Origin of the sequence: Sphingomonas sp. DC4900, from assembly GCF_049896485.1 — a bacterium.
Taxonomy (GTDB): domain Bacteria; phylum Pseudomonadota; class Alphaproteobacteria; order Sphingomonadales; family Sphingomonadaceae; genus Sphingomonas; species Sphingomonas aquatilis.
Genome location: NZ_JAFCUK010000012.1, coordinates 1 through 109204 on the forward strand (window position 1 = coordinate 1; position 109204 = coordinate 109204).

Here is a 109204-nt window from a genome sequence, read left to right on the forward strand (position 1 = left end):
GAACGTCCAGACCAACGTATTTCACTGCCTCCGTCATGACTCGTCTCCGCTGCTGACAAATCCATCATCAGCATCTCAGATTCGAGCCTCCAAGGCTCCGGCAGTCATGGGGTCTAAGCCCGGCGACTGCTCCGATCGGGATGGTGAAAGGGGAATGCTAGCGGGAGGTCCGCTGGCTTGGGATTAGCGCCCGATCCCGGACCGGCCGTTCGCGACACCATTTCAAAAGAGGATCGTTTTCTCAGGGAAGGATGCTGTTAGATGTCATTGGAGCTAAATAAGGCGAACGTGATCGCCTTTTACGAGATGATGTTCAACGACTGCCGACCTGCTGAGGCAATCAAGCAATATGTCGGCGGAGAATATATCCAGCACAACCCTCAAGTCGCTACCGGAAAGCAGGCATTTATCGACTATTTTGAGCGGATGGCACGAGAGTGGCCTGGCAAGAGAGTCGAATTCAAGCGGACTATTGCAGAAGGAAATACCGTGGTCCTGCACTGCCATCAGCACTGGCCCGGAGACCACGACTACGCTGGCATCGACATCTTCCGATTAGATGATGAGGGTCGTATCGTCGAGCATTGGGATGTGCTTCAAATTATCCCCGACCACTTTGAAAACCCGAACGGCATGTTCTGATGAGGGGTCCGTACTCCCACATTCTGCCATTGAGCCTGCTCCGTACGGTCCCGAAGGCTGCCAGCCATTTATCGATCGAGTACCGCCTTTGAGCGCCCGCCGGTTCTTCGTAACAGGGAGCCTGCAGTGAGACAGCCGGGAAGTATGCGCTGATCGCACGGGCAGGCGATGGGCTTGCCTACCCTGACCGATTCTGCTGAGCCTACGTCCTTGATGCGGGCACCGACGGCTGACGGCCTCAGGCGGGTAGCGCGGCCCCCGGCAGCTCGTCCGGAACGTGCGACCTGTACCGCCGAGCGAAGAGCATCATCGCCGCGACCGAGATCAGCCCCGGCACCGCGAAAGCGACGAAGTTCAACGCCATCGGCAGCTTGGCAGCGAGCAGCAGTCCGCCCAGCAGCGGCCCGACGATCGCTCCGACCCGACCGACTCCCGAGGCCCAGCCGAGCCCCGTCGTCTTGATAGAAGCGCCGTAGAAGTCCGCCACGGTCGCGTAGAGGAGGATCTGCGTGCCCGTCGTGCCTGCTCCCGCGACGAATATCAGCAGGTAGAGGACGGCCGTCGGGCTCTTCGCGCCGAGCAGCGCGATACACGTCGCGCCGATCGCGAAGGAACTGACCACAACGCGCACCAGTCCGTAACGGTCGGCAAGCCGCCCGCCGCCGATGGCGCCGAACATACCGCCGAAGTTGAGGGCAAGAAGAAACGACAGGCTCGAGCCGAGCCCGTAGCCGGCGGTGCGCATCAGCTGCGGCAGCCAGGAGCCGAGCGCGTACACCATCAGCAGGCAGCAGAAGAAGCATGTCCACAGCGCCAGCGTTCCACCCGCCCGGCCATCGTGAAACAGCGCGGCGATGGAGGATGAGCCCGCTTTAGCGTCCCGCAGGACCAGTTGGCCGCCCGGGACCGTGCGGCCGGGTGCGATCTTCGTCAGAATGGCACTCGCACGTCCCTCGTCCCCCCGACGTATCAGAACGGCGAGCGACTCAGGTAGCTTCCAGAGCACGATCGGGAGCAGACAAAGAGGCACCGCGGCAGCGAAGAACATGGCACGCCAACCAAACGTCGGCAGCAGCCAGATGCCGAGCCCGGCGGCTACCATGCCGCCGACTGCGTAGCCACTGAACATCAGCGCCACGAGCGTCGTTCGCAGGCGTTTCGGTGCATATTCATTCGTCAGCGCCACGGCGTTGGGCATGAGCCCACCGCATCCTAGTCCCGCCAGGAAGCGCATGACCCCGAACTCCGTTGTGTTCCCGACGAAGCCGTTGACGATCGTCGACACGCTGAAGATGGAGAAGCAGATGGCGATGCAGCGCTTGCGCCCGATCCGGTCGCCCAGCGATCCGAAGGTTAGCGCGCCGATCATCATGCCGAACAGCGCCCAGCTTGCGAGCGAGCCCGCCTGGGGTGGGGTGAGGTCCCACTGTTCCATCAGCTGGGGCAGGATCGCGCCATAGATGAAGACGTCGTAGCCATCGACGATGAGGAGCAGGCCGCAGAGGACGACGATTGTCCAGTGGAAGCGGCCGAACGTGGCCTCGTCGACAATGTCGTTGACCACGGTGCCTGCCATAGACCTACTCCCCTGCAAAATCGGTGACGTCTCAGACACGCTCCAGCATGAGCGCGATCCCCTGGCCGACGCCGATGCACATGAATGCCATGGCGTAGCGACCACCGGTGCGATGCAGCTCCTCAACGGCCGTCATCGTAATCCGCGCACCCGACATGCCGAGCGGATGGCCGTACGCAATAGCCCCTCCGTTCCGATTTACGCGCGGATCATCCTGCGCGATGCCAAGATCACGCAACGTAGCGATGGCCTGACTGGCGAATGCCTCATTCAGCTCGATCACGTCGAGCCGATCAAGGCTAATCCCGGTATTCCTGCTCAGCTTGCGCGCCGCCTCGATCGGACCGACGCCCATGATCCTTGGCGCGATGCCAGCTGCTGCCATGCCAAGCACACGTGCGCGAGGACGAAGCCCGTTACGTGATGCGGCGTCTTCGGAGGCGACGAGCATAGCTGCTGCGCCGTCATTTAGCCCGGAGGCGTTCCCCGCCGTCACCGTACCGTCGTGGCGTACCACCGGCTTCAGCTTGGCAAGAGCGCCCAGGCTTGACGCGCGCGGATGCTCATCCTGTGAGAAATCGATCGGATCGCCCTTTCGCTGAGGAACGCTGACCGACACGATTTCAGCCGCCACACGACCACTAGCGATAGCTGCTGCGGCCTTCTCCTGGCTGGCGAGGGCGAAGCGGTCCTGATCTTCGCGTGATACGCGCCACACGTCAGCGACGTTCTCGCCGGTTTCGGGCATGGAGTCGACGCCATAGGCGTGACGCATCGCGGGATTGACGAAGCGCCATCCCAGCGTCGTGTCCTCAATCTTCTGAGAGCGGTCAAAGGCTGAATTAGCCTTGCCGAGCACGTACGGTGCCCTGCTCATGCTCTCGACACCGCCGGCGATTATGAACTGTGCATCCCCGCAGCGTATCGCCTGCGCCGCGATGCCGACAGCGTTTAGGCCTGAGCCGCAGAGGCGATTGACGGTTGTACCTGGCACGGCTTCAGGCAACCCGGCCAAAAGCACGGCCATGCGCGCGACGTTGCGATTGTCCTCTCCCGCTTGGTTGGCACAACCAAGGATCGTGTCGTCAACGGTTTCCCAGTCTACGCCTGCGTTGCGTGCGGCGAGCTCGCGGATGGGGATGGCCGCGAGGTCGTCGGCGCGGATCGATGACAGGCCGCCATTGAGCTTGCCGATGGGGGTACGGATGGCGTCGCAGATGAAGGCGTCAGGCATGGGACCTCAGACGAAGGCGTCGATAATGGCGTCGGCAAGGGCGTTTGGTGCGTCAAGCGGAGCAAGGTGAGCAGCATCGAGCATGACATGTTGAGCACCCGAGATGCGTTCGATCAGGTGCTCGCCATGACCGACGAACGGTGTCGAGGTATCGCGGTCCCCCGAGACGACGAGCGTTGGAACGGAGATTGTTTGCAAGCGATCAGCGATGTCCATGTCACGGATAGCAGCCGCGCACCCGGCATAGCCTGCCGGCTCCATACAGAGCAGGCCACGTCGTACGCTGGCGGCGATCTCGGGCCTGGCTTGCACAAAGCTTGGCGATAGAAACCGCGACATGGCAAGGTCAGCGATCCCAGCTACGCCTTCCTCCCGCACCTTCTCGACCCGAGCCGTCCAGGCGGATCGATCCATCGTTGCCGAGGTGCATATGAGCGCCAAGCCGGTAACTCTTTCCGGCGCGTCCATTGCAAGCTGCATGGCGATCATGCCGCCCAGGGACACGCCCGCCACCAATGCGGCTTCAACGTCAGCTGCATCCATAGCCGCTGCCACGTCGCCTGCGAGCATCGACAGCTCATAGTCTCCTGCCGGGGCATCGGATGCGCCGTGACCACGGGTGTCGATGCGCAAAAGCGAGAACCGATGCCTAAGCGCGGGAATTGCCGCGTCCCACAGGTCCATGTCGGTCCCAATGGAATTCAGCAGCACCAGCGACGGAGCAGCGGTGTCGCCTTCGACCTTCCAGTAGATGTCAGCGCCTTGCGATCGGATGAAAGGCATCAGGCAGCGCGCTCTAACGCGGTTTCGTCTGTGAATGATGCATCAGTCTTCGCCCGCACCTCGTCCACGGTGATGCCTGGGGCCAGCTCGATCAGGCGTAATCCAGGCTTGTCGCATGCGAGAACGGCCAGGTCCGTGATGATCAGATCAACGCACGCCTTGCCGGTGAGCGGCAAGGTGCAGGCCGGCAGTATCTTAGATACGCCTGCCTTGTTGGCGTGATCCATGACGACCACAACACGCTTGACGCCGGCGACGAGATCCATCGCGCCGCCCATGCCTTTCACCATCTTGCCCGGGATGGTCCAGTTCGCGATGTCACCAGTCTCGCTGACCTCCATCGCGCCGAGAACGGCCATGTCGATGTGCCCGCCGCGGATCATCGCAAAGCTGTCCGCCGACGAGAAGAAGCTGGACGTGGGCAGCGCTGTAATCGTCTGCTTGCCGGCGTTGATGAGATCAGGATCGACCGCATCACGCGTAGGAAATGGGCCAATTCCGAGCATTCCGTTTTCTGACTGAAGCGTCACGTCAAGACCTTCAGGAACGTAGTTGGCTACCAGCGTCGGTATGCCGATGCCGAGATTGACATAGAACCCGTCTTGCAGCTCGCGAGCGGCCCTCGCCGCCATCTGTTCGCGGGTCCAGCCCTTCGTATCGCCGGCCATCACGCGTCCTCCTTCTCGCGAACCGTCAGCTTCTCGATCCGCTTCTCGTTGATGGTCGACAGGACGACCCGGTCGACAAAGATGCCGGGCGTGTGGATGCAATCGGGGTCGAAGCTGCCCGCTTCCACGATCTCCTCGACCTCCGCCACAGTGACCCGACCCGCTGTCGCCATGTTCGGGTTGAAGTTGCGCGCGGTCTTGCGGAACATGAGGTTGCCCGCCGGGTCCGCCCGCCAGGCCTTTACGATCGACAGGTCGGATCGCAGCCAGGTCTCGCGGACGTACTCCTCTCCGTCGAAGTTCTCGACGGGCTTGCCCTCCGCCACGACGGTGCCGACGCCCGTTTTGGTGTAGAATGCCGGGATGCCCGCACCGCCCGCACGAATGCGCTCAGCCAAGGTTCCTTGCGGCGTAAGTTCAAGGTCAAGCTCGCCCGAGAGGTACTGCTGCTCGAAAAGCTTGTTTTCGCCCACGTACGACGAGATCATCTTCGCGATCTGTCGGGTCTCCAGCAGCATCCAGAGGCCGAAGCCGTCGGCGCCGGCGTTGTTGGAGATGACGGTCAGCCCCTTCACCCCGCTTGCGCGAATTTCCGGGATCAGGCTTTCGGGATTGCCGGACAGGCCGAAGCCGCCCGACATGATCGTCATGCCGTCGAAAAGCAGCCCGTCGAGGGCCGCCGCCGGATTGTCGTAGACCTTGTTCTTCATGTCGCTCCGATCAGCCCAGGTCACCGCCCGCGACGGGCAGGATGGAGCCGGTGATGTACGATGCCTCGTCCGAGGCGAGGAAGAGGATCGGCGCGATCTGCTCATCGAGCGTCGCGTACCGTCCGAGGAACGTGGACGTCGTGACCTGCTCGACCGCCTCAGCCATCCAGGCCTGCTCACGTGCGTCGTCCCCGTCGGGATTGCGCGGCACCATGCGGGGCGGGGCCTGCGTTCCGCCCGGCGCCGTAGCAACGACCCGGATGCCGCGGTCACCGTATTCCATCGCCAAGCTTTGGGTCATTGCGTTGATGCCGCCCTTGGCCGCCGAATAGGGTACCCGTCGGATGCCACGCGTCGCGTTGGACGAGACGTTGACGATCGTACCCACTCCCTGGTGGAGCATGATTGGCAGGACGGCGTGGCAGCTCCAGAGCGTTGGCATGAGCGATCGCCGGATTTCGGCCTCTATCTGCTGCGGCTCAAACTCGGCGAACGGTCGCATACGGATCGCGCCGCCTACATTGTTGACGAGGATGTCGACGCGGCCGAACTCGGTTTCGGCCGCGCGCATCGCCGATACGGCACCCTCGCTCGTCTCGAGATCGCAAACAAAGGCGCGCGCGGCCCTGCCTGCTTCATGTGCGACATCGGCGACAAAGTCGGCGCGATCGACAAGCATGACGGCCGCACCTTCAGCGGCCGCACGTAGCGCAACGCCGCGGCCGATGCCCTGCGCCGCGCCCGTCACGACCATCGTCTTGCCACGGAACCGGTCGGCAAAGATCATGCCGCAGCCTTTACCGAACTCTCGCTGGGCGCGAATTTTTCGTAGTGGAAGTGCTTTGGCTCAACGCCCTTGTCCCGCAGAAAGGTGCGTACAGCCTCGACCATGGGCGGCGGTCCACACAGGTAGATGTCACAGTCACCGGCGTTGAGGTGGTCGTCCGAAAGATGCTCGGTGACATAACCCTTGAGGGGATGTCCGCTCTCCGGATCGGCGACGCATACCGCAGAGGTCAGCGTCGGCAGGCGGGCGGCCAAAGCGTCGATGCGCTCCATCTCGACCATGTCGCCATCTTTGGTCACGCCATAGATCAGGTGAAGCGGCTGCTCGGTGCCCTGATCAGCAAGGACCTCCAACATCGACAGGATCGGCGCTAGGCCGGTGCCACCGGCGAGGAGTATTGTCGGGCGATCGACGTTTCGCAGAAAGAAGCTGCCCTGCGGTCCGACAAAGCTCATCCGAGCGCCGGGCTGCGCCTTCTCGCTAAGCCAGCTGCTCATCAGGCCGCCCGGAATGTTGCGGATAAGGAAGCTGGCTTCCGCCGCGCCAGGTTTGGAGCTGAACGAATAGGAGCGGTGTTGCCCAGTGTCCGGAACCATCAGGTTCACGTACTGGCCCGGGAGGAAGCCTAGAGCGGCGGGATCGTCCACCCGCAGCGTGAGGATGATCGTGCTGTCGGAGACCATCTCCACGCTGGCAACTTCGCCGCCATGTATGGCGGGCTTCACCTTGCACGCCGACGACGGCACCGGCACTGCGATCACGCAATCGGACGAGACCTGCATCTGGCAGGTCAGGACCATGCCTTCTTCCGCCTCGTCCTCGGTCAGCGCTTCTTCGATGTACTCGTCGCCAAGCTCGTAGCTGCCCTGCTCGCAGCGGCACTTGCATGTGCCGCATACGCCGTCCGAACAGTCCATCGGCAGGTTGATCTTCTGGCGGAACGCGGCGTCGAGCACCTTCTCGCCTGCGTTGCAGTCGATGAAGCGCGTAGCGCCGTCCTCGAAGTTGAGTGCGATACGGTAGCCCATGTGATCCTCTCGAGCCCGGCGTCAGATGTGATAAATGTCGATCACCTGGCGGATGTAGTCGTTCTTGAGCACGACCTTCTTGTTGGTAATGACCGGCTGATCACCAGTCGCGTCGATGGTGTAATAGGATGTCCCGAAGAAGCTCAGCGTCTCCTTGTAGCGGTGACTGAGCGTATGCCAGTTGAACCGTACCTCAAGCACACCGTCTGTCTCGCTCGTCACCTCAATGTTTGTGACGGCATGGTTCGTACGTGGCTCGGGCATACTTGCTCCCGATCGCTCGGTCTTGATGCGGAAGACGCGATCTTCCAGCCCATCCCGATTGGGATAGTAGATCAGCGAAATCTCACGCTGAGGGTCTTCGACCAGTTTGTCGTCGTCGTCCCAAGCCGGCATCCAGAACACTGCGTTGGGCGCGTAGCAGGTCAGCCATTCATCCCACTGCCGATCGTCGAGCAGCCGCGCCTCCCGAAAGAGGAACGCGGCAACCCGGTCATAAGCGAGTGTCATGCTGCCACCCGCAAACGGTCGACCTGCCGGACAGTGCTGCCGCCGTCGCCACCATCGTCCTTGTCGAGGGCCGCGATCAACGTCTGCGCCCAATATTCGTGCTGCCGCACGAACAGACCCTCATCCTCGCTGCGATTGCCGCTGAGCGTAGGCTCTAGACCCATCGCCGTGGCGTTCTCATCAGGACCCGCGATCCAGTGCGTAGCGCCGCGGCTCAGATCATTCCACAAATCGCCTGCGCCTTCGTAGGCGGTCTGGCAGGAGCGGAACTCCTCCAGATCGTCAGGCGTGCCCATCCCACTGACGTTGAAGAAGTCCTCGTACTGACGGATGCGAAGCGCCCTTTCGGCGTCCGCCTCGCCTTTCGGCGCGAAGCAGTAGATCGTGACCTCGGTCTTATCCACGCTCACCGGACGGATGACCCGGATCTGCGTCGAGAACTGGTCCATCAGATACACATTGGGGTAGAGGCACAGGTTGCGCGTCTGATCGACGATCGGCTTGGCACGCTCCTCGCCCAGTCGCTCCGCCAGCTCCTCGCGGTGTGCGTATACGGGGCGAACCTCAGGGTTGAGGAGCCGTGTCCACAACAGAATGTGGCCGTTGTCGAAGCCGTAGACGCCGCCAACGCTCTTCGACCAACCATCGGGGTCGACTGCCTTGGTGGCCTCCTCCTTGCGCCGGCCGGTCGTTGCCGAGTAATTCCAGTGGACTGCGCTGACGTGATAGCCGTCCGCGCCATTCTCCATCTGAAGCTTCCAGTTGCCGTCGTAGACGTAGGATGAGTTCCCGCGAAGCACCTCCAGCCCTTCTGGCGCCTGGTCGACCATCTGGTCGATGATCACGCGGGTCGAGCCAAGCCAATCCTCCAACGACTGCACGTCGGGGTTGATGCTGCCAAACAGGAAACCGCGGTAGTTCTCGAAACGCGCTACCTTGGTCAGATCGTGCGAACCCTCAGTGTTGAACGCCTCGGGGTAGTCTCCCGTCTTGCCGTCCTTAACCTTGAGAAGCTTGCCCGCGTTGCTGAACGTCCAACCATGGAACTGGCAGGTGAAGCTGCCCTTGTTGCCATGCTTCTTGCGGCAGAGCATCGCGCCCCGGTGCGCGCAGGCATTGATGACCGCGTTGAGCTGGCCAGTTTTGTCGCGCGTGATGATGATCGGCTGACGGCCGATGAAGGTCGTGAAATAGTCGTTGTTCTCCGGTATCTGGCTCTCGTGGGCGAGATAGACCCAGTTCCCCTCGAAGATGTGCTTCATCTCGAGGTCGAACAGGGCCGGATCGGTGAATACGTCGCGTCGGCAGCGGAATGCGCCCGTGGCGGGATCGTCAACGACCGCGGTTTCGAGGCGTTCGCGGATATTTGCGCGAAGGTCGGTCATGGTGCTTCTCCTTTGCGACGAATGTCAGGCGACGGCGAGCCGGGCGCGGTTTGAGAAGGCCTCGTCGTCTGCCACCTCAGCGCGCTGCAGCTGGAAATCGAAAGCGATGTGAGCGCTGTCGCCCTGCCGGTTCGGCACGGGCAGCAGGCCTTCGCGGGTGCCGAAGGCGAAGTCGTCCGCGGCGAAAGGATCGTCACCGAAGTTGATTTGTGTCGTCAGCTGCCTGTAGCCGGGAGCCTCGATGAAGAAGTGAACGTGGGCAGGGCGATTGCCGTGTCGACCCAAGACCTTCATCAGCTGATCTGACGCACCACCCGGCGGGACGCTATAGCCGTTCGGCATCTTGGAATGGAACGAGTAGCGCCCATCGTCGCCGAGCTTGATCCGCCGGCGGTTATTGAAGGGCGTCTGTTCGTGGGTCGGATCGAAGTGCGAGTAGAACCCACGCGAGTCCGCGTGCCAGACGTGAAGTATGGCATTCTTCACCGCCTCCCCGTCAGGTCCCGTGATCTGACCTGTCATGTAGAGGGTGGTCGTCTCATCCGGGTCATCCGTCAGATTGGCGTCGTTCTCGACTAGCGGAGCGCCTTCGACGTAAAGGGGGCCTTCGATCGTACGCGGTGTGCCGCCGGTCTTGCCCGCCTCCGCATCCTTGGCGTCCATGTACAGGTCGAGGAAATGCTCGATGCCCGTACCGGGCATGAGGAGGCCAAATTCTCCGGCAGCCGATTGCAGATAGTTGACCGCACTCCAGACCTCGTTCTCACTGATATCGTGACGGACGATGATCGTCATGGTTGCTTCGACGAGATCGCGCATGATGGCCTTCACCCGAGGATTGCCGTCGGTTGACGCTGTACCGGCAACGCGGTCGAGCAGGTCCTGGATTGCGGGGGTCTGTACGAAGGAAACGTCCATGGGGGTCTCTCCTGGAATTCTATCTGGTCGCCGCCTTGGGCGGTCTATCAGTTGCGGCTGCTTCAGCGGTCGTCGTCGTGGAGCGATGACGGGTGGCGGCACAGGGCAGTGACCCGCATCGTCATGAAAGGGTAGAGCGGCAGGCTCATTAGAATGTCATGCAGTTCGGCATTCGAAGCGACATCGAAGATGCTGACATTCGCGTATTGGCCTACGACCCGCCAGATGTGCCGCCATGTGCCCGCACGCTGGAGATCCTGGAACCGCGCCTTTTCGGCAGCTTTGAGGCGGGCGCCTTCTTCGGCGTCGAAGCCGATCGGTATGTTCACGTCCATCTCTACCTGGAACAACATGGTCGTCAGGCCCTCTCTGCAACGACGTGGAGTGTGGGTGCGGTGCGGTCTCGACGATGGAAAGCCACGCGGTCCTCATCGAGCGCCACACCGAGGCCGGGACCGGTCGGGACCGCGAGCTCGAAGTCGGCGTAGCGAAGCGGTTCTGCCAGTATGTCCTGGGTAAGCAGCAACGGACCGAACAGCTCTGTGCCCCATGCGAGCGTCGGAAGGGTTGCACACAGATGGGCCGACGCCGCTGTCCCGACACCGCCTTCAAGCATCGTCCCGCCGTAGAGGCCAACACCGCCGGCATGGGCAATCGTCGCGACAGCATGTGCGGGTAGCAGACCACCCGATTGCGCGATCTTCACCGCGAAGATGCGGGCGCCCGAGCAGGCGGCAATAGCGAAGGCGTCACAGGGACCATGTAGCGCCTCGTCCGCCATCAGCGGCACGATGTGCTTAGCCGACAGCCGCGCCATCGATGCGTGCGCATGCCTTGCGACTGGTTGCTCGACGAGGTCGACACCGGCATCTTGCAATAGACGCATACCGAGATCGGCCTGTGCTTCATCCCAGTTCTGGTTGACGTCGACACGGACGCTGCCGCGGTCACCAACCGCCTTTTTGATGGCAGCGACATGCGAGACGTCGTCGCGGACCGATCGCTTGCCGATCTTGAGCTTGAAGATGTTATGCCGGCGAAGATCGAGAACGCGCTCCGCTTCCTCGATGTCGCGCGCGGTGTCACCGCTCGCCAGCGTCCACGCAACCGGAAGACTGTCGCGGACGCGTCCCCCACCGATCAGCTCGGACACCGGTACTCCCAGGCGCTTGCCTGCCAAATCTAAAAGCGCCGTCTCCACCGCACACTTAGCGATATGGTTGCCGAAAACGCTTTGCGTCACCTTGGCCATGGCGGCGCCGACTCTAGTCGGGTCGCAGGTCCTGAGCACAGGAGCGATGTAGCTGTCGATGGCGAGTTTTATACCTTCAGGGCTCTCCTCACCGTAGCTGAGGCCGCCGATCGTCGTGCCTTCACCGATACCTTCTAAACCGTCGGAGTCGCGCATTCGCACCAGTACGATCGACTGGTGATGCATCGTCGCCATCGCTAGGACATGCGGACGTATCGTCGGAATATCGACGATGAAGGTATCGATCTCTGCGATCGTGACCATGACCTCTCCACATCCTCAGCTCTACGTTATCCCAGCATAGGTACGTCGGAGGGGCTGGACGCGCAAAGATCAATGTGGTTTGCTCACGATACTCACAGGGTATTCAAGCGATGGATCTTCGTCAGTTTCGCTATTTTGTGACCGTCGCGGCCGAACGGAATTTCAATAAGGCGGCAGAGCGGCTGCACATGGCGCAGCCGCCCCTCAGCCGGTCAATCCAGCAATTGGAAGCCGAGATCGGTGCAGAATTGATCGATCGTACGAGCAGGCCGCTTTCCCTGACGCCCATGGGGCACTTCTTCCACGATCAGGCCGTGCAAATTCTGCGGCGTGTCGAAGACATGCGTGCGATGATGGAGGCCGCGATCGCGACCGATAAGCGGCGCTTTACGATTGGGTTCGTGTCATCCACGATCTACGCCCGGCTGCCGGCACTAATACGTGAGTTTCGCTCCGAGCTACCCGATGTAGAGTTGACGCTGGTGGAGAGTACGACCCTTGATCAAATCGCTGCTCTAAAGGAAGGCCGTATTGATATTGGCTTTGGGCGCATCCGATTTGAGGATCCTGCCGTGCGACGCACCGTCCTGCGACGAGAACCCCTAATCGCAGCGGTACCGCTTGCCAGCACACTGGGCATAGACGGCGGTCCCATTTCATTGGCGGCACTCGCTCGCGAAAAAGTAATCCTTTACCCGAGCGCTCCGCGGCCGAGCTACGCCGATCAAGTTCTGTCGCTGTTTCATGACAATGGTCTCACGCCCAGCGTCATCCACGAAGCTAGAGAATTGCAGATTGCGATTGGCTTAGTGGCGGCGGAGGAGGGAGTCGCCATCATTCCAGAATCCGTAAAGCGAGCACGCCCGGACGACGTTCGTTACCTAGAGCTACTAGAACCCGCCCATTCACCTATCATTATGAGCCACCGTGTCGGCGATTTTTCACCAGAAATCTCTGCTTTCATGCGTATCATCGCGCGCAAGTACAACGACTGGAAATATCCTGTGCCCGAAGCGCTGTTGATCACGGTATAACTAAACTAGCAGCATCGACGCCCTCTTTTTAAGTAAGCTTAGGGGCCATCGCGAAACCTTCCCTGCGCGATGGCCTCGCCCAAGTCTAGGTCGATGCCTGCGGTCAGCTGAAAGTTGCTCTCCTACTTCTTGTCGGAACCGATCAGCAGGAGCCGCGAGCCCCGCAACCTGCATGGCGCCAGCTGCGAGGCGGGCTGTCGGTGGAAGCGCGTCGACGATCGGACATCGCGCTCTGTTTGTCTGACATCCGCCATGCTAATCAAAGCTCGGGGAGGCGGGCCGGTGCTCACACAGATACGAAGGATCAAGAACCTCGGGGTCTTCGGTGACTATTCGCGCAGCCCTGAGGTCCCCGACCTGAACCGATACAACCTGATCTATGGCGAGAACGGCTCGGGCAAGACGACGCTCTCGCGTCTGCTCGCCTGCCTCGAGGAGGGCGAGCACGCGGATCACCCTGACCTAGAGTTCACAATCGAGACCCAGTCGGGCGCGTTGGCGCGCGGAACCCGGTATGGGCGCAAGGTGCGGGCGTTCAACAGCGACTTCATCGAGGCGAACATCGGCGGTTTGGACGGGCCGCTGCGTCACATCCTCATTTTGGGTGAGGAGAACAAGCTGGTCGCGGCGGAGATCAAGTCAGAGATCGACACACGAGACGCCCGCCTCCGGCGCATCGCGGAGTTGGACGCATCGGTCGCCAAGCTGGAGACGGAGCGTGGGCGCTTGTTCTCGGGCATCGCGAAGACGATCGGCGAGGCGACGAGCGGGGCGACCCTGCGCAGCTACCGCAAGCCTGACGCGGAGGGCGCGTTCCGGAATCTTACCGGGGGCGAGCAGCTGTCCGACGAAGAACTCGCCCTCCACCACACCACCGTCCACCAGGACATGATGCCGTCGATCGTCCAAATCCAAGAGCCGAGCGTCCGGATCGGCGTTGACGAACCAGAGAGCGCCATCGCCGTAGCGCGAGGCACTGCGCTGCGCGCGTGCGACCTGGCGGCCGAGTCCGCGCAGTCGAATGTCCTGGAACGCCTGTTGGGGAAGCCCGACATCGCAAGCTGGGTCGAGCAAGGCATATCCCTGCACGGCCGGCATTCCTCGGAGACCTGCGAATTCTGCGCGCGACCGATGCCTGCTGAACGGCTCGCAGCTTTGGCGGACCACTTCAGCGCGGAGGACCAACGACTGAAGGCGCGCATCGAGCGCGAGCGCGACCGGTTGTCAGCGGCAATCGAGGGCCTGAACCGGATCATCGCGCCGGACCGCCTCGCCCTTTATTCCGAACTCCGTGACAGCTACGACGCAGCAACCAAAGAACTCGACGCCGCGCTCATAGAGCTCAAGGCCCGGCTGGGCGAGGTTGACGCCACGCTCACGAGCAAGTTGGCCAACCGCACCCGATCATACGAGGCCACGGCGTCCAGTGATACGGCCAGGCTGGCGCAGTCCTTCACGAACCTAAACGCGATCATCGAGCGCCATAATGAGAAAACCGCCGGCTTCGACAGCGCACGCAGTACGTCGCGTGACGCGATCGAGGCACATTACCTGCGTTCAATCAAGGGGCAGGCTGATGAGCTGGCCGAGCGGATAGTCGCCGCCACGGTCGAGATCGCCCTGCTGCGGAACGGTGGCGAGGGCCTGCCGGACGTGCGCGGCATCGCGGCGCTGAACGCCTCCATCGCGGCGAAGCAGGCTCAGGTCTCGAACGAGCACAAGGGCGGAGAGAACCTGACGAGGGATCTTTGTCAATTCCTGGGCAGGACCGATCTACGGTTCGACTCAGGCGTGGACGGCTACCATGTCATGCGACGAGGCAGGCCGGCGAGGCGCCTCAGCGAGGGTGAGAAGACCGCGATCGCGTTCCTATACTTCCTAGTGCAGCTGACGGACCGCGACTTCGACATGTCGGAGGGAGTGGTGGTCATCGACGACCCGATCTCAAGCCTCGACGCCTCGGCGATCTACCAAGCCTTCTCGTTCCTGAAGAACAGGACGCAGGGTGCCAAGCAACTCTTCATCCTCACCCATAACTTCGAGTTTCTCAGACTAGTCATCAACTGGCTTCAGAACATTCCAGGACCCAGAGCGGAGAAGACCTTCACGATGGTCCTCTGCTCCGAAACGGAGGAAGGCCGTTCCGCACGCCTCGCGCCGCTCGACCGGTTACTCATCGATCACGCGACCGAATACCACTACCTGTTCAAGGTGCTGCACACCTTCAAGTCGGACGGGACGATCCTCGGCTGCTACCACGTCCCGAACATAGCCCGTAAGGTGCTTGAGACGTTCCTCGACTTCCACGTGCCCTCCAACCGGAGCCTGCACCGGAAGCTCGAGGAGACCGACTTCGACCCGCACAAGAAGACGGCGATCTACAAGTTCGCCAATGACCTCTCGCACCACACCGGCAAGTCGTTCGACCCAGCCCTCGTGGCGGAAACCCAGAAGAACACGATCTACCTGCTCGAGATGATCGAGGCGGTCGCACCACTCCACTACGGCGGCCTGAAGGCACTCGCGGAGGCTTAGACCCCGCGCGCCACCTTCGCCCGCTTGACGGCACCGGCGTTCATCCGACACACCAACCCGCCCGGATTTTGCAGGCAAAGACGCGGTTGGGAGCGCCGTGGACCATTTCGGCGATCGGCGACGTGTTGATCGGCAAGGGCACCACCGCAGCGAGCCGGGGTGGTAATCGGCGAGCCGTAGCTGAACGAACGTCCGCTTACGCCGATTGCCATCCGAACTCGGTCGGGCCGTAATCCTACCAGAACGTGTAAGTTTCGCTACCGATCTCCCGTCAGGCTAATCCGATTGCCAAGATGGCGGAAGGCGCGATCACGACAGGTGAGAAGGATGATCTGCATCCGCGTTGCCGCCTCCGTCAGGATTTCAGTCATGAGATCGAGGCGGGTATCGTCCGAATAGACCAGCGGGTCGTCCAGGATCAGCGATACTGGCATTCCCTGCTCGAGGAGCATGTCGGCAAAGGCGAGCCGCGTAAGGACTGCCAGCTGCTCCTGGGTGCCCCTGGAGAGATCGCCGCAACTCTCGCCCAAACCGCCCCGCGCAATCGACGCCAAGCCAAGGTCGTCGCCAAAGCCGGGATTCGCACCCGGCAGCAGCCGTTCGATGTGCCGGCGCGCACGCCGCGCCACCGGCCCGACGAATGTCCGTGACGTCTCGGCGCGCGCACTCTCCAACATGTCGCGAAGCAACTTCAGCGTTTCGGCTTCCTGCGTCACACGTGCCAGGTTGGTAGCTGCGGCATCAGCCTCCTCGCGCGCGACTGCGGCGCGGTCGGCCAGCCCCTTGCCGCCTTCCGCCTCGATCCGCGCCTCGAGCCCGGCAATCACCTTTTCCAGGTCGGTACGCTGGGCCCGGGCCACCTCGACCCGCTTGTCCAGCAGGCCGATCTGCCGTTCGATGGTAGCAACGTCATGCGCAGTCGCTGCGCGTTCGGCATCCTGCAGGTTGACGAGCGCTGCCGCCTCCTGCTGGCGCGCATCGCGCAAAGCGTCGTCAAGCGAGGCCACCTCGGGCCTGGCTTCCAAGGTGGCAAGCTGTGCCGCGGCGTTCAGCGCATCCCGCTCGGCGCCAGCTTCCTGCACCATCAATGGAGTATTGCGCGCCTCCACCTCGCGCAACTGCTCGGATGCCACTGCATCGACACCTTCCGCCCTTGCGAGCGCCGTATCCGCCTCACCTAACGCGATGGTCAGCGCCTCGACGTCTGGTTCCTCGCCACTCCCCTCCCCTTCCGCGCCTTCCTGCAATTCGACGATGAAAAGCTTCAGGGCCGACGCGCCCACCTCGATTCCGAGCAGCGTCACGGCAGGCGTGATCCCGATGATCCGCGCCTCGAGCGTGCGAAGGTTGGCGACCGCGTCTCGCGCGGCCTCGTTGCGAGCGCGAGCCGCAGTGACGCTCTCCACCCCGTGCTCGGCCAAGGCCGCGTTCAGATCATCGGTCGCATTGGCGAGCGCCGTCTCGGCGCCTTGCAGCCCGACCGGCGGACGGATGATCAGTTCGGCATCGCCCAGTTGGATGCGCGTCTCGCGAGACAACATCCGGTCTCCACGCTCCGCCGCAGATCCGTCGATCGTCAGGCCGCTGACATCACCGGCGAACTCGATCCGCGTCGCACCGGCATCCACGGCCGCCCGCGCCTTGTCCACGGCACGTTCACGTTCTTCGAGGGCCTTGATGACGGTGGTGGGGATCACCGCAGTCGCGAGCTGTCGCGTCACTTCGTATTCGGCCTCCAGCGCAACCAGCTCGGCATATCGCCGTCGTGCCTCGCCGACTGCTACCCGGCGCTCGCGCTCGGCAGCCCGTATCCGAGCAGCGTCAAGTGCCGCGTGGGCGGTCCGCCCAGTGTCACGAGCACGGGTTAGCAGCTCACGGGCTGTCGTCGCTCGTTCCTGCGCGGCCGCCAACTCCCCGATCAGGCTGGATCGACTATCCCGTGCCTTGCTGAGCGCTGTAGCCGTGTCGCTGACAGCTTTGCGGGCGATTGCGAGGCGCGATGCGAGATCCTCAAGTGCCCTGACACGGTCGACAAGGCGGCCCTGCTCAGCGCGGCGTGTGTCGAGCAGCTGAGCGGCAGAGCGCGCCACGTCAAGCTGGCCTACCAGCGCCCGACGCTGCTCAGCATCGGTTGTATCGGCAAGATCGCGGTCGAGCAGCTTCAGCCGCGCCCGTGCGGCCTCGAGGTCGGAAAAGCCCTGCTCTAGGGCGGCAAGCCGAGTGGCCGCCTCGCTCGCGGCGCGCTGCGCGGCGTCATGCTCGTCGCGGGCCGCAGTCTGGCGACCAGTCAGCCGACCGCTGTTGGTCCAGTATTCCGCGTACTGACTGTCGATGCGGGGGCGAACACGCTGGTAGGCAACACCGCCCATGATCGTGCCGACCTCAGCTTCCAGGGTAGCGCGAACGCTGTCGCGCACGATCTCGCCTGGCGCAGTCACTTCAAGCGCCTGCGCCTGCCCGACCCACAACAGACCGAGTGCGCCGTGGGCGGCCGCGTCGCCGCCCTGGCTGGTGTCGCGACGCGCGCCGAGCAGTGCTTGCAGCTGCGCCTCGGCATCCTCGCCCTGCGCACGCCCGTTCGGTCCCCGAACCTCGACCGAAGCACTCTTCAGGAAGCGCTTGCTGACTTCCCACGCCTCGCCTTTCGCCTCGAAGCCGATCTCGATCTGCGGGGCGACGGCCTCGCCGTAAGGCGCATAGCTGCGCGCAAGCCGGTTGGCGGTGTTGTGCCGGATGAAGAAAGCGGCGCGCATCGCTTCCAGCAGCGTCGACTTGCCGGTCTCGTTGGGCTCTATGATGACGTTGAGCCCATCCGTCAGCCCGTCGAGCACGAAGGGGTCGCGGTATTTGCGGAAGTTTGAGAGCGCGATGCGCCGGATCCGAAGGCTCATGCCGCGTCCTGCCCACGCTGATGTTCCACGAACAGGCGCTCGAGCGCCCGCCTGGCAATGGCGCCGTCGCTGCCACCGGCCTCTATCATGCTCATCAGCTTGGCCGCGGCCGTGCCGATCATACCCTCGACCCGCAGGTCTGCCAGATCCTGTTCGCTCGGCCGACCGACGAGATCGTCGGCGGTGACCGTCAGATGGCGGAGGCGATGGCGCAGGTCATTGTCGAGGCGCGCAAGGATCGCGATACGATCGGATAAACTGACGATACCCGAGAGCGAGAGCTGCAGGAGGGTTGCCGATGGTTCGACCTGCGCAAGCAGCCGGTCGCACTCGGCGGCAAAGCCCTCCGCGTCGGCAACCGTCCACGAACGCATCAGCCACTGGAACCTGCCAGTACGGATTGGCGATACCGACGGCTCCGCCCCAGCCTCAAGCGTCACGAGCAGAGCGTAGCCCGGCTCATCCCGCTGGAAGCGATCGGTTTCGGGCGTGCCTGAGTACCAGGTGCGCGCATCGACCCGGAGGCTCCCGTGCCAGTCGCCAAGCGCAAGATAGTCGAGGTTGGAGCGCTGCGCGCGATCAGGCGCAATCTGGTTCTGCGCCTCGCCGCGCGACGAGAAGTCGCGGATCGAGCCGTGTGCCAGACCGATGCGCAAGCTCGCGCCTGGCGTCTCCATCGTGTCGAACAGCGCGGTCGGATCGTCGAGATTATGCCGGTGGGTCAGTGGTGCCGGTAGCAGCCACTGCCCGGGCTCCAGCTCGCATGGCACCGGCTCGGCGAGGATACGGACATTGGCGGCGCCTTTGGCGCGGACACGATCCCACAAGCCGCTGTTGCGGGCGAAGTCATGGTTGCCGGGCAGCAGCCACCAGGTACAGGCATAGCGCTGCATCCGTGACACCGCCTGCACGATCACGCGGTCTTCCGGTCCCTCAGTATCGAACACATCGCCAGCGACCAGCACATGCGCGACATCATGCTCCGCAGCTGCTTTGCCGATCGCGTCAATCGCATCGAACCGCGCCTCGCTAAGCGCAGCGCGCACGTCGCTGTCGAAGCGGCCATACGGCTTGCCGAGTTGCCAGTCGGCAGTGTGGATCAGGCGTAGCATGGAAACCTTCTGGCGGTGTGGGTTATGGCTGTCGAGCCGGACGTCCTGCCCCCTTCCCTACCCCGCCACCATGTAAAGTCAGCGGATCGCGACAACCTTGACCTCGACGGCATCGGCGATCTTCTTCCAGTTCTGGTCGCTGGTCCATGCGGGCAGACCGTCCCGTCGGGCAAGAGCCAGACAGAAACGGTCACCAAGGCTGAGTCCCGCCTCCGCTGTTGCCGCCCGCAACCGCCCGGCAATCTGCGCGAGTGCCTTGTCGGCCGGCACGACCGTCAGCGGCAATGGATCGAGCATCGCATCGACTTCGCGCTCGGGCATGCCGGCATGGACGAAGTGACTGACTACCTCGGCATAGTTAACGCTGCTCACCCGCGCCCCACCGATCTCAGCCGCGACCTTTGTCGCGCCGCGTTCGCCCTTGAGCATCGCGATGATCGCAGACGCGTCCAGCACCACGCTCATTCGCCGCTCTCTTCCCGACGTCGGGCAAGGAATGCGTCGACGGATGCGTCGGGATTACCGCCAGTGTACTGCTTGGCCAGAGCCTGGGCACGTGCCACAGCCTGACTTGCCGTCCGCAACACCACGCCGTCCTCCGTCTCATCAAGGTAGACCGCACCACCGCCACTCAGGCCAAGGCGCTTCCTCACGTCTGCCGGCAGGCTCATGCGCCCGTTAGGCGTAATGTTGATTTGCAAGGTCATGTTTGCACGCCAGCCCTGATGTACCACGTTGACGCAACATAGCTGACGCCCCCGCCGACGACAACAATGTCGATATTGCGTCTGTCCCTTATACTAATGTCACAGCTGGTACGTTGTGCCACGCCGCCACGATTCTGCCAAATACGCATTTTAGGAGGTACGGTTTGGGTATACCTCTGAAAGACCGGAGCGCGCCCGGTCTTTTTTCCGTCAAACGCGCTCTCAAAAAAGACTGGACATAACAAGACCGTTCATAAAGGACTGAAGCATGTTCGTCCGGGCTTATCTCCGCGCATCGACCGCTGAACAGGATGCGACCCGCGCTCGCGCAGCGCTGGATGCGTTCGCCGCCTCACATGGATTCCGTATCGCATCGCGCTATGTTGAACACGAGAGCGGCACTCGCCTCGCCCGGCCGGAGCTTTTTCGACTACTGGACGATTGCGGCCCCGGTGACGTGTTGCTGGTCGAGCAGGTCGACCGTCTATCGCGCCTCAGCTCGGCCGATTGGAGCAAGTTGCGATCGGAGATCGAGGCACGCCAGGTTCGGATCGTGTCTCTCGATCTGCCAACCTCCTGGAACCTGATCGCTACCCCCGACGACTTCACAGCTCGGATGTTCGCCGCGGTAAATGCAATGATGCTCGACGTCCTCGCCGCGGTCGCTCGCAAGGATTATGATGATCGTCGGCGCCGGCAAGCCGAAGGCGTCAGCCGAGCTCGAACCGCAGGCCTCTACAAAGGCCGCGTTGAGAACACTGCCCGCAACGCCGCGATCGCCCGGTCACTGAAGGATGGGCAGAGCTGGCGCGAGATCATGATCGGCACGGGCTGCAGTCGGACGTTGCTCGCTAAGATTGCTCGCCGCCTGAAGAACGAACGGTCGGGCGACGCCAGCGGCACTGATCCGTGCGCTGTCGAGGACATCGCCTGAGCGCCAGCAATTCGGGCTTCCCCTGCCCTTCCAACTCGCCAAGCCGCTGTGCCGTAGCGTCGACGCCGTCGTCAGGCGCGTTTTCCCAAGGCTTTAACAAAATTCCTTCTGGCTAACGATCCAACAGTCGTTACGGGCGTTATCAATATCGCTGAGCTGATTTCCCAGATACGGTAGACGGCGCAGCAGATGCTGCCTTTTGGCAGTATTTGGGAGGCGTCGGTTAACCATGATGGACAAGGAACTGCTTCGCGGTCTTGAGGAGCATCACCGAGTCATCCGGGTTGGCCTCACGTTAATTCAGAGTCACTGCGCAACCGACTGCGCGAACATTGCCGGTCTGGAAAAGGCTCGCTTAGATCTAACCCGCGCAAGCCGCGAAAGGTCGGCGTTTGTTAGCGACTGCATTATTCCGCGTTTACTGGAAACGGCAGACAGCGACGATCGTGCTGCGCTGTCGGATTTCCTTGTCGCCTTCACCTCTAAGAGGCTCATCTCAGACAAACACATCGAAAGGTGGACCGACGACAAGATCGCAGCCGACGTACCTGGCTACTGCGCGGCCGCTCGTACCATCTGGTCAATGATGGAGGAGCAAATGGAACGCGAAACTCGCGTGCTCGGAGCGCGCTTGCTGCGCAACTCCGAGCTATGCAGCGCGCGACGCTGAGCCTTTACCGTCGCCGCGACTGACGGCGGGGTTGTCTCAAGCGGAGGCGATAGGCGAGCGCCCATACTTTTCGAACAGCAGGTTCAGGGCTTCCGCCATGAGTTTGACTTGGTCGGTGTCGTGCTCGACAGCCAGCATCGCAAGCTGCTTACGAACCGCGGGATCGAAGTAACCGGCAATGTTCACCTTGCCGTTCCGGCGAGGGCCCGGCGCCGCCCGAACAGGCCCGTCCCCCTCCCCCGCCTCGACCGCCTCGGCCGGTCGAGCGATAGGCGACGGCGCTGGCGCAACCTTGCCGCCAATCTCTCCCAGCTTACCCAGACCTGCTGCGAAGCCAACCTTTCTAGTCATGCCGCCTCACCCTTCTTCTTACGCTGCGCAGGTGCACGTGTGCGAGTGTGCAGCTGTGCGACCACCCAGTCAAACAAGGCGGTCACCTCTGCGGCAGCTTTTCCGTTCGGCTCGACCTCCTGCGCTGCTTGGCCCGAAATCATACAGCGGCTGAAGGCGACGCGATCCCCAAACGACGGGTCCGCGACCTGAAGCCCGAACGACGAAGCGATCGTCTCGGCCGCCTCCTGGCCACCAGTGCCTTGGTGAGGCACGCTGTTGAGGACCGCGAACGCCGTTTTGCCAACCAGCTTCAACAGCTCGACTGTCTTCGCCATAGCCCTGAGATCCATGATCGTGGGCTGACACGGTACGAGGATCAGATCTGCCGCCTTTGCCGCCTCGAGAGCTGTGCTCTCGCTGTGCGGAGCCGTGTCGAGGATTACCACGTCGGCCCCCATCGACTTCGCTTCCTCGAGAACCTTTGTCAGCCTGGATGGCTGGATCGATAGCACTGCGGGCGTCTCATCCGCGCGATGATCCTTCCATTCGGCTGCGCTGGCCTGTGGATCGAGGTCGAGGAGCAAGGTGTTCTTGCCGGTAGCGGCGAAAGCTGTCGCAAGGTGGATCGCGAGCGTCGTTTTTCCGACCCCGCCCTTCTGCGCAATGAGAGCCACTGTCTTCATCTTGATATCCTCGCTTTGCCCTATGCACAGTCGTGACTGTGCACACGTGCGCGATTGCGTTGGTACGTATGCCCACACTCGCGCTAGCGCACAAGCGCGAAAACGCACGTGCGCGCGTGTGCACAGGTGCACGGTCGCACCAGTGTCTGAACCGTTGTTGCGTTGAATGACCTTGTTCAATGGTGCCAACACAGCTGCTCAAGCCAGCTCGGCTCAAAGCAATGACGCTGCGCCGGTGAGCCGACTGGTTTCTGGGGCGGGTCTCGCACGTGCGGGCTCTACCCTGCGTCGCTTAGCTGGCGGCGTCAGGCCGCCCCTAAGCACCTCCTCTTACCATCCTCGGTGAGCCCTTCCCGTTCAACATCCATCAGCTACCCACACGACAAGCAGCCCGACTACAGATCCTTCGCACTATCGCGTAATCACGACCGTGCGACGACGCACCCTCGCACCTGTGCACACCTGCGACAGTGCATTATCGCAATAGTGCGCCGAGCCAATGCAGCCCTTAGCGCCGTGTCGCAGAGATCGCGTCGGCGACCTGTCGTCCCTCGGCCGAGCCAGAGCCATGCGCCACGCAATCACGGCGGTCGCATCGCACCTGTGCACCAGTGCACCGGTGATTCATTCCATCGCAGGGTGTGGAGCATAACGCTTTCGCACGATCCCCAACGCTAAGGGGGCGGGTGAAAAGGGAGCTTCTGAACTAGCTGGCGCCTTCGGGGGGAGGGCACCCCACGACCTTGGCAGGCTAGAGCCAAGCGCACTCGCTCACGCATACGCTCCCAGACATACGTGCATCGACGCGCGGGTGCGCTGGTGCACAGAAGCGTAATTGCGACGTCGCAGACGTGCAAGTGAGCACCTGTGCACAGGTGCGCGGTCGCACACTCGCGATACCTATATCAGTATGCCGACGATGACCAACATCAGGGCGGCGTTGGACGCGAGGATCTTCCCGACGCCCAGCGCGCGAGCCGATCGGCCTTTCCTCCTGGTAGACCAGGTGCGGTCGATCCCGGTACGTACTGCCAATATCCCGTCGACGGCTAGGACGGACCCTATAACGAACAGCATCAGGGTGAAGGCCTTCACAAATTCTCGACCTGATGACGGCGATATGGCGAACGCAGCCACGAGACAGACCGTCGCGATCCCGTAGAGCGATGCGCCAGCATCGAGGAGACCGGACATCAGGAGACGGCGAGGTTGGCTCCACGGGATCGGCACAAACATCGTCGGCCTTCTGCAGACGCGGCACGGCTCAACCGGACTGGCGGGCGGCCACGCTCCGAGGCGATTGCCGCAATATCCGCATGTCGGCGCAGTGGGGGAGGGGGCCGTTTGCATCGACTACGCTGACGGATCCGTGATGGTTTCGTCTGCCGGCACGTCGGCGCGCATGGAGGCATTGTAGCAGGCGGGGTCGCAGAACAGCATAGGACGGCCTCTACACGTCATCTGGTGCCCCTCCAGCATGACGGGCCTGCTTGCCAGTCGCTGGCATCGCTCGTTGGTCTTCGTCATGAAGCCGCAAGGGATGGCGATCGGTTCACCACGCGGCGCCTCCATCTCGGCCGCGTCTAGCGGCTCTATGTTGAGGTCCGGGGCAGGATCGAAGAAGTCCCGCTGCTGGATACGCGCGTGTTTCATATGGACACCTGACGACGATGGGGGAGGGGGCTCTCGAGCGATGCTCTCGCTCGCCTGCTAACTCCCTCTCCCCTCTAAAGCTTATTGCCTCGGCGCTGGTGGTGCCATCGGAGGCGCCGGGGAGGGCGCCGGTCCGATCGAAGCTCCAGTTGGTTGGGGCAACCGCGTCTGTGCCTGATTGGTCAGCTTGACGAAGGCGTCGAGCATCGCGACCGAAGTGATCTTGCCCATGTCGGTGCTGGTATACGCACCTCCGAGAGCGCCGACGCCGGCGTTGGTGAGCAGACCGCCTCCCAGGATCGACAGATCCTTTTTGCGGGCCGAGCCCGTCGCGATCGCCTGTTGGATGCCGGTTTTCACCTCGATCAAGGTAAGCATGGTCTGGCTCGACTTGACCTTCTGTTTGAACCCGAGGCCGCCGGGGAACATCGTGCCGAGCCCGCCTCCGCTGCCACCCGCATCAGAATCCGAATAGAGCACCTTGGCCTGGAGAAGGTAATCCGCGGCCTTCAGAGTGGCTTGGTTGTTCGCGCCAGCGACGCTTCCACCCGCTGCGAGCTGACGCTCTCGCTGCAGGGCGTCGAAGCCTTCTCCACGATCGACGACCTGGAAGCAGCCCGATTGAGCAACGAGAAGCTTCAGCAGGGGGATCGGATCAACACGCTGACTCCCGCCGTTCTGGGCTTCTGCCATCCGCATCAGCGCCGCAAGGCCCGGGGGAATGCCCTCGGCGGTTCCTCCAGCGGCGCGCTCCTCCACCAACGCGATGGTCCCGTAGGGTCGATCGCAGCGTGGAACCTGCGTATTCTCGTCGATCCCGATCCCCCCCTTACCCGCCTTCTGGGCGAGCGCCGGCGAAGCCGACGCTGCGAGCAATGCCATGATTGCGATAGTACGGCGCATTGTATCCCTCCCTCGTTCGATGATCGTGTACCATAGGTTTGTTGCTATCTCAGTGCGTTGCGACTGAAATGACCTATTCCAGAAAGCCCTTTGCGCTGTCGGCTTTGACCTCGAGAGCGCGAGCAAGACCGGTCTGCAGCCGGATCGCCTTTGATCCGCTCCAGCTTCTGCTCGATCGCTTCGACAGGCGGCCGATCCCAATCCGGCGCGGCCCGGTTGCGACGGAAGTGTGTCGTCGCTTTGGATCCGAAGAGATCCTGCTGATACCCAACAACACGCCGCTGGCGTTGCTCTTCGGCATAGGTGGCTCGCCATACGTCGTCGTCCGTTTGCGGCCTCGGGGCTTCATCGGCACGACGAACGAGCGCCATCAACTCGGCGAACTCCTCCGGGGAGGTCGTGGCTATGCGCGGATCGTACCTCATCGCAGGACCCTCGACAGGTGTCCTGCGTACACTGAGACCACCTTCCAATAGGCAGCCATGGGGGCCTTGTGACGCCGCCAGCATTCCTCGGCTCGCGTCTGCGCGTCGTGTCGCAGCTCGAGGAGGACGAGCCGTAGCTCAGCTCGGGTCGCCTCGGGTCGAGGCGATGGTGTAACTCCCCTCAGCGAGCGCGAGCGCTGACGCGAGATCCTGCATCGCGGCCGTAGCGTCCTCGTGAAATCGTTCCTTGGCGGCCTGGTCGTATTCGACGCCGCGGATCGAAAGGGCCAGCAGCGCCGGGTAGCGCTTCAGCGACTGCAGTCGCTTGTCGCACGCATGACGGAGGACCGATCGCGGCGCGCGATTGGTCGACACGGTCGCCATGTGACGTGCGAGCAGCACCATCGCGGGATCCGTATTGGGGTCTACGCCCGCGTTGCGGCAATCATCCAGCGCCTTGGTCATCGCCTGGAGCGTTATCGCGATCGTGCTGAGCGCAGCGGGGTCCACCGCCTGTTGGTGGCGATAAGGCACATCGTAGAACATCGACGCCGTCTCCAATGAGTGTCGAGCGCGACATTTCACGCCCAAACGCTCACTCCCCCCTCTTCTCCCGCGCCTTCGGCTGCATCCGGGCCGTCAGCCCCTCAGGGCTGGGCGCATTGATAATCCTCGGAGAGTGCCCCGCTCGAAACCGCGAGCATGGGTTGGGCCACTGGAAAGATGTTGCCGCCTTTCGGAAACATCTTTCCAGCGCCAGCGAGCGCTATGCGATCACCTCGACACCGACGGACTTGAAGGTGCTCACCGTATCGCGAGCCTCGTAGCGGTTCGCGTCGACCAGCCCCTTCAGCTTCGGTCCGTCGTATTTGGCAAAGCCGAGATGATCGCATCCCGTGATGCGTTGCCCGACAACCCCGACCTTGCCGGTGGGGACCCAGTCGGCCCAGTCACCCCACGCGGCTTGAACACCGATCTCGCCGATTGCGGCCTCTAAAAGGGCAATCTTGCGGAGGACGTGACTGTCGCTCGGTTCGAGTACCTGAAGAGCAGGAAGCGTTCCATGGCGAGCGGACCTCGTACCTGGCCGCCTGTACCGGCGAACCATTACCGCAAGGGAATGTCGGGCCACCCGAGCAGCCCATCCTTTCTCCCCCCCTCCGCTCTTCCTCTACCCCTGTTAAATCAGGGCTGATTTCGTATCCGTCCCGTTTAGCGCAGCAGCAGCGACACTCGATCGCGATGACGGGCAGCGGATCATCTTCGACGCATCGCTGACGTCGGCTGACGACCTCCCACCCATGGGCAAGTCGGAGAACGACTACCCGTCGCCTCGAACCCGACGATGATAGGGCGCCCGATAGCAGCGAGTTTTTCGGCAAAGCCGTCATAGTCCTGCCTGGTCGCCATGACGGTCATCCGCCGGCGCCGGCCGCCTTCCGGTCGCTCGATGAGAACCTCCTGTCGGCTCTTGGACATGTCGATGGCTACCAGCACGGCGCCGGCAGGCGTAGAGGTGAGCTTGGTCATGGTCGGTCGGCCTCCAAAGTGTTGTCTCGACAACCTCACTTTAGATACCTGCTGACCGGCCATGGCTTGCCCTGATGAAGTCTGCGGCCGCTACGCGGCCTTGTCTTCATCAGGGCCATAGCGGCTCCCGAACCAGCGCTTCCCAATGTGCTATGGCAGCGAGTTCATCGCCGCCGCCGTCCAGACCTGGCTCAGGCAGATCGGCGTGAAGACGCTCTACATCGCCCCGGGCTCGCCATGGGAGAACGGCTACAACGAGAGCTTCAACGGCTCGCTGCGGGATGAGCTGCTGAACGGCGAGATCTTCTACACCCTCGCTGAAGCCAGGGTGCTGATCGAGGCGTGGCGGCGTCACTACAACACTGTCCGACCGCACAGCAGCCTCGGCTATCGACCACCCGCCCCGGAAGCGGCGACACCGCCATTGCCGGCCTCCGGTTCCGCTTCGCTCCACCTCCGACCGGCAATGGCGGCGGAGACGACAATGCACTAACTATCAACCCGGACCACCCGGTGGGGGCTGCTCATAATCACCACTCCTCGGCGGTCACCCCCTTTCCCTCAAACGATGGTATTCCGGGATAGGAGCGTTCTCCCAGGTACCCCTCGCCTGCGGAAATCAGGAACTAAGCCGATCAATCTCTGACAGCACGTATCGAGGGTCAAAAGGTTTGGCGACGAAGAAAGAGTGTTCCGGCAGGTCAGCTTGTGAAGGACGGACGTTACCGGAGACAACCGCGATCAGCATTGGCGGGTACCTATCACGAACGTAGCGTGCAAGTCGCAGACCATCCATCGATCCCTTCATCTGGATGTCTGTCAGGACAATTCCAATCTCGGGATGATCGGCTATGATCTTGATCGCTTCGTCGCCGTCCTCAGCTTCAAACGCAATAAAACCACGGTCGCTGAAAAAATCCATCAGATCGTGACGTATAAACACCTCATCTTCAACGATGAGGATTGCCCGTGGCGGAATTGCCTGACCCATTACGCGGTTACCAATTCGCCTGCACCGACTAACGGCGCTTTGATCCGAAATTCGACACCTTCAGGCGGGTAGCTCAACACCGTCTCGCCCCTGAAGTACGATCGCAGCGAACGTTCGATTAGCCGCGTTCCAAAGCCCCTGCGTGTGGGGGGCGAGACGGTCGGACCGTCGCGCTCCTGCCATAGCAAGGTGAACTCTGGGTTTGCGTCATATCCACTCACCTCCCACGTCAACGTCACGGTGCCGGTATGGTTGCTCAGGGCACCGTATTTCAGCGCGTTGGTGACCAGCTCGTGGATTGCGAGCGTGAGGGCGAGTGCCGACTGCGGATTGAGACGCACCGCGGGGCCATTGATCGCGATCCGGTCCCGCTTATCGGCAACGGCCGCCAAGCCGGCTTCCAAGACCGTATCAAGGTCCGACGCTTCCCACGATGTCGCGGTCAGCACATCCGTCGCCCGGCCCAAGGATGCCAGACGTGATGAGAAGGCAGCAGAGGCATCCTCCAGTGTCACCGCATCACGCAGCGTCTGGTTGGCAATCGACTGGATGATGGACAAGACGTTTTTCAATCGATGGCTCAATTCGCCATTGAGCAGGAGCTGCTGCTCACGCGCCTCCTGCAAAGTCGTGTGATCACGCGATACGGACAGGATGCGCACCACCTCGCCGTTCTCGCCGAAGATGGGCGAAACCGACACCGACCAGAATTTCGGGGTGCCCAGGAATGTGTCAGCTGCGATCTCGAAATGGGCCGATCGACCCGCTCTTGCCGCTGCAAGCGCCTCTTTGCCCAGACCAACGCCGTCATTCTTCAGAAAACTCGGCCAGAAGCAGCCTTTGACCGCGTTGAAGTCGCTGATCTCCATCACCTTCATGCCGCCATCGCTCATGAAGGTGAGATCGCCGTTAAGGTCGAGCACCTTGATACAATCGGTCGAGGCAGCAAGAACGCTGCGCATAAAGCTTTCGCTTTCGCGCAGGTCCTGTTCTGCCCGGCGGCGCTCAATCGCAACCCGGATACGACTGGCCGCCTCTGCGACGAATGCCACCTGCTGCGTCGTCCATTGGCGCGGAACGTTATCGTTCACGAAGAAGATCGCGACGGTTCGACCATTCCCCACCACCGGAAGATTGATCATCGTTCGAACGGCGAGGCTTTCGAAAATGTCCGCTCGAGGCGATGTTCGTGGATCATACCGCACATCGGGAATGACGACGGGACGACCAGCCCGGAGGTCGATAGCGTAGTCACCATAATCATCGACGCGGTACTGACCGACAAGCCGGGGACAGCCATCCGCCGTCCAGTGCTCCGGCACGGTAATCATTTCCCCGTCTGCATCCAGCGTACCGTACCCAGCCCGAACCACGCCGAGCGTCTTGGCCACGATCTCCGTCGCCTGATCGATCGCATGTTCCATATCGGATGACTCCGACAGAACGTGCCCGATGTCGGTGAGCGCCTCGCGCTTTTTCTCGGCGCGGATGCGATCCGTCACTTCGAGGAAAATGACGGTGAACCGATCCTCCCCAATGGGTTGGCACACCCCGTCATACCAACGATCCAGCCCTCCGAACTGACGGGTAAAGCGCTTGGCTTCGCCGGTATCGACAACCTCGGCGAACTCGTTGACCCATACGTCCTCAATTCCCGGGAAGAGGTCGCGCATCGTCTTTCCGATCGCCGTGCCCCGCTCGATACCCACCAGGCTATACCAGGCGTCGTTCACTTCCTCATACCGCCAGTCGCAGATCCTGCCGTCTGCATCGCGCACGACTCTGGCGAGGATGAAACCCTCTTCGAGCGTCTTGAACAGGGTGCGCCATTTCTCCTCATTGGCCTGCAACCTGCCGGTGGCGCGGGCTTCCACCTCCCGCAGGGCTTCGCTCGCGGCATGCGCTTCGGTGCGATCACGCAGCACCTTCACATAGCCGACATGTTGGCCGTGCTGGTCCATCAATGGGGACGTCACATCGACGGCCAGTATGCGTCTCCCGTCTTTGCGAACCATCCAATGCTCAACAGACGCTCGGCCTTCGTCGTGAGCTTGCGCCAGATCCAATGCCAGCCTGCCGGCGCTGATATCTACGTCGGTGAACAGGATCGAAGCGCTCTTTCCAATCACTTCGTCCCTTGACCAGCCAAGCACGTTCTTCGCGCCGGAAGTCCATTCAACGATATGGCCATCGAGATCGGTCGTGACGATCGCGAAATCCTGAGCGCTGTCCATGATGGCGCGCTGCCGCGCCTCGGATGCGGCGACCTGCCGTGCCGCAAGACGTTGTTCGAGTTGCGCCATGACCTGTCGAGCCAGGACGCGGATCGAGCGTATCTGTACGTCCGACAATTGCCTCGGCTGGTAGTCGAGCACACACAGCGTCCCGATTGGAAGTCCGTCGTCCGTCTTTAGCAGTGCACCGGCATAGAAGCGGATGTGAGGCTCGCCGGTAACCAGGGGGTTGCACGCAAACCGCGGATCGGCCGTCGCGTCGGGAACAAGGAGGAAATCCTGCTCCAAAAGCGCGTGCGCGCAGAACGACGTATCCAGCGGCGTTTCGCGAACCCCCAGACCCACCTCTGCCTTAAAGAACTGGCGGCACTCCCCGATCAGATTCACGACCCCGATCGGCGCCTCGCAAATCGCGGCGACCAGCTCGGCCAGCTCGTCGAAAGCCGACTCTCGCGGGGTGTCCATTACCTCGAATTTTGCGAGCGCCGCCAAACGCCGCTGCTCACGCGCTCCAAGATCAGTCATTGTTTACCACGATTTGCCCTTCCGCGGCACGCTAGCATCCAGATCGGCGCCTCGCCACTATCGAGAACATCATAGAAACAACCTCCAGTTCTGTAGATTGAAATGCTGGCGCGAAGAGCCAGCGAAACGGCACCGTCTCGTTTGGGAAGGTCGCGTGGGACGGCTGACGGCAGGAAGGCGCGCTCGATGGCAACGAGGGCGCCATTTTCCCGAAATGTGTTCCCGATTGGCTTTTCCCGAAACTGCCCGGTGCAGATGGAGAAACGGGACAACCTATGGCCGTCTGATCGACCTCCCCTTGGCGGTCGAAGCTGTTGGCAGATAACGTGAGTGCGACGCCTCGTTTGCGAGCAGCGCCGGATGATGGCGAGCACATTGGCAGCTAATTCGAGCACGGTGCCACGCGCCAGTGGCAGATAGCGTGAGCAGGAAATAGCGCTGTTGGCGAGCAGACACCGCTACGATTGCAAGCCCCTACAAATATCCGTCCCAATCCGGGTGACATGCCCGAGAAGGCGACGTTCATCCCGAAGCCCTTCTCGGCTGCGATCGTCCACGAGCACCTCCGCAGGACGCTGCCTGACGGCAAGAAGCCCGCGCCGCTGAAGAATGCGGTGACGACGCCGGTTCAGCCGGGAGCCTGAGCCACCCCTGCCGAGGCGAGCAACTGCGCGTCGGTCGCGTCGCGGTTGTCGATCCACCATTTGGCGTCCGCGATGCCGAGCAGCGCCGCGCCGGTTTCGACGCTATCGAGAGGTTGATCCTTGCGCAGCAAGGCGATCCGTTTCGCGCGAATGGTCGTTGCCCAGCTGACCTGTCGTTCCGAGCCGTTGAGCGGCGCCAGCGACAGATGGGCAACGGCTTGTTGCGAGGCCGCGGCGTCGCGCTCGTTCTCTTCCTGGCGCTGCTTGCGGTAGCACGCGCCGCAGACCGTCGTGCGCAGCCAGGTGGCCTTGCGCTCCTGCTGCGACGCGAACCCGGCAATGAAATGGGTTTGCTCATGGCCGCAGGTGTGGGTGATGCGATGGTCCATGACGTTCAGCCTGTCATATGGGCCGGATTTGTTCCAGCGGGATTGAGTCGAGCCGTTCGGTTCCGGCGACCGATGCTCGCGGCATGAAGATGGCGATCACGACCCGAGTGGGCTGCTCATCACCAGCACGGTCGCGCGCGCGATCGGCGCCGGCGCTACGCCGGCTCTGAAGGGGGCGACCGCCCCCCACCGCAGCGACTTGGCGACGGGGCGATAGCTGACCGGATGGATGCCATCCCGGCTCGGTTGCGCCCGCAGCGGGATGACGGTGTCGCCGAAACGTGCCGCGATCGACGTGACAATGGATGACGCGCGCAGGTCGTAGGGGGCAAGCCAGGCCACCTTGACGGCGGTGGTTCGCCGCCTGAGCGCAAGAAGGTTGGTTGGGAGCGCCGGACTGGCGGCATCGTTCGACCCGAGTGCGATGAGGGCGACGGTGGCGGCCGAAGCGCCCCTCACCCGCCGCTCGATCTCGGCCGAACCGGCACCCACGCGCGCATGAACCTCGCAGCGTATGCCCTGTGCTGCCAATGCCTGCGCCGTGCCGACCGCGGTGCTGTCGCCCAGGATCAGGCAGAAGGGAATCATGGCCGACCAGCCTGATGGGCAAGCGGTTTTCGTGGAGTGGTCATGTCGCCGTAGGCAAGTAGCCCGAAGATGGCGACAGCACAGCCGGCGATGCCGAACGCTGCGCGTGCCAGCCCGATCAGCCGCGCCTTGCGACCCTTGCGAAGGTGGTTCCACCCTCGATCGAGCGAGGTACGCCAGGACAGCCAGCCATCGCCGATATCGCTCGCGCCGAACATCGCGATGGGGATCGCGACGGCCAGCATGATATGCCGGATGTCGGCGCGGGCGATCACGATGGCGAGAAAGGTCGCGACCAGAATGAACAGCGCGATGGCGTTGATGACGCTGTAGAGCGGGCGCAGCCGAAAGATCCGACGCGAGGGCGCAGCGAGGTAGCGCACGATCGGACGGCGGCAGGTGTCGCAGACCAGCATGTGCTGCCCCAGCGGCCAGCGGCGCATCGCCTCATGGCAATACGGGCATTCGGGCCGGGGCAGGCTGATCATATTCATGCGACGTGGCCGACCCTGATCGCATCGGGAAGTGCAGCCCGGATCACGTCGGCGACGTCGGGCACGCAGATCCAGTTGGAGAATCTCGGGTTCCAGATCGCCTTGCCCTTGCACAACGCGGAAAGAACCTCCCTGCCGATCTCATCGTCGCGCGCGGCCCTGAATGCGATGCGGCCATCTGGCAGTGTCCGCTCGACGATCCCGGCGCATACCTCGATAGGTGCGCCCGCCTTGACGGGAACCGCCTTGGCAGGGGGCGATACCTCCAAAACGGTGCATTCAACCGCTACCGATGTGGAGGGACTTTGCGCCGGATGAACAGTGACAGGCTCTGCCTCGACGTACGGCGGCAATTCCGGCACAGACGCGGCCTGGACGATGGGCATGTTGATCGGCCCAGACGGGTCGCCGGTATGAGACGTATCGGCGGCGTCCGTGCTGTCAGGAACGATGCCGAGGCGGGTATAGATATCGCCCTCCTGGACATGGTCGGCGATGAGCTGGTCGGCGATCTCGACCATCTGCGCGGCGGTGACGCCGGTCGAAAACATTCGTCCCAGGGGCGATGACCCGCCGAACGGCACCCAGGCTTTGTAAAGGTTGTCGCATTTGTAGATCGGCTCGTCGCTGCCGATTTTGGAACGGTCGATCATCGCGGTGGGCGGAACGGACACGAATACGCCGACCTCCGCGAACGCCCTGTCATGCCCTTTTCGCTTCAGCCACGCCTGCAGCACCTTGCGTTGTCGTTTGGCCTGTTCGACCGGATTGGGGATGTTCTGCGGCTGACGTTGCGAGCGATACCAGACCATCCATTCGCCATGCTCGTTCTTCGAGATCCGGCCAGAGTAGTTCTTGGATTCGAAGATCGAGGCGGTGCGCGACGCCCGCGACAGCAGGATATGATCGAACTGCGCGAACCCGCCCTGCCCGTCCGGCAGGCGCAGATCGTGGATAAGCAGGTTGCGGTCGTTGTCAGGCCCGAATTGGTGATCGAGCATATAGGCGGTCTCGCGCTCGCCCCGCATCCCCTGGCGATGGTTCCGCACCGTCGATCGCACGCGCTCGGGGAGAGCCGCGAACTCGTCGGACGCCATCACTTCGTCGGCAAATGCGATCTCGGCCGCGCGGGTCGATTTCTTGCGGATCATCGTTTCGGCGTTCCCGGATTTGGCTGCGGCAGCGGTTGAACCGCCTGCGCCGGTAGCGGCGCGGAGGCGGGAGGCACCATTGCGGGCGGCTTGGCCGGCACCAGCCTCGCCTCGAGCCGTGGCCGTGCATCCTCGATCAGCTTGCGGAACGCATCGAGCGTCGCCAGCGTGGTGATCTTGCCGATGTCGGTCGAGGCGTAGCTTCCACCGAGCGCACCCACGCCAAGGCCGAGCAACAGCCCACCGCCCACGACGCCGATATCCTTCTTGCGCGCCGACCCGCTGGCGACCGCTTCCTGGATGCCGGTGTTCACGTCGACCAGCGTCATCAGCACCTGGCTTTCGAGTGTCTTCGACTTGAGCCCGACCGCCCCGCCGAACACACCGCCGACCCCGCCCCCGCTCTCACGCGACTTGGCGTCGGAATAGACCACCTTCACCTCGATCAGATAATCCGCCTTGGTGACAGGCCGGGTTGTGGCAGTCCCGCCATTGATCGCGCGTTCGCGTTCGAGCGCGCTGAACGCCTCGCCGCGATCGGCGACGCGGAAGCAATTGGATCGCGCGATCATCAGCTTGACCAGTGGCAGCGCGTCGACGCGCGCGGTCGAACCGCCGTTCTGCATCTCCGCCATGCGCATGAGCGCCTGCAGTTGCGGCGACAGGCCATCGGCCGGGTTGGCGGCCTTCTCCTCAACCAGCGCGGCAACGCCGAGCGGCACCTGGCATTGCGGCACGGCGGTCGTCTCGTCGACGCCGGTGCCGCCCTGCCCCAGCTTCTGGGCGTGGGCCATTGAAGGTGTGACGGCCGCGAGCGCGGCCGTCACGACGAGCATGCGGGTGCGATCAAGCACCGGCGCCCGCCTTCTTCGCATGCGCTGCGGGATCGCAGATCCCGGCACGCTCCTCGTCCGCCGCAACTTTCTTCGCGGCTTCGTCACAGTCCTTGCAGTCGGGACAGTCCGCGCAGTCCTTGCATTTGCCGTTGTGAAGCGCGTGCGCGCGATAGCGCGCCTTCTTCGCCTCGACCTCGCGCGCGGCATCGGTGCCGGCATGACTTCCGGCGAAGCTCGCCATCGCGAGCAGGACCGGCGCCGACGACTGCGCGCTGGCGGCCGACGGCAAGGCCACGGAGAGGGCGGCAAGCCCCAGCGCGGCGATCATCTTCAGTTTCATCGTGTGTACTCCTTCCCTGGCCGTTTTCAGAAGAAACCGTTGCGTCGGCCGTCGCGACGGTCATCGTGGCGGGCGCTGCTGTCGCCCAGCGCCGAGCGCCGGACCTCCAGCTCAACCCCGTCCCCCTTGTGGCGAATGCGGACATCCTGCGGGGCGATGTTGTTGCGCTTCGCCCAGCGGTCTGCGTCGGCATCCGAGCCGAACTCGCCCATTTCCTCGAAATCCCAGTTGCTCATGTCTCCTGTCCCGGTTGATCGCCGTGCCGGCGCGCGGGGGCCGGTCCTGGCGGTGCGATGCGAAATCCCCGCGCGTGGATGAAGGACAGTGTCACTGGATCGAGGCCGGTTTGGCGGCGATGCGCCGGACCACGAGATTGCTGTCGGCCCCCAGACGAAGATCGAGCGTGTGCCCGACCCGTCGCGTGAACAGCATCACGCCGGCAACCTCGTCGTGCAGCGTGCCCTTGCCGAAGAAGGTCCGAGAATCTGCCCATTCGCGGCCGTGGATGAAGCGGACGCGATATTGGCCGAGCGGGGCTGGCACGGTGACACGCTCGAAGGCGCGGACATAGACCGACAGCCGGTTCTTCGCCGTCGCCGGATCGAGCAGCTGGACGATGCTATTGTCTGCCGCACCCTGAATGGTCAGGTGGCTTCTGACGGTTCGCAGGTCGACGCTGGAGGAGACGGCGACCGTTCCCGATTCCGGAAAACCGGTGTTCGTCCCCACGATTGACGCGAACAGGCTGGAGGTTGCGCGCTTGATCTGGCCCTGCCCGGCCCAGGCCGCAAGGACCAGTGCGATGGCAACACCGACGCCCAGCGCCTGCCAGTAAGGGGCCGGCGTGAAGCGCGGGCGGGGCCGCCATCGACCGCGCTGATAATCGTGGCCCCTGTTCCTGGCTTCGAACCACGACCCTTTCGATCCGCCAGATATCCAGCTCGCGCTCCCCAGCGGCACCGATTTCCTGAACCCGAAGCGGTTCAGCTCGACCCGTGCCTTGCGATCGTTCCATTGCGTCGCACCGGGATCGAGCCCCTGCCGCTTGCGGTAGCGATCGCGCATATAGTCGCGATCATCGATGCCCATCGACCATCTCCATCGACTGCGAGGGGAGAGCCAGGGGAAACACGTCCATTCTGGACAGCATCGCGTGATCGCGCAGCGAGGCCTCGACGGCGACAACCTCGCTCGAAGTCAGTCCAGGTTCGCGTCGTACGAACAGGATGGTCGACGCCGATCCTGCCAGCCAGCGCGCGATGGAGATCCTGGGCATCAGCCGGTCGTGGTCGGCGAAAGCGTGGGTCGCTCGTCGCACGCCGGCCAGCACGGTCATTCCCCAACGCAGGGCGTGACCGTTTCCAGAATCGTGTCCCGCCGCCTCTGCGACGGCTTCCGGCGGGAGATCCCGTATCAGATCGCGGACGGCCGAAAGGGTCGCACCAGGTTCATCGCCGGCATGCTGGATCGCGCGGAGCAGCACATAGCGCGAAGCGCAGGTGTAGCCCGAGCAAACGTCAGGATCGTCGGGAAGGAACGCTTCGATCGCGGACGAGCGTGCATAGTCGCTCGGATGGTCTGCGAAGAAGTCCCAGTTGCCGCGCGCGGGGTCGATCAGCTGGTCGCGGACCTGGTCGGCGAGTTCGGCGATCGCGTCGCCATCGCCGAATACCGCGAGCCGGCCCCCGTCACCGGCGCGGACCGCTTCAAGCGCCGCTGCCGTCAGATCCGCGGTTTCGGCGATCGTGAGGGTCGCGTGCGTCGGCTCGGGTTGGCGCCGGAAGCGAAAAGGGAAACTACCGTCCACCGGGCGTACCTTGGGTTGCGGGCGGAACGAAAATTCCACCATCGGTGTGGAGCGACGCGCTGACGATTCCGCATCCGACCGCCCAGGCGAAGGTGAAAGCCGCCACCACGGCCGCCAGGAGCCCCGCCTGACGCAGCCGGCGCGTCAGGGGGACGAGCACGCGCGGCGCGGTTGACCGTGGCTCCACGGGCTTCCTGCGGGCCTGTTGGAGATGCTCGGACGCGCCCTCGATCGCATCGCAGGGCGGCGTGTCGAGCCGCGAGGTCCGGCCGATGCGGGGAGCCCCGTGCATATAGTCGCGGTCGGCGAGGCTCATCGTGCTGGCTCGGGCCGGACCCGGAGGGCACGCAGCGGGCGGGTGAGCGGCAGGAGTAAGACGTAGGTCAGGCCGAATATCGCGGCCATCGCGAGCGTTTCGCCGCCCCAGTCGAGCGCATCGTCGCGCCGCGCGAGCTGGCTGCATTGCGCGAGCGTATGGGTGTCGAGATCGCAGGCGTGCCAATGTTTCGTGGCGATCACCTGATCCCAGGTCGGTGGCGACGTGGTCATGCTCATAGCTCCAGTCCGATGTCCTTTTCGGGGTAGGGAAGTTCAGGGCCTTTGGGCTCGACCGGGACGCTGAACCGGGAGAGGTCGAGCGAGGGATCGGTACGGATGTCGATCTTGCCGCCGGTCGAGGGGCGGGCTGTATCTGCGCTCGGCTCGCCTCCGACTTTCTCCGGTCCGCGATCGAGGTCGGGCGGCAGCGAAGGGTTGAACGTCTCGCCCGCGCCGGCTTTCGCCGCTGTGCCGGCAGCGCCGCGATCGGGGTCGATCGACAGCGCGCCGGTGGTCTCGAGTGCCGAGGTCTTGTTGCCCTCGTTGCGCTCGATCGCGGCGGTCAGCTTCTCGCGGTCGTCGGTGAACAGCTGGATGTCGTCGCGGACGCGCGTAACGGTGACGTTGAACAGGCGCTGGTTGGAGAGGTTAGATTCCTTGTGGCTCATCACCGCGATCGCGGTATCGGTGGTGATGCCCTGCGCCGCGTGCATGTTGAGCGCGTAGGCGAGGCTGATCCGTTCCATCATCGGATCGCCCGCCTTCAGCTCGTGGAGCGTGCCGTCGCTCGCCTCCACCTTGATCCCCGACGGGTCGGCCGAGACGACGCGGGCGATATCGTTGTTGTTGAGGCCGCGGTCCTTGTCGTTCTGGGTCCAGCGGATCTTGTCGCCCTCATGCAGCTTGATCTGCTCGCGCTGGGCGAGCTGCATCGCGTCGGTCTTGTCGACCGGCGATATCTTCTGCGGATCGAAGGTCCGTACCCGGTTGCCGATCTGGACCTGAACGCGGCCCTTCGCGTCGACGCCGAGCACGTCATAGGTGCCGGGGCTGAGGCCGAGCTCGCGCATGGCATGGCGCAGGTCGATCACCTGGCCGGGCTTATAGGTATGCGCGTAGCGGAGTTCCTCGCGCGTGACGTTGACCTTGTCGAGGACCGGGGTGACGACGCCGTCCCCTTTCAACGTGCCCTCCGCGGCGAGGCCGTCCTGGATGCGCACGTTGAGCTCTGCGCGCGCGACGCGGCCCGACGAGAACATCGCGGTGGTCTCGCGCTGTTCGGGGGTTAGGCCCAGCCAGTGTTCGGCCGCGGCCTTCACATGCTCGGGGTTGGCGGTGACCTTGTCGCCGAGCATCGCCATCGCCTCGCGCACCTCGCCGCGGTTGGTCAGCGCGGCGACGGTGCGCAGCTGCTCGGTGCGCTGGCGCAGATTCTCGTCCATCCGCGCCATCGTGATCCCGCCGGCCTGCGCGAGCGCGAACGCCTTGCCGGCGTCGACCGCGGTGATCTGCTGGCGATCGCCGATCATCAGGAAGCGATCGACGCCGAGCGCATTGGCGATGCCGACCAGGTGCTTCATCTGGTCGGAACCCACCATCGAGGCTTCGTCGAGGATCAGCGTCGTGCCGGCGAGCGCGTCGCGCGCGCCGTCATAGCCCGCTCCCTTCCCAGCGAGCGCGTGGCGGGCATAGCTGTGGACGAACGAGGAGACGGTGCGGCTCTCGATCCCGGCTTCCGCGCCGAGGCGATCGGCGGTCGCCTTCATGAGCGCGAGGCCGACCACCTTGCCGCCCTCCTGCTCGACGTTGCGCGCGACGCTCGCCAGCATGGTCGACTTGCCGGCGCCCGAGACGCCTTGGACCGCGACGATACGATCGGCGGAGGTCAGCGCCATCGTCGCGGCCGCCATCTGGCCTGCGTTGAGTTCCTTGTCGCCCGATGCGGCGTTGATCCGCTCGATGACGGTGTCGGCGGAGACGATCACCCGCCCCTCCCCCTTGCCGCGCTCGATCTCTGCAAGGATGCCGCGCTCCGTCGCGAGCGCCTCGGGCGTCGTGACATGGGTGACGACGCTGTCGATCCGGTCATCCTTGCCCGGAATCAGCTTCTCGTTGCGGATGAGCTCGGAGACGCGCGCGTCGACATGCGCGGCGGTGACACCCTTCAGCCCGAGGTCGAGCGCGGTCCTGGTGATGTCCGGCACCGCGAACGCGGCTTCGCGTTGGGCATGGATGCGGATCGCGGAGGCGACGGCGTGCTGGGCGCGCAGATCCACCGGCGCGATGCGCAGCCGGTCGAGGCCGCTGGCGACGAGCGGATCGGCGGGTCGGAATAACTCGCCCAGGCTTTCGCGGAGATTGGCCAGGACGTCACCGAGGCGCTCCATCGGTCGTGGCTGGGCATCGAGGCCGCTGGCGCCAGCACGCTCGCGCGCGGCATCGACCAGCGCCTTGCCGTCGAACCCGAGCGCGGCCGCCCGGTCGCGCCACTCCTGACGCAGGGCATCGCGATCCTCGACGTTCAGCTTGGCGTCGCGGGTATTGTTGGTCACCTTGCGCAACGCCTCGGCGGAGGTGACACCGAGTTCGCCGGCTTTCGCCAGGATATCGGCGCGCCGCTGGCTGAAGGTGTCGATCACCTGCTTGGGCACGCCGGCGATCTCGAACTGGCCGTGCTTGCCGGTGACGCTGGTCTCGTAGCCGATCTTCGCCAGCTCGGCGCGAAACTGCGCGTGGTAGGCCGCGCCGATGGTCGTGTTGTTCTTCCACAGCTGCTGGTTGTGGAGCGCCTGCCATGCCCCGTTCGCCATCTTGGTCATGTTGGCGATCAGGACATGGATGTGGCCCTGTGGATCGAGCGCGCGACTCGTGTCGTGCTGGAACAGCGCATAGACGAGGTTGCCGGTTCGCACCGCATCCCCTGACCTGGACTGATCGTAGGTGCGGCCTTCGGCGAAGGTCTTCTCGACCCATCCCATCGTCGCCTTTACGGCGTTCATATGCGCGGTGAGGACACGGGTGTCGCCAGCGACATAGGCCATTACGCTGGCGGACTTCGGCATCGAGAAGGTCAGGTCGACACCGAGCCTGCGACCCTCGACCTGCCCGACCTTTTCGCCATCGGGCATCTCGCCGTTGAGGATCTTCTCGAAGTCTTCCTTGGTCACCTCGCCCTTGAGGCCAAGGTCGGCCGCGCCCACCCCGCCCCAGGCGGTCGCCTCGGACGAATGCTCGGCGGTGTAGTAATCGTCCTTGGCGAAATACTGCGCCGCGCCGGAGGCGGACTTGACGGAAGCGATCGACAGCATCGGCTACATCCCCATGTCCATGTCGTCATCGATCTCCGGCGAATGATCCGGGCCGTGATGACGATGGTGGTGATCGGGGTCGCGCTGCGTCGCAAACCCATCGCGCAATTCGCGGGTCGCCTGGTCCTCGTGGCGATCGGCATCACCGCGATCGGACCGGCTTTCCGGGGCATGGCGTGACGCCTCGCCGCGCGTCGGATCCACCCCGCTCTGCGGACCCGCACGGTTCTCGATCAGGGACACGCCCATGCCGCCGAGTTGGGCATCCAGACTGGATGAACCTCCCGTCACAGGCTTGGAAGGTTCGCCCCCGACCCTCGTTGCGGCATCCGACGCGCGGACGGCATCGACGCCGGTCGGGCTGCTGGCGACGCCCTTGCCGGTTATCTGATCGATCACCACCGGCAGCGACCCGGTGACCTCCATCGCCGCAGCCGCCTTTTCAGCCTCGCTACGCGGCTTCTCGGGCTGCGAGGCGGTCAGGTCCGGCTCTTGCCTTTCCTTCGCCTCCACGCCCCCCACAGGCCGTGTGGGGGTATGCTCGCGGCCACCCTCACCCCCCTCATCCGCGCCATTGTTCCGGGTGTTCTGACGACGCCGGTCTTCCGGCGAGACGTATTCGGTAGGCTTGAAGTTCTTGCGGGGCACCGCCCCCGGCGCGACCTCGGCATAGGAGCGGTATTTGAGTTCGATCCGCGCAGCGGGAAATCCATCGGGAAACTTCACGAAGCCGTGGAGCGACGGCAGGTTGTTGATGTCGTCGGGGATGACCAGCGGCTCGATCGCCGTGCGAGGCGTGAGGGTCGAGGCGTCGCGGGTGTTGTTGTAGCCGTAGCTGTAGGCCTCATCCATCTGGCGGACCTCGCGGCTGCCGATGAACTCGGAGCACTTTTCGGCTGTGGTTCGATCGGCGGTGGCGAGGATCAGCTTGGTGCGCGCAAGTCCGGTGAGCGCGGTCGCGTTCTGCAAGCCATAGGTCGCGACCAGCTTGTCGAACGAGTGGATCCCAAGGACGAACGCACCGCCGAAGTTGCGGGCCGACTGGAGGCCATGCTCGATACCAGGAAGCGCGTGAAGCGCATGGACTTCGTCAAACAGATACCAGGTCCGCAGGTCACGGGTCTTGGGCAGGCGCATGAGGTTGTTGACGGCCAGATCGATCCACAGCGTGAACAGACCGCGGGTCATCTCGAGGTCGTTGTACGAGCCGGTGATGAACATGATCGAGCCGTCGCGATTGTCGGTCGCGATCCAGTCGCGGATCGAGAAGGCGGGCGGGCCGCCCGGGACAGGGTCCGGCATGAAGCGTAGCGCCTGTCCGTTGACGTTCAGAACCGAGCGGATCGATTCCGCCATGCGGGCGGCTTTCTCGGTCGTCAGCGGGGCGGCGATGGTGTCATCGAGCTTGGCGTTGATCGACTTCAGATCGGCCTGCATCAGGTGGTGCGCGATCGCGGCGTTGTTCGCTTCACCCATCTCCTGAAGCTTCAGGCACATCTCGATGAAGAGCATCCGCGCGGCGTTCTGCCAGAACGGTTCCTTGTCGTCGGGATGCGAGGGAATGAGGGCCGATGCGGCCGAAACGAAATCGGCATAGTTGCGGCATTCGTCGAACAGCGTCCACGGCGCGCAACGCTCGTCCATAGGGTTGAGAATGACGTCGGTTTCTGGGTTGTAGAACGTCTCCACGAACACGCCGGTCAGGTCAAAGATGACCGCGCGATGACCGCGCGCGCGAAGCTGCGAGACGTGGCTGCGCAGCTGGGTCGTCTTGCCGGTGCCGGTGGTGCCGATGAGCATGGTATGGCTCTGTTCGAGCCGCCACGGATAGGGGATGCCGGCGATCGTGTATGGAACGTGGATGCCCCGGTCGATCCGATCGAGGATCGGAGCCTTGGCGACGAGTTCGGGGACGTACGGCGGATCGTGTTCGGCGCACTCGGTGCGGAACTTGCGCCGGTTGTGGCCGCTGACAGTTTTGACGAGCACGTCACGCTCGACCAACAGGGCGCCGCGGTTGTGGCGTTCCTGGAGCATGTCGCTGCCGCGCTTGTTTGCCCACATGATGAACCACATGATGATCGGTGCTGCGATGAAGGCCGACATGACGAGTGTCGTCAGGAAGATCTTGACCGTCTTCGCCCAGGCATGAACGACATGGGGTTCGTAGGGGACGTAGCCGATCGGAACCTTGGTCACGATGCCGTTTGGCAAGGTCAGGTTGATGAGGTGGAATTTGTCCCCGCCGACCCACGTCCAGATGGCGGAATAGAGCTTCATCAGGTCGAGCTGGAATTCATGCTCGGCGAGGCCCAGCCAGACGAAGATATTGAACAGGACGATGAACGTCCCCAGCCATATCCAGATGGGCACCTGGAGGCCCGCCCAGGTCATCTTGTACTGACTGGCGAGAAGCTGCGAACCGCGGGTGAAATTGCCCGAGTTGCGGGTGATCCGCCCCCGCGCGGAATGGTGCTTTACGGTCGCCGCCTGACCGTTGAACCGGATGTCGCCGCTACGCATGGAACGTCGCCAGGCGCTCCTTCGCGGCTTCGCGAAGCTGGGGTACGACGTCGCCGTGATCGCGTGTGATAATCACGTCGATCGCCGCCTGCATGTACTCGAGAACGAGGACCGCACGGGTGATGTTGAAAGTATGCTCGGCCTCAGCGAAACGGATACCGAACATAAGCGCAGTGCGCGCGGCCTCAGACCGGGAGCACGACCGTTTCGCGGCTACACGATCAAGTGCCGCAATCTCTTCAGACGAAAGTCTGAAAGCTATCGTCGAGTTAGACATTCACCACCCACTTGAAAGTGGCTGGTGGGGTTTTCGGAGAGTGGAAAATACTACAGCCTGGTCCCGAGGTATAGAGTGAAAACGCATTCACCCTGCAAACAGGGATTTTCGCGCGTTCTCAAGCGCTTAGGGGAGAACCACCAAGGCGTTTGCAGGGGCAAACATGTTTGCCCCTGCAAACACCGGCAATTACAGACACCTAACCTGCGGCGTGCCGCGTACGGTGTGCAAATCCTTAGGGACTGTCGCGGTGGTGGTGGCATCATGGCTGGATGTCCGATCATTGGACTGGGTTCCGGGAGAGTAAGCGCCGCAGGCAGGCGACCACCGGACTGGACCGAAGGGTATTGGGCGGAGCAATCCCGCCCGACGACGGACCTGGCCGAAGGTCAGTGTCCGTCGCCTCATGCTGGTCCGGTAAAGCCGGACCAGCGAGCGATTATGAGTGTCGCTATTGTGCCGGTGGAGCGGTGCTGGCATCGTGGGAAATGGAGGCCGATCCACGATCAGAAAAGGCAGGTCATATGGCACGGAGTATCGAGCAGGAACGGGCACAGCTTGAGGCGGACGAACAGCGGCTCAACGAACGCCGCAAGCAACTGGCCGATCGTGAGCGTTCGGAGCTGCTGAAGGAGGTGGAACGGTCGGGGTTGATGAAGGCCGATCCTGCCCAGTTCAGCGCGATCATTGGAGCGATCAAGAAACTCGGGATCGCCGAGACCGTGAAGCGCCTGACCGCGTAAGCGGGTCAGCGCGAAAGCGGGCTCAAGCCCATCATGCAAATAGAAGGGGAGCTGCCGTTAGGCGCTCCCCTTTTCAATGCTTGGGCTGAGCTGGCGACGCTTCGGTCCATTCAGGCAAAAGAATGGGGAGCATCGAGGCGAAGCCCGATGCCCCCCGACGCGATGGCGACTGGAGGGAGGCTATCCCCAGACCATGCGTATCCCGTCACTGGTGTCGGCCTGAGCAGCGAGGGTGTCGAAGCGTTCGAGGTAACGACCATCGAGGCGACCAAGGTCGCGGCGAACATAGGGCTGGCCGAGTGTCTCGCGTAGTTGCCCGATGGGCATGCTCCCGCAATTATCGTCCGAAAGTCGTAGCGCATCGAGGACGTGGAAGGCGTTGCCGTTCGCGAGATTGATCTCCGCTGCGCCGTCCGGGGTGCTGGCGACGCGCATCGTGATCGTGCGGGTCGCGTCATCGTGCCAGAAGCGCACGTTGAGGCCACGGAACTGGGCTTCCTCGACCACGGCGATGACACCCACATCGTGATCGAAGATCGCGCAGATCGACGCGAGCGACCAGGGGCAGACGCGAGCTTCGAACGAGCACGACACGAGGGGGTCATCATCCTCGTCTTCGAGCAGCTGGCCACGTTCGCGGGCGAAGGCGCGGAACGCGGCAAGCTGGCGGGCGGTGATGACGGCGGGCGCGGCGTCGGCTTTGCGATCGACGCTGAGGAAGAAGGTGATCGACATGGTCTGTCTCCCATTGGAACCATCATCTCCGGTTCCCCTCCCCTTCCGATCCGTCAGGATCGGCATGGCCGATCACGGGGTCATGGGTCGGTCCGCAGGACCGGGTGCCCGAGCGATGCGTAGCTGGTGCTCGCAATGCGCAGGCATTGCGGCACCGCGAGCGAGCCGGGCTTCGGTCGGACTGCGCCGGTCGATGCGTAGCGAGCGCGACACGCGCAGGCGTGGCCGCGATGCGAGCGAGACGGGCGCGGTCGATAAGCGGGTGCGATCGGCACGAGCGAGGCGTAGCGAACCGGCGATCCGAAGGGATCGCCGTGAAGCGAGCGAGCCGTGCCGGTCAGCTCCTGCGCGATGGCATCGGCACGGTGCGATGCGCAGCGGCAGCGCAGGCGATGCGACGGCATCGCCGCGCCCGCCAGCGAGCCGTGCCGATGCGGCAAGCGACATGCCGGGTGAGACGCGCCGGTCGATGCGTAGCGAGCGCGACATGCGCAGGCGTGGCCGCGATGCGAGCGAGACGGCGTGGCCGATCAATGGGTGCGATCGGCACGGCGCGATGCGCAGCGGCAGTGCAGGCGATGCGACGGCATCGCCGCGCCCGCCAGCGAGCCGTGCTGATGCCGCAAGCGTGACGCCGGTTGAACCGCGCCGGTCGATGCGTAGCGAGCGTGACACGCGCAGGCGTGGCCGCGATGCGAGCGAGACGGCGCGGTCGATAAGCCAACGCGATCGGCACGGCGATGCGTAGCGAACCGGCGATCCGAAGGGATCGCCGTGAAGCAAGCGAGGCGTGCCGATTGGTGTTCAACGACGATCGCCAGTCGTATCGGCCGAGGCGTAGCGCGCTGGTCATCGCATTCAGCGATGACCGCAAAGCGAGCGAGGCGATGCGACGGGTGTCGGTATCGACCCCGGCACCGGCGAGGCGTAGCTGGCAGTGGCAATGCGACGGCATTGCCCTGCCGCGAGCGAGCCGTGCCGAGCGGGCAACGTGGCGTGATCGACCGATAGGTCAGTCCCACGCGGCGCGATGGGGCTCGATGCCCCGGAGCGCCGCCCAGGGCGACGTAAAAAAGGGGAAGGACTCCGGTTGCCCGGAGCCCTTCCGTGGGTGCGTCAGGCGCGGCGGCTGCGCTGGCTCGGCTGCACCGGTGCCTGTCCGTCCTTGCGGAAGACGTGGAGCGGTACGCCGGCGGTACGCAACTTGCGAGCGAAGTCGATCTGGACGCCCGATCCTTCGCAGACGATCGCTTCGACGGGACGCAGCGAGGCGATGCGGTCGTTGCGGAGGAACCCGCCCCGGTTGCCGTGGCGCTTGTCGAGGAACATGCGCACCAGCTTGACCTCGCGCGAGGCCGCCCACGACGCTGCGATGGCGTCGGCACCCTTGTTCATGGCGGTGGTCATCAGGACCATCGACGGGATGCGACGCTTGATCTGGTCGAGGCGTTCGAAGAGCTGCTCGTGGTCGTGCCATTCCATGCCGCCCGAGAAGGCGACAATCGGGCCGCTCGGGTTGTGCTCGTCCCGACGCTTTGCCGCGCGTGCCGCCAGATAGTCGGCACCGTCGATCATCGAGGCGGTCAGCTTGGACGACACCCTGCTGCCGCGGACGGTCGAGAAGGGCCGTCCGGTCTCGACGCGATACACGTTCCCGGCGTGGTCCCGCATGCAGCGCATCGCCTCGGCGCAATTCTCGAGGGTCTGGCAGAGCAGCTGGGTCTCTTCGAGCTCCACCGCGTAGATCTCCGAGGGGTCGTAGCTGCGCACCAGGTCGCCAAGTTTCTTGGCGGCGTCATCCTCACGGCCCTCCATGCGCTTGGCCACCATGTGGAAGCTGTTGACGAAGCCCCATGCGAGGTCGGCGGCGAACTCCTCCATGCGAGTGTCGCGGAACACGTCGAACATCGTCGCCAGCATCTGCTCGACGGCGTGTGCGGCCTGCTCCGGGTCGGGCATGTCCAGCTTCTCGGCTTCGCTGACGATGGAAAGCTTCGCCATCTCGCTCGCCTCGATGAACGCCCCCTGATAGGTCTCGGTGGTGTGCTCGTCGGCGCGGCGCTCGTTGATCGCGCGGCCCATGTCGTTGAAGTTGCTGTACTTGGTCATGATAGCCTCCATGAGTTGAAAATCTCACCTTCTCTCGGTGAGGAATCTCATCCGGCATGCGGCGGTCAGGGCGGTCAGGGACGTTAACCGGGAAGCCGCGGCCCGCAGGGTCGCGGACCCCGGTTAACGCTCGCGCGCGGGGGAGCCGATTTTCTCGTGCCCTGGAGGCGGAGCGAAGCGGAGACGGAAGGGTGCGTGAAAATTGGGGGGACCGCGCGTCCTTGACGGCCCGCCAACCCCGCATGCCAGACTTCCTCATCACAGAGAGAGAAAATATTATGTTGTGGTGGGCACGCCGGGTCGGACCGAGCACGGGCGGCGGTGATGCGCCGGCACGGCGCAGCGCCGTAGAGGCAGCGCCAGTGAGCCCGAGAGGGCGAACCAGCTGCCGTCGCCCGCGCGCAGGACGCCCGGCGCCGGCATAGGGATCGTCACCCGCAGGGCGGAGACCCCGCCAGGGGGCTCCGTGAGGCCCGCCAGGGCCGAATAGAGCCCGGTCCCGCCCACAAGGCGGGACGCCCCGCCCTGCCCCTCTACGGCCGTCCCACAGCCAGCACAGCAGGATCAGCAGGATCAGTCCGATTCATACTCGCCACCGTCATCCCCGGCATCGTAATCCGGCATCTCCTGGATTCCCGGGTCGTCTGGATCGCGGTTGGCATCGGGGTCCTCGCCGTGCGGGTCGGTCTGGATATCCGGTTCGGTTGCGAACCGGATATCTTCACCGATCCGGTCAGCAATGTCCGGCTCGACCGCGCTGTCATCGTCTAGCCAGCAGGAACGCGGACACTGGAGCAGCTGGTGACCACGATGGACGAAGGGCTGGCCGTTCATCAGGATGGGTCGCTCGGCGAGACGCCGGCAGGGTTCATTGCGACGGTTGCGGAAGCCGCACGGCACCGCCAGCGGGGCGAGCGCGACGGCATTGCCGTCGTGGTCGCCGCCGGCGGGTGCCGGCTCGTCGACCCGAGCGACCGGGTCCGGTGCCGCAGGTATCGGCTCGGGCGCGAACGGGTCGCCGTCGAACATGTCGCGCTGGACGGTCATGGTGCCGGACCTTTCAGGTGAGCGCGCGCTGGCGCAAGGCCGCGGTGCGAAGCACCGTGGGCGAGGCGTCCTGCGCGGGCGATGATGAAGCATGCGCGAAGGGCGACGCCCGCAGACGCCGCCCGGTTCGCTGGCCGGTCAGTAGAACTCGGCGCGATCGGCGATGATCTCGCAGCCGTAGCGGTCGTTGCCGTCGCTGTCCTGCCAGCGGGTGTAGTGCAGGCGTCCCTCGATGGCGATGAGGTCGCCCTTCTTGCGGTTGCCGGCGATCGCCTTGGCGAGGCCGTTGAAGCAGGTGACCTTGTGGTATTCGGTCTCCTTGACGGTGAAGCCGTCGTCGCCTTTGTAGGTGTGGCCGTCCTTGTTGAGCTTCGGGCGATCGGTCGCCACGAAGATGGTCGCGACGCTGGTGGCGCGATTGACTTCGCGCAGTTCGGGGGTGCGGGTCAGGCGGCCGACGAGGTTCACGTTGTTCATGGCATTGCCTCCTTGGGTTGGTCGGCGGTCCGTCCGCCGGTGTCACCTGAAGGGCGTCGCGGTTCGGGGCGTCGCACCGGAGGGCGAGCTGGGCCGGCGCGCAGGCGGCGGGCCTGGTCGACCGGAGGGGAACCCCTTTTGCAGGGGTGGTGCGGGCAGCCGCGCGAAGCGCGGCAACACGGCCCTGCCAAAGGGGTTGCGAGGCCCCGGGGCGCGGCGCAGGTGACACGAAACGGCGGATGGGCCGTCGATCAGCCCAAGGTTCCCGCAGGCATTGCCATGGACAAACCTCGTGAACCGCTCATGTCGGTCGCCTGACCCGTACCCCCGAACGACCCGGCGCGAAGGCAGGCGTGCCGCCAGCGTCGCTCGCTGACCGACGTGGTGCCGCTCCGAAGCTCGACAAGGACGGCCGCGCCCGGGCGACGACGCACCGGCAAGGAGACCGGATGCCGCAAGGTCGCCCGACGGCCGACCCTCGCCAGGGCGATCGCCGGCAACCGCATCGGACCTGGGCGTCCTCATCGCCATAGGGGGCAAACGCCTGCCGATACCCGCTGGCAGAACAGCGACGGCTTTACGCGCCGCCCGGCTGCGGGATCATCGCCGATCGTGATGATCTTTCCACTCGGCCAGCGAACCGGGCTGTGTCTGCGGGCGCCGCCCTTCGGGTTGGCGAGGATCGATCGCCTACTCGGTTCGCCGGGTGGGGGTGATCCGATGCTCGACGATCAGCGCCGCGACACGTTGTACGATGCGGCTCGGCACCTCGGCGATGATGGTGCTACCGTCGTTACCGGCGCGAACGTCGGGTCCGACCCATGCGAAATCGTTCACGTCGTCCCACACGATGCGTGATCGGTCATCGAGGCCGAAGGCCTCAATGAATCGCGGCGGCAGAGGGATGGATGCAGCCGGTGAATAATCGCGCGTCGTCAGTGGCACCATCAGGACACGGAGCCTTCCGGCTGAGCGATAGCTGCCAACCACCATGCAGGGGCGGAGTTTCGAGCCGTCCTCGTCGCCCCGGTTATGTTCATGCCGCCAGAGGTAGAAATACCAGATCAGGTCACCGGCTTGCGGTTCAATCGACGTACTGATCGTTCTGGACGGACCCGGCGCTGGGCGTCGCGGTCCTGATGGCGTGGATGGCTTCATCGCTCAACTCCTGCGGCGAGAGCGCGAGGTGATCGAGGCGGGACAAGCGTTCGAACTCGGAGGCGGGTAGCATGACCACGCGGGCAGCGCCGTTGCGCTCGATCGCGATCGGATGCGTCATCGCCTCGTCGTAATAGAAGCCGAACCGCTTCGACACGTCGGTCGATCTGGCCTTTTCGATTGTAGGGGTCATGGTTTCCCTCATCTTTCGTTACGCGGCCGGGGATCGATTAAGCCCTGCGTCCCTCCAGGATGGGACCCTCATCTGGTCCTGCCAATGTTGTAACGGCCATCTTTCTGTTACATGGGAATCCGTATCTTCCGTAAAACGGAAGACAATCCGTACACCACGGACCGCGCGGCTGCAACAGGCACTAACGGCAACAGGGACCGCTTCGGCGATGAAGCGATCCCCGTCGAGGTGGCGATACGGGCGACGCGTCAGCGCCGCCCGATGCCGGTCAGACCCTCTCGTCGACCGGCGCGGTGCTGGCACCCAGCCCGTCTCCGGTGTCATCGCCTGCGCCCGAGGTCGCCACGTCACGGCCATCGGCGGTGAAAGGCAGCGCGGGTTCGCCATCGTCCGCCTTGACCCCGAGCGCGGCACCGACGTCGCGGCGCTTCTGGGCGCGCTGCCACACGACGTTGTACGAGCCGTCGTCCTGGCGGAAGGCCGAGACCTGGAGCGGCGCGGCGAGCGACGGATCGTCGATGCGGCCGTTGAGGAACGCCTCGCCGGTGTTGTTGGAGGTGAGTTCAAAGAACGCGCCGACCTGCACCCACGTCCGGCCCGGGGTGAGCGCATGGATCTCGTAGCGCGGGGCGCGCGGATTGGACGACTGGACCGGCTTCAGCGCGATCGTCATCGCGACCGCGAGGGTGGAAATGCGGCCCATGAAGATGCCCGCGTCGTTCTGCTTGATCTGACCGATGTTCATGACGTGTCTCCTGATGTCGTGCTGGACCCCATGTCCTCGACACCGATCTTCAATCCTCCTCCCCTCCCCGGCCCTTCGGCCGGGCAGGGCGCGATGAGCGCCCCTCACCGACCGCGTTCTTCACGCGGACGGTGGTGCGTGCGGGACGCGGATCGGGCTAGGTCAGGAGGATGTGCCGATGGCGCTGTTAGCTATCGGTCTCAGGCTTTCCCGGGACGATGGAGAGCGCAGGCGGTTTGAAGCCACCCAACCGGAAGTGCTCACCGATCGCGGCGAGGTCACCTAGAGCATTGTATTCCTGAAGCGTCAGCACGACGCTTTCGTTGTCGTCGGCCGAGAATATCGCGCGCGGACCATGACCTGGCCAGACCCGAACCTCGGGCGAGAACGACCCGGGCGAGCCTCCCGACCACGTCCTGAACGGAAGGTCGTTGGTGCAGCAGAAGTCCTCGATATCCTCGATATTGCCGTTCTGGACCTCGTGAGCATGGAGGCGCAGGGGTTCGCCGGATGTAACGGATTCAAGCGGTTCTCCCCCCCATTCGGTCGAGAGGCCGTAGAAATCGGCGAGTTTGTACAGTTCGGGCAGTCGATCGGCGGGAAGTTTCCCCCCGATCGTAATGGAGACGGAAACGCGGTCGGCCATGTCGGGACCTCGTGATGAAGTGGACGTGCCGGTCCCGCGAGCGGTGTCATCACCATTCGCCCGGCTATCCATTCATCACCCCCTTCCCTTGAGCGTGGCCCAGGTTCGAACTGCGATATCCTGTGCTTATACGGCGATAAAGCGAAGGAATAGCTAAATTATCGATCCGATACGGTGTTGAATCGGGACTGGAGCCGATGAAGCAAAAAAAGGGCGACGCCGTGTGCCGGCGTCGCCCCGAGTTTCGGCGTGCGGGAGCGAAAGGGGGCGCGCCCGTGCGCCATGCGGTGCCGTGAGGGAGTGCACGGCACCGGGGGTGGATCAGGCGTCCTCGGCGACGCGCTGGCGGCGACCGCGGCCCTTGCCGACCGGCTCCTCGACCGGGGCGGTGGTTTCGCCCAGTCCGGTGTCGGTGGCGGCCGCATCGGGGCCGGGACCGTTGTCGACCGGGCCGCCATCGGCGCCGAACGGCGGCGACAGATCGTCATCCGCCTTGACGCCGAGCGCGGCACCGACGTCGCGGCGCTTCTGGGCGCGCTGCCAGACGACGTTGTACGAGCCGTCGTCCTGGCGGAAGGCCGAGACCTGCAGCGGCGCGGCGAGCGACGGATCGTCGATGCGACCGTTGAGGAACGCCTCGCCGGTGTTGTTCGAGGTGAGTTCGAAGAACGCCCCGACCTGCACCCACGTCCGGCCCGGGGTGAGCGCGTGGATCTCGTAGCGCGGCGCGCGCGGGTTGGACGACTGGACGGGCTTCAGTGCGATCGTCATCGCGACGGCGAGTGTGGAAATGCGGCCCATGAAAATGCCCGCGTCGTTCTGCTTGATCTGACCGATGTTCATCGTAACGTCTCCTGATGTCGTGCTGGACCCAATGTCCTCGACACCGATCTTCAATCCTCCTCCCCTCCCCGGCCCTTCGGCCGGGCAGGGCGCGATGAGCGCCCCTCACCGACCGCGTCTTCACGCGGACGGTGGATCGTGCGGGACGCGGACCGGGCCTGCCGATCATCGGCCGATCTTGTCGGTCAGGGCGGTGCCGATATCGGCGTGTGCCGCGGCGAGCGCGCCGATCGCGCGGCTGACGACGTCGGTCGCCTCGTCGCTCGGATCGATGCACCAGCATTTGCCGGCGTGGCGGATGTCGATCAGCCGGTCGGATTTGTTGTCGATCCCGAAGGTGTAGCCGTGACGCTGGTCTAAGCCGGCGACGGTGACGTCGGTCGTTTTGGCCTTGATCGTGACGACGGGCGCGACCGCGGGGGTCAGCAGCACGGTATCGCGCGGCGTTTGCGCCTGTGGGACCAGCGCGGGTGCGGGCGGCTTGCCGAGCGACGGCATCTTCGGGATCGGCACGAGGCCGTTCACGGCGTCCTGCGCCATGTCGGCCGCCATTGCGGTCGCCATGAAGATGGCGGTGCGCGCGAGGTCCTGGGCGATGGCTTCGCGGTGCGGCTCGGTCAGCGTCGGCAGGAGGTGGCAGAGTTTGGTGTCGAGCGCGAAGGCGACGGGCTCGGCGTTGGGATCGATGCACATGATCGTGACCTTTCGGCAAAATGCCCGGACCCCATGTCCAGGATGCCGATCCGGTCCCTCTCTCCTTCCGGCGCAGCCGGTGCCGGCATCGTCGCGGGGCGATGCCGTGTCGTTCAGCGAGGCGGTCGTGGATGTCGCATGAGGCGCTTCCTGGCGCTCGACAGGTGATCGATCGAGCGTTGCAGGAAGAAGGCGTGCGCGCTGTCGGATTCGAGTGAGCCCAACCGGTTTTCGAGCGTCTTGATGCGGTGGTCGATCGCGTCGATCGTCAGCATGATGTCGTCGAACGAGAGCGCGACGACGGTCTGCGGATAGGGATAGGGCAGCGCCGGCGCGACGAAGGCGAGGAAATGGGGCTGCACGGGCAAATGGTGCAGGAGGGCGGTCGCGACCGCGCGGCGGATCTGGGAGGCGCCGTGGACGAGTTCTGCTAGCAGCACGTCCATCGCCATCGGGCGGACGATGCGCAGTGCGCCGGGGTCGAGGGTGACGGCGATCGGATCGGTCGAGGCGAGACCGATGACGCCCTCCGACAGGATGGCGAGAACGTCGCCTTCCTCGATGCAGGGACCGTCATCGAGACAGGCGTCATGCGCGGCTTCGCTGGTGTCGAAATAATGGACGCGGTACATGCGCTGGTCCTTTCTCGCTGGGATCAGGAATATTCCGGGCGACGTGCGGGAAACCGCGCGGGCGGGAGGCCGGAGAAGCTGAAGGCGCGGAAGCGTCCGCCGGTGTAGGCGGCCGAATCCACCGGCGGGCGATGCCGCTGCAGGCGGTCGAGCAGGCGATTGGCGCGGCGCATCGCCGCGACCGCGGCCTTGTCATGGTAATGGAGGGCGATCACGCGGACGAAGGTGCCGGTATCGTACCACCAGCCCCCCTCCTCGGGGCCACCCCACTCACGGTCGATTTCGTAGAAGGCGAGGATGCTGCGCATTGGGTTAACTCCGGTTGTCACCGGGTCGGATGATCCTCCCGGTTCACAACAGCCGGTCCGCCTTCCCCTTCCTCAGACGTCCGGTGCGTCGTCGGGACGCTGGTGGCGCAGCGCACGCGCGAGCGCCCGCTTGCGGGCGGTCGCCGCGGCGCGCGACGGATAGGCGCCCGAGAGGCGCGAGGGGTGCGAAAGGCTGTTGTCGAACACGACCCACCCCGTTGCGGTATGGGCGACGTGCATGCCGTCGCTGCGCGAGGGCGCGGTCATGACGGCCGCGCCCGCCTGACCGCGGCCTCGGCCGTGAGCTGTCCGGCAAGGGCGTTGCGATGCGAGGCGATCCGGCTGTCGGGCGCAGCCACGACTTCGGCCGCGCGGGTCAGCAGAGCCGCGAGGTCGGTGTCCGACATCGGCGCCGGTTTGGTCGCGGATCGCGCGGGTTCTTCCCCAGCCTTGTCGAGCATGAGCACGAGGATCGAGGGCTTGATGTCCTCGTCGAGCGGGCGACTGTCGGCGACGAACCTGCCGCCACGCGTGATCGCGAACGCGTTGAAGGTGGGTGATACCCCGTTATCGGCATTGGGGATCGTGGTGCCGCGATCGTGGAACTGGATGTCGATGAAACGCGGCGGGCCACCATAAGTCTTTTCGAGAAAGCAGAAGGTCACGCGGCGACCCTCGCTGGTCTTCGCCGTGATCGTGAACGCGCCGTCAGGCACGTCGATCGGCTTGTGCGGCACGTCGTTGTAACCGGCGAAGCCCGCGGCGATCGCGTCGTCGCGCGTCATGACGGGGAGATCGGTGATATCGGCCATGTCGGGACTCCTTGATGATGGGGATCAGGCGGCGCGTTTGACCGTGATGAGGTCGGCGAAGCGGTCACGGACCGCGCAGGCATCGGGATAGAGGTTGGCGAGACCGTGCCGAGCGAGGATCGGCGCGCGCGAAGCGGCGACGACACCGGCCTCCTCGATGGTGGGGACGCGCGGTGGCCAGCCTCTGACGTAGCGAAGGTCGGGCGGCATCGCGCTTTCGAGCCGTCGCCGTTCGGCCGCATCGGCCTTGGCAACGGTAATCCGGTTCCTCAAATTACCTGGTATGTGGCGCGGTGCGACGTCGGCGAGCCAGCGCGCGGGCTGGAACGAGAAGGTCGAGGTCGCCTCGAGGTCGACCAGGTGAAGCAGCGCGGGACGATTTGCCGGTGCCGAAGCCGATGCCTGGGCGTCGCCGAGCGACTGGAGGACGCAGAAGCGGCACGACAGTCGCGACGACTGGTAACAGGTGTAGGCGACGTGCAGCGGGATGCCGAGCGTATCGTGCGCGGCGAAGACCTGTGGTGTCGTCCAGTGCGCGATCGGGTTCCACAGCATCATCGCGGTGCCGTGGGGATTGCCGGCAGCGGCGTAGCGCGCGTCTGCTTTCCATTCGGGTGTGCGTGACCGAGCGATGCTCTCGTCGCGGCGCAGTCCCAGCACGTTGATGATAGTCTGGCCGCGCAGCAGTCTGGCGAGGTGCGGCCCGATGACATGGGCCTTCATCTCTGAGGTGCAGAAGCGCAGCGCCGAGGATGACCAGGGACCGATCAGATTATAGGTTTCGAGTGCCTCGTAGCGCGCCTTGCCGTTGGCAAAGCGCGTGGCCCAGCGGTCGAACAGGTCGCCGGCGTTGCGCCGGACGATCGTCAGCGGCACGCCGGCGCGGGTCGCGAGATCCTCGACCGTGGCGGGCGTTTCGTCCCACTCGGCGCGGCCGAGATCGGCGTGGATGGCGATGCGGCGTTCGCGCGGGTGGCCGAGCGCATCGAGGATCAGATTGACCGCGAACATCGCGGCCGAGCTGTCCTTGCCGCCCGAGAGGTTGAAGACGATCCACGCGCCGCGTTCGACCGCGTCGAGGATGGCGGGCGGCAGGGCGATGGCCGGAAGGCCGGCGACCAGGCCGCGTCCGATGTCGATGAACATGGGCCGTCAGGCCGCGAGCGGTGCCGGCAGCGCCAGCCACTCGGGTTCGTCGCTGGCGATGACCGGGTCGTGCGCGCGCGCCTCGGCTTCCGAGAACACGGTTGCGCTGGCGAGCGCCCCGAAGCCGTCGTCGTTGTTCCAGAAGACGGCGTGGCCGTTCTGGTCGCGCGAGGCGAGCACGAAACCGAAGCGACCCTCGTGACCATGGGTGTCGGGATCGGCTGCGGCGCTGCGCGCGGCGCGATCGAGGATGTTCTGGGTGCTGTGGAATGTCAGCCCCGCCTCGGTGATGAGGACGCAGCCGCCCCCGAACTCGCCGGGGCGCATCCTGTCGCAGTCGGAGATCCATGCGAACCCGCAGGGAAGCGCGGACTTGCAGACGATCCGGATCAGGCCGGCGACCGGCTCGATGCCGAATTGATCGCCCCAGAAGGTGGCGCGGCAATTGCCCGCGTCGTCCGGCTCGGTGATGTCGATCCGGCAGTCGAGGTACGGGAAAATCCAGTCATCGAACAGCGCTAGGAAGTTTTCGAACCGGCTCGCACCCTTGGGCGGGAACAGGCTGTGGAAGCGCGTGCCGAGGCTGTCATAGCCGAGCGCGAGATCGGCGTCGTCACCGTTGCTGTCGAGGATATCTACCGCCTGTTCGGCGGCGCGCAGCATGGCCGCTTCCTCGATCGTTACCGTCAGGGTGAACGCGGCCTTGGTGTAGGTATTCGCCATGGGATTGCTCCGAAATGGTGGGAAAATGGTGGCACGCGGTCGCGCTCAGGCGTCTGCGGCCTCGCCGAGACGCGCCAGCGCGGCCGCGGCCTCGGCGGGGTAAGCCTGGGTGAGATTGCCGTGCAGGAACGCAAAATCCGGGATCGGGAAAACACCGTTCGGCCCGGGCCGGGTAATCAGCAGCGCGCTGATGACGGCATCGGCCGGATCGGCATGGACGATGGTAGGCGTCCCGCCGTTATACTCGACCGGCGCGGTGAAGCCCGCCTCGCGCCAGGTGGCGAGCCCCTCCTCGACGCGCGTCGCATAGTCGGCGACGGCCTCGTCGAGCTCGTTCTCGATGTGGAGGACGAGTTCGACATAGCGTCCGAAGTCGTGGGCGTTGGAGAGACCGGCGAGGCGGCATCCCGGGGGTGGCGGGCCGTAGCGTGCGATCAGCGCGGACTTGTAGACCGCGATTTCGAGGCGGTTGAGGCTGTCGAAGTCGGGCGACTGCCCGAGTTGCGCGCAGTCTTCCTCGGCGGGACCGGCACCGAGATCGATGAAATAAGGCATGGGGCTCTCCGTCGATCGTCATTGATCGACGCGCCCCATCCCCCTCCCCTTTCTTGTCGGGTGTTCAGTCGCCGAAGAAGCGGCGTTTGATGGCGATCTGCGCCTCGCCATCGGACTGGCCGAGGGTCATCAGCCGGTCGGTCTCGAGCGTGATCGCGAGATCGGAGGGAAGATCGGCCCAGCGCGACGCGATCGTGACGGCCGCGGCCGCTGTGGTCAGCTCGCCGGGGTGTGCGCCATGCCATGCGACGGTTTCGTCCTCGCCCTCGAGATGGGGGTGCGGGCGCAGGACCTGCACGAAGAACGTGGCGAGCGGGCGATCCCATCCGATGCTGACGCTGGTGCCGGGTTCGATGCCGGGAAACTGGTGGCGGCTCATGGCGATCCTTTCAGGGTCAGTGCAGCGAGATCCACTCGGCGTGCCAGGGGCGCGGGTGCGGGTAGAAGCGAAGAACGCCTGGAACATCGGTTTCGCCGCTGGCGAGGCGTTCTTCCAGCCAGAGGATGTAGAGCGCGGCGTCGGCGAGATCGCCGGCGAGCAGATCGTCGAGCATCGCGGCCTCGCGCGCGGTCTGTTCGTCGAGCGCGGACCAGTCCAGCGCATCGAGGAAACGGTCGCGTCGATCGGTGTAGCGCGCGATGCGGGCAGCGTCGGCCTGGACGCTGGCGATGGCGAGATGGATATCCACGGGCGGTGCTCCTTCCGGCATGTCGGTGACATGCCGCCCGCTCCCGCTCCCCTTCCCTCGCGCCGCTGGCGCGGGGATCATGCCGCGAGGATTTCGCGGATCGCGTCGCTCCGGCGCGGATAGGCAAGCCGGGGCAGATCGCGCGCGGTGCGCCGGGCGTCGCGCGTCAGCTCGAAGCAATAGGTGAACAGCGGGCTTTGCCGGTGCGGGCGGAGCAGATTGTCGGCACGGAGCCGCGCGAGCCAGTCGGCGGGGTGTTCGTGCGCCTCCGGCCTCGGCGCACCGAGCCGCACCAGCTGGTCGATCGCCCCGGCATGGCCGGATTCGAGGTTGCGGATCTTCGACAGCGTTCTCTCCGAGATCGTCTCGCCGGCGATGCGCAGCACCGTCCGCGGCCTCGTGCGGCCGCGATAGGCGCCCGACAGCGCGGCATAGACGACGCCGCAATGGCCGAAGGCGGGATCGGAGAAGCTGACGACAGCGTCGATCCGGGGCTTGGCGAGGCGCAGGAGGCGGAAGGCGCGCGACGTGAAGAAGCTTTCGCCGTTCGCGGCGACCGAGGGCAGGCAGATGAGCCGTTGCAGTACGCAGCCCCGAGCGGGATCGGCATAGCCGGTGTGCCGGGTGATGACCGCGCCGGTCGCCGGCACGCCGAACACGATGAGACCGACCAACGCGGATCTGCCCGGGTCGCCCGGACCGAACAGCCCGCAGGCGAGCTGGGCGGCGGGATAGCGCGGGAGGTAATGATGGTCGGCGAGGAATGCGCGGGCAGTATCATGGGCGACGACATCGACGGCGTAGCGGCGCGGGTCGATCACGCTGTCGCCGGCAACGAACAAGCTGCGCCGGTCGCGCCAGCGCTGGGAGCGGTCGGTGAGCATGGTTACCTCCGTCAGGCCGCGTCGGCGTAGATCTCGGCCGCCCAGGTCTCGATCCATCCGGTGGTGATCTCATCGTGATCGAGGTCGCCGCTCTCGATCAGGGCGCGGATCTCGGCGCGAGCCTGCGCGATCGCGCGTTCCCAGGGGTCGGCGGTTGGTGGCGGTGGAGTAGACGCCGCGGCCTCGGGCAGGTGTCGCGGTGTTTCGAGCGTTCGCGCGCATTGCGTGCGATACCAGCGTTCCATGAAGTCGGCGCCGAGCGCGTCGGTCTTGGCGATGCGATGCCTGAGCGCGTGCTGTCGCACGCCTACGCCCCATCCCTGGCTGTCTATCGAGGCGATCCAGCGTGCGAACGGCGTGAGGTACGGCAGGGCATCGCCTTTCACCCCGAAGAGGTGCGCCTTGACGCCGATCGGCAGGATGCGGGTCAGCCGCTCGACGACGGCGATCAGCCCTTCGGGACCGTGGATCGGTCGCCGGCACATGCTGCCGATGCCGACGACGGTGCCGGGTAGGATCAGACCGCCGATCGCGTCGAGTGAACGGACGTAGTCGTCGGGCACGCGGCCCTGCAGCACGGGCATCAGCCGGTCGCGGATGGCCAAGTCGTCGGCGCGGGCAAAGCATTCTCGGTTGGTGGCGGTGGTGCGCGCGATGCGGTCGAGCACTTCCTCGCGGTCGTGGGCAACGCCCTCTTCGCAGCAGTAATCGACCGACGAGATGCGTCGGAACGGCCATGACGCGGCGAGCGCCATGTAATCGGCGATGCTCCAGGGAAGCCCGCCATAGCGGACCATCATGGTGTAACCGGCGGAATCGAGGTCGACGCTGGCGAGCGGTCGCGCGTTGGCGAGCGTTCCGGTGCGCCATCCCGACCACTCGCGCCAGCCATCGGCCTTGCGCCAGCGCGACAGACAATTGGCCGAGATCAGCACCGGTGCTTGCAGCGCGACCGCGCGCTGAAGGATAGGCCCGTTTGCGAGATGCGGCAGGCCGAGGATGATCTCGATCGTCATCGTCTAGCGGCCAGCTAGCTGATAGCTGTCGGCCATTCCGACAATACGCATCACAGATCCTCGCGCAGCATGAGCGTGAGAACACGGCGCGTGATGCTGGCGTCGGCGGGGTCTTCCGATCCCCATTCCAGCGCCACGTCATAATAATCGATACGGAAGTGTATCGTCTCGCCTGACAGCTCGAACTGGCCGCGATCGCGTTCGGGACAGTCGGCGGGGAAAGTGTAGCGGCGCAGCGCCTGCAGGACATGCGCCTGGGCGACGGCTTCCGAGGCGAGCGAGCCGTTCGACAGCGCGCCGAGGCACGCGCGGGTCATGACGATCTTCGCGGTGCGGTCGAACCCCTGGCGGCAACGGTCGTTGAGCCTGGCCACGGCTTCGAGGCGCGTTTCGGTGGCGGTCAAAATCATGTGACGATCCTCCGTTGGGTCGATAGCGATGGTGGCGGGGACTTCAGGCGGCGAGCGCGTCGCTTTGTCCCCGGCCTCGTTCGGGAAAGGCCGCATGGAAGCGGTCGAGCCAGTCGCCCATCGTCGGGCGCTCGCCGAGCGGGATGACCGCCGCGACGTCCTGGAACCGTATGAGGTCGAGTGGCGCATCGCGGATGATGCGGTCGATCTCGTCGGCCGGCAGGAGGTGTTCGTCGCGGATGAAGGCGGTCATCGATCCGGGGCGCGCGCGGGTCGATCTGCGCCACAGGCCCTCGACCGTGTGCAGCCGCGGGGCTGCGCGTGCTTCGACCAGCACGATGAGCCGCAGGCACCATTGCGGGAGGCCGCGGATTTCGTCCGGATGATTGGCGATGCACAGCCAGCACGCCGATTTGGGGGGCACCGGCAGACCCTCGGCCTGGATGCGGGCGACGCAGTCGGGCCGGTCCCATCGCCATTCGCGCAAGGGATATTGGCAGTCGTACAGCGGATCGTCGATCGACAGCGCATGGTTGGCGCGCGCGGTGTCGCGCGGACCGGCGTCATAGCCGATCAGGCGGACGACGCGCTGCCCGCGCGCCCATGCGTCGACCGCTGGTTGCCAGGTCGACAGGAATTTGTCCTGCGGCGCCTTCTTGTACTTGAGGCTGCAACTCGACCCGCCGAGCGACTTGCTCGGCAGCGTGGCGTTGGTCAGGCACATCTCGAGGATGCCGTAATAGGGCGGCCAGTGCTTGAATCGCTTCGGGACATAGCTGACCAGCTCGAAACGGATACCGCGGTCGCGCATCCAGGGCCGGATCACGTCGAGATATTCGTAGGTCGCCGGTTTCTCGACCGAGGTATCGGCGGTGAGCACCAGGTCGGGCGCTTCGCCGCGCGCGTGCTTTTCGATCAGCAGCGCGGTGCTGTCGACGCCGATGCCGTAGGCCAGCACCACTGGTGGTGGCGGCGGCAGGGGCGCGACCGGAACTGCCGCGCCGGTCATGGTGCATCCTCTGGTTCGAGATAGGTGTCATAGGGCGCACCGGCAGACTCGACCCAGCTACCTTCCTCGTCGAGGTTCTCGATCCGTGCGAGCAGCGCCTCCTTCAGCTGGCGTGCGTCGACGTCGTGGCCCTTGTCGTCGTTCGAGACGAGGCTGAAGGCGATCGTATAGGCGTGGTTGTAGCGTGCCATGTCACGCGCCCTCCGCTGCGGCCTCGGGCGCGGCAGGCACCGCGCGGGCCGTTATCGTCACGTCGAGCCTGTCGCGATCGATGACGACGGTGACCGTCCGGTCCTCGGGGACGAGGAAATAATGCCCCGCCAGCTTGTCGCGAATGCGGTTCTCAAGCGCGGCATCGTCGCCTTCGAGCAGGCCGATGATCCGTTCGGCCGCATCGGCCTGGAAGCGTTCGAGCTGCGTGTCGTAGCTGTCGGCATCGCTGTCGTCGCTGGCGTAAAAGATCGCGCTCTCGAGGATGTCGGCGACGCCGAGCGCGGTGACCTCGCTGCCCCGGCGGACGAACACCGATGTCTCGTCGACCGAGTTGCACGACCACTGGTCGGGCGCGAAGGCGATATCGGCGCCGGTCGACACCTCGATGAACGCGCCAGCGTGGCTCATCGTCGCTTCGAGCGAGATCGCCTCGACCCAACCGCTGTCCGCCTCGGCGGGTGCCTCGCGGCTGTCGGAAACGATGAACGTGCGATCGCCCTGGGTGACGCGGAATCGCAGATCCTCGACACGGGCGAGGATATCGTACCAGCCATAGCCCTTGAACGCGTCCTGCGCCTCGACCAGCGGACCACCGAACGGATTATGCTTCGCGATCGCCGCCTGCGCGGGTTGCCCGATGAGCGCGTCGAAATCGGGCATCAGCACCATGCCGGTGTCGGTCACGCGCGCGCCGCTCTCGTAATTGCGCGAGCTGTCGGCCGCATAGGCGGTCCATGCGAACAGATAGGGCTCGGCTTCGGGTAGTGCGATACCGAGCGCGCGCGCCTCGCGCCAGTCATGCGCCGACAGCCGGTGCGTTCCCGCGGCCTCGATCGCGCGGTAGATCGCGAGGCGGACCGCGTCGCGCAGGGCGGCGATGCCGGTGTTCTCGACCACTTCCTTGCGCGCCGGGAGGACGAGCTGAATCTGGGGGGCGTCGAAGATATCGACCCGCGCGATCCAGTGTCCGCCCCGATCGACCTCCTGGACGTGCGGAAGGTCGCACGGGATGGTCAGCCCATGGAAGTTCAGGCGTCCGTCGCGCGAGGAATAATGCGAGGGGTGTTTCTGAAACACGCCGATCCGCACGCCGTACCATTCCTCGAGATGAACCGCGTCCTTCAGCCAGTCCTCCTGCGGAAGGACCGCGCCGTTCCAGGTCACGGGAACCGGATAATGTTTGGCGGCGCGGGCCACGTCGCGCTCGAGCGTCTTCAGCCACTCGTCGGGCACGCGCACGGTGATCGCGGTGCCGCGCATGATCGGATCGGGTTCGATCGCGATCGGGCGGCTCGTCTCCCACGCCGAGGCCGGGATATGCGCCATCCAGCCCTGGCGGTCGGGTTTCGAGAAGGAGCGGATGATGACGTCGCGGCCTGCGAGGCTGAACACGCCCATGCCGGCGGGATCTTCGGCGCGGCGCGTCTCGTCGGACCAGCCCGAGCGGCCGAGCGTGACGATGCTCACCGGATCGGCGATGCCGTGGCCGTCATCGGTGATGTGCAGGAAGTGCTCGGCGCCGGCGCCGTTCAGCGCGAGCGCGACGCCGGTCGCACCGGCGCGGCGCGCGTTCTGGAGGAGTTCGCAGATGACGTCGAACGCGGTATTGTTGAACAGGCGCGTGACCTTGGCGATCGTCTCGGGGGCGACCGCGGTCGCGATGGTGGCGGGAATCATGGGAGTGCGCTCCTGGAAAAGGGCTCAGGCGTCCGTCACGCCTTCCCTCCCCGCTCCCTCTCTCCTTCATCGGCGCATCGGGCCGAGCCCTGGTCAGCCTGCCTTGCCGTCGCGGAACGCGCCGACCACGGTGCCCGCGTCCCAGTGACCGCTGAGGATACCGCGACGCGGGACCGAGTTGATCGCATAGCGCCGCGCCGCGAGGAGGCGGGCACGCCGGGTGTCGCGGTCGATCGGCGCGCCGGTTGCGATATCGCGGGCGAGGCGAAGCGGCGTCATGGCTTTTCCTCATCGATTGTGCCGGGGATGGCAACATGGTCGGTGACGCCCGTTCCCGAAGGATCGAGCGCGATAATTTCGGCGAGCGTCCAGGGGGCTGCGCGGCGCGGGCGACGCGAGAAGCGAAGCTCGTGCTTTTCGGCATATTTGTGGACCGCTGGATATTTGCGGCCGATCGCTGCCGCAACATCAGGCAGCGCGACGCCGAAGTCGTGCGCGATGCGCAGCGCCCGGATCTCCTCTTCGGTCCATTTCCGGTGATAGCCGTGGACAAGGCCGAGGATGTTCGCGCGCGTGAACAGCGAAGCCTTGGTGCGACCCATCTTCGTCGCCAGGGCGTCCATCGGCATCGTGCCGTAAAGGTCGCGCAGCCTTTCCAGATCATTGTCGCTCCACACCGGCCCGCCCCGGAACCCGTCGCGGTTGGCATGTGTGCCGCGCAACCCGAGATAGTCGGCGCGCCAGCGGATAGAGCATTTCGTGCGGCCGAGCCTGGTCGTGAGCGGGGTCAGGCTTGCCCCGTCGGCATAGGCGCGGATGAGCAGTGTGTCTTCGTCAGGGGTCCAGTTGCGGCCCCATCCCCGGCCATAGCCGAGCTTGCGCAGGTGCGGCCCGAAGCCAGCCTTGGTCCTGCGCGGAAAGCCCTCTGTGGCGAGAATGTCGATGATCGCGATATAACGAAGCCCCTCCCCGGCCAGCGTCAGCGCCCGCGTCGCCTCGGCCTCGGTCCAGTCAGCGGGCTTGTTGGGATGGCGCAAACCGAGCGCGTTGGCACGGGTCGCGGTGCCGGACAGCGGGCGTCCGATCAGCGTGGCGATCTGTGCGATCGGGATCGCCTGCGCGTAGCCGGCGCGCAGCTGGGCATCCTCCCAGTCGCTCCATTTTGGAGGATTTCCTTCGGTCAGCCCGAGCACGCCCGCGCGGGCATAGACGCTGGTGCAGGCGCGGCCGAGATCTCCAGCGAGATCGGCCGTGGGGCGAAGGCCATATTCGCGGGTGAGCCATGCGTCTTCGTCGGTCGACCACGGACGCGACGAATTGCGGCGCAGGCCCAGTTTGGCGATCTTGTCGCGCACGCCGGCGCGGCCGCGACCGAGCGCGGCGACGATGTCGTCGATCGCGGCGTCGTCGCAGAACATGCGTTCGACCGTGGCGATCTCGTCGGGGGTCCAGGCATCGTGCCGGAACGGCATCTCGCGCAGGCGCCCGCACGGCTCGGGCAGCTTCGGACACGCGACCAGCTCGACGATATCGGGCGCGAGGTCGGTCACAGCGACACCACGGCGACGTCGCTCAGCCGCGCGCGCAGCCGTGCATGCAGGCGGGCGATGCGGTCGTCGCCCTTGGGCATGGTGTCGACCGCGGCGATCGCCGACAGGAGGTTGAGCGCGCGGTCGGTGCGCTCGGCGTCGAGCGACAGGTGCCGTGCGAGGTCGCGCGCGGTGCTGGCGTTGGGGGAGATGCGCTTCAGCGCGTCCATGATCGCGGCCGCGTCGGTCGCAGCGGGATCGAGCAGGAACGCGTCGAGCGCGCGCGTGCCCTTGAGGGCGATGGCGGGGCCGTGGTCCGCGACCTCGGCCAGGCCCGCGAGATCGAGCAGCTTCGCCGCCTCGTCGGCATCGACGGACGCGGCGGCACGCAGTTCCGGGGTCTTGCCGAGATGTTCGGTGATGGTGGGATCGATATGCGCCAGCACCGGGGTTGCCGACAGCGCCGGACCCATCGCGAAGAAATCGCCGGGGGCGAGGTTGCGCAGCAGGTCGGCGTCACGCGCGGGAAAGCCGAGCAGGTCGGCCGCGCGCGCGATGTCGCGGTCGAAGACGTTGAGCCCGACCAGCACGTTCTGCAGCTCGGACACGACCGAGGTGGAGAGCTTCGCGAGGCGCTGGGTGGCGATGACGGGGGCGAGACCGCGCTTGCGGCCGCGCGCGCACAGGTCGGTCAGGGTGGCGACGCCGAGCCGGCGGGCATCGGCATCGAGCGCGGAACCGGCGACATGCGGTGCGAGCAGATGGCCCTCGTCGATGCACACCAGCATGGTATGCGCCCAGTCCTCGCGCGGTGCGCCGACCAGGCCGGCAAAGAACGCGGCTGCCTTGATGATCCGCTGGTCGGGATCGAGGTCGGTGAGGTCGATGTGCATCGACAGCCGATGTCGCCGGCTGCGCGTCGCCGCGGCCGTCAGCCCGTCGGCGGTGAGTTCGACCGCGCGGATCGTGGTCGCGCCGATATGGCGGGCGAGGTTCTCGAATTCCCCCTCGGGGTCGACGATCGCAAGCGTCGTATAGTCGAACGCCTCCTCGATGATCCGGCGCAAGGTCCTGCTCTTGCCCGCCCCGGAGCTGCCCTGGATGAGCAGGCGTCCGGCAAGCAGGCGATCGAGGTCAAGGCTGAGCGTGCCGGTCGAATGATGGCCCAGCGGTACGCGATTGTCCGCGGCCTCGGGCGCGCGGATCGGGGTAACACAGGTCATGGCGCGGTCCTCCGGGTCAGGCGGCATCGGCATCGGGCGGCGCCGGGTCGTTGGTAGGGACGGCGGGAGCGTCGGGATCGGGAGCGGGCGCACCGTCGAGCGTCCGCCATTCGAGCATGTCGTCGCTCTCGCGCTCGCAGGTCTGGCAGGTGGTGGAATCGTAGGTGCTGAGCAGCACCCAGGCCTGTTCGGCCTCATCCCACACCGCGACGGCGTCCTTGGTGACGTTGTCGCTGCCGCACTCGTCGCACACCGGCTTGATCCGCGAGGCGGCGGGCAAACGGAGGCGATCCTCGGTGCAGATCGACCAGTCACCGTAGAATTTGCCGTCGTGCGGAAGACAGTCGCCGGCGAGCTGGATGGCGTGTTCGCCATAGCCCTCGTGGAAATGGATTTCCGAATTCGGGAAGAACTTTTCCAGGACCGCCTTCGCGCCGCGGATCTTCACCTCGCTGCCATAGGTGGTGTGGATATAGTCGAGCGGTCCGATCGCGGGGCCTTCGCAGCCCCAGTCTTCGACGTCCTCGTCGGGCGTGGCGCGGCCGTGGAACAGATAGAGATAGACGCTCATCGTGGCGGTCCTTTCAGGCGCTGGGGAGGAGGTGCGCGAGCGCGCTCGCGTCGACCTGCTTGGAGATCGGTGCGGTGCTCTCGACGCGGACCGCGTCCAGGCTCTCGAACGTCTCGGGCATCTGGCGGCGTTCGTAACGGTCCTTGTCGACGAGACCGTGGATCGGCGCGCCCTCGTGGCGCGCGAAGCCGAGCGCATCGACGCTGACAACGCGGCGGAAGACGCAGCCGACCTTGCCCTCGGGCACCCAGTCCGCCCAGGAACCCGACGCCGAGACACTCTCATACTGGCCGATGATCGCCTGATAGGCGGCGCGGCGGCGAACGACGTGGCTGTCGTGGACCGGCACGTCCTCGCCGGTCAGCGCGGTCCAGCGGTCGGGATGCCAGCAGCGCACCGACCGGCGCGCGTTCTCGACCTGCAGCGCGATGCCGGGGATGGGTAAGCGGCGAAACTCGCTGCCGAAGGCGTAGAGTACCAGCGCGTAATCGACGTCTTCCTCATAAAACGGATCGTCGCGGCGCAGCGCGTCGGGCATCGCGGACTGGCGTTCGTCCGACAGGACATAGCCGCCATGGCTGGGCGTCCACACGCGCCAGATGCCGGGCAGCACCTGGTCGGCGCGATCGGGCGTGTCCCAAGGGGTCGTGTCGGGTCGGGGGCTGGGCTTGAACCGGGTCATCTGTCATCTCCCTCATGGATCTGACAGCTATCCCTCCCCCTCCTCTACCGGGCGAAGAGGCGTCCCGGTCTCCTCGCCGGCGGCCGAGGGCCGTTCAATGCTCGACGACGCGATAGTTGCCGAGGTCCGCCCGGATGCCGAGCGCATCGATCATGGTCGCCGGCTCGAAGCCGCTTTCGCGGTACCGTTCGGCCGCGAGCGATCTGGCACGGTCGAGACAGGCCTGGTCGCGCCACTCGACGATGGTCACGATGTTATAGCCGCCCGGGCCGCTTTCCTGCGTGAGGATGAGGTTCTGGATGCAGCCCTCCATATCGTCGAGAAAGGCATGCGTCTCGGTAAGCTTCGCGACGAAGGCGTCGATGCTGGCGGCAGGGACGGCGAACTTGTCGACCTTGTAGACGGAGCTGGTCAGGCGTTCTCTCCCGGATGCGAAGGATCGGACCGGGGGCACCCGGTCCGGCATGGTGGTCAGGCGGGTTTGCTGCCGGGCGTGCCGCACTTGGCGAACTTGCCTTTGGCATCCTTGCAGCGCGTGGGCTTGGCGGGCTTCTCGGGACATTTGACGAAGCGGCCCTTGGCATCCTTGCAGGGGGCGGCAAGTGCCGGGACACCAGCGAGAAGTGAAAGCGCGGCAGTAGCGGCGACGATTGTGCGCATCTCTAATCTCCTGCCCGGTGATCGGGCTCGAAAGGAGTATCCGGGAGAACAGCGGTACGCCAGCCATTACGGAACCGTGGCTGGTGGGTACTGGTTTTCACCCATCAACATATCGCTCAAACGAGTTCGATCATGGGTGAAGCAACCGACAAGGTGAACGCTGCGGGCAACAAGCTGGCCGGCAACGTCATGGAAGGGATCGGCAAGGCGACCGACAACGCGAGCCTCGAAGCGGAGGGCAAGGCCCAGAAGCTGAAGGGGTCCGCTCAGGACGTAAAGGGCTCGGTCAAGGGCGCGCTCGGCGACAACATCTGACCGCAGATTCCGGTGTGAAGACGAGGGCCGTTTCGGGAAACCGGGGCGGCCGTTTCGGTATCAGCCGATATGAAGCTGATCGAGAACGGCGCTTTCCAGATTATCGCCTTCGAGATCCTCGGCATGGATCGTCACGACGGGCGCGATCTCACGCAGCTTTTCGACCTGGCGCAGCTTCAGCCCCAGCGCATCGGGATTGTCGCCGGTGACGACTTCGAGCGCCGCCTCGATCACCTCGCCGGTGGTGAAGTCCCGCAGGTCCAGGATGAGGTCGGGGCGGACGTCGCCGATCGACGTCGCGATGTCGAACAGGAGGCGCTTGAATCCGACGCCGATGCCGCGCCGGCGAAGCCGGTACTGGAGATCGAGCAGGCCGACGATCGTCTTGCGTTCGGCGAGATTGTGGATCGCGACGAAATTGGCGGGGCGCGCGATCGGCTGCGCATAGGCGCGCAGGCACGCATAGCCCTCGCGCGGGTTGTGCTCGCCGACGACGGCCAGGACCAGATACGGCGGTCCGATGTGGCGCTGGTGGACGCCGATGTGGCGGATGCGGTTCTTGACGATCAGCTCGCGCCCTTCGGCAAGCGTGATGGTCGAGCCGGAGACGTCGATCGCATACAGGAGGAGGAAGGCCTGCGGGGCGTGCTCGCTCGGCCATTTCTTCGCCGCCTCGCGCAGTTTCGCGAATACGATGCCGCGTTCGTAGGGGTCGATGTGGGTGTAGAGATGGCGCGCGAGCGGGATACCCGGTGCGATCTGGACCCGTTCGGCCGCGGCGCGCATCGCCGCGAATTCGCTCGCCATCGACGTGGTGCGCGGCTCGCCGACCTCAAGCGGCTCGACGACGTTGACCTGCGCCATTTCCATCAGCTGCCACAGCAGCCGCGCGAGGCGCGGGATCGCGACGCCGCGGGTGCGATCGTCGGGTTCGCTGTCGTCGGGCAGCTGCGCCAGTTTCTCGGGGGCGAGCCGGTGCGCCGAGAACAGCCCGTCCGGCTCGTTGATCGTGCGCGGGGTGGCGGTCGCTTTCTCGCGGATGCGGGGCGGTGCCTGCTCGCGGAAGAAGGGGCAGTCGACGTCATGCTCGGGGCGACGCTGGCGGATACTGGTAAGGCGTCGCAGGTAATAGGTTTCGGCTTCGGAGAGATAGGCCGGCGAGAGTAGCGGTGGGTCCGTCCCCTCCCCCAGGCAGTCGCAGGCGATCCACTGGTGATGGTCGCGTGCCTTGACCACCATGATGACCGACGCGCGGTGATCGCTGTCCTCGCCTTCGCCGGTATACCAGCGCACCAGCGCCTCGCGCACCACGTCGGGGACGGGCGAGCGGGAGGTTAGACCCCGGGTATCGCGCGGGACGAGCCACATGGTGGTGATGCTACTCCATAATGCTTGCCTTGTCGCCTTTGTTCACGTTACGTTCAATGAACAAAGGAGCTGGCCATGAAGCGTTCGGAATTTATCGGAGAGTTCGACCTCGACGCGGTGCTCACCGAATTGTCGGTCGATCTGGATATTCGCGTCACCCGGCGCATGCTCGCCGGAGCGTGCATCGGCAGCAATCCGGAGGATGCGTATCTCTCGGCGCGCGAGTTGCGGGAATCGCTCGAATGGATTCATGAGGGCGAGAACGAGGGCAAGGTCAAGCTGACCACGATCCTCAGCACCGCGTGCGACGATTTCCAGCGGTGCCTCTATTATTGCGTCGCCGGCAAGGGCGTCGTGACCATGCTCGACGATCTCGTCTGGCTGGAGAAGCTGCTGGAGGCGCGCGGTCGCATCGCCGGGCACATCTACCGCAACAAGCTGCCGGTGAAGCCGCTGGTCAACCCGTATGTCGCGGCCGAGCCGGACGGTCCGCTGGGCCGGTTCGACGCGGCGTTCGCGATCGGCGCGTCCTGGTCGCATGACCCGGGACCCGATTACGATTCCGACGATCGTGGCCCCGGTCCGAAGCTCAAGGGCTGACGACAAAAGAAAAGGCGGTTCGGCAAGGGAGCATGCCGGACCGCCTCTTCCAAGGGGGGGATATCAATAACGCGCCTCGCACGCGAGGCGTTCCCCGCGCCGCCAGCGCGCCGGATCGATGAATTCCCCCGCATAGGCACCGTGACCCGCTGACCGGGCCTGTTCTGCCGCGGCGACATAGCGCGCGGCGCGTTGCGGATCGCCGCGCAGATATTGCGTCGCCGGCACCGCCAGACCCTGCAAAATGAGTTGCTCGCCCAGGTCGTAGCCGTCGACCGTCACGATGGCGATCGGGCGGCCATAGCTGCTCGCGCCGGTCATGCGGATCGTGGCGACACCGCTCTTGAGGATACGCGAGGCGGAATCCTGAGCAAACTTGCCGCATGGATAGCAGGCACCGTCCTTCGAGCACATCTGCTTGCGCTCGAAGGCGTCGGCCCCCGACAGGCGGAAATCGACCGAAACCGTGTCGCCGTCGATCGCCCGCCCCTCGCCGGTGATCGTCGCACCGTCGTGGCCCTGGGGTGCCCCTGCCCCGCAGGCGGCGAGCGCGGCGATGCCGAGGAGCAGCGCGCCCCTCATGCGTAGCGCAATTCGACTTCGACGTTCGGCCCGTCGACGATGACCGGGAGGACGCGGAAGGGTTGCAGCGGATCGCCGGTGCGCACGATCGAGACCTGGCGTGCGCCGGCATCGAACATCCGCATGGCGACGCGCTGGGCATGGGCGCGGCTGCAGAGCTGCGACCGCTTCGGGCTGGGTGTGACGGGCGGATACGGGGCGGACATGGCGATGATCCTGACGTGGGGGATGTCGGCGATCAACCGAACACCGTCTTGTGGACGCGAGTTTCGGGCTTGGGCGGCACGAGTGTCCACGCCCATTTGCGAAGGTTACCGATCCGATATTTCGGGTAGCTGTTGCCGGGGATCGCGAGCGAGATCTTGCGGCCGCGCTTGTGGACGATGAACTCGTCTCCCTCATAGCCGTCAACGAAGGTGACCTTGCTCGGCAAGCGGATGTGCATGCCGTGTTCGAGCGGGCGTACCGGGGTCGCGAGCCGCTCGAGGCAGCGTCGGCGCCAGTCGAGCGCACCGGGATCGTCGGTATCGCCGAGCAGCGAGAGGATGCGCTCGGGGCATTCGGCCTCGCATGGCCCGGCGTGTTCGGTCATATCCTTGTAGGCGAACACGAATCCGTCCTTGGCACGCGGATTCCAGCTGACCAGGCAGACGGCCGCGAAGGCGGGTTCGTCGGTGCCGTCGGTCGACGGCACCACGGCCGCGTACCAGACCTTGTTGCGCAGGCAGGAAGAGGCGATGACGCGCAGCGCCTTGCCCTTCCCGTCGGCATTGCGGTTGTCGTAGGTGAATTGCGCGTCGAGATAGGCTTTGGGGCCTGTGTGCGGGAACATCGACGACAGCGGCATGCTTAGCCAGCCCATGATGGCGGTCCTTTCGCGTGTGTGGACGGGTGATCGATCAGCCGAACAGGCTGACCGGCTCGGCGACCGGCGGTGTGAGCCGCAATTCCTTGCGCAGCCGCACGGCGAACCGCTCGGGCGCGAGCAGGTCGCGGATCGAGGCGTAGCAGTCGCGCTCCCCGAGGTGATCGTGACGACCGCTGACGCGGCGGTAGATGACCTCGCGGTCGGCCATGGTGCCGTGGAGCGATAGCTGCATCCACAGCTCCTCGCCGTGGAGGGTGATCTCGCCGGACCGGGAGGCGTGGCTGCGGTTCGAGCGAAGGTCGTAGTGCGCGGGGTCGAGCCCCAGCGTTTCGGCGAGCCGGCGCAGCGCCTTGCGTCCGTCGCTGTGGAAGCGATCCTTGGCGGCCGCATCGTGCGCGACGCCGCGCACCGCGAGCGTCAGCAGCGCCGGGTGCTGTCGCAGCTCGGCGATACGGTCCATGCAGCGCCGCTTGAGGAGCGCGTCTTCGGACTGCCGCGCGGTGACGCTTGCGAGATGGCGGGCGAGCAGGATGACCGCGGGATCGGTCTCGAAGGCGATGCCGGCGTTGCGGCAGTCGTCGATCGCGCGGGTGATGGCGTGAAGGCTTGCTCCAATCGTGACCAGCGCGCTCGGGTCGAGCGCCTGCTGGTGGCGGAAGGCGACATCGTAGGGCATGAGCGATCTCCCGAGCGCCTCACGCGCTCAGAAATTCGCTCCCCCTCCCCTTCACGATAACCAGTTACGTAATTGCTCCGGTATTTCAGGATCGATGTCCTCGCCCGGTTGCATAGGCCGCAGACCCTGCTCCGCATCGACCGCGGCCTGCAGATGACAGGCGGCAACGGTCGCTCCGTCGTCGGTCGCGTCATAAAGCGCGAGCGCCTGCCGCATTAGCGCGAGCCGTATATTATCGCTCATGCCAGTCTCCCACTACGGTCTGCCGCCATGATTGCGTTCGGGGCAAACGAAAGCAGGCCCATAATGGTTGTAACGGCCGTGCGCTCATCGCAGCCTCCATCGGCCGACAAGGTCGACCATTGCGTCACGATAGCCCCACGCATCGGGATAGATCGCAGGCTCCTGCGCGAGCCAGGCCATGACAATTAGCATGTCCTCGGAAATGATCGCGTCGCAGTTGCTGAGGTGGAGGATGGGGAAGTGGCCGTTGTCGTCACCATTCCACCACGCCAGCAGGAAGTCCGCGACGCGCGCGGCCTGCCCGGTATCGGACGAGGCGACATCCACGAGGCGGCCGATCGCGGCGCCGACCTCGTCGAAGGCGAGTGCGCGGATGAGGGGGCGGCGTTGCGGTTGCATGGTGCGTATCCTGTCCTGTCGGGTGGAAGCTGTCATGCGATCAGGATGGGGCGTGCTTCCCGGCCTGGGCGATCATCACGGCGACCGCCTCGTCGAGCGCGGCGTCATCGCCGTTGACCATGCGCGCCGACGGGGTGAGGCGTTGCACGCCGGCGAACACGATGGCGGGTGTCCTGCCCTTGAGCCGATAGCAGAACACCTGGTCGCCCTCGATCGTCACCAGCTTCGTCCGGCATTGCCGGCGCAGCCGCTTCGCCTCCTCGATCCGGGTGATGAGCGCCGCCACCTCGAATTCGAGGCAGTGCGGCATGACGCTGTCGCCGAGCCGCGAGACGGGCCGGTTGGCGGCGAGCCAGGCATCGACCGCCTGTTCGGTGACGCTGCCGACGGCATGGTAATCGTCCGCGGCGCCATGACCGCGGTTCGAGGCGAGGAAGGCGCGCTGCCCATCGATCCAGATCTCGGCCGAGTAGCAGGTCGTTTCCTCGGACAAAGCGTCGACCACCTTCAGCTTGCGCAATTCGATGTGCATGGTGCGATCTCCAGGTCATGCTGCGAGGGCTTCGGGTTGGTCGATCCCGGGCGCGCCACCCGCGGCGGCGTTATGGAGCCAGGTCACCGCCTGCTCGGCTTTCGCCGCGGCCTTGATGATCGCGCTTGAATCGCCCTTCAGGATCTTCAGCCAATGATCGACGTAGCTGGCGTGGTTGTCGTGCAGCTCGCCGGGCAGATTGAGGTCGGCGCACACCAGACACTGGCCGATGCAGGCGACCAGCTCCTCGAACGCATAGGCGTTGTCGCCGAACTTCTTGCCGAACTCGCGGTTGAGGCGCTGCGGCGCGCCCGAATAATGGACATATTCGTGCGCGAGCGTGCTGGCGTAATGATCGTCCGAGCGAAACGCGCCGCGCTGCGGTAGCTGGATATAGTCGCCGATCGGCGAATAGAATGCCTGATCGCCGCCATGCCGCACGGTCGCCGGCAGGCCTCCGAAGAAGGCATCGATCGCGGCGCGGTGCCGGCTCTCGATGCGCGGTTCGGGCGGTGCGGGCACCGGATAATAATACGCCGGGAGACCGTCGATCTGATCGACGTTGAACACCGTGTACGAGCGCAGGAACCGGATATTCTTCGTCGCCGCCTCGCCGGTGACGCGGTCCGCCTCGGTTTTCGAGAAGGTCGAATAATAGACGCTGTGCGCGCCATGCTCGCCGCGCCGTACCTGTCCGCCCAACTCGGTCGCCTGTCGGTAGGTCATCCAGTTGCGGCCAGAGAACCCCTGGGCGTCGCCGATCGCCCAGAGATAGAGCGCGTTGATGCCGGTGTAGGGCGTGCCGCAATGCCGCAGCGGTCGCCCCCCTGCCCCGGTCAGTCCCCAGGGGCGCGACCAGGGCAGGACGCCGGCTTCAAGCTTGGCGATTATGAGGTTGGTGATCTCGGCCGCGACATCGCGGCGTGGCGCAGTCGATTTGCGGTGAAAGGTCATGGGAAAGCTCCCTCGATGCGCGGGCCACGCGTGACGGTCCGCGGGTAAAAAGAAGGCGGCCGCCCCGGTGAGGGACAGCCGCCAAGGTGTGCCCGGGAGACGAACGGGCCGGGGGTATCGGGGGGCTATTCGGCCGCGATCAGCGCCTCGTCGCTGTCGATCCCGGCATCGTCGGCACCGAGATCATCGGTGTCGCCGTAGTCGTCGTCGTCGAAGCCCTCATCGCCGGGCTCGTCGTCGATTGCCTCGTCGGCACCGGCGACCGACACGAGATCGAACCGCATCGCGTCGGGCACCCAGGCCAGCGCCGCGTCCTTGGTCTCCGCCTCGGTGATCGCTTCGCCGGCGAACAGCTTCTCGCAGCTGGTCGAGATCTCGCCCTTCTTCGAGGCCATGTAGCGGGCCGCGAGCGGCGCGCCCCCGACGTTGGTGAGCAGCGCCAGCAGCGTACCCTTCGACACGCGGTCGAAGAAGTTCGCCGAGGTAGGGCGCCACCATTTGGCGGGTTCGATCTCGAGGATCGAGGCGAGCCGCGCATGGAGCGGGTTGGTGGTGACCGAGCTGTAATCGGGCTTGGCCTCGAGCGAGGTCGCCACCACGACCGCGAGCCAGGCCGCCTTGGCGTCGTCGCTGAGCGCGCGGAACGCCTCGAACCGCTCGACCGGGTTCGACCCTTCCGTCCACGACGTGTCGAGACCCTCGCGGGCTTCGGCGATCGCGACCTGCGCCTGCGTGGCGGGCTGATCCTTGGGCATCTGCGGGTCCTGCGGACGCCCTGCCCGAACCGTCGTCCCGTAGCGGCCGTAGCCGTGGCTGGGGTCGGCGAGGCAGAACAGCATATAGTCGAGCGCGAGCCCCGGATCGCCGAGGATCGAGGCGGCGAGGATGTCGCGGCGCTGGACCGCCAGTTCGTCATGGAGCCGCGCGCTGAGCGGCTTGCCGCCAGGAGCGACCGCCTCGGGCGGCAGGTCGGCGGTGCGACGCGACGACGGCGACGACGGCAGCGGCCGATCGTCCCCGGGCAGGCGGATCGGCGTTTCGCTGTAATAGGTCGTGTCGAGCGTCATCTTGCCGTCGCGGCCGAGCGTCAGGAAGACGCCGACCTGGCCCTTGACCTCGTCGGTCAGCTCGGGCGCCTTGTCGTGGATCGCCTGATATTCCTCGCGCAGCCGATCCGATTCCGCATCGAGCGCGGCATAGGTGTCGTCATCGATACCCTCGTCCTCCATATCGCTCTCGATGACCTGCACGCGCTCCTCGATCTTGTCGCAGCGCGTCTGTTCCTCGTCCGTCAGCGGCGCTGCCGGCAGCGTCACGCGGTGGAGGTCGGACGTGATGCCGTAGAGGCTGGTCGTGGCGACGGGGCGCACCCATGCGACGCCCAGTTCCTCGCCGAGCCGCTTGGCCTCGGCCTCCATCAGCGAGGCAGCGAGCGTCTGCGCGAGTTCCGGGTCGGTCCAGCGGTCACCGTCCTCGCTGAACAGTTCGCGCTCGATGCGGCCGCCCGCGGCGACATAGGCATCGGCACCGACCAGGATCGCGATCGGATCCGTCGCCTTCATCGTGTCGTTGGCGATCGCGCGACGGATCTGGTCGGCGTTGACGTAGGACGAGTGACCATACTGCTCGAACACGCGCTCCTGCTTGGCCTTGTCGGCCGTCGAGCCGTAGGCCTTGGCCATCTCGTAGGAGATCTTGCCCGCGGCCAGGGCTTCGAAGATCGGTTCGGCAAGATCGGCGAGGCGCAGCCGTCCCTCGATGAAGCGGCGGGTCTGGCCAAACCGTTTGGCGACCGCGTCGACGTCACCGTCGGTCTTGAGGAAGTGCTGGAACGCGACGCATTCCTCGGCGACGGTCATCTGCTCGCGCTGGAAATTCTCGGTCAGCGACACCTCGCGCAGGTCCGCCTCGTCGCCGGTGATGATCTTGACCGGCACGTCATAGTCGGCGGCAACGATCTCGCCGGCTTCGGCCAGCATCATCGCACCGAGATAGCGGCGATCGCCGGCGATTATCTCGAACATGCCCTTCGGGCGGGCGGCGGTCACCAGCAGGTTCTGCATGATGCCGCGAGCGCGGATGCTGGCGGCCATCGCCTCGATATTCTTGGGCGGGGTGGTGCGCACGTTCTTCTCGGAACGCTTCAGCTTCGCGAGTTTGACGGTCTGGGTCATCTATCGTCTCCATGAGCGGGAAAGTGTCCGGTGCACGGGTGTTTCCCCCGACCCGGACACCCTCCCCGCTCCTTCTCCCCTCTCGTTTCCCGCTTGGGCGGGAGGGCGACTGGGGCTCGCCGACAAGCGGCTACCTTGCTGCTAGCTGGCTGTTATCGTGCCGGTCAGGCCATCAGCTTTGCGAGAACCGCATCGGCCGTCTCGACGGGGATGAAGACGCGCGTCTTGTAGGCGATGATCTCTGTGAAGCAGCCGATCGACTTGAGCCACGCGAGCTGGTCGGCCGGTGCGCCGCTGATCTCGATGCGCGGCTTGGCGTTGACGCGTACGCGCTTCACCTCGCACACGAACGGTCGCCGGATCGTGACCGTCCCGCCCTCCATCGCGGCGCGCGCGACCTCGGCCGGGCTGAGCACGTCGTTGCTGTCGAGGCCCATCTTCGAGAACAGCGCCGGCACGTCGCCCGGGAACACCATGCGCCCGAGCCAGGAGCGACCCTCGGCATCGACCACGCGGTTGACCACGAGATGGTCGCTCGGCAGCGCCGACCAGATCGGCAGCAGAAGGCCGGTCGCGAGCCGGATCGTCTCGACGTCGAGCTTGCCGCGGATCTCGTCGACCTCGGCCGACCATTCCGCCTCGAACCGTGCGCGGCTGCATTCCTCCCAGGCCGTCTCGTAGAGATCGTCGAGTGCGAGATATTCGTGCCGGGTCGGACGCATCAGTTCGATGCGCGACACCGCCACCCCGTCCTCGGTCAGCCAGGAGCGCGCGTTGGTGCGCAGCGCGACCTTGCCCGACTTGCCGTTGCGCACGAACACGGCGGTCTGGTCGGTATCGGCGATGCGCAGCACGCGCTCGAGCGACATGGGGTTGCGGCGCCGGGTCACCTCGATCGTCAGCAGGTGCGAGGTCGCCTTGCTGACCGGGTCGGTGCGCAGGATCGTATCGTCGAGCACGGTCGCGGTCTCGACCGTCATCGTCTCGACGCCGACATCGAGTGTCCCCGCCTCGCGCGCGGCCGCGACCCGTGCCTCGACCAGCGCCAGGAATTCGTCAAAGATGCAGTTCTGGAGCCCGATCGGCAGCGCCAGCAACCGGTTGAGCCAGCGCTGGATGGGCGGGAGATCCTCCTTCAACACGCCGTCGGTATCGAGCAGTTCCAGGCCGGTGCGATGCTGGAAATCGGTGAGGTTGGTGCTGGTCAGCTTCCCCGCGACGAGCAGGTGATACCAGCTGATGAGCGCCGCCTTGGCGTAGTCGCTTTCGAGATTATCGGCCGGGTCGAACAGATTCTGCCCCCCGGTCTGGCGCTGGCCGCGCGTCAGAGCGCCGAGGCTGTCTAGACGCCGCGCGATGGTCGAGGTGAACCTGAGTTCGCCCTTGCAGTCGGTCGTGACGGGCCGGAACAGGGGCGAGCAGGCCTGATGCGTGCGGTGGGTACGTCCCAGGCCCTGGATCGCGCGATCGGCCCTCCAGCCCGGCTCCAGGAGCAGATGCGCGCGTTGCTGCTGGTTCTTCGCATCGAGGCTGGCATGATAAGACCGCCCGGTCCCGCCGGCGTCGGAGAAGACCAGGATGCGCTTGGTGCCTTCCATGAAGGCGGCGGAATCGGCCTGCGTGGCGCGGGCCGAGCGCGATTCGAGCTTCTGCCCTCCCCCGCTCACCGTGATGAGGCGCTTGGTGCGCCCCGTCACCTCGGCGACCATCTCGGTGCCGAACCGGGTGATGATGGCATCGAGCACGGCCGCGATCGGCGGCAGCGCGCAAAGCTGCTCGACCAGATTGTCGCGCTCGGCTTCGGCTTCGGGGTTGGTGACCGGGTGGCCGCTCTCGTCGAACAGCGGTCGCGAGCGCACCTCGCCGGTGTCATCGCGGAAGAAGGTCATCTGCTGGACCGGGAATGCCCGCGTCAGATAGTCGATCACGGCCTCGCGCGGGGAGAGATCGATGTCGAGGTCGGCGCGCTCGTCGGGCGACAGTTCGCCCAGGCGGCGGTCGAGGATCGCCTCGGCGGTGCTGACCAGCTGCAGCACGACCGACTGATCGGCCGCCAGATGCTGTTCGATCGCCGCGATGACGGTCGGGAGCTTCGCTGACAGGAGGAGCGCCCCGAAGAACCGCTGCTTGCAGCTTTCGAACCGCGAGCGCGCCGCGGCCTTCGCGCCCGAGTTGAGCGTCTTGCCCTCGTTGCCGTCGACGACGCCGGTGAGTTCGAGCGCCTTTTCAAGGCCGCGATGGATGATCGCCCAGGCATCGGCATAGGTGTCGTACACCGCGATCTGTTCAGGCGTCAGCTCGTGGCGGAGGATGTCATATTCGACCCCGGCGAAGCTCAGCGCGCGCGCGGTGTAGAGGCCGGTCGCCTTGAGATCGCGCGCGACCAGTTCCATCGCCGCGATCCCGCCCTGCCGGATCTGGGTGATGAACGCCTCGCGGTTGGCGAAGGCGGTCTCCGGCCCCCACAGGCCGAGCCGCACGGCATAGGCGAGGTTGTTCACCTCCGACGCGCCGGTCGCCGAGGCGTAGAGCACGCGGGCGTCGGGCAGGTGGTTCTGCAGGAGAACGCCGGCGATGCCCTGCTGCGAGCCCTTCTTGGTGCCCATCGACCCTTCGCCACCCGCGACGCCGCCCATCTCATGCGCCTCGTCGAACGCGATGACGCCGTCGAAGTCGGCACCGGCCCAGGCGATGATTTGATCGAGCCGGGTGGCGTCGCCGCGGTTGGAGCGCAGCGTCGGATAGGTCACGAACAGGACGCCCTCGTCCATCGTGACGGGCTCGTCGATCTTCCAGCGCGAGAGCGGCTGCACATCGGCCGCGAGACCGCCGAGCGCGGTCCAGTCGCGGATCGCGTCGGCATGGAGCGCCTCGTTCTTGCTGATCCAGATGTTCTTGCGACGACCCGCCAGCCAGTTGTCGAGGATGACGGCCGCGACCTGCCGCCCCTTCCCTGCCCCGGTGCCGTCGCCCAGGAAATAGCCCTTGCGGTACGCGCGTCCGTCGTCGGAGAGCACCAGCCCCACGCCCTCCTTGTCTGGCTTGCTCAGGCCCGGGATATACTGGGTCCAGGCATGGCCGGCGTAAACGACGGTCTCGAGCTGCGAGGAGGACAGGAGGCGTTCGGTGACGGTGCGTTCGGGCAGCGACGGAACATGGACGGGGATCGGCGCGGGGATCGAGCCCATCGCGATCGATTCCACCAGCGCGGTCGGATGCTCGCCGGCAGCGTCGAACACGATACGGCTCGGCCGATAGGGCAGATAGACGCCGGACTGCTCGGCGAGTGGCGCCGGCGTCTCGAGTACCTGGTAGCCGACCGGGAGAACCTCGTTCCTGGCGAGAGCGCGGAAGATGCGCGGGGTGGCAGCGGGCTTCGATCTCACGCTGCGCAGGAGGGACAGCCCCCCGCCCCGCTTGACCGGCGCCGGAGTGGCGGCCTCCGGGATCAGATCCTGCCGGGGCGGGATGACCAGCGCCTCGACCAGGTCGCTTACGGCGCCGCGCTGGAGCGTGACCGTCGTGGTATCACCCACCGTCTTGTCGATGACATAGAGTCGCACCGCGACTCCGGTGCCGTGCTTGCCATAGGCATGGGTCAGCCGGATCGAGGTGCGCAGCGCGACGCTCGCCAGCGTCGTCGACCAGATCGTGCCCATGCGCGCGGAGTTGAAGAACCAGTCGGGCATGATCGCGACGACGCGCCCGCCAGGCCGCACACGCTTGATCGCCGCCTGCAGGTGGCGGACCGCAGCGAGCGCGTCGGCACCGCGGCCGAGCGAGCGCGAGAAGGGCGGGTTCATCAGGATGAGGCTGGGGCGCTCCGCGGATGCCATGACGCTGGCGATCTGCGCGCCGTCGTGGCCGGTAACGCTGGCTTTCGGGAAGGTGGCCGACAGCCGCTCGCGGCGCGCGGGATCGATCTCGTTGAGCTGGAGCGCCGCGATCGGCGGGAGGCCCGCTACCAGGAGACCGTTGCCGGCGCTCGGTTCGAGTACGATGTCATCCGCGCGTGCGTTCGCGAGCATGACCGTGATCGTGGCGAGATCGAGCGGGGTCGAGAATTGCTGCCAGTCGATCTGCTCCTCGCTGCGCACGGTCTGGGTAGGAAGGCGCGCCATAAGCCCGATCGCGGCGTCGACCGCCGGCGTGGTGCCTGCTGCGCATACCGCCAGCGCGGTCGCATGCTCCAGCACCTCGAAGCTCTCGCGCTGGGTCCAGTGACCATCGGCGTCGGTGCCGCCATAGGCGCGGATCATCGCGTCGTTGAGCATCGCTCGGGTGATCTTCGCGTCGCCGGCGATCGCGGGGAGCAGCAGGCGGGCGGCAGCGGTGGCATGGTCGGCGCGCGCGGGCGCAGGGTCGAACAGGTCGGTCATGGGGGTCTCCGGGTCTGTGGCTGCTCGTGCAGCTCACGACCCCGACCCCCCTTCCCTCTCAGGCTCCGGGTTTCACGACGTCGGCCCAGTCGCCATAACGTGAGGGTGGCGGCATCCGCTTCAGCGTCAGCCCGCGCGGCCGATAGGCGGCCCACGCCTTGCGTCGTGCGCGTCGGCCCTCGAAGTCATTGTCCTCGGCGAAGATCAGCGTGGTGACGCTATCGGGGATGTGGACACGGTCGAGCCGCGCCGCGCCGAGCGTCGCCCAGCACGGGATGCCGTGGATCTGGGTGAAGGCGGCCGAGGTCTCGAACCCCTCACCAAGCGCCAATGTGTCGGTGACGCGCATGCCCTGCCAGGTCGCACCTCCCGGCGTGCCGAGCGTCGCCTTGTCGAGATAGCCGCCATGCGCGAGGTCGAGGAAGATGCGCTGAATCGAGCGCAGCGTTCGCCCCTCCCGCGCCGCGATCAGCAGCGCCGGGAGGAACCGCGTATGCGGTTTGGGTCCCCATGGACAGCGCGGGTGGTAGCGCAGGTCGTGGAATGGCCCGATGAGACCGCGAAAGCGCAGATAGGCTTCCGCGGGTGTCCCGGCGATCGGCAACCCGTCGTTCCACAGCCGTTCGACGTTGGCCGGTCTACCGGCGCGCTGTTCGGCGGGAGGGTCGTAGGTACGTCCGGGTCGGATGCGCGCGATCTCCCGTAGCACATCCTCCGCAGCGCAGCCGGCGAAGCAGTGAACGAGGATGCCGTCATGGCCCTGCCGGATCGACAGGCTGGGATCGCTGTCGGCGTGGGCCGGGCATCGGCACATGGCGTTGTAGCCATGCCAGGTCCCGCCGAGGGTGCCGACGATATTGACGATTTGCTGGGTGGGTCTGAGAGCAATCAGGGACATTTCCCGTCTCCTTCCCTGCTAGGCTCCCTCTTCCCTTCATTGGATTTCATTGGGGCCTTAGGACCGTGCGGTCGCAGCGCTTATATATTACTCCTGCCTTACTGTTTGCGACGCTCCTCTGCGTCAGCAAGGTCTAAGAGCCTTCGCATTGCCTCTCCCTTCGGGATGCGGTGATTTTCCGCGTATGCATCAAAGCGATCGCGATCTTCGTCGGTCATGCGAAGACTGTAATGGGCCGGATACTTGGCGACCCGGCGCTCTCGCTTACGCGCGGTTGGCCGTTCGGCAGCCGATGGTGCTTCCGGCGTACGATCTGGTCCGAATCCTATGGAAGTCGCCGCAGCTTTGGCCTGATCGCGTACTTCTTTGCTTGGACGGACAACTAGCTCGGGTGCGTCGTCATCTCCGAACTTTGGAAGTCCGGCGTAAGTCGGAGTAGTCGTCTGCTTCCGGCTCATACTGCGGCGACTCCCTTGGAAGCTGGTTTTAACGCTGCGAGAACCTCTGTGGCGAAGGCCTTGGCGTTGGCCCTGGCAGTGTCGAGAGATGATGCCTGTGTATGATCCATGCTCGCCAAGGTTCCTCCTTGGGCAAACAATGTTTTGAAAGCAGTCCGCTCAGCTATGGTAGTCCGAAGCGCAGGGATACCGGCTCTTTCGATGTCTTTCGCAATACTGCTCGCAACGCGCGAGCGGATGCGGTAACTCGCCGGAGTCCGGGTGTAGACGGCCGTGAACGCTATCTCTCGTCTCGCTGCCTTGCCTGCCGTTTTTATCGTCCTGAATGTGCGAGCGGCTTGGTTAGCGTCAAGTACTGAGCCCTGCATTGGCACAATGGCGAGGCTGGTCATCAATAGAGCGTTGACGACCCGGGTGTTCGCCCTGCCCTCAAGGTCAACAATGACATGATGTGCGCGTCGTTGCGCGGAGTCGATCGTGTCAACGATACCTTCCTCGTCAGCTTCGCGGATCACCTCGATGTTGCCGGGTTTGCCAGGCAAGCTGGCCCATTCCGCAAGCGGGAAATTAGGGTCAGCATCAATCACGACGATCGGCGAGCCGTCTTGCGCCAGTTCGGTTGCAAGCAAGAGTGCGGCGGTGGTTTTACCAACGCCCCCTTTCGAGGATAAAAATGTGATTACAGCCATAATGACCCCTATCGATTACGGCGTGTTACAAGGTGATACACGGTAGCGCAAGACCCCGCGATAGCCCTTGTGCGACAACGTGCTACGACGCAGCGCGTCGTAGTCATCATCATACGCGGTGTTGCGTTCAATATGATGTGCTACGCACCATACAAGGTAGTCACTGTGATACAGGGTGGACGTTGCACTACACGGTGCTACAGCGTCCTGCATGGTGTGGCGCTGGGTTTACAGAGCTAGCCTACAATAAGTAGTGCGTTATGCAGGCGTATGATGTCGGGGGCACCTCAAGGTTTGTCATATGGACAGCGGCAGTCGGAACAAATGGTCAACAAAAGCCTGAGCGTTGCCGCAAAGTATATTAAGTTTCGTGGGTTTGTGAGGTTGGACGAGTTGGAAGTTACCGGATCACCTCTCGTGATGTTTCACCCGCGGAGCTCGTAGTAGACGATCTGCCATCCATTCTTGGGACCGCGCCACTGGGTGATCTGAAAGCTATGGGCTTGTGCAGACCCGTCCAGGACGCGGCTACTCCACCGTAGCGTTTCATCGTAACTGCTTCCGGACGATAACGCACCCGCTATGCGCCGAATGGGCAGCTTGGCGGGGAGCCTGCGGATGCGTCGGCCATCGTTGCCGACAAAGATAACGTCTTCGGCCACGCTTCGTCTTGGAACAGCCAACCAGTCGACCTGTTTGCCGGCCTGCTCCTGTCGCAAAACAGACGCGATCTCTTTCGCATCGCTAACGGCTTGGATTTGGAGCTGTTCATTGGTGAGTTTTGCCGAGCACTCAGGTTCGATCGCTTGTAAACTTTCTGCCGCTAATGCCTTCGATCCATCCCGACGATAGTCGTCGATTTCCCAGCGCCACCCCTCAGCACTGTTCCGCCAAAGCGTCTTATATGATCCAACTCGATTTCCGCCATCGTACAGCCCGCCGATAACAACTGCCGACCCGCTCGGATCACAGGACGGAAAGACAAGTTCGGGTCTGCGCTCGGCATGGCTCTCGACACTCATCATTGTGAGCCACCACCTTCGGCTACTCTCGGCTGCTTGCAACATGCTGGCCACAGATGGAGAGCGCGCGGTTTCGGGCGCATGTTGTATTGGCCAGGGGTCGCTTTGTGGACCGAAACTGCGTGCCGCTGCCTGACGGCCACTGGCAAGTACAGCTTCCGAGTAGGCCCGCTCCGCCTCCAGCGCGGAATTCGGCGAACTTGCCGCTAGTAGAAGCGCGAAGATCATGGCGAAATCCTACTCCTCAATCAACGTGTCGAGCGATGTACGGGCATCTGCGCCGGATGGTTGAGCGCCCGATAGAGCGTGGCATGATGACACTTCAGCAGCTTCGCCGCTTCGCGCACCGATGTGCCTTCGCCGACGAGACGCTGTCCGAGCGCGATCTGGTCCGGAGTGAGCTTGGGCTTACGCCCGAACTTCACGCCGCGCGCCATGGCTGCCGCGCGGCCGGAACTGGTACGCTGGTGGATCAGCTCGCGCTCGAACTCCGCGATGCCGGCGAACACGGTGAGCACCATGCGTCCCGCAGGCGTGGTCGTGTCGGCCCAGGGCTCGGCGAGCGAGCGCAGCCCCGCTCCCGCCTCGTTCAGCTTCTCGGCGATGTCGAGCAGGTCGCGCGTCGAACGCGCTAGGCGATCGAGCCGGGTGACCACAACCACGTCGTCGTCGCGCAGCTGCTCCAGCATCCGGTCGAGTTCCGGTCGGGCGCGCTTGGCGCCGGACACCTTCTCCTCGAATGTCCGCCGGCATCCGGCCGCCTTCAGTGCCGTCTTTTGAAGCGTGAGATCCTGATCGTCGGTAGATACGCGCGCATAGCCGAGGAGCATGTCGCAGATGTGCATTGGAACACGGCTGATTAGCAACAGACATTTGCGACAGCGTCCGCCCTCGTGGCGTGACCGGTCAGGGCCGCTGTCGCGAAACTTGAGAGTTACGCGACACCTCGCACGTGTCGGCCATAAACTATACGCTCCCGGACAGGGGGTGATCGATGGCCAGACGCGATCTGTTAACGGGCGACGAACGCCGCGCGTTGTTCGGCGTGCCCCTCGACCATGCCTCGCTCGCCAAGCATTACACGGTTGCCGATGAGGACCGGCCACTGATCGAAGCGAAGCGCGGCGACGCCAACCGGCTCGGCTTCGCGCTGCACCTCGCCCTGCTGCGTCATCCCGGCTTCGGCATACGCCACGACGATGTCGTCCCCGATTTTCTGATCCGGCACCTGGCCGCGCAACTCGACATCGCGCCCACAGCGTTCGAGGGCTACGCGCATCGCGCCCAGACCCGGCTCGAACACGCCTGGGAGGCGATGGAGCGTTTGCGCCTGCGCGCGTTCGAGGCGGCCGACGTCCCCGGCGCGCTCGGCGCAGCCACCCGCGCGGCGGAAGCGACCGAACGGGGCAAGCCGATCGCCGCGGCAGTGCTGGGCCATTTGCGTGCTGCCCGGATCGTTCTGCCCGCGCCCGCCCGTATCGAGCGGATCGGGGTGGCGGGGCGCGCCATGGCGCGCCGCCTCGCGGCCGACACGCTGGTCGATGCGCTTGCTCCGGAGCAGGTGACGGGGCTGGATGCGTTGCTGATCGTGGACCAGGATCGCAGCACGACGCCGCTCGCGTGGCTGCGCGACACGTCGGACAGCCCGACCGCGCGCAATCTCGCCGGCATTCTCGCCCGGCTCGCGCACGTGCGCCGGCTCGGGCTCGACCCGGGCATGGCCGGCCGCATCCACGAGCACCGCTTCGAGCAGCTCGTGCGCGAAGGCCACGTCGCGCCCGCGTTCCTCCTGTCCGACTACTCGCTCCGCAGAAGGCGCGCGACACTCGCCGCAGCCGTCATCGACCTGGAAGCGCGGCTCGCGGACGCCGCGATCGAGATGTTCGGCAAGCAGACCGGCCTCCTGTTCGCCAGGGCCAGGGCCGCGCAGAAGCGCGGCATCGAGGCGACCACACGCGACGTGAACCGGCTCATGCGGCTGCTGGGCGCCACGGTCGGCGCACTCCGGGTCGCGCGCGAGGACGGGTTGGACGTCTGGGCGGCGCTCGACGACGGGGTGGGCTGGACGAGGCTTCTGGACGCCGAGAGCGAGGCGACCGCGATCGCCGACCTGACTCGCGACGAGCCGCTGATCCGCGCGGCGGGGCGCTACATGACGATGCGGCGCTACGCGCCCGCGTTTTTTGACGCGTTCCGGTTCAAGGCGGCAGGCTCGCGCGACGGCGTGCTCGGCGCGATCAAGGTCGTGCGCGCGCTGAACGCGACCGGGCGGCGAGACGTACCGGCCGATGCGCCCATGCCGTTTTCCAGAAAATGGAAGGCGGCGATCACCGAGGGCGGCGTCATCGACCGCCGTCGCTACGAAACCGCCACGGTCGCGACCGTGCGCGAGCGGCTCCAATCGGGCGACCTGTGGGTGGAGGGTACGCGCGAACACCTGCGCTTCGACAGCTATATGCTCCCGCCCGGCAAAGCGGCCGAGATCGCGCTCACGCTGCCGTTCGACACCGACGTCGGCCGCTACTTGGAGGGGCGCGCCAGGCTGCTCGACTGGCGGTTGCGCCGGTTCGCAGGCTCGCTGAAGCGCGGCACGCTCGACGGCGTGGAGCTGCGGGGCGGTAACCTCAGGGTCAGCCCGCTCGCGGCCGTAACGCCCGCTGCGGCCGACAGGCTGGACGCGGCCGTCGACCGGCTCATGCCCCGCGTGCGCATCACCGAGCTGCTCGCCGAGGTGGAAGCCCGCACCGGGTTCCTGTGCGCATTTCCGGAACTGCGCTCGGGCCGCGCCCACTCCAACCCGCAGGCCGTGCTCGCCGCGATCCTGGCAGACGCGACGAACCTCGGCATCGAGCGCATGGCCAACGCCAGCCAGGGCGTCACCTACGCCCAGCTCGCCTGGACGCATGGCTGGTACGTATCGGAAGAGAATTACGCGGCAGGGCTGCGCCATCTGGTGGACGCGCAAGCCGCGCTGCCGCTCACGCGCGTGTGGGGCGACGGCACCGCGTCGAGCTCGGACGGGCAGTTCTTCCGCTCGGGCAGGCGGGGCGCGGCCGGCAGCACCAACGCGCGCTACGACCGGGAGCCGGGGCAGAAGATCTACGCCCATGTCGCCGATACCTACGCGCCCTACCATGTCCGGCTGATCTCGGCGACCGCGGCGGAGGCGCCCTATGTGCTGGACGGGCTGGTCGCGCACGGCTGCGGCATCGAACCCGCGACCCACTATGCCGATACGGGCGGCGCGTCCGACCACGTGTTCGCGCTCGCGCACCTACTCGGCTTCCGGTTCGTGCCCCGCCTGCGCGATCTAGCCGATCGCCGGCTCGGCCTGTTCCCGGGCACGGCCCGCCCCGAGGCGCTCGCGAAGCTGATCGGGCGCCCGTTCAACATCGCTGCCATCCGCGAAAGCTGGGACGAGATCGTCCGGCTCGCCGCGTCCGTGAAGGCCGGCGTGGTGCTACCGTCGGTCATGCTGAAGAAGCTGGCCGCGTACCGTCGCCAGAACCGGCTCGACTTCGCGCTCCAGGAGCTGGGCCGGATCGAGCGCACCCTGTTCACGCTCGACTGGCTAGAATCCAGGGCGCTCCGCCAGCAGTGTCAGGCTGGGCTCAACAAGGGCGAGGCGCGTCACACGCTCGCCCAAGCCGTGTTCGTCCACAAACAGGGCCGCCTGCGCGATCCGCAGTTCGAGAACCAGGCGCTGAAAGCGTCCGGGCTGACGCTGGTCACCGCCGCGATCGTGTACTGGAACACGCTTTACATGGGCCGCGCCGTCGAGCATCTGCGCGCCAGCGGCGAGCCCGCGCCCGACGAGCTGCTCGCCCATGTAGCCCCGCTAGGCTGGCGACACATCAGCCTGACCGGCGATTACCTCTGGCAAAACGCCGCTGCCGAGCTCGATCAAGACGGCTACCGCGCACTCAACATCGCCGGCGGACCCGGAGCCAAGGTGGCCTGAGCCGCCCTGTTCGCTACCTGTTCAGCTTACCGCTGTCCGTGTCACAAACCTTGAGGTGCTCCCATGTCGGCAGCGAAAACGCCGTGAGTGGCCACAAGTCGGTCAGTAGTGGAATTTTTTTCCATATTGACGGCATACGCGTAAGCTGGCTGCTTCGCGGCATGAAGCGCGCATTACCAATCATGCGTATGCTCACCCTTTTGGCGGTGAGCATATCAACCAGTCCCGGCTATGCGTCACAGCGCAAGGCCGAACTCGTCGCCTTTCGTGAGGTTTCCGACGGGGCCGTGATCGACGTCGGGAGATCCGCTGCGAAGCCCGCGATACCGGCGCTTGCTCCACAAGGTCTGTCGCCCGAGGCGTTGCAATCGGATTTCCTTCAGATCGGCGCGTCTGGAGCGCAGGATCAGCCGATCGATGTCGGTCGATCTTCGATCCCGGTGCCGCTCTGGATGCAGACGGGGCGGGTGATGACAGGCGCGGCGCTGATCGCGCAAAGCGTGGTCGCGCCGTATATGTACAGCCCGTCGGCCTGTACGATGACACCGTACCGGCCGCGCGGTGATCTGGCGCCATGGCAGGAAGCGCGTCGCGCGCGGTATTTTCCGCTGATCTCGGCCGTCGCTTGTGAGGCCGGCGTCCCTACGGGGCTATTCGATGCGCTGGTCGCCCAGGAAAGCCGCTACGATCCGCTGATTGTATCTCCCAAGGGCGCTGTCGGTCTCACCCAGCTGATGCCGGGCACGGCGCGCGGGCTCGGCGTGTTCGACTCCCGCGATCCGTTGTCGAACCTGAGGGGAGGGGCCAGATACCTCCGGGCGCACCTCGACGAGTTCAAGCGCGTCGACCTGGCGCTGGCCGCCTACAACGCCGGACCGGGAAGGGTCCGCACGATGGGACGCATTCCGCCGTTCCGCGAGACGATCGAGTATGTCGCGGCGATCACGCGTGGGTGGAGCAACGGAGCGTTCAGGACAGCCTCGATCCAGACCGCGTCAACGCCGATCGCGGCGACGATGCCGCGGGGCAGGGGGGTGCAGTTGCTGGCCTACACGTCGACCAGCGTGCCGAACCCGAGATAATGGGCGTAGTAGATCGCGATCCCGAGGATCGCCGGCGCGCCGAGCAGATAGTTGATCTGCCAACGCACCCAGAGCCGGGGCGCGACGAGCATTTTGTCCAGCACAGTCGCGGTCGGCAGCTTGCTCGTCCCCGAGCGATAGTCGTGGGCGGTCTTGATCACCGTGAGGATCGCGCACATCGCGACCATGACGCCGACCGCGGCGTAGAGCGAGAGCCAGGCCTGTAATGTCGCTTGGGGCATGCTGACCACCTAACAGCAGGATGCTGACGATCGCTTAACCGTCGAGGCGCGGGTAAGTTACCGGATCGCGCTCCAACATCGGTCGAGGTCAGCGCCGGCGGGCAGGGTGGCGACCGGTCCTGCATCAATGCGCTGCCATCCGCTCGGTCCTGAACCCCCACAGGCTCCTGGGCAGATCGAGCTCGCCGCGTTTTGCGCGAGCGATCATCCCTGCGAAATACGCCCCCGGCGTCAGCCGGATCTCGTCGCGGCTGTACCGTTCGGCCGTGATCATGACCGCAACCGCCGCGCCGTCGCGGCCCAGCTCGTCAAGCGCCTCGACCCAGGTCCCGGTGCGGATACCGAGATCGTGCCGCAGCCGCGAGGCAGCGTGGTGAATGTCGGCCCACCCCGGCGAGGGGGAGGGGAGGTACATTGCCGCGGTCGGGAACATTTCCTTCAAATCCGAAGGCTTCACCTTGAACCGGCTGTTCGACGGCGAGGCCGGGAGCACGGCCTGTTTGGGCTGCTCCGGGTCCGGGTCGGAACTACAATCGCGAACAGCATGTACGGAATCTTCAAGGGGAATGGTTTGTATATGTATGAAGGGATCGTCAGATGACCCCGAGGGGTTATTTTCTGGTGGAAACATGAACCGATCGACGGTCTCGCCAACCTGATCCTCAAGAGTGTCGAGACGGTCGAGCGCGCCCTGATAGCCATCGCTGTCGCCCATCGCCTTCGCCTGTCCCGCGGTGAAGGCGATCGCGTCGATCGTTTCCTGCAACCGCATCCAGTGCGGCCCGGCGAGCTTCATCTCGGCCGCTTGCGCCAGTGCCTGACCGACGAGGCGGCGGACGCGCGCGATCTCCTTCTTGCCGGTCTTGAAGAGCGCATGGAGCGCGTTGAGCCGGTCACCAGCCTCCTTCAGTTCGGCGTAGCGCAGACGGACAGGTGACAGGTCGAGGCCATAGGCTTCCACGATTGCGCCGTCGCGATCCCTGTAGCCGCTCCTGCGGCCATGCGCGCTGTCACGCGCAAGAAGGAGGCCCGCTTCACGCAATTCACGCAGCCGCGCCTTGATGCAGGCTACCGATTTGCGGGCGGTGTCGGCGAGGTGCTGGTTGCTCGGCCACACGATGAGCAACCGACCTTCGGTCCAATCGGCTTCCCACGTCAGCTGGATGAGGTCCATCAGCGTCTCGATCGCGCCGGGACTGACGCCGATCGCGCCGCGCAAGGCCTTCACGACGTTACGGGCATCGCGCTTGGACACCTCGATGTCAGTGTCATCCACGACTTTCATCCGTCGTGTCAGCTCGCGCGTGAGCGCCGTAATCGGCCGTGCGCCGGTGCGGCCGGTGAAAGCCGTCTGGGTGTAGGTCATCGTTCGTCCCCTCGGATGGAGGGACCGTCAGCAGGCAAAACTCGTGCGTGGCGCGAAGCGCGCTCCCTTGAACCGGGGATCGGGATCGGCTAGATGGAGGGTCTTGTGGGAGACCGGTCAGCGTTTGCAGACGCTGCCACCTATCGGTTCCAGGGTGCCCGGCCTTCGTGCCGGGCATTCGTTTATGTGGTCACGGTCGCTATCCTGATCTCGCCGATCATTAGAAATCGGTGAACATACCCTGCGATATTTTCAGAGCGCCGGAAACTGCGAAGGTTTGTGGTTTCGATGACATCAAAGCCGAAATATCTGTGGTTTCGGTGACATCGAGGTCTGAAAACCTGAGGTTTCAATGACAACCTTCCTCAGATCCGGTTCTAAACTCTGTGTGGGGATCTTCGCTGGCCGTCGATGATTCGCCTACGCGGCATCTGATTCGCGTTGGCTGATCGGGACCGGCACTATGGTGATCCGATCATCGGCAACGGGCATCCGAGCGCCTGGTTGTTCCTCGACGTACAATGTAAATCCCGGTATGGCATTCTGCTCGGCCGCGTCTTTCAGAAGGCGCTTAAAGCTCCGGCAGGGGCTTTGATATCCAGTCTGTAGCCGTAGATCGCCGAGCGTTAGTGATACAGGGCCGTCAATGCATAATGCAGACGCTACCTCATAGAGGCGACGATTGACGGGACTTAGCTGGAAGTAGGCCGGTGCATACTTCAATATGTCCCGGTCCTTCATGATGGCCCGATGTAGCCAATCGCAAAGGCGAACTCTGACGGCCTTCAGGCGGCGAGTCCCGTCCTTTGATTTAGAGTATTTCAGTTGGACATTTTCGACCCACGAGAAAAAGCCTGCGACTCCCTCACCACCGGTCTCGATGTCGGTCTTGATCTGAGTACTCTGCAAGCGCTCGAGTGACTCGAACAATCGATTATATGCTTTGGCTGATACGGGCGTGCCAGTGACTCTGAACAGGTCATGGCCCGTGAATTGGAAATCCTGACCTACGGCTCCTCCTTCCTCTAGACGGCTAGCCATAAGGCTGGCGATGTAGAGTAGGACCTCTTTGTCATAGATTGTTGCTACGCCCCGATGCCCGGGATTTACTTCGATCGTCACATTGTTGGCAGTGTATCGTAATTGGGTCGTCCAGGCGTTCTTACTCAATGCGAAAAATGGATACGCCATGAGGGAGCGCTCGCCACGAACACCGCCGCGAAGGGGACTATCCAGTGAAAACAAATCACCCTGGACTGGCGTGTGGGGTGCTTCTGCCAAGCCCTTTTGGCTGACCTCTGAAGCCTGTTTACCACTAGACGATATCCGTTTGACGACAGCCTTAGCCATTTGCCGCACGTTCCCGTCGATAGCGCGGAAAGCCGGATGATGTCATCGAAACCACAAACGGTTTGATGAAGGTTGCGGACATGGGTCGCTCATCCGACACAGGCCGTCGGCGGATGTCATCGAAACCACAGATAGCTGTCCTCTGCCCCCCCCATTCAAGGAGGGTGAACCCGGTATCGGCACCGTCGATCTGTGGTTTCGATGACATCCCGTGAGCGGAAAATGCCGCTGGAGAGATTCTTGTGAACCATCTGATTTGCGACGCCCTCATGGGAATACCGCCGCTCGTGACCGCGATCGGCCGATCCCGTTGGAAGTTGTCAACAAAGCGCACTTCTCAAAACCCATTTCCGTTAGTAACTCAGTGGCAGGGCCGTTGTCGATGAGTTTCGGGAAAATTGCATGTTGATCGGTTATGCGCGGGTGTCGACGGCCGACCAGGATCTGACGCCCCAGATCGAGGCATTGAAGCAAGCCGGCTGCGAGCGGCTCTATTCCGACAAGGCCAGCGGCGCGAAAGTGAATCGTCCTGGCCTCGCCGAAGCGATTGCCTATGCGCGATCGGGTGACGTGCTGGTCGTGTGGAAGCTGGACCGCCTCGGCCGCACCATGAAGGGGCTGGTCGATTTGTCGGCCGACCTCGACGAGAAGGGGATCGGGCTGCGTTCGATCACCGATGGAATCGACACTTCGGGAACGGCGGGGCGGCTCGTCTTCAACATCCTGGCGGCGATGGCCCAGATGGAACGCGAGCTGGTCCGCGAGCGGACCACTGCTGCGCTGGCCGTCGCACGGCGCAAGGGCCGGTTCGGCGGGCGAAAGACGATGATGACCGAAGAGCGCCGGAACGCGGCCACCAAGCTGCTCAAGACGGAGATGTCGTCGCGCGAGATCGCGCGCGCGATCGGCGTCTCGATCTCGACCTTTTACAGGCATTTTCCCGCGCGATAGCTGCGGTGCCGACGCGTGCGGCGTATCACGGGAATGGGCGCGCAGCTGGCTGCTCAAGAATAACCCGGTTGCCCAAGCCATTCGAAGCCCGTGCCAGCGCATCGGCTGCGTCTGCAATCAGATCCTCGGAGACAGCGTTGGGGGCGAGTACGAGCCCCGCCGAGCATGTCACCTCGCCGATCGGCGTCTCATTCTCGACGCGCTGCAGCTTTCGCCTCGAGAATGCCTTGCGGGCTGCGTTCAGCATATCGCGGGCGGCTTCGGGGTCGCAGTTGTCGAACACGATGGCGATCCGCTTTGCCTCCCAGCGGCCGACCCGGTGCGGCATGCAATGATCCCGCAATGTCTGGCCCAGCGCGCGCAGGACCCGCTCGACGACGCCGATCCCATGAGCCGCCCCGATCGAGGTGACCTGATCGAGCGCAACCAGCGCAAGAAGGGTAGGGCCTTCCCGCCCGAGTGCGGCGGTGAGCACCGAGTCGATCGCGATGCGGTTGAGGAGCGAGGTAGCAGGATCGATGTCGGTATCGACGCCCAGCGAGCGTAGGCGCTCGCGGACTAGCGCCGTCTGAAGGCTCAGCTGCTTCAACCGCTCTTCGGCGCGCTCGGCCTGGGCAGTCATCCGAGCGACCGCGCTGTGAATGTTGCCGTCTGTCGAGACCAGTTCGGCCGCGGTGAGCGTGAGCGATTTGACGAAGGCATTGGCTTCCTGGGCGGTTGCCCCGATGATGTGCATGACCTCCGTGGAAAGCTCACCGATCGTCGTCGCGGTGCCATGGAGATCCGCTGGTGCCGAAATTGCTCGCACGTCTTCCTGTCGGAGGCGATAACCGCCGTCGATCAGATTGGCGACGACCATGAAATGGGCCTCGTCAGCACCTTCGAAATAGGTGTGAGCGAAGCCGTAATTCTCGGGGCTGTGCGGCAGTCGATGCTCGTCGAGAAAATCGACAATGGCATGACCCGATTCGTCGGCTGGCGGACTGGTGCGCAGATCCATCAGAGGCCTCTATCGCCGTTCCGACACAAGGATGTCGTGCCACAGGAACAGATCGCGGTCGATGAGTTCGAGAAGTGCGTTGATAGCGGCCTCGCGGGAGCCAAGTTGATAGCGACGCTGGATCTCGTCCGCGACTCGCAGCGATGCAGGGGAGAGCGCGTAGGTGGACCGCTTGTAACCCGCAGCATCCTCGCGTTCTTTTTTGCGGCGCATCGATAGGGTCGACCGCGCGGGTTTCGGCTGAGAGTCCATATCGCCCTCTAAGCGAAACAGGTGTCACTCTCCAAAGCTCGTTTGATGGGAACGGAGTTCACCACCGGAATTGGTTCAGTTTGCTCCGGTCCGGGGCGGGGGAACCGAATTGAGCATGTTCATCAGGATGGATTGCAAAACCCGCTCGATCGCTTCGGGAGCAAGCCCATCGCCTTTCACCTGCTCGGCGAGCGACAGTAACTGGGGGCAGGAAGCTTCGACGAAGCGGCACGCGACGAGGTAGATCTTGTCGAAGTTGTCATCGAAATAGGCGAGGGGCGTCTTCATCCAGACTGCGGCAAGAAACGCACGTTGCCGGTCGATCTCCAGGATCTCCATGACCCTTATCTGCATCGCGGCCGTAAAGCTGGCGCGACCGGATTTGACCTTTCCGATGAGACTGACGCTTTTCCCGAGTCTCCGGGCCATTTCGACATTGGTTACGCCACGGCGATTCCACTGCTCGATGATAAGCGGATAGTAGAAGTCTGTCTCGGTCTGTCGGCTTGCTGCATTCCTCTGGTCAGTCATGACGACCCCCCTTCTGGGCGCTATATACGGTTATAGCCCGAGAGGCTGTCAATATTTTTTTTAGCGTTAGTCGGAACTCTTCGACGAATCGCACAATCGAAGACGCACAGCATCGACACGGTGAGCAGGAAACGCGCTGTGGCAGGGGTGGTGGGGTCGGTAGTGGCCCTGTCCCGCGCGGCCTGGAAAAGCGCCTTCTGATCGATCTGAATGCGGAAACCGACCCGGTTTTCACCATTGTCCTCGATCGTCGCGGCGCGTTCGAGCATCAGCTCGAAATCCGGCATATCCAAGAATTTCTCCAGTCCATACAGGGCGGTAGAGGAAACGGTCTCAAACCGTCGCGTTGCCAGCGACCGGGTTCTGATCGCTTCTGTTGTGAGACGGAACAGCTCATCGCTGACCCGGAAGGCGTAGATCACATTCGACATGGGGAACGGATAACCCGAGTGCGGGCGAGCGCATACCATCTGGATTGATAGTTTCTCGAATCAATCATTGCCGCACGACCGGGGGTGGTCATTCCAGTTTCGCAACGAAGGCGGTAAAAAAATTCCGCAGGTGGTAAAAAAATTACCTGCCCTATGTTTGTCTGAGACCCATCGCGTCAGTTTTTGGCGGAAATGCGTAGTCGGGCTTTCCCGCAGTCAAAGTTGATACGGTAATTTTTTTCCGTCTTGTCGAGGGTCAATACTTGCGAAATCCTTAGGGAGACGACGCGCTTGTGCTTCGTCTTTCAAGGGGAAAGAGCATGTCTGCACTTTCAATGCCGAAGGGTGGCCAGATCAATGGCGTCCTTCTCGGCCTGGCGATCATCGCGATGGTGATGGTCCTGGGCGCGTCGGCGGCGTTCGCCGGCGCCGATACGACGTTCAATACCGCGCTGACGAAGTTCACGGACTTCCTCGAGGGCTCGGGCGGCAAGATCATCACCGTCATGAGCCTGGCCGGCGGCATCGTCGCGCTGGCGTCGGGCCGCTTCAGCCTCGGCCAGGTGGCCGTTCCCGTCGCCGTCGGTGTCGGCGCGGGCACGGGTATCCCGATCGTCACCTCGACCGTCACCGCGACGATCTGAGGCGTCGGCTGGATCAACCGCTGGGAGGGCGGCTTAGCTTATGGACCGGTACACCATCCCTTCGCATCTCGACGACCCGGAGCTGATCGGCTTCTGGACGCTGGACGAGTTCCTCGCGATGGCGATCCCCTTCATCTGGGGGATCCTGTCGCAGCACGTCGTGATCGGACTGATGGTCTCGTTGCTCGGCTGGTGGGGTTTTCGGAAACTCAAAGCCGGCAAGGCCACGTCGTGGATTCTCCACATGGCCTACTGGCACCTGCCGTCGAGTTTTACCGGGCTGAAGGCGACGCCGCCCTCCCACCTTCGCGTGATGGTGGGCTAAATGGATTATTCTGTCGGTCTCGCGCAGTCGCAGCGCGTCCTCAAGCAGCGCAACATGCTCGGCATCGTCGCGCTGGTCCTCGCGGGCCTCGTGGTGCTGCTGTTCCTAGTCGGCGCGACCCGTGACCGGGAGATCGTCCTGCAGCCGATCGTCCGCTCCCCGTTGACGCTCTCGTCGAGCGGGGTCAGCGAGCAGTATCTGGAGATGGTCACGCGCGACACCGCGCTGATGACGCTCAACCGCTCGCCCGAAAATCTCGAATACTGGATGGACTCGATCCTGGCGATCGCCACGCCGGAAGCACATGGTTCGCTCAAGCGCGACCTGATGAAGATCCTCAACGAGCAGCGCGGATCGAGCATCAGCCAGTATTTCACGCTCGCCGGCATGAAGGTCGATCCCGAGAAACTGACCTCGGAAGTGACCGGCACGCTGCACACCGTCGTCGGCTCGAAGTCGGTCACCGCCGAGCCGAAGACCTTCCGCTTCTATTGGGCGTATCGCGGCCTGACCCTCCAGCTCAAGGGCTTCGGGATGGTCACCAAGGCCGACAAGGACGCCGCGGCAACCATCGGAGACGACGCATGACCGCCTGGGTCGCAGTCGGGCTGATCGGGGGCGGGACCGCCTTCGCATCGCGCCTGTGTTCGCTATCGCGCCTGATCGGGGCGGGGATGATCGTGGCGGGCGGCGTGGTCCTCGCCGCGCCGGCCTTCGCCGACGAGCATGTGCTGGCAAAGGACAACAGCGAGGTCGCCTGCACGATGTCGAAGTCGGGGCTGACCCGCGTCAGCCTCAAGGACGATCGCTTCGCCAGCGTCTCGAAGCTGACCACCGGGGTCGATACCGACGATTTCACCGTGGTCAATGAACCGACCCGGGGCGACATCTATGTGTCGGTCCCGGAAGCCTATTCGCGGCCGAACGTGTCGTTCTTCGGCACGACGTCGAAGGGTTATGTGTACAAATTCTCGTGCCGGCTCGCCGGCGACGACGCGCAGCAGGTGTTCGTCGAGAACAAGGATATCGGTGGCGCCGCGGAAACGCAGGTCGCGGCCGTCGCGGCATCGCCGCAGGAGGCGTCCGCCACGCTGGTCCAGGCGATGTTCCAGTCCGCGCCGCTCGAAGGGTTCGAGGTCAGGCCCGCGGTCACCGACCCGGTGATGATTGGCTCGCTCAAGGTCCAGATGGTCGCCGAGTATCGCGGCGCCAGCCTCGCAGGCCGCACGCTCAGGATCGAGAACCGGGGCAAGGTTCCGGTCGCGCTGGGCGAGGGAACGATCGCACCGTCGAACGCGATCGCGGTCTCGGTCGCCAACCCCAACCTCAAGCCCGGTGAAGCCACCACCGCCTATATCGTCACGCCTTCGGGCCTCGCCAACGGAGTGCGGCCATGAGCCTCAAGGACATCTTCCAGCGTAACCGTGCCAAGCAGCTCGATACCGAGCCGGAGGAGGGCGGGGACAGCGAGCTGATGGCCGGCAACGATGCCGTCCGCAAGAAGCAGCTGCTCTACCTCGGCTGTGGTGGCGCCGTCGCGCTGGTGCTGGGCTCCTGGTACGTCATGGGCGACGATGCCAAGCTGAAGCCGGTCGGCACCGACGGGAAGGAGGTGAAGATCACCACCGACGACATGGTCAACCGGAACATGTCGCAGCGTGAATGGCAGGCCGCATCCGAAGCGCAGATGCAGTCGATCAACAATCAGCTGAAGGGCGTCGACGGCCAGCGCGCGCAGATGGAGCAGTTGCAGGCGCAGATCGCCGCGCTCCAGGGCGAGAAGCAGTCGATGGCGAGCGATGGCCAGCGGGTCATGAGCGCCTATCAGCAGGAGAACGACCAGCTTCGCCAGCAGATCGCGCAGCGTAACGCCGCGCCGGCCGCGCCGGCTCCGACGCAGATGTATGGCCCCGGCCAGCCCAATTACCGCACTCCCGGCGCGCCGATGACGGCGGGCGAGGCGGCAGCGGCTGCGGTGTCGCAGTCGCGCTCGATCAAGCTGGTGTCGTTCGAGGGCGGCCCCTCGGGCACCGCGACTCGGATCTCGGGTGGCACGACCAGCTACACCGACAGCCCCAATTACCTGCCGCCCAACTCGATCGCGAAGGCGAAGGTCATCGTCGGCGTCGACGCCTCGGCGGGGGTGCAGTCGCAGACCGATCCGCTGCCGGTGATCCTGCGCATCACCGGCCCGGCGCGCTCGGTCTACCAGAACGGCAAGCTGCTCACGACGCGGATCGAAGGCTGCGTCATCAACGGCGCGGCGCGCGGCGATCTCTCTTCCGAGAAGGTCTATGTGAAGCTGCAGCGGATGACCTGTCCGCAGGCCAATGGCCGGTTCGCGGTGTCGGACGTGAAGGGCTTCATCAGCTTCGCCGGCAAGACCGGCGTGCGCGGCCGTGTCGTCAGTCGCGAGGGCTCCTTGGCGATGCAAGCTTTCTTTGCTGGGCTTGTAGGTGGTGCAGGCAATGCGCTGAACACTGCCTTCAACCAGCCACTCGCAACCTTCGAGACAGACGGCAAAGGAGGGATCAATCGCACCCCGAGCATCGGCAACGTCGGTTTGCGCGCTTTGGGCGGCGGCGCCGACCAGAGCGGTCGAACAGTTTCCAAATACCTGATCGAGCGCGCCGAACAGTACCAGCCCATCATCGAGATGCCGACCGGCATCGATGTCGAGATCGTCTTCCTCGAAGGCGTCTTCATCCAGAACTGAGCCCGGAAGGAGGCGGTCACATGGCAAATACTATCATGATCGGCGCGATGGCGGGGGCGGCGATGCTGCTGACCGGCTCGGCCGAAGCGCCGATCGGCGCGCAGGTCCAGGTCGCGCTGCAGAAGCGGCTTCCCAAGACCAAGGTCGATGCGATCGACTGCTCCAAGGTCGACGGGCTGTGCGAGGTCGTGGCGGGTGCGAACTTGTTCTACGTCGACAAGTCGGCGCGCTATCTCGTCATCGGCCGCGTCTATGACATGGAGACGCGGCAGGATCTGACCGCCGCCAAGCTGCTCGCGCTCAATCCCGATATGCTGGTGGGCGGCGCGGCAAAGGCCAATGCCACGGCCGATGCGCCCGAGGCCGGCGCGGCGAGGGCGGGTGCGCGCGTCACGACCCAGCCCGCTGTCGCCCGCACGCTCGATGTGACGCGGCTGTCGAGCAAGGGTGCGATCGTGTGGGGTTCGGGCACGCAGACGGTCACCGTCTTCTCCGATTTCCACTGCGGCTACTGCCGCGCGCTCAGTCAGGCGCTCGAGACGATGAACGTGCGCGTCATCGAGCGCCCGATCTCGGTGCTGGGAAGCCGCGAGATCGCCGAGCAGGTGCTGTGCGCCCGCGATCGTCATGCGGCGGTCCGCGCGGCCTATGCGCAGAACCCGGTCCCGGCAGGCGCGAAGTGCGACACCAGCGGTCTCGATGAGAACGAGGCGTTCGCCAAGGCGCACGGCATCAACGGGACGCCCGTCATCGTCCGCTCCGACGGGGCGGTGATCGAGGGCTTCAAGCCCAAGGCCCAGCTCGTCGAATGGTTGAAGGGAGCCAAGTCGTGACCCGATCCGTGATCCGCCTGCCGGCCTGCCCGGTTTCCGACTATCGCCCGCACGCCCGCGCCAAGCGTATCGCCGCGCTGGCGATGACCGCGAGCCTGGGACTGCTCGCCAGCTGTACGACGCTGGGCACCAACATCTCGGGCAAGTTCGCGTGCGGCGCGCCCGAGGGTGGCAGCTGCTCGCCGGCGACCGTCATCGATGACAAGGCGCTGGCCGAGATCACTGGCGACAGTGGCTATCATCCCGCAGGACCGTACCAGGCACCCGCGCGCAACAGCGGTGGTACGCAGCGGATCGCCTATGCCTCGACGCCGGTGCCGGCGCAGGCGGCGGGGGTCGGGCCGCAGAAGGTGTTGCGGATCGTGTTCCCCTCGCATGTCGACGCGGCTGGGCGCTTCCACGAGACCGCGGTCGTGCAGGCGGTGGTCGACAACGGCCAGTGGCTGGCGGCGACCGACGGCCACGGTTCGGCGCTTGCCGCGACGCAGACGCTCAACGTCAGCCCCGAGATCCTCTCGCAGCTCGGCGCGCCGATCGCCGCGCTTCCCCCGGTGCCCGCCGAGGTCGCGCAGGTCGCCGCCCCGGCAGCGGCCGCAGGTGCGGCGAGCGCGGTCGGCGCACCAAGTGCGGCAGCGGTCGCGGCCGCGCGGGCCAGGGCGCGCGACGCGGCTGCTGGCAAGGGTGTGCCGATCGCCGCGACGCAGAAGCCGGCTTCGCCCGAACTCGCGTCGAGCACGCCGGGTAACCGCCCAGCGACCTTCTCGCCGCGCGTGGAGGACTGATCGTCATGGCGAAGACCGGCTTCATAGCCCGCCTGCTCGGCGATACGCGCGCACCCGACCAGGGAACACCCTCGCATGGCGCGCCGATGCTGTCGCAGTGGCTGCCGTATCGCAGCTACGACGCGCGGCACGACCTGTTCTACCAGACCGACAGCATCGCGTTCGCGCTGGAACTCGCGCCGCTCATGGGTGCGGACGAGCGCACCGGGGAGATCATCGCGCAGATGCTGTCCGAGAGCGTCCCGCCCAGCGCGCGGGTCCAGCTGCTCGCATTCCAGAGCCCGCGTGTGGGCGCGCTGATCGCGCAATATGCGCTGCCGCGCTACAAGGCGGGCGGCATCCATCGCAAGATCGCCGAGCGGCGGTCGGCGTTCCTGCGTCACGGCGCATGGGTATCGATGTCGAAGGACGGACCGTTCCACGTCCGCAACCATCGCATCTTCCTGTCGGTCTCGATCCGTAGCGGGAAGGCGACACCGGAGGAGCTGACCGGCGTCCGCGACAGCATCGTCTCGACGCTGCAGTCGATCGACATGCCGGCAACCCGGCTGAAGCCGGTCGATCTGATCGCGCTGATCGACGACATCACCGCGCCGGCGTTCGACGTCTCCGACCACGTCTCGGAATATTCAGAACTCGATCCGATCGCCGACCAATGCGTGCGGCGCGACGTCCAGACCGTCGTCCAGGCCGACCGCCTGCTGGTATCGGTCGAGCCGCTGCGCGCGGTGACGAACCTGTCGGGCGAGACGCAGTATCAGGAGATCCGGCCCGACACGTTCGACTATCGCTTCTTCTCGGTCAGGAACCTGCCGAACCGCTGGGCGCCGTGGGACGTGCAGAAGCTGATCGGCGACATGTTCTCCGACAAGCTGCGCCCGGGGTGCCCGACTCTCACGTCGCTATGCCTGTGCTACCAGGACGAACAGGCCGCCTCGTCTAAGGCCGGTTACAAGTTCATGCGTACGTCGAGCCTGGCGGACTCGAAGTCGGCGCGGCTGCTCCCGCAGCTGAAGGACCAGAGCCGCGAATGGGAGCATGTCACCCAGGAGCTGCGTCTCGGCAAGAAGCTGGTGCAGGCCTATTATGCGGTCGGCATCATCAGCCCGAAGGGGCAGGGGGACGCTAACGAGCGCACCGTCAAGTCGATGTACAAGGCGGCCGGGTGGGACCTGCTCGACGAGCGGTTCCTCCAGATCATGGCGTTCATGTCGTGTCTGCCGATGACGCTCGGCAACGGGCTCGACAGCGACCTGAAGCGCATGAAGCGGCTGCGCACGATGCTGACCTCGACCGCGGCGAACATGCTGCCGATCCAGGGCGAGTATCTCGGCGGGCATCTGCCGCACCTGATGTTCATCGGGCGGCGCGGCCAGCCTTTCTTCTGGTCGCCGTTCGAGAACAAGGCGGGCAACCACAATGTCGCGGTGTTCGGCAAGTCCGGCTCGGGCAAGTCGGTGGCGCTGCAGGAGCTGTGCGCGGCGTTCGCCGGCGTGGGCGCGAAGATCATCGTGATCGATGACGGCCGCTCGTTCGAGCATATGGCCAAGAGCCTGGGCGGCAATTTCGTCGAGTTCCGCCTGCGCGACGGGTTCAGCCTCAATCCGTTCTCGATGATCGACGAGACGCTGGTGGCGCAGGACGAGGATTATCTCGTCGACGCGCTGGCGATGCTCAAGTCGATCATCGGGCAGATGGGCCGTCACATCGACAAGCTCAACGACACCGAGCGCGGTCTGATCGATCGTGCGGTCAACCAGGTGTGGGAGGCCAAGGGCAGGGGAGGGTGCGTCGACGACGTGATCGAGGCGCTCGGCTCCGACGGCTCTGTGCAGGGGACGGATCTCGCGATCGCGATGTTCCCGTTCTCGGGAAAGGGCACCTACGGCAGCTTCTTCACCGGTGAGGCGTCGGTGGACATGTCGAACGCGCTAACGGTGTTCGAACTCTCGGACCTGTCGAGCCGCGAGGAACTGCGCTCGGTCGTGCTGACCGCGATCATGTTCATGTCGTCGCAGACCATGCGCCGCATGGACCGCCAGATCCCCAAGGCGCTGCTGATCGACGAGGCGTGGCAGATGCTGCGCGGTGGGTCGATGGCCGATTTCGTCGAGACCTACAGCCGAACCTGCCGCAAATATGGCGCCTCGCTCATCACCGCGACGCAGAGCCTCAACGACTATTACAAGTCGGAAGGGAGCCTCGCGGCGCTGGAGAACTCCGACTGGTCGGTCATCCTGATGCAGAAGCCCGACACGATCTCGGACTTCCAGAAGCACGGCCGCTTCGACATGGACCCCTACACCGAAAGCCTGCTGCGTTCGCTGAAGCGCAACGGCGCGGAATATTCCGACATCCTCATCAAGGGGCCGGAATCGATGGCGGTCGGGCGGCTCGTCCTCGATAAATATTCGGCGACGCTCTATTCCTCCAGCCCGCAGACCTTCGCCGATATCGAGCATCTGATCGACCTCGGCTGTTCGATGGACGAGGCGATCGAACGCGTCGCCTTCCCCGAGGAATATCGCGACAATCCTCCGGGCGAGCCCTGGGTGGAGGCGGCGGAATGAACGCCTTCACGCACGAGCGCGACTGGCGTACGCCGACCGCGACCGACTGGAAACGCACGGGCACGCGCGCGATCGGCGACGCCTGCTACATCCTGTTGCGGGTGTCGGGCTGGATGGCGATGACGCTGCTCGCGACCTTCGGCGTCGCGATCCTGTTCTTCCTGATGCTAGGCGACTTCACCGCGCTCGGCTTCTTCTCGCAGGTCGCCAACCTCGGCACGCGCTTCGTCGCGGCCGACCAGGCACGCCGCGCGGCGTTCGGCGACCAGCTGTTCGTCGTGTGGCTGGTCGCGTTCGGCATCGTCGCCGTGACCCGCGTGCGCCTGCTCGGCGCGATCATCACTTCCACGAAAGGCCCCCGTCATGGTTGATGTTCTCGATCGTCCCGAGGTCGCGTCCGCGGCGGTGCAACCGTCCGCTCCGGCCCCGGCACCCCGTGATGACGCTGCCGGTGCGGCACCGCGCCGTCCGGTCGCGGACAAGGTGGATCGCCGCAAGCCGCAGGGCCTGCCCGTCATCGCCTATGTCGCGGTCGCGCTGGCGGTCGCGGTACTGCTCTGGGGGGCGTGGGTGACCAAGCATCTCCTTGCCCCGCCCGCGACCGTGCCGATGGCGAGCGTCCGGCTCGAAGGCATCGTCTCGGAATATGTCCAGGCGCAGAGCCACAGTAACGGCCAGCCCCAACAGGTGGCCGCGCAGACCCAGGCCTTCATGTCCGCGCTCGACGACGAGATGAAGAAGGTCGGCGCGAGCGGCACCACCGTCCTCGTCGGCGAGGCGGTCCTCTCGAAGAACGTCCCCGATATCACCGACCAGATCCGCCGCGCGGTCTTCGCGCGCGTGCCGCTCCCCGCGGCCGCGCCGAACACCCCGGCCGGTCCCGCGGTCGGTGCGATGCTTCCCCAAGCCTCCGGGAACGTCGCGCCGGCCGCGCCAGGGGCGGCGGTCCCGACCGCTTCGCCGTTCGGGCCTGCGCCGGTCTCGCCGGTCGAGGCGACGGTCACCCAGTCCGCGCCGGGAGGGGTCGATGGCAGCGGCAACTGAGGCGCTGGCGCGGGTCGGTCATGCGGCTCCCACGGCGGTTGACGTCGCCGGGGACCGCGCGGCCCGCAAGGCGCTGATCGTCAAGCGGGTCCGCCAGTGGAGCGCGGTCGCGCTGCTCGGGATCGTGTGGGGCGGCTACAACTCGATCGCCGCGTGGCGCGAGACGCACGCCTTCATGATAAACGCGAGCGAGAGCCTCCCCAACTGGGCGTTCTTCATCCAGCGCGGCCGCGTGCCCGCCAAGGGCGACTATGTGTTCTTCGCGCCGCCCGAGGGCGAGCTGGTGCGCCGCCACTTCGGACCGGATTCGGGACCGTTCGGCAAGCGCGTGATCGGCGAGGCCGGGGCGCTGGTCGAGCATCGCGGGAAATGGGTCTATGTCGACGGCGTCCGCGTCGCGCACATGAAGCCGCGCTCGCGCTTCGGCGAGGTGCTGACGCCGGGACCGGTCGGGCGCGTTCCCGAGGGCTGCTATTATGTCGGCACCGCACACCCCGACGGGTTCGACAGCCGCTACGGCGAGATCGGCTTTGCCTGCGCGAAGCAGATCATCGGCACCGGGACGCCGATCCTGTGATCCGGCGCGCGGGCCTTTTCGGCGGAACCCTGGGCGTGGCGCTGGTCGCCTCGTCGTCCTGGCCGATCGTGCAGGGCGCGCTCGCAAAGGATCACGGCGTGATGGGCCAGACCTGGGCGATCGCCGAGCCGGATCTGCTGGCGACGATCGATACCCGGCTGAAGACGCTGCAGGCCAATGGCGGCATCGAGCGCATGCAGACGGCGCTGCGTGAAAAAACCGAGGAACGTGTCCGCAACCCGATCCCCGTCGCCGGCATCGGCGCGGTGCGCGAAAGCCGCAGCTGGACGTTCGACCCGACGATCGTGCTCGATCAGGATATCCAGGACCAGAAGGGCCGGCTCGTCGCGCGCGCGGGGCAGCGCGTCAATCCGCTGTCGTTCGTCGCGATGAAAACCGACCTCGTGTTCATCGACGGCCGCGACGATGCGCAGGTCGACTGGGCGCTGAAGCGGTGGACCGCGCAGAATGCCAAGATCATCTTCGTCGCCGGCTCGCCGTTCAACCGCATGGGCGAGAAGAAGCGCCGCTTCTTCTTCGACCAGCAGGGCAAGCTCACCAGCCATTTCGGGATCGCGCGCGTCCCCGCCGTGGTCGAACCGGCGGGCCAGGTGCTCAAGATCAGCGAGATCGAGATGTCGGGAGCGGGCGCATGATGTGGCTCGATATTCTCAGGACGCCGATGGCCGCGCCCGAGACGCCGGCCCTCAAGGCGATGCGGCTCGCGATCCTGTGGTCGGCGATCGGGCTGGCGATCGCCATCTGCGCGTTGCAGCCGCTGCGCGCGGTGCTCGGCGCCGGGGCAGGGGGCGCGCTTGCCGGACTGGTGCTGGCGCTGGTCGTGCTGGTGCCGGTGTATGTGATCGCCAAGAACCGGGCCGATAACGCTTTCCTTGACGCAAGCCTCGCGGCGCAGCCGGACGGGGAGGGCAGGGCATGACGACTGAGCGCATCAGCCTGATCGCGCGCTACGCGCTTCTGTGTGTCGCGGCAGTCGGCTTCGGGTGGACATATGTTCTCGCCATATTCGCGCTGTTCCCGGCCTGGATGTTCTTTCCCGTCGTCGCCTTGTCGATGGTCGTATCGATCGCGACCGTGGCGTTGCTCTCGAGCGTCCCTGCGCTGCTGTTCCTGTCCCGCGTGCATTGCGAGATCGAGTCCCTCGTACGAAGGCTTCTCGGGGGCCGTGCCGATCCGGTGACCGCCGCGTCGATCGGAAACGAAATCGATGTCGTCCTTGCCGAAAGCGGGCGGACGATATCGGTTGGCAAACGCCGTGCGCTGGTGCGCGCGCTGGCCGATCAGTCGATAAGCTTCGATGGACGCGACCGCGCCCGGATGGTGCCCCTGGTCATCGCTTTCTCCGAGGAGCCCGGCGCATGATCCGCCGCCTGCTCACCCTGCTCGGCATGATCGCCGCGTTCGCGCTGCTGCCGGCGCCGGCGAGCGCGCTCCCGGCCAACTGCACCGGCAAGTTCGTCAACCCGATCACCGACGTCTGCTGGTCGTGCCTGTTCCCGCTGTCGGTGGGCGGCGCGCACATCTGGCCGGGGAGCCGACCCGATACCAAGAACCCAAGCCTGCCGGTCTGTGCGTGCGGTTCGCCGATCCCGCGCATCGGCATCTCGATCGGCTTCTGGGAACCGGCGCGGCTCGTCGATGTGACCACCAAGCCGTGGTGCTTCCCGAATCTCGGCGGACTTCGCCTCAATCCGGGGCTCGATATCGGGCAGGGGCAGTATACCGGCCCGCTCATCAAGGGCGGCGCGACCCAGGCCAGCGCCAACTGGCAGGCGCATTATTACGTCTATCCCTTGCTCTACTGGATGGAGATCCTGACCGACTTCCTGTGTTTCGAACAGGCGTCGTTCGACGTCGCCTACATGACCGAGATCGATCCCTTGTGGAACGACGACGTGCTGACCACGCTCATCAACCCCGAGGTCGCACTGTTCAACAATCCGATCGCGGTCGCCGCCTGCGCGGCCGACTGCGTCGCGGCGAGCGCGAAGCTGCCGATCGACCCGATGTTCTGGTGCTCGGGCTGCAACGGCTCGATGTTCCCGATGAACGGCAACATCGCGGCGCACAATTCGCCGGTCCAGTCGTCGCGTCTCGCGGCCGAGCGGCTCCTGTTCAAGATGCACCGGCAGGGGCTGGCGTGGGGCACCGCGGGATCGAAGGCGCTCTGCAACAAGTACGTCATGCCGATCCTGAAGAAGTCGCAATACCGCATCCAGATGACCAATCCGACGCCCACGGTGAGCGGCAAATATGCCTGCTCGCCGATCGGCGCGACGACGCTCCCGCCCGACGCGGGCCGGGCCTTCCCCGTCAAGGGCGAGGACTTCGGCTACCTGCTCTGGCGCAAGCGCAACTGCTGCATGCTGTGAGGATCTGACATGAAGAAGTTCCTCCTTTCCGCGCTCGCCATCGCCTCGATCGGCACCGGCTGCGCCGTTCTCGCCCAGACCGTCGAGGGGCTCGATCTCGACGCGATCCGCGCGCGATCGGCCAAGTCCGAACAGGACGCGACCGCGCTCGTGAATGAGGTCGAGCGCCGCGGCGACGCGTTCCGCAAGGATGCGCAGACCGTGCAGGCGGTCGCGCTGGAACAGATGCGCACGATCGACAAGGCGAACCTGCCCAGGGGGCCGGCGGGCGCGGTCGACTTCGACGAGATGATCCAGGCCGCCTCGGCCAACCTCAAGGAGGCCCAAGGCACCGCGCCGCAGTTCATGGTGTTCGTGTCCACCTCGATGCCCGAACAGGCGCTGAAGCGGATCATCGCCGATACCTCGGCCGCTGGCGGCGTCGTGGTGTTCCGGGGCTTCCCCGGCAATTCGGGCAAGGCGTTCATCGCCGCGCTCTCCAAGGTGGTCGAGAAGGACCAGCAGTTCGCCTCGATCGGGATCGACCCGCGCCTGTTCCGCGCGTTCGACGTTACCGCGGTCCCGACGATGGTGGTCTCGTCGAGCGACTTCACGCCGTGCGACGGCCTCACCTGCAAGACGACGCCGCCTCCGTTCGACCGCATCGAAGGCAACGTCACAGTGCGCTACGCGCTGGAGACGTTCGCGGGCGAGAACGGACCGGGCGCTCTGGTCGCGCGGACCGCCCTCGCCAATCTCGGCCGGAATCCCTGAGCCGTGCGGGGGGGCCGCCTCCTGATCGGTCTCCTCGCGCCGGTCCTGGCAGCGCAGGCGCTCGCCCAGGCCCAGTCCACTCAGCAGGGCCAGCAGGGCGTCGGCGACTTCTACGGCCTGGGCGACTACACCTACTTCAGCGACACGACCCCCAAGCCCACCCCGACCCCCACACCCACATCCGCGCCGGTCGCCAGGACGACGGTGACCAGCGTCGCCGAGCCGAGCGCGGCTCCCGCGCGGACCACCGCCAGCACCGCCCGCACGGTTCAGCCCGCAGCGTCGAGCAATGCTGTCGCGGCCGAGCCGAGCGCGCAGTCGAGCAGTTCGACCTACACCTATCCCAAAGGGGACATGGCGGCGGCACGCGCCGCGGCGAAGGCACTGGCGACCCCGGCACGCCAGGCTTCGGGCGGCATCATCTCCTCTACCGATCTGCCCTCGACCATCCCGGGCTTCAGCAGCGGCACGCAGCCCGGCGAAGCCTATGCCGATGATCCCGATGCGCTGATCGCGGCCGGCGGGTCGGCCGCTGGCGCGAACGAGGCGTGGCAGCTCGTCACCGATCCGGGCCGCAAGGTCGTGACCGTACCTGCCGGCGATCTCACGCGCGCGCAGGACGTCGAGAAGGACCCGAACAGCTATCTCGCCGGTCAGTCGGTGGGCGGCGCCGACGGTAGCTGCAAGCCGCTGCCTCCCAACGGCACCACCGATTATTACGAGGCGACCTGCAACAAGGGCGCGAAGCTCGAGGAAACGCCTGCGACCTGCACCGGCAGGATGGACCCGGTAATCGTCGATACGCTCAGGTACTTCTACTACGGCGTGCGCGACCAGAACGAGGGCCAGGGGTTCGCGCGCAACAGCGTCATGCAGGCCAAGGTCAGCGCCGGCCTGTGCCGGGTCGAGGCGGGGACGCCGCATATCTGCGATGCGCAGATCGAATTGGGGGCGGGCGGCGACAACGTCGAAGACTATCGTCGCTGGTGCAAGAGCCTGTCCTCAATGCGCACCACCGCGCAGCTCTATTCCTGCTCGGCCGAAATACCCCAGGCCGAGATCCCGGCCCACCAGAATTACGCGACCGGCACGGTGTATCTTAGGAAGGAAGGCACGCGCGAGGTCACGCTGACGCGCAATGAGGGAAGCTGTCCGGCGCTGGTGTCCGACACCGCCTGCACCGCGACCGGCCCGGAGGTCTGCACCGAGGGGCCTGAGACGCGGATCATCGACGGTGTGTCGGTCACGGCATCGTGCTGGGCGTGGTCGCGGCCGTTCACCTGTCAGCGCATCACCCAGGCGTCCGATTGCAGCGATCTGGAGAACGGCGGGAAATGCACCTTCCTGCGTGACGAGTGCCTCGACGATCCGCAGTCCGGTCCGTGCCAGGTCACGACGAAGGTCTACAAATGCCCGGTCCCGACGCCGCCTTCGACCGGTCCCAAGCAATATATCTGCGGTGATGACGTCTATTGCATCGACGGCGAATGCGAACCGGTCGAGCGCGAGGCGTCGACTGAGTTC

At 65.0% G+C, this 109204-nt stretch carries 124 protein-coding genes and 2 pseudogenes (1 of these 126 cut by a window edge); 31 read left to right on the forward strand and 95 right to left on the reverse strand.

Annotated features, from left to right (window positions below):
- Window positions 1-261: 261 nt before the first annotated feature.
- Entirely contained in the window at window positions 262-642 is a 381-nt protein-coding gene (locus ACP690_RS13230) for a nuclear transport factor 2 family protein (protein WP_022674932.1), read from the forward strand.
- A gap of 238 nt (window positions 643-880) precedes the next feature.
- Here ACP690_RS13230 and ACP690_RS13235 read toward each other — a convergent pair whose 3' ends face one another.
- The 12 genes from ACP690_RS13235 to ACP690_RS13290 all read right to left on the reverse strand — a co-directional run bounded on the left by ACP690_RS13235 (window position 881) and on the right by ACP690_RS13290 (window position 11757).
- Entirely contained in the window at window positions 881-2218 is a 1338-nt protein-coding gene (locus ACP690_RS13235) for an MFS transporter (protein ID WP_022674933.1), read from the reverse strand.
- Between the two features lie 31 nt (window positions 2219-2249).
- Window positions 2250-3452 carry a 3-oxoadipyl-CoA thiolase gene (pcaF, locus tag ACP690_RS13240; protein ID WP_022674934.1) on the reverse strand — a complete coding sequence of 401 codons (1203 nt, stop codon included), beginning with the start codon at window positions 3450-3452 and terminating at the stop codon, window positions 2250-2252.
- Between the two features lie 6 nt (window positions 3453-3458).
- Window positions 3459-4235 (reverse strand): 3-oxoadipate enol-lactonase, encoded by a 777-nt coding sequence (gene pcaD, locus ACP690_RS13245; RefSeq protein WP_066667190.1) that lies wholly within the window; start codon window positions 4233-4235, stop codon window positions 3459-3461.
- Window positions 4235-4903 (reverse strand): 3-oxoacid CoA-transferase subunit B, encoded by a 669-nt coding sequence (locus ACP690_RS13250; RefSeq protein ID WP_022674936.1) that lies wholly within the window; start codon window positions 4901-4903, stop codon window positions 4235-4237. The genes pcaD and ACP690_RS13250 overlap by 1 nt, the downstream gene beginning before the upstream one ends.
- Window positions 4903-5613: a CoA transferase subunit A gene (locus ACP690_RS13255; RefSeq protein WP_022674937.1), complete on the reverse strand. Its 711-nt coding sequence runs from the start codon at window positions 5611-5613 to the stop codon at window positions 4903-4905. The genes ACP690_RS13250 and ACP690_RS13255 overlap by 1 nt, the downstream gene beginning before the upstream one ends.
- 10 nt (window positions 5614-5623) lie before the next feature.
- Window positions 5624-6400, reverse strand: a complete 777-nt coding sequence (gene benD, locus ACP690_RS13260) for a benzoate diol dehydrogenase BenD (protein ID WP_022674938.1) — start codon at window positions 6398-6400, stop codon at window positions 5624-5626.
- Window positions 6397-7428 (reverse strand): benzoate 1,2-dioxygenase electron transfer component BenC, encoded by a 1032-nt coding sequence (gene benC, locus ACP690_RS13265; protein WP_022674939.1) that lies wholly within the window; start codon window positions 7426-7428, stop codon window positions 6397-6399. The genes benD and benC overlap by 4 nt, the downstream gene beginning before the upstream one ends.
- A 21-nt stretch (window positions 7429-7449) precedes the next feature.
- Window positions 7450-7938, reverse strand: a complete 489-nt coding sequence (benB, locus tag ACP690_RS13270; RefSeq protein WP_022674940.1) for a benzoate 1,2-dioxygenase small subunit — start codon at window positions 7936-7938, stop codon at window positions 7450-7452.
- On the reverse strand, window positions 7935-9323 hold the full coding sequence (locus ACP690_RS13275; protein ID WP_022674941.1) for a Rieske 2Fe-2S domain-containing protein: 1389 nt from the start codon (window positions 9321-9323) through the stop codon (window positions 7935-7937). Before ACP690_RS13275 ends, benB begins: the two co-directional genes overlap by 4 nt.
- 24 nt (window positions 9324-9347) lie before the next feature.
- The gene (locus tag ACP690_RS13280; protein WP_022674942.1) at window positions 9348-10241 is read right to left on the reverse strand and encodes a dioxygenase; all 894 of its coding nucleotides are present in this window, start codon (window positions 10239-10241) and stop codon (window positions 9348-9350) included.
- Between the two features lie 62 nt (window positions 10242-10303).
- On the reverse strand, window positions 10304-10594 hold the full coding sequence (gene catC, locus ACP690_RS13285; protein ID WP_022674943.1) for a muconolactone Delta-isomerase: 291 nt from the start codon (window positions 10592-10594) through the stop codon (window positions 10304-10306).
- Window positions 10595-10599: 5 nt separating this feature from the next.
- On the reverse strand, window positions 10600-11757 hold the full coding sequence (locus ACP690_RS13290) for a muconate/chloromuconate family cycloisomerase (protein ID WP_066667191.1): 1158 nt from the start codon (window positions 11755-11757) through the stop codon (window positions 10600-10602).
- Between the two features lie 110 nt (window positions 11758-11867).
- Here ACP690_RS13290 and ACP690_RS13295 point away from each other — a divergent pair, with 110 nt between their 5' ends.
- Together ACP690_RS13295 and ACP690_RS13300 are read left to right on the forward strand one after the other, a co-directional pair.
- On the forward strand, window positions 11868-12791 hold the full coding sequence (locus ACP690_RS13295; protein WP_022674945.1) for a LysR family transcriptional regulator: 924 nt from the start codon (window positions 11868-11870) through the stop codon (window positions 12789-12791).
- A 282-nt stretch (window positions 12792-13073) separates the two neighbouring features.
- Window positions 13074-15326, forward strand: a complete 2253-nt coding sequence (locus tag ACP690_RS13300) for an AAA family ATPase (RefSeq protein ID WP_066667207.1) — start codon at window positions 13074-13076, stop codon at window positions 15324-15326.
- A 257-nt stretch (window positions 15327-15583) separates the two neighbouring features.
- Here ACP690_RS13300 and ACP690_RS13305 read toward each other — a convergent pair whose 3' ends face one another.
- The 4 genes from ACP690_RS13305 to ACP690_RS13320 form a co-directional block, all read right to left on the reverse strand.
- Window positions 15584-18217 (reverse strand): AAA family ATPase, encoded by a 2634-nt coding sequence (locus ACP690_RS13305; RefSeq protein ID WP_022676110.1) that lies wholly within the window; start codon window positions 18215-18217, stop codon window positions 15584-15586.
- Window positions 18214-19329 (reverse strand): metallophosphoesterase family protein, encoded by a 1116-nt coding sequence (locus tag ACP690_RS13310; RefSeq protein WP_022676111.1) that lies wholly within the window; start codon window positions 19327-19329, stop codon window positions 18214-18216. The genes ACP690_RS13305 and ACP690_RS13310 overlap by 4 nt, the downstream gene beginning before the upstream one ends.
- Before the next feature lie 78 nt (window positions 19330-19407).
- Window positions 19408-19794, reverse strand: a complete 387-nt coding sequence (locus ACP690_RS13315) for a type II toxin-antitoxin system VapC family toxin (RefSeq protein ID WP_022676112.1) — start codon at window positions 19792-19794, stop codon at window positions 19408-19410.
- Complete coding sequence (locus ACP690_RS13320; RefSeq protein WP_022676113.1) at window positions 19791-20036, reverse strand: AbrB/MazE/SpoVT family DNA-binding domain-containing protein; 246 nt, start codon at window positions 20034-20036, stop codon at window positions 19791-19793. Before ACP690_RS13320 ends, ACP690_RS13315 begins: the two co-directional genes overlap by 4 nt.
- A 268-nt stretch (window positions 20037-20304) precedes the next feature.
- Between ACP690_RS13320 and ACP690_RS13325 the strand changes: the two genes are divergently transcribed.
- Both ACP690_RS13325 and ACP690_RS13330 read left to right on the forward strand, forming a co-directional pair.
- Window positions 20305-20970, forward strand: a complete 666-nt coding sequence (locus ACP690_RS13325) for a recombinase family protein (RefSeq protein ID WP_022676114.1) — start codon at window positions 20305-20307, stop codon at window positions 20968-20970.
- A 229-nt stretch (window positions 20971-21199) separates the two neighbouring features.
- Window positions 21200-21640, forward strand: coding sequence for a hypothetical protein (locus ACP690_RS13330; protein WP_022676115.1), 441 nt, complete (start codon window positions 21200-21202; stop codon window positions 21638-21640).
- Between the two features lie 36 nt (window positions 21641-21676).
- On the opposite strand, the gene ACP690_RS13335 is transcribed toward ACP690_RS13330, so the two are convergent.
- From ACP690_RS13335 to ACP690_RS13375, 9 genes and pseudogenes are all read right to left on the reverse strand, one after another.
- Window positions 21677-21991 carry a ribbon-helix-helix domain-containing protein gene (locus ACP690_RS13335; protein ID WP_022676116.1) on the reverse strand — a complete coding sequence of 105 codons (315 nt, stop codon included), beginning with the start codon at window positions 21989-21991 and terminating at the stop codon, window positions 21677-21679.
- Window positions 21988-22656 carry a ParA family partition ATPase gene (gene parA, locus ACP690_RS13340; protein ID WP_066667192.1) on the reverse strand — a complete coding sequence of 223 codons (669 nt, stop codon included), beginning with the start codon at window positions 22654-22656 and terminating at the stop codon, window positions 21988-21990. The genes ACP690_RS13335 and parA overlap by 4 nt, the downstream gene beginning before the upstream one ends.
- A 900-nt stretch (window positions 22657-23556) precedes the next feature.
- Complete coding sequence (locus ACP690_RS13345) at window positions 23557-23892, reverse strand: hypothetical protein (RefSeq protein ID WP_028657725.1); 336 nt, start codon at window positions 23890-23892, stop codon at window positions 23557-23559.
- A gap of 117 nt (window positions 23893-24009) precedes the next feature.
- Window positions 24010-24309 (reverse strand): hypothetical protein, encoded by a 300-nt coding sequence (locus tag ACP690_RS13350; RefSeq protein ID WP_022675751.1) that lies wholly within the window; start codon window positions 24307-24309, stop codon window positions 24010-24012.
- An 81-nt stretch (window positions 24310-24390) separates the two neighbouring features.
- A complete protein-coding gene (locus tag ACP690_RS13355) occupies window positions 24391-25212 on the reverse strand; it encodes a CsgG/HfaB family protein (protein WP_022675750.1) in 822 nt (273 codons plus the stop codon).
- 44 nt (window positions 25213-25256) lie between these two features.
- Window positions 25257-25637 (reverse strand): hypothetical protein, encoded by a 381-nt coding sequence (locus tag ACP690_RS13360; protein ID WP_426261455.1) that lies wholly within the window; start codon window positions 25635-25637, stop codon window positions 25257-25259.
- A 138-nt stretch (window positions 25638-25775) separates the two neighbouring features.
- Window positions 25776-26102 carry a hypothetical protein gene (locus ACP690_RS13365; protein WP_426289836.1) on the reverse strand — a complete coding sequence of 109 codons (327 nt, stop codon included), beginning with the start codon at window positions 26100-26102 and terminating at the stop codon, window positions 25776-25778.
- A gap of 301 nt (window positions 26103-26403) precedes the next feature.
- A complete protein-coding gene (locus ACP690_RS13370; protein ID WP_426261453.1) occupies window positions 26404-26769 on the reverse strand; it encodes a hypothetical protein in 366 nt (121 codons plus the stop codon).
- Window positions 26770-26957: 188 nt separating this feature from the next.
- Window positions 26958-27167 (reverse strand): annotated as a pseudogene (locus ACP690_RS13375) (IS110 family transposase); the annotation flags it as partial.
- Window positions 27168-27321: 154 nt separating this feature from the next.
- Here ACP690_RS13375 and ACP690_RS13380 point away from each other — a divergent pair.
- A pseudogene (locus ACP690_RS13380) lies at window positions 27322-27660 on the forward strand (integrase core domain-containing protein); the annotation flags it as partial.
- A gap of 126 nt (window positions 27661-27786) precedes the next feature.
- Here ACP690_RS13380 and ACP690_RS13385 read toward each other — a convergent pair.
- Window positions 27787-28158, reverse strand: a complete 372-nt coding sequence (locus tag ACP690_RS13385) for a response regulator (RefSeq protein WP_018250464.1) — start codon at window positions 28156-28158, stop codon at window positions 27787-27789.
- Window positions 28158-30917, reverse strand: a complete 2760-nt coding sequence (locus tag ACP690_RS13390) for a PAS domain S-box protein (RefSeq protein ID WP_018250463.1) — start codon at window positions 30915-30917, stop codon at window positions 28158-28160. The genes ACP690_RS13385 and ACP690_RS13390 overlap by 1 nt, the downstream gene beginning before the upstream one ends.
- Before the next feature lie 503 nt (window positions 30918-31420).
- Here ACP690_RS13390 and ACP690_RS13395 point away from each other — a divergent pair.
- Window positions 31421-31561 carry a hypothetical protein gene (locus ACP690_RS13395; protein WP_231372554.1) on the forward strand — a complete coding sequence of 47 codons (141 nt, stop codon included), beginning with the start codon at window positions 31421-31423 and terminating at the stop codon, window positions 31559-31561.
- Here the strand turns inward: ACP690_RS13395 and ACP690_RS13400 are convergent.
- The 14 genes from ACP690_RS13400 to ACP690_RS13465 all read right to left on the reverse strand — a co-directional run bounded on the left by ACP690_RS13400 (window position 31546) and on the right by ACP690_RS13465 (window position 43481).
- Entirely contained in the window at window positions 31546-31950 is a 405-nt protein-coding gene (locus ACP690_RS13400) for a hypothetical protein (protein ID WP_010409157.1), read from the reverse strand. The two genes, ACP690_RS13395 and ACP690_RS13400, sit on opposite strands and share 16 nt — an antisense overlap.
- A 96-nt stretch (window positions 31951-32046) precedes the next feature.
- Window positions 32047-32538 carry a hypothetical protein gene (locus tag ACP690_RS13405; RefSeq protein ID WP_010409155.1) on the reverse strand — a complete coding sequence of 164 codons (492 nt, stop codon included), beginning with the start codon at window positions 32536-32538 and terminating at the stop codon, window positions 32047-32049.
- Window positions 32535-33032: a hypothetical protein gene (locus tag ACP690_RS13410; RefSeq protein ID WP_010409153.1), complete on the reverse strand. Its 498-nt coding sequence runs from the start codon at window positions 33030-33032 to the stop codon at window positions 32535-32537. The genes ACP690_RS13405 and ACP690_RS13410 overlap by 4 nt, the downstream gene beginning before the upstream one ends.
- The gene (locus tag ACP690_RS13415; protein ID WP_010409151.1) at window positions 33029-34183 is read right to left on the reverse strand and encodes a nuclease-related domain-containing protein; all 1155 of its coding nucleotides are present in this window, start codon (window positions 34181-34183) and stop codon (window positions 33029-33031) included. Before ACP690_RS13415 ends, ACP690_RS13410 begins: the two co-directional genes overlap by 4 nt.
- Window positions 34180-35037 (reverse strand): CsgG/HfaB family protein, encoded by an 858-nt coding sequence (locus tag ACP690_RS13420; protein ID WP_010409149.1) that lies wholly within the window; start codon window positions 35035-35037, stop codon window positions 34180-34182. Before ACP690_RS13420 ends, ACP690_RS13415 begins: the two co-directional genes overlap by 4 nt.
- Window positions 35030-35359 carry a hypothetical protein gene (locus tag ACP690_RS13425; RefSeq protein ID WP_010409148.1) on the reverse strand — a complete coding sequence of 110 codons (330 nt, stop codon included), beginning with the start codon at window positions 35357-35359 and terminating at the stop codon, window positions 35030-35032. Before ACP690_RS13425 ends, ACP690_RS13420 begins: the two co-directional genes overlap by 8 nt.
- A gap of 26 nt (window positions 35360-35385) precedes the next feature.
- Complete coding sequence (locus ACP690_RS13430) at window positions 35386-35595, reverse strand: hypothetical protein (RefSeq protein WP_426261452.1); 210 nt, start codon at window positions 35593-35595, stop codon at window positions 35386-35388.
- Window positions 35596-35686: 91 nt separating this feature from the next.
- Window positions 35687-36448 (reverse strand): hypothetical protein, encoded by a 762-nt coding sequence (locus tag ACP690_RS13435; RefSeq protein ID WP_010409145.1) that lies wholly within the window; start codon window positions 36446-36448, stop codon window positions 35687-35689.
- Window positions 36435-37166: a type IV secretion protein gene (locus ACP690_RS13440; RefSeq protein ID WP_426261451.1), complete on the reverse strand. Its 732-nt coding sequence runs from the start codon at window positions 37164-37166 to the stop codon at window positions 36435-36437. Before ACP690_RS13440 ends, ACP690_RS13435 begins: the two co-directional genes overlap by 14 nt.
- The gene (locus ACP690_RS13445; RefSeq protein WP_035386408.1) at window positions 37156-37482 is read right to left on the reverse strand and encodes a hypothetical protein; all 327 of its coding nucleotides are present in this window, start codon (window positions 37480-37482) and stop codon (window positions 37156-37158) included. The genes ACP690_RS13440 and ACP690_RS13445 overlap by 11 nt, the downstream gene beginning before the upstream one ends.
- Complete coding sequence (locus ACP690_RS13450; RefSeq protein WP_273335391.1) at window positions 37479-37721, reverse strand: hypothetical protein; 243 nt, start codon at window positions 37719-37721, stop codon at window positions 37479-37481. The genes ACP690_RS13445 and ACP690_RS13450 overlap by 4 nt, the downstream gene beginning before the upstream one ends.
- Window positions 37718-40792, reverse strand: a complete 3075-nt coding sequence (mobF, locus tag ACP690_RS13455; protein ID WP_167956373.1) for a MobF family relaxase — start codon at window positions 40790-40792, stop codon at window positions 37718-37720. The genes ACP690_RS13450 and mobF overlap by 4 nt, the downstream gene beginning before the upstream one ends.
- Window positions 40793-40795: 3 nt before the next feature.
- Entirely contained in the window at window positions 40796-43315 is a 2520-nt protein-coding gene (locus ACP690_RS13460; protein WP_167956375.1) for a type IV secretion system DNA-binding domain-containing protein, read from the reverse strand.
- Window positions 43308-43481, reverse strand: a complete 174-nt coding sequence (locus ACP690_RS13465; RefSeq protein WP_154651477.1) for a hypothetical protein — start codon at window positions 43479-43481, stop codon at window positions 43308-43310. Before ACP690_RS13465 ends, ACP690_RS13460 begins: the two co-directional genes overlap by 8 nt.
- Before the next feature lie 635 nt (window positions 43482-44116).
- On the opposite strand from ACP690_RS13465, the gene ACP690_RS13470 reads away from it, so the two are divergent.
- Window positions 44117-44335, forward strand: coding sequence for a hypothetical protein (locus ACP690_RS13470; protein WP_010409132.1), 219 nt, complete (start codon window positions 44117-44119; stop codon window positions 44333-44335).
- Between the two features lie 180 nt (window positions 44336-44515).
- On the opposite strand, the gene ACP690_RS13475 is transcribed toward ACP690_RS13470, so the two are convergent.
- A complete protein-coding gene (locus ACP690_RS13475; protein WP_426261450.1) occupies window positions 44516-45070 on the reverse strand; it encodes a hypothetical protein in 555 nt (184 codons plus the stop codon).
- A 370-nt stretch (window positions 45071-45440) separates the two neighbouring features.
- On the opposite strand from ACP690_RS13475, the gene ACP690_RS13480 reads away from it, so the two are divergent.
- Entirely contained in the window at window positions 45441-45818 is a 378-nt protein-coding gene (locus tag ACP690_RS13480) for a hypothetical protein (protein ID WP_010409127.1), read from the forward strand.
- Between the two features lie 368 nt (window positions 45819-46186).
- On the opposite strand, the gene ACP690_RS13485 is transcribed toward ACP690_RS13480, so the two are convergent.
- The 31 genes from ACP690_RS13485 to ACP690_RS13635 form a co-directional block, all read right to left on the reverse strand.
- A complete protein-coding gene (locus ACP690_RS13485; RefSeq protein WP_426261449.1) occupies window positions 46187-47179 on the reverse strand; it encodes an SLOG family protein in 993 nt (330 codons plus the stop codon).
- A gap of 573 nt (window positions 47180-47752) precedes the next feature.
- Window positions 47753-48226 carry a hypothetical protein gene (locus ACP690_RS13490; RefSeq protein ID WP_167956379.1) on the reverse strand — a complete coding sequence of 158 codons (474 nt, stop codon included), beginning with the start codon at window positions 48224-48226 and terminating at the stop codon, window positions 47753-47755.
- Window positions 48227-48364: 138 nt separating this feature from the next.
- Window positions 48365-48703, reverse strand: a complete 339-nt coding sequence (locus ACP690_RS13495) for a single-stranded DNA-binding protein (protein ID WP_010409121.1) — start codon at window positions 48701-48703, stop codon at window positions 48365-48367.
- 690 nt (window positions 48704-49393) lie between these two features.
- Window positions 49394-49651 (reverse strand): hypothetical protein, encoded by a 258-nt coding sequence (locus tag ACP690_RS13500; RefSeq protein ID WP_062126514.1) that lies wholly within the window; start codon window positions 49649-49651, stop codon window positions 49394-49396.
- Window positions 49652-49787: 136 nt separating this feature from the next.
- Window positions 49788-50054: a type II toxin-antitoxin system Phd/YefM family antitoxin gene (locus ACP690_RS13505; protein WP_010409116.1), complete on the reverse strand. Its 267-nt coding sequence runs from the start codon at window positions 50052-50054 to the stop codon at window positions 49788-49790.
- A gap of 268 nt (window positions 50055-50322) precedes the next feature.
- The gene (locus ACP690_RS13510; protein ID WP_024310589.1) at window positions 50323-50799 is read right to left on the reverse strand and encodes a DUF736 domain-containing protein; all 477 of its coding nucleotides are present in this window, start codon (window positions 50797-50799) and stop codon (window positions 50323-50325) included.
- A gap of 187 nt (window positions 50800-50986) precedes the next feature.
- The gene (locus ACP690_RS13515) at window positions 50987-51445 is read right to left on the reverse strand and encodes a hypothetical protein (protein WP_052192542.1); all 459 of its coding nucleotides are present in this window, start codon (window positions 51443-51445) and stop codon (window positions 50987-50989) included.
- A gap of 321 nt (window positions 51446-51766) precedes the next feature.
- Window positions 51767-52288: a DUF736 domain-containing protein gene (locus tag ACP690_RS13520; protein ID WP_037447324.1), complete on the reverse strand. Its 522-nt coding sequence runs from the start codon at window positions 52286-52288 to the stop codon at window positions 51767-51769.
- 165 nt (window positions 52289-52453) lie between these two features.
- Entirely contained in the window at window positions 52454-52981 is a 528-nt protein-coding gene (locus ACP690_RS13525) for a hypothetical protein (protein WP_197419142.1), read from the reverse strand.
- A 113-nt stretch (window positions 52982-53094) separates the two neighbouring features.
- Window positions 53095-53613: a hypothetical protein gene (locus ACP690_RS13530; protein ID WP_024310585.1), complete on the reverse strand. Its 519-nt coding sequence runs from the start codon at window positions 53611-53613 to the stop codon at window positions 53095-53097.
- A gap of 23 nt (window positions 53614-53636) precedes the next feature.
- Window positions 53637-53921 carry a hypothetical protein gene (locus ACP690_RS13535; RefSeq protein ID WP_024310584.1) on the reverse strand — a complete coding sequence of 95 codons (285 nt, stop codon included), beginning with the start codon at window positions 53919-53921 and terminating at the stop codon, window positions 53637-53639.
- A 72-nt stretch (window positions 53922-53993) separates the two neighbouring features.
- Window positions 53994-54188 carry a hypothetical protein gene (locus ACP690_RS13540; RefSeq protein ID WP_024310583.1) on the reverse strand — a complete coding sequence of 65 codons (195 nt, stop codon included), beginning with the start codon at window positions 54186-54188 and terminating at the stop codon, window positions 53994-53996.
- Window positions 54185-54733: a hypothetical protein gene (locus ACP690_RS13545; RefSeq protein WP_024310582.1), complete on the reverse strand. Its 549-nt coding sequence runs from the start codon at window positions 54731-54733 to the stop codon at window positions 54185-54187. Before ACP690_RS13545 ends, ACP690_RS13540 begins: the two co-directional genes overlap by 4 nt.
- 24 nt (window positions 54734-54757) lie before the next feature.
- Window positions 54758-55879, reverse strand: coding sequence for a phosphoadenosine phosphosulfate reductase family protein (locus ACP690_RS13550; RefSeq protein WP_024310581.1), 1122 nt, complete (start codon window positions 55877-55879; stop codon window positions 54758-54760).
- A 6-nt stretch (window positions 55880-55885) separates the two neighbouring features.
- The gene (locus ACP690_RS13555; protein ID WP_024310580.1) at window positions 55886-56602 is read right to left on the reverse strand and encodes a hypothetical protein; all 717 of its coding nucleotides are present in this window, start codon (window positions 56600-56602) and stop codon (window positions 55886-55888) included.
- Between the two features lie 45 nt (window positions 56603-56647).
- Complete coding sequence (locus tag ACP690_RS13560) at window positions 56648-57157, reverse strand: hypothetical protein (protein WP_016510259.1); 510 nt, start codon at window positions 57155-57157, stop codon at window positions 56648-56650.
- 64 nt (window positions 57158-57221) lie between these two features.
- Entirely contained in the window at window positions 57222-57536 is a 315-nt protein-coding gene (locus tag ACP690_RS13565) for a hypothetical protein (RefSeq protein ID WP_024310662.1), read from the reverse strand.
- Window positions 57537-57552: 16 nt separating this feature from the next.
- Window positions 57553-57846, reverse strand: a complete 294-nt coding sequence (locus ACP690_RS13570; protein ID WP_024310661.1) for a hypothetical protein — start codon at window positions 57844-57846, stop codon at window positions 57553-57555.
- Window positions 57847-57923: 77 nt separating this feature from the next.
- Window positions 57924-58730 carry a hypothetical protein gene (locus ACP690_RS13575; protein ID WP_010409084.1) on the reverse strand — a complete coding sequence of 269 codons (807 nt, stop codon included), beginning with the start codon at window positions 58728-58730 and terminating at the stop codon, window positions 57924-57926.
- An 11-nt stretch (window positions 58731-58741) separates the two neighbouring features.
- Window positions 58742-59746: a DUF7221 family queuine tRNA-ribosyltransferase-like protein gene (locus ACP690_RS13580; RefSeq protein ID WP_024310660.1), complete on the reverse strand. Its 1005-nt coding sequence runs from the start codon at window positions 59744-59746 to the stop codon at window positions 58742-58744.
- 50 nt (window positions 59747-59796) lie between these two features.
- A complete protein-coding gene (locus ACP690_RS13585) occupies window positions 59797-60156 on the reverse strand; it encodes a DUF3768 domain-containing protein (RefSeq protein WP_024310659.1) in 360 nt (119 codons plus the stop codon).
- A gap of 43 nt (window positions 60157-60199) precedes the next feature.
- On the reverse strand, window positions 60200-61165 hold the full coding sequence (locus tag ACP690_RS13590) for a hypothetical protein (RefSeq protein WP_051163861.1): 966 nt from the start codon (window positions 61163-61165) through the stop codon (window positions 60200-60202).
- The gene (locus ACP690_RS13595) at window positions 61162-61356 is read right to left on the reverse strand and encodes a hypothetical protein (protein WP_024310657.1); all 195 of its coding nucleotides are present in this window, start codon (window positions 61354-61356) and stop codon (window positions 61162-61164) included. Before ACP690_RS13595 ends, ACP690_RS13590 begins: the two co-directional genes overlap by 4 nt.
- Window position 61357: 1 nt before the next feature.
- On the reverse strand, window positions 61358-63055 hold the full coding sequence (locus tag ACP690_RS13600) for an ATP-binding protein (RefSeq protein ID WP_426261448.1): 1698 nt from the start codon (window positions 63053-63055) through the stop codon (window positions 61358-61360).
- A 93-nt stretch (window positions 63056-63148) separates the two neighbouring features.
- Window positions 63149-63334, reverse strand: coding sequence for a hypothetical protein (locus ACP690_RS13605; protein WP_024310655.1), 186 nt, complete (start codon window positions 63332-63334; stop codon window positions 63149-63151).
- The gene (locus ACP690_RS13610; protein WP_024310654.1) at window positions 63331-64605 is read right to left on the reverse strand and encodes a hypothetical protein; all 1275 of its coding nucleotides are present in this window, start codon (window positions 64603-64605) and stop codon (window positions 63331-63333) included. The genes ACP690_RS13605 and ACP690_RS13610 overlap by 4 nt, the downstream gene beginning before the upstream one ends.
- A complete protein-coding gene (locus ACP690_RS13615) occupies window positions 64602-65807 on the reverse strand; it encodes a helicase HerA domain-containing protein (RefSeq protein ID WP_010408937.1) in 1206 nt (401 codons plus the stop codon). Before ACP690_RS13615 ends, ACP690_RS13610 begins: the two co-directional genes overlap by 4 nt.
- A 16-nt stretch (window positions 65808-65823) precedes the next feature.
- Window positions 65824-66378 carry a hypothetical protein gene (locus ACP690_RS13620; protein ID WP_024310653.1) on the reverse strand — a complete coding sequence of 185 codons (555 nt, stop codon included), beginning with the start codon at window positions 66376-66378 and terminating at the stop codon, window positions 65824-65826.
- A 13-nt stretch (window positions 66379-66391) separates the two neighbouring features.
- The gene (locus ACP690_RS13625; protein WP_164523912.1) at window positions 66392-67060 is read right to left on the reverse strand and encodes a DUF7007 domain-containing protein; all 669 of its coding nucleotides are present in this window, start codon (window positions 67058-67060) and stop codon (window positions 66392-66394) included.
- A 94-nt stretch (window positions 67061-67154) separates the two neighbouring features.
- Complete coding sequence (locus ACP690_RS13630) at window positions 67155-67562, reverse strand: antibiotic biosynthesis monooxygenase (protein WP_196803788.1); 408 nt, start codon at window positions 67560-67562, stop codon at window positions 67155-67157.
- Window positions 67532-67720 carry a hypothetical protein gene (locus ACP690_RS13635; RefSeq protein WP_024310650.1) on the reverse strand — a complete coding sequence of 63 codons (189 nt, stop codon included), beginning with the start codon at window positions 67718-67720 and terminating at the stop codon, window positions 67532-67534. Before ACP690_RS13635 ends, ACP690_RS13630 begins: the two co-directional genes overlap by 31 nt.
- Before the next feature lie 132 nt (window positions 67721-67852).
- On the opposite strand from ACP690_RS13635, the gene ACP690_RS13640 reads away from it, so the two are divergent.
- Window positions 67853-68035 carry a CsbD family protein gene (locus ACP690_RS13640; RefSeq protein WP_024310649.1) on the forward strand — a complete coding sequence of 61 codons (183 nt, stop codon included), beginning with the start codon at window positions 67853-67855 and terminating at the stop codon, window positions 68033-68035.
- A gap of 60 nt (window positions 68036-68095) precedes the next feature.
- Here the strand turns inward: ACP690_RS13640 and ACP690_RS13645 are convergent, their stop codons facing one another.
- Window positions 68096-69403 (reverse strand): hypothetical protein, encoded by a 1308-nt coding sequence (locus tag ACP690_RS13645; RefSeq protein ID WP_024310648.1) that lies wholly within the window; start codon window positions 69401-69403, stop codon window positions 68096-68098.
- Between the two features lie 75 nt (window positions 69404-69478).
- Between ACP690_RS13645 and ACP690_RS13650 the strand changes: the two genes are divergently transcribed.
- Window positions 69479-70003, forward strand: coding sequence for a hypothetical protein (locus ACP690_RS13650; RefSeq protein WP_024310647.1), 525 nt, complete (start codon window positions 69479-69481; stop codon window positions 70001-70003).
- A 63-nt stretch (window positions 70004-70066) separates the two neighbouring features.
- On the opposite strand, the gene ACP690_RS13655 is transcribed toward ACP690_RS13650, so the two are convergent.
- The 14 genes from ACP690_RS13655 to ACP690_RS13720 form a co-directional block, all read right to left on the reverse strand.
- Window positions 70067-70585: a thermonuclease family protein gene (locus tag ACP690_RS13655; RefSeq protein ID WP_024310646.1), complete on the reverse strand. Its 519-nt coding sequence runs from the start codon at window positions 70583-70585 to the stop codon at window positions 70067-70069.
- Entirely contained in the window at window positions 70582-70827 is a 246-nt protein-coding gene (locus ACP690_RS13660) for a hypothetical protein (RefSeq protein ID WP_079247040.1), read from the reverse strand. Before ACP690_RS13660 ends, ACP690_RS13655 begins: the two co-directional genes overlap by 4 nt.
- Window positions 70824-71447, reverse strand: a complete 624-nt coding sequence (locus tag ACP690_RS13665) for a DUF6927 domain-containing protein (protein WP_126015169.1) — start codon at window positions 71445-71447, stop codon at window positions 70824-70826. The genes ACP690_RS13660 and ACP690_RS13665 overlap by 4 nt, the downstream gene beginning before the upstream one ends.
- A 37-nt stretch (window positions 71448-71484) precedes the next feature.
- The gene (locus ACP690_RS13670; protein WP_010408914.1) at window positions 71485-72129 is read right to left on the reverse strand and encodes a hypothetical protein; all 645 of its coding nucleotides are present in this window, start codon (window positions 72127-72129) and stop codon (window positions 71485-71487) included.
- Between the two features lie 51 nt (window positions 72130-72180).
- Window positions 72181-72372 (reverse strand): hypothetical protein, encoded by a 192-nt coding sequence (locus ACP690_RS13675; protein WP_024310640.1) that lies wholly within the window; start codon window positions 72370-72372, stop codon window positions 72181-72183.
- Window positions 72373-72456: 84 nt separating this feature from the next.
- Window positions 72457-72771 (reverse strand): DUF7673 family protein, encoded by a 315-nt coding sequence (locus ACP690_RS13680; protein ID WP_010408907.1) that lies wholly within the window; start codon window positions 72769-72771, stop codon window positions 72457-72459.
- A 40-nt stretch (window positions 72772-72811) separates the two neighbouring features.
- Window positions 72812-73303: a hypothetical protein gene (locus ACP690_RS13685; RefSeq protein ID WP_016510938.1), complete on the reverse strand. Its 492-nt coding sequence runs from the start codon at window positions 73301-73303 to the stop codon at window positions 72812-72814.
- A gap of 15 nt (window positions 73304-73318) precedes the next feature.
- Complete coding sequence (locus ACP690_RS13690; RefSeq protein ID WP_062126480.1) at window positions 73319-74257, reverse strand: ArdC family protein; 939 nt, start codon at window positions 74255-74257, stop codon at window positions 73319-73321.
- A gap of 125 nt (window positions 74258-74382) precedes the next feature.
- Window positions 74383-76431 carry a ParB/RepB/Spo0J family partition protein gene (locus tag ACP690_RS13695; protein WP_037447387.1) on the reverse strand — a complete coding sequence of 683 codons (2049 nt, stop codon included), beginning with the start codon at window positions 76429-76431 and terminating at the stop codon, window positions 74383-74385.
- A gap of 164 nt (window positions 76432-76595) precedes the next feature.
- A complete protein-coding gene (locus ACP690_RS13700) occupies window positions 76596-80810 on the reverse strand; it encodes a strawberry notch family protein (RefSeq protein ID WP_062126477.1) in 4215 nt (1404 codons plus the stop codon).
- Between the two features lie 58 nt (window positions 80811-80868).
- On the reverse strand, window positions 80869-81708 hold the full coding sequence (locus ACP690_RS13705; protein ID WP_024310635.1) for a DUF7146 domain-containing protein: 840 nt from the start codon (window positions 81706-81708) through the stop codon (window positions 80869-80871).
- A gap of 454 nt (window positions 81709-82162) precedes the next feature.
- Window positions 82163-82855, reverse strand: coding sequence for a ParA family protein (locus tag ACP690_RS13710; RefSeq protein ID WP_081643421.1), 693 nt, complete (start codon window positions 82853-82855; stop codon window positions 82163-82165).
- A gap of 425 nt (window positions 82856-83280) precedes the next feature.
- Window positions 83281-84105, reverse strand: a complete 825-nt coding sequence (locus ACP690_RS13715; protein ID WP_126014483.1) for a hypothetical protein — start codon at window positions 84103-84105, stop codon at window positions 83281-83283.
- 20 nt (window positions 84106-84125) lie between these two features.
- Entirely contained in the window at window positions 84126-84707 is a 582-nt protein-coding gene (locus tag ACP690_RS13720; protein WP_007406331.1) for a recombinase family protein, read from the reverse strand.
- Between the two features lie 164 nt (window positions 84708-84871).
- Here ACP690_RS13720 and ACP690_RS13725 point away from each other — a divergent pair, with 164 nt between their 5' ends.
- Both ACP690_RS13725 and ACP690_RS13730 read left to right on the forward strand, forming a co-directional pair.
- Window positions 84872-87838, forward strand: a complete 2967-nt coding sequence (locus tag ACP690_RS13725) for a Tn3 family transposase (protein WP_018250482.1) — start codon at window positions 84872-84874, stop codon at window positions 87836-87838.
- An 83-nt stretch (window positions 87839-87921) separates the two neighbouring features.
- The gene (locus ACP690_RS13730) at window positions 87922-88920 is read left to right on the forward strand and encodes a lytic transglycosylase domain-containing protein (protein WP_426289852.1); all 999 of its coding nucleotides are present in this window, start codon (window positions 87922-87924) and stop codon (window positions 88918-88920) included.
- Here ACP690_RS13730 and ACP690_RS13735 read toward each other — a convergent pair.
- The 3 genes from ACP690_RS13735 to ACP690_RS13745 form a co-directional block, all read right to left on the reverse strand.
- On the reverse strand, window positions 88887-89162 hold the full coding sequence (locus ACP690_RS13735) for a hypothetical protein (RefSeq protein ID WP_024310632.1): 276 nt from the start codon (window positions 89160-89162) through the stop codon (window positions 88887-88889). The genes ACP690_RS13730 and ACP690_RS13735 overlap by 34 nt on opposite strands.
- A 124-nt stretch (window positions 89163-89286) precedes the next feature.
- Window positions 89287-90528, reverse strand: coding sequence for a plasmid replication protein RepC (gene repC / locus ACP690_RS13740; RefSeq protein WP_024310631.1), 1242 nt, complete (start codon window positions 90526-90528; stop codon window positions 89287-89289).
- A 420-nt stretch (window positions 90529-90948) separates the two neighbouring features.
- Window positions 90949-91878, reverse strand: coding sequence for a replication initiator protein A (locus ACP690_RS13745; protein WP_081643420.1), 930 nt, complete (start codon window positions 91876-91878; stop codon window positions 90949-90951).
- Between the two features lie 402 nt (window positions 91879-92280).
- Here ACP690_RS13745 and ACP690_RS13750 point away from each other — a divergent pair, with 402 nt between their 5' ends.
- Window positions 92281-92829 carry a recombinase family protein gene (locus tag ACP690_RS13750; RefSeq protein ID WP_024310630.1) on the forward strand — a complete coding sequence of 183 codons (549 nt, stop codon included), beginning with the start codon at window positions 92281-92283 and terminating at the stop codon, window positions 92827-92829.
- A gap of 25 nt (window positions 92830-92854) precedes the next feature.
- On the opposite strand, the gene ACP690_RS13755 is transcribed toward ACP690_RS13750, so the two are convergent.
- The 4 genes from ACP690_RS13755 to ACP690_RS13770 form a co-directional block, all read right to left on the reverse strand.
- Complete coding sequence (locus ACP690_RS13755; RefSeq protein WP_024310629.1) at window positions 92855-93829, reverse strand: GGDEF domain-containing protein; 975 nt, start codon at window positions 93827-93829, stop codon at window positions 92855-92857.
- A gap of 9 nt (window positions 93830-93838) precedes the next feature.
- Window positions 93839-94042 carry a hypothetical protein gene (locus ACP690_RS13760; RefSeq protein ID WP_010409268.1) on the reverse strand — a complete coding sequence of 68 codons (204 nt, stop codon included), beginning with the start codon at window positions 94040-94042 and terminating at the stop codon, window positions 93839-93841.
- Window positions 94043-94156: 114 nt separating this feature from the next.
- A complete protein-coding gene (locus tag ACP690_RS13765) occupies window positions 94157-94612 on the reverse strand; it encodes a helix-turn-helix domain-containing protein (protein WP_024310627.1) in 456 nt (151 codons plus the stop codon).
- A 20-nt stretch (window positions 94613-94632) separates the two neighbouring features.
- Window positions 94633-95034 carry a hypothetical protein gene (locus ACP690_RS13770; protein WP_426261809.1) on the reverse strand — a complete coding sequence of 134 codons (402 nt, stop codon included), beginning with the start codon at window positions 95032-95034 and terminating at the stop codon, window positions 94633-94635.
- A gap of 398 nt (window positions 95035-95432) precedes the next feature.
- On the opposite strand from ACP690_RS13770, the gene ACP690_RS13775 reads away from it, so the two are divergent.
- The 17 genes in view from ACP690_RS13775 to ACP690_RS13855 are tightly spaced (at most 40 nt apart) and all read left to right on the forward strand, a layout consistent with a single transcriptional unit that may run on beyond the window.
- On the forward strand, window positions 95433-95687 hold the full coding sequence (locus tag ACP690_RS13775) for a hypothetical protein (protein ID WP_371262956.1): 255 nt from the start codon (window positions 95433-95435) through the stop codon (window positions 95685-95687).
- A 40-nt stretch (window positions 95688-95727) separates the two neighbouring features.
- A complete protein-coding gene (traL, locus tag ACP690_RS13780; protein ID WP_007406330.1) occupies window positions 95728-96012 on the forward strand; it encodes a type IV conjugative transfer system protein TraL in 285 nt (94 codons plus the stop codon).
- On the forward strand, window positions 96013-96600 hold the full coding sequence (locus ACP690_RS13785; RefSeq protein WP_007406332.1) for a type IV conjugative transfer system protein TraE: 588 nt from the start codon (window positions 96013-96015) through the stop codon (window positions 96598-96600).
- Window positions 96597-97409, forward strand: coding sequence for a type-F conjugative transfer system secretin TraK (locus ACP690_RS13790; RefSeq protein WP_007406304.1), 813 nt, complete (start codon window positions 96597-96599; stop codon window positions 97407-97409). The genes ACP690_RS13785 and ACP690_RS13790 overlap by 4 nt, the downstream gene beginning before the upstream one ends.
- Entirely contained in the window at window positions 97406-98728 is a 1323-nt protein-coding gene (locus ACP690_RS13795) for a TraB/VirB10 family protein (protein ID WP_024310625.1), read from the forward strand. The genes ACP690_RS13790 and ACP690_RS13795 overlap by 4 nt, the downstream gene beginning before the upstream one ends.
- Window positions 98729-98748: 20 nt before the next feature.
- Complete coding sequence (locus ACP690_RS13800) at window positions 98749-99561, forward strand: DsbC family protein (protein WP_029721168.1); 813 nt, start codon at window positions 98749-98751, stop codon at window positions 99559-99561.
- Entirely contained in the window at window positions 99558-100343 is a 786-nt protein-coding gene (locus ACP690_RS13805) for a conjugal transfer protein (protein WP_024310623.1), read from the forward strand. The genes ACP690_RS13800 and ACP690_RS13805 overlap by 4 nt, the downstream gene beginning before the upstream one ends.
- Before the next feature lie 5 nt (window positions 100344-100348).
- Window positions 100349-102913: a type IV secretion system protein TraC gene (gene traC / locus ACP690_RS13810; RefSeq protein ID WP_007406319.1), complete on the forward strand. Its 2565-nt coding sequence runs from the start codon at window positions 100349-100351 to the stop codon at window positions 102911-102913.
- Complete coding sequence (locus ACP690_RS13815) at window positions 102910-103284, forward strand: hypothetical protein (RefSeq protein WP_024310622.1); 375 nt, start codon at window positions 102910-102912, stop codon at window positions 103282-103284. The genes traC and ACP690_RS13815 overlap by 4 nt, the downstream gene beginning before the upstream one ends.
- Window positions 103277-103957: a TrbI F-type domain-containing protein gene (locus ACP690_RS13820; protein WP_024310621.1), complete on the forward strand. Its 681-nt coding sequence runs from the start codon at window positions 103277-103279 to the stop codon at window positions 103955-103957. Before ACP690_RS13815 ends, ACP690_RS13820 begins: the two co-directional genes overlap by 8 nt.
- Complete coding sequence (locus tag ACP690_RS13825; RefSeq protein WP_024310620.1) at window positions 103941-104534, forward strand: S26 family signal peptidase; 594 nt, start codon at window positions 103941-103943, stop codon at window positions 104532-104534. The genes ACP690_RS13820 and ACP690_RS13825 overlap by 17 nt, the downstream gene beginning before the upstream one ends.
- A complete protein-coding gene (traW, locus tag ACP690_RS13830) occupies window positions 104531-105190 on the forward strand; it encodes a type-F conjugative transfer system protein TraW (protein WP_024310619.1) in 660 nt (219 codons plus the stop codon). Before ACP690_RS13825 ends, traW begins: the two co-directional genes overlap by 4 nt.
- Complete coding sequence (locus ACP690_RS13835; RefSeq protein WP_007406328.1) at window positions 105187-105474, forward strand: hypothetical protein; 288 nt, start codon at window positions 105187-105189, stop codon at window positions 105472-105474. Before traW ends, ACP690_RS13835 begins: the two co-directional genes overlap by 4 nt.
- Window positions 105471-105917 carry a hypothetical protein gene (locus ACP690_RS13840; RefSeq protein ID WP_007406338.1) on the forward strand — a complete coding sequence of 149 codons (447 nt, stop codon included), beginning with the start codon at window positions 105471-105473 and terminating at the stop codon, window positions 105915-105917. The genes ACP690_RS13835 and ACP690_RS13840 overlap by 4 nt, the downstream gene beginning before the upstream one ends.
- Window positions 105914-106927 (forward strand): conjugal transfer pilus assembly protein TraU, encoded by a 1014-nt coding sequence (traU, locus tag ACP690_RS13845; RefSeq protein ID WP_024310618.1) that lies wholly within the window; start codon window positions 105914-105916, stop codon window positions 106925-106927. Before ACP690_RS13840 ends, traU begins: the two co-directional genes overlap by 4 nt.
- Window positions 106928-106936: 9 nt before the next feature.
- A complete protein-coding gene (trbC, locus tag ACP690_RS13850; RefSeq protein ID WP_024310617.1) occupies window positions 106937-107680 on the forward strand; it encodes a type-F conjugative transfer system pilin assembly protein TrbC in 744 nt (247 codons plus the stop codon).
- A 3-nt stretch (window positions 107681-107683) separates the two neighbouring features.
- Window positions 107684-109204, forward strand: partial view of a conjugal transfer protein TraN gene (locus tag ACP690_RS13855; protein ID WP_066760150.1) — the 5' portion only. The gene runs 615 nt beyond the window's last position; only the first 1521 of its 2136 coding nucleotides appear in the window; the start codon lies at window positions 107684-107686; the stop codon falls past the right edge of the window.

What these genes read in the sequence shown, in the direction of transcription:
- ACP690_RS13280 (WP_022674942.1), bottom strand. Translation starts at nt 10,241, where the DNA reads ATGGACGTTTCCTTCGTACAGACCCCCGCAATCCAGGACCTGCTCGAC.
- ACP690_RS13825 (WP_024310620.1), top strand. Translation starts at nt 103,941, where the DNA reads ATGGCAGCGGCAACTGAGGCGCTGGCGCGGGTCGGTCATGCGGCTCCC.
- ACP690_RS13685 (WP_016510938.1), bottom strand. Translation starts at nt 73,303, where the DNA reads ATGCACATCGAATTGCGCAAGCTGAAGGTGGTCGACGCTTTGTCCGAG.
- ACP690_RS13500 (WP_062126514.1), bottom strand. Translation starts at nt 49,651, where the DNA reads ATGGTGCCACTGACGACGCGCGATTATTCACCGGCTGCATCCATCCCT.
- ACP690_RS13485 (WP_426261449.1), bottom strand. Translation starts at nt 47,179, where the DNA reads ATGACCAAGTACAGCAACTTCAACGACATGGGCCGCGCGATCAACGAG.
- ACP690_RS13460 (WP_167956375.1), bottom strand. Translation starts at nt 43,315, where the DNA reads ATGCGTAGCGGCGACATCCGGTTCAACGGTCAGGCGGCGACCGTAAAG.
- ACP690_RS13345 (WP_028657725.1), bottom strand. Translation starts at nt 23,892, where the DNA reads ATGTTTGTGCCGATCCCGTGGAGCCAACCTCGCCGTCTCCTGATGTCC.
- ACP690_RS13305 (WP_022676110.1), bottom strand. Translation starts at nt 18,217, where the DNA reads ATGAGCCTTCGGATCCGGCGCATCGCGCTCTCAAACTTCCGCAAATAC.
- ACP690_RS13750 (WP_024310630.1), top strand. Translation starts at nt 92,281, where the DNA reads ATGTTGATCGGTTATGCGCGGGTGTCGACGGCCGACCAGGATCTGACG.
- ACP690_RS13645 (WP_024310648.1), bottom strand. Translation starts at nt 69,403, where the DNA reads ATGTGGCTCGTCCCGCGCGATACCCGGGGTCTAACCTCCCGCTCGCCC.
- ACP690_RS13525 (WP_197419142.1), bottom strand. Translation starts at nt 52,981, where the DNA reads ATGTGCATCGATCCCAACGCCGAGCCCGTCGCCTTCGCGCTCGACACC.
- ACP690_RS13585 (WP_024310659.1), bottom strand. Translation starts at nt 60,156, where the DNA reads ATGATTTTGACCGCCACCGAAACGCGCCTCGAAGCCGTGGCCAGGCTC.
- ACP690_RS13470 (WP_010409132.1), top strand. Translation starts at nt 44,117, where the DNA reads ATGGCACGGAGTATCGAGCAGGAACGGGCACAGCTTGAGGCGGACGAA.
- ACP690_RS13735 (WP_024310632.1), bottom strand. Translation starts at nt 89,162, where the DNA reads ATGCCCCAAGCGACATTACAGGCCTGGCTCTCGCTCTACGCCGCGGTC.
- ACP690_RS13360 (WP_426261455.1), bottom strand. Translation starts at nt 25,637, where the DNA reads ATGAGGTACGATCCGCGCATAGCCACGACCTCCCCGGAGGAGTTCGCC.
- ACP690_RS13675 (WP_024310640.1), bottom strand. Translation starts at nt 72,372, where the DNA reads ATGAGCGATAATATACGGCTCGCGCTAATGCGGCAGGCGCTCGCGCTT.
- ACP690_RS13690 (WP_062126480.1), bottom strand. Translation starts at nt 74,257, where the DNA reads ATGACCTTTCACCGCAAATCGACTGCGCCACGCCGCGATGTCGCGGCC.
- ACP690_RS13600 (WP_426261448.1), bottom strand. Translation starts at nt 63,055, where the DNA reads ATGATTCCCGCCACCATCGCGACCGCGGTCGCCCCCGAGACGATCGCC.
- ACP690_RS13450 (WP_273335391.1), bottom strand. Translation starts at nt 37,721, where the DNA reads ATGAGCATGACCACGTCGCCACCGACCTGGGATCAGGTGATCGCCACG.
- ACP690_RS13505 (WP_010409116.1), bottom strand. Translation starts at nt 50,054, where the DNA reads ATGACCCCTACAATCGAAAAGGCCAGATCGACCGACGTGTCGAAGCGG.
- ACP690_RS13620 (WP_024310653.1), bottom strand. Translation starts at nt 66,378, where the DNA reads ATGAGCGTCTATCTCTATCTGTTCCACGGCCGCGCCACGCCCGACGAG.
- parA (WP_066667192.1), bottom strand. Translation starts at nt 22,656, where the DNA reads ATGAAGACAGTGGCTCTCATTGCGCAGAAGGGCGGGGTCGGAAAAACG.
- ACP690_RS13785 (WP_007406332.1), top strand. Translation starts at nt 96,013, where the DNA reads ATGGATTATTCTGTCGGTCTCGCGCAGTCGCAGCGCGTCCTCAAGCAG.
- ACP690_RS13435 (WP_010409145.1), bottom strand. Translation starts at nt 36,448, where the DNA reads ATGGGCATCGATGATCGCGACTATATGCGCGATCGCTACCGCAAGCGG.
- ACP690_RS13330 (WP_022676115.1), top strand. Translation starts at nt 21,200, where the DNA reads ATGATGGACAAGGAACTGCTTCGCGGTCTTGAGGAGCATCACCGAGTC.
- ACP690_RS13290 (WP_066667191.1), bottom strand. Translation starts at nt 11,757, where the DNA reads ATGGTCACGATCGCAGAGATCGATACCTTCATCGTCGATATTCCGACG.
- ACP690_RS13800 (WP_029721168.1), top strand. Translation starts at nt 98,749, where the DNA reads ATGGCAAATACTATCATGATCGGCGCGATGGCGGGGGCGGCGATGCTG.
- repC (WP_024310631.1), bottom strand. Translation starts at nt 90,528, where the DNA reads ATGACCTACACCCAGACGGCTTTCACCGGCCGCACCGGCGCACGGCCG.
- ACP690_RS13595 (WP_024310657.1), bottom strand. Translation starts at nt 61,356, where the DNA reads ATGGCACGCTACAACCACGCCTATACGATCGCCTTCAGCCTCGTCTCG.
- benB (WP_022674940.1), bottom strand. Translation starts at nt 7,938, where the DNA reads ATGACACTCGCTTATGACCGGGTTGCCGCGTTCCTCTTTCGGGAGGCG.
- ACP690_RS13635 (WP_024310650.1), bottom strand. Translation starts at nt 67,720, where the DNA reads ATGCGCACAATCGTCGCCGCTACTGCCGCGCTTTCACTTCTCGCTGGT.
- ACP690_RS13765 (WP_024310627.1), bottom strand. Translation starts at nt 94,612, where the DNA reads ATGACTGACCAGAGGAATGCAGCAAGCCGACAGACCGAGACAGACTTC.
- traC (WP_007406319.1), top strand. Translation starts at nt 100,349, where the DNA reads ATGGCGAAGACCGGCTTCATAGCCCGCCTGCTCGGCGATACGCGCGCA.
- ACP690_RS13670 (WP_010408914.1), bottom strand. Translation starts at nt 72,129, where the DNA reads ATGCCCTACGATGTCGCCTTCCGCCACCAGCAGGCGCTCGACCCGAGC.
- benD (WP_022674938.1), bottom strand. Translation starts at nt 6,400, where the DNA reads ATGATCTTTGCCGACCGGTTCCGTGGCAAGACGATGGTCGTGACGGGC.
- ACP690_RS13745 (WP_081643420.1), bottom strand. Translation starts at nt 91,878, where the DNA reads ATGGCTAAGGCTGTCGTCAAACGGATATCGTCTAGTGGTAAACAGGCT.
- ACP690_RS13580 (WP_024310660.1), bottom strand. Translation starts at nt 59,746, where the DNA reads ATGACGATCGAGATCATCCTCGGCCTGCCGCATCTCGCAAACGGGCCT.
- ACP690_RS13615 (WP_010408937.1), bottom strand. Translation starts at nt 65,807, where the DNA reads ATGACCTGTGTTACCCCGATCCGCGCGCCCGAGGCCGCGGACAATCGC.
- ACP690_RS13235 (WP_022674933.1), bottom strand. Translation starts at nt 2,218, where the DNA reads ATGGCAGGCACCGTGGTCAACGACATTGTCGACGAGGCCACGTTCGGC.
- ACP690_RS13835 (WP_007406328.1), top strand. Translation starts at nt 105,187, where the DNA reads ATGATGTGGCTCGATATTCTCAGGACGCCGATGGCCGCGCCCGAGACG.
- ACP690_RS13560 (WP_016510259.1), bottom strand. Translation starts at nt 57,157, where the DNA reads ATGCCTTATTTCATCGATCTCGGTGCCGGTCCCGCCGAGGAAGACTGC.
- ACP690_RS13515 (WP_052192542.1), bottom strand. Translation starts at nt 51,445, where the DNA reads ATGGCCGACCGCGTTTCCGTCTCCATTACGATCGGGGGGAAACTTCCC.
- ACP690_RS13295 (WP_022674945.1), top strand. Translation starts at nt 11,868, where the DNA reads ATGGATCTTCGTCAGTTTCGCTATTTTGTGACCGTCGCGGCCGAACGG.
- ACP690_RS13475 (WP_426261450.1), bottom strand. Translation starts at nt 45,070, where the DNA reads ATGTCGATCACCTTCTTCCTCAGCGTCGATCGCAAAGCCGACGCCGCG.
- ACP690_RS13410 (WP_010409153.1), bottom strand. Translation starts at nt 33,032, where the DNA reads ATGAATATGATCAGCCTGCCCCGGCCCGAATGCCCGTATTGCCATGAG.
- trbC (WP_024310617.1), top strand. Translation starts at nt 106,937, where the DNA reads ATGAAGAAGTTCCTCCTTTCCGCGCTCGCCATCGCCTCGATCGGCACC.
- ACP690_RS13565 (WP_024310662.1), bottom strand. Translation starts at nt 57,536, where the DNA reads ATGAGCCGCCACCAGTTTCCCGGCATCGAACCCGGCACCAGCGTCAGC.
- ACP690_RS13480 (WP_010409127.1), top strand. Translation starts at nt 45,441, where the DNA reads ATGCGCAGCGGCAGCGCAGGCGATGCGACGGCATCGCCGCGCCCGCCA.
- ACP690_RS13310 (WP_022676111.1), bottom strand. Translation starts at nt 19,329, where the DNA reads ATGCTACGCCTGATCCACACTGCCGACTGGCAACTCGGCAAGCCGTAT.
- ACP690_RS13820 (WP_024310621.1), top strand. Translation starts at nt 103,277, where the DNA reads ATGGTTGATGTTCTCGATCGTCCCGAGGTCGCGTCCGCGGCGGTGCAA.
- ACP690_RS13495 (WP_010409121.1), bottom strand. Translation starts at nt 48,703, where the DNA reads ATGAACAACGTGAACCTCGTCGGCCGCCTGACCCGCACCCCCGAACTG.
- ACP690_RS13815 (WP_024310622.1), top strand. Translation starts at nt 102,910, where the DNA reads ATGAACGCCTTCACGCACGAGCGCGACTGGCGTACGCCGACCGCGACC.
- ACP690_RS13555 (WP_024310580.1), bottom strand. Translation starts at nt 56,602, where the DNA reads ATGGCGAATACCTACACCAAGGCCGCGTTCACCCTGACGGTAACGATC.
- benC (WP_022674939.1), bottom strand. Translation starts at nt 7,428, where the DNA reads ATGGGCTACCGTATCGCACTCAACTTCGAGGACGGCGCTACGCGCTTC.
- ACP690_RS13535 (WP_024310584.1), bottom strand. Translation starts at nt 53,921, where the DNA reads ATGCGCAGCATCCTCGCCTTCTACGAAATCGACCGTGAGTGGGGTGGC.
- ACP690_RS13650 (WP_024310647.1), top strand. Translation starts at nt 69,479, where the DNA reads ATGAAGCGTTCGGAATTTATCGGAGAGTTCGACCTCGACGCGGTGCTC.
- ACP690_RS13325 (WP_022676114.1), top strand. Translation starts at nt 20,305, where the DNA reads ATGTTCGTCCGGGCTTATCTCCGCGCATCGACCGCTGAACAGGATGCG.
- ACP690_RS13795 (WP_024310625.1), top strand. Translation starts at nt 97,406, where the DNA reads ATGAGCCTCAAGGACATCTTCCAGCGTAACCGTGCCAAGCAGCTCGAT.
- ACP690_RS13255 (WP_022674937.1), bottom strand. Translation starts at nt 5,613, where the DNA reads ATGAAGAACAAGGTCTACGACAATCCGGCGGCGGCCCTCGACGGGCTG.
- ACP690_RS13275 (WP_022674941.1), bottom strand. Translation starts at nt 9,323, where the DNA reads ATGACCGACCTTCGCGCAAATATCCGCGAACGCCTCGAAACCGCGGTC.
- ACP690_RS13590 (WP_051163861.1), bottom strand. Translation starts at nt 61,165, where the DNA reads ATGACCGGCGCGGCAGTTCCGGTCGCGCCCCTGCCGCCGCCACCACCA.
- ACP690_RS13415 (WP_010409151.1), bottom strand. Translation starts at nt 34,183, where the DNA reads ATGATCCGCAAGAAATCGACCCGCGCGGCCGAGATCGCATTTGCCGAC.
- pcaD (WP_066667190.1), bottom strand. Translation starts at nt 4,235, where the DNA reads ATGCCTTTCATCCGATCGCAAGGCGCTGACATCTACTGGAAGGTCGAA.
- ACP690_RS13430 (WP_426261452.1), bottom strand. Translation starts at nt 35,595, where the DNA reads ATGAGCAACTGGGATTTCGAGGAAATGGGCGAGTTCGGCTCGGATGCC.
- ACP690_RS13640 (WP_024310649.1), top strand. Translation starts at nt 67,853, where the DNA reads ATGGGTGAAGCAACCGACAAGGTGAACGCTGCGGGCAACAAGCTGGCC.
- ACP690_RS13465 (WP_154651477.1), bottom strand. Translation starts at nt 43,481, where the DNA reads ATGTTCGGTATCCGTTTCGCTGAGGCCGAGCATACTTTCAACATCACC.
- ACP690_RS13365 (WP_426289836.1), bottom strand. Translation starts at nt 26,102, where the DNA reads ATGACCAAGGCGCTGGATGATTGCCGCAACGCGGGCGTAGACCCCAAT.
- ACP690_RS13540 (WP_024310583.1), bottom strand. Translation starts at nt 54,188, where the DNA reads ATGACCGCGCCCTCGCGCAGCGACGGCATGCACGTCGCCCATACCGCA.
- ACP690_RS13755 (WP_024310629.1), bottom strand. Translation starts at nt 93,829, where the DNA reads ATGGATCTGCGCACCAGTCCGCCAGCCGACGAATCGGGTCATGCCATT.
- ACP690_RS13625 (WP_164523912.1), bottom strand. Translation starts at nt 67,060, where the DNA reads ATGACCCGGTTCAAGCCCAGCCCCCGACCCGACACGACCCCTTGGGAC.
- ACP690_RS13680 (WP_010408907.1), bottom strand. Translation starts at nt 72,771, where the DNA reads ATGCAACCGCAACGCCGCCCCCTCATCCGCGCACTCGCCTTCGACGAG.
- ACP690_RS13705 (WP_024310635.1), bottom strand. Translation starts at nt 81,708, where the DNA reads ATGTCCCTGATTGCTCTCAGACCCACCCAGCAAATCGTCAATATCGTC.
- ACP690_RS13395 (WP_231372554.1), top strand. Translation starts at nt 31,421, where the DNA reads ATGCCCGAGAAGGCGACGTTCATCCCGAAGCCCTTCTCGGCTGCGATC.
- ACP690_RS13605 (WP_024310655.1), bottom strand. Translation starts at nt 63,334, where the DNA reads ATGACGCCGCTTCGCCTCGCCCGCGATATCGCAACCGGCGCGCCGATC.
- ACP690_RS13315 (WP_022676112.1), bottom strand. Translation starts at nt 19,794, where the DNA reads ATGAGCGTGGTGCTGGACGCGTCTGCGATCATCGCGATGCTCAAGGGC.
- ACP690_RS13230 (WP_022674932.1), top strand. Translation starts at nt 262, where the DNA reads ATGTCATTGGAGCTAAATAAGGCGAACGTGATCGCCTTTTACGAGATG.
- ACP690_RS13400 (WP_010409157.1), bottom strand. Translation starts at nt 31,950, where the DNA reads ATGGACCATCGCATCACCCACACCTGCGGCCATGAGCAAACCCATTTC.
- ACP690_RS13250 (WP_022674936.1), bottom strand. Translation starts at nt 4,903, where the DNA reads ATGGCCGGCGATACGAAGGGCTGGACCCGCGAACAGATGGCGGCGAGG.
- ACP690_RS13425 (WP_010409148.1), bottom strand. Translation starts at nt 35,359, where the DNA reads ATGAAACTGAAGATGATCGCCGCGCTGGGGCTTGCCGCCCTCTCCGTG.
- ACP690_RS13355 (WP_022675750.1), bottom strand. Translation starts at nt 25,212, where the DNA reads ATGCGCCGTACTATCGCAATCATGGCATTGCTCGCAGCGTCGGCTTCG.
- ACP690_RS13760 (WP_010409268.1), bottom strand. Translation starts at nt 94,042, where the DNA reads ATGCGCCGCAAAAAAGAACGCGAGGATGCTGCGGGTTACAAGCGGTCC.
- catC (WP_022674943.1), bottom strand. Translation starts at nt 10,594, where the DNA reads ATGTTGTTCCAGGTAGAGATGGACGTGAACATACCGATCGGCTTCGAC.
- ACP690_RS13550 (WP_024310581.1), bottom strand. Translation starts at nt 55,879, where the DNA reads ATGTTCATCGACATCGGACGCGGCCTGGTCGCCGGCCTTCCGGCCATC.
- ACP690_RS13385 (WP_018250464.1), bottom strand. Translation starts at nt 28,158, where the DNA reads ATGGGTCAGGCAATTCCGCCACGGGCAATCCTCATCGTTGAAGATGAG.
- ACP690_RS13715 (WP_126014483.1), bottom strand. Translation starts at nt 84,105, where the DNA reads ATGATCTTCGCGCTTCTACTAGCGGCAAGTTCGCCGAATTCCGCGCTG.
- ACP690_RS13700 (WP_062126477.1), bottom strand. Translation starts at nt 80,810, where the DNA reads ATGACCGACCTGTTCGACCCTGCGCCCGCGCGCGCCGACCATGCCACC.
- ACP690_RS13335 (WP_022676116.1), bottom strand. Translation starts at nt 21,991, where the DNA reads ATGACTAGAAAGGTTGGCTTCGCAGCAGGTCTGGGTAAGCTGGGAGAG.
- ACP690_RS13320 (WP_022676113.1), bottom strand. Translation starts at nt 20,036, where the DNA reads ATGACCTTGCAAATCAACATTACGCCTAACGGGCGCATGAGCCTGCCG.
- ACP690_RS13390 (WP_018250463.1), bottom strand. Translation starts at nt 30,917, where the DNA reads ATGACTGATCTTGGAGCGCGTGAGCAGCGGCGTTTGGCGGCGCTCGCA.
- ACP690_RS13665 (WP_126015169.1), bottom strand. Translation starts at nt 71,447, where the DNA reads ATGGGCTGGCTAAGCATGCCGCTGTCGTCGATGTTCCCGCACACAGGC.
- ACP690_RS13575 (WP_010409084.1), bottom strand. Translation starts at nt 58,730, where the DNA reads ATGCTCACCGACCGCTCCCAGCGCTGGCGCGACCGGCGCAGCTTGTTC.
- ACP690_RS13840 (WP_007406338.1), top strand. Translation starts at nt 105,471, where the DNA reads ATGACGACTGAGCGCATCAGCCTGATCGCGCGCTACGCGCTTCTGTGT.
- ACP690_RS13490 (WP_167956379.1), bottom strand. Translation starts at nt 48,226, where the DNA reads ATGACCGTCCAGCGCGACATGTTCGACGGCGACCCGTTCGCGCCCGAG.
- ACP690_RS13725 (WP_018250482.1), top strand. Translation starts at nt 84,872, where the DNA reads ATGGCCAGACGCGATCTGTTAACGGGCGACGAACGCCGCGCGTTGTTC.
- ACP690_RS13350 (WP_022675751.1), bottom strand. Translation starts at nt 24,309, where the DNA reads ATGAAACACGCGCGTATCCAGCAGCGGGACTTCTTCGATCCTGCCCCG.
- ACP690_RS13720 (WP_007406331.1), bottom strand. Translation starts at nt 84,707, where the DNA reads ATGCTCCTCGGCTATGCGCGCGTATCTACCGACGATCAGGATCTCACG.
- ACP690_RS13655 (WP_024310646.1), bottom strand. Translation starts at nt 70,585, where the DNA reads ATGAGGGGCGCGCTGCTCCTCGGCATCGCCGCGCTCGCCGCCTGCGGG.
- ACP690_RS13510 (WP_024310589.1), bottom strand. Translation starts at nt 50,799, where the DNA reads ATGAACATCGGTCAGATCAAGCAGAACGACGCGGGCATCTTCATGGGC.
- ACP690_RS13445 (WP_035386408.1), bottom strand. Translation starts at nt 37,482, where the DNA reads ATGAGCCTCGCCGACCGCGACTATATGCACGGGGCTCCCCGCATCGGC.
- traU (WP_024310618.1), top strand. Translation starts at nt 105,914, where the DNA reads ATGATCCGCCGCCTGCTCACCCTGCTCGGCATGATCGCCGCGTTCGCG.
- pcaF (WP_022674934.1), bottom strand. Translation starts at nt 3,452, where the DNA reads ATGCCTGACGCCTTCATCTGCGACGCCATCCGTACCCCCATCGGCAAG.
- ACP690_RS13775 (WP_371262956.1), top strand. Translation starts at nt 95,433, where the DNA reads ATGGTGATGGTCCTGGGCGCGTCGGCGGCGTTCGCCGGCGCCGATACG.
- ACP690_RS13405 (WP_010409155.1), bottom strand. Translation starts at nt 32,538, where the DNA reads ATGATTCCCTTCTGCCTGATCCTGGGCGACAGCACCGCGGTCGGCACG.
- ACP690_RS13790 (WP_007406304.1), top strand. Translation starts at nt 96,597, where the DNA reads ATGACCGCCTGGGTCGCAGTCGGGCTGATCGGGGGCGGGACCGCCTTC.
- mobF (WP_167956373.1), bottom strand. Translation starts at nt 40,792, where the DNA reads ATGCTGTCGATCGCTTCCGTCAAGTCCGCCTCCGGCGCGGCGCAGTAT.
- traL (WP_007406330.1), top strand. Translation starts at nt 95,728, where the DNA reads ATGGACCGGTACACCATCCCTTCGCATCTCGACGACCCGGAGCTGATC.
- ACP690_RS13710 (WP_081643421.1), bottom strand. Translation starts at nt 82,855, where the DNA reads ATGGCTGTAATCACATTTTTATCCTCGAAAGGGGGCGTTGGTAAAACC.
- ACP690_RS13545 (WP_024310582.1), bottom strand. Translation starts at nt 54,733, where the DNA reads ATGGCCGATATCACCGATCTCCCCGTCATGACGCGCGACGACGCGATC.
- ACP690_RS13520 (WP_037447324.1), bottom strand. Translation starts at nt 52,288, where the DNA reads ATGAACATCGGTCAGATCAAGCAGAACGACGCGGGCATTTTCATGGGC.
- ACP690_RS13530 (WP_024310585.1), bottom strand. Translation starts at nt 53,613, where the DNA reads ATGTACCGCGTCCATTATTTCGACACCAGCGAAGCCGCGCATGACGCC.
- ACP690_RS13695 (WP_037447387.1), bottom strand. Translation starts at nt 76,431, where the DNA reads ATGACCCAGACCGTCAAACTCGCGAAGCTGAAGCGTTCCGAGAAGAAC.